Here is a 115,343-nt window from a genome sequence, read left to right on the forward strand (position 1 = left end):
GCCGACCAACTGATGACGTACCTGGAAGAGTCCGACCGCGACATGGAGATGCTCGCCCGCGGCCGCGACCAGCTGCAAGACCCGAATCAGGCCAACGAGCTGATGCGGCAGTTGGCGAACAGCAAGCTGCAAGCCTCCGTCCGTCTGCAAGCACACGCCGATGCTACCGAAAAGCAACGCACCGCGGGCTTGCGGGGCCAGCTCCAAGCCCTCTCGCACCTTTCGGCGATGGGTGACCTGAGTTCGGCCAAGGCGCTCGAAGCACTCGCGCGCGAGAATCTGTCGTCGCCGGTACCCACGATCGCCGGCGACAGCCGGATCGTGCTGATCGGATTCGCGATCGACGGGCTGAGGGCTGGACGCGAATCGGCGGCCCAGGAAATCGTCTCGTTGATTGAAGGGATGACGGCCCGCCGCACCGCTGACATTCCGGCGGTCTTGATGATGGCCGAAGCCAGGCAGGTGCTGGCCAATTACGGCTTGATCGACGAATCAGCCCGGGTCCGCGAAAAGATCCTGGCGTTGTACGGCAACTCGCCCGACAAGATGATCGCACAAGTCGCCGCCGATGCCGCCGGGACCGCCAAGTATGACTCCGCCAGACGCCTGCTCGGGGAAATTCTTGCCAACGACAACGTGGCGTTGGCGCGATGGACCGAAGCCGTGACGGAATTGGTTCGCGAAGCCCCCGAGATGAACACGGTGGAATTCTTGGGAACGTCGGCGCTGCAGCTCGAAGCGGCCCAGCGCGAAGCGTTTGTCGAAGAAACGTTTCGTATTCTGGCCGAAGGCTTTGCCGATACCGACTCCGCCACGGCCAATGAAATCGAAACGGCTCGGATGGCGATGGAAGCACGCCGGGACGTCATCGGGACCTCGTTCGACGCGTTGGCCAACCTGCCAACACTCGACGGCAACGGCATCTCATCAATCAGCGTCAAGGGCAAGGTCGTGTTGATGCCGTTCTGGGCCGTGACGATTCCGCAATCGTTGCAGATCGTCCCGATGCTCAAAGAAATCCAATCGCGACATCCCGATCAAATCGCCATCGTGGGAATGAATCTCGATTCAGAACAGGCGCCGCTGGGCGAGTTCTTGGCGCAAAACGATCTCGGTTTTCCCAGCTTTCGAAGCGTTTCTTCATCCAACGGCGACCAGGGGAATCCGATCGCCACCAAGTTTGGCTTGGTCTCGTTGCCGTTCGTTGCGATCTTCAATCAAAACGGCAAGGTCGCGGCGTTAGACTTCACCGGGATGCAGCTCGAGACGACCGTTGAGCAACTCGTTCAATCCGCGGACGATGCATCGAACGCCGAATGATTTGAAGTGGCAGAATCATACAGGGCAGAATAATGTTCTGACCGCTCAGATCACGGATCCAGAATCATTCTGCCACCTCATCATTCTGCCACCTCATCATTCTGTCACCTCATCATTCTGCCCACCTGATCATTCTGCCCACCTGACATGTCGCACAACCTTCAACAAAACCCCTCGGCCGATCCCGCCTTATTGCTGCGGTATCGGGATCGCCAATACGCGCCCGAAATGCTGGCCGTCGCCATCGGCAAGCTGAATTTGTTCTCCTGGATCAATGCGCGGGGATCAGCCACGACCGAATCCATCGAGCAGCATTTCTCGCTCGCGGCGCGGCCCTTGGATGTGCTGCTGACGCTTTGTCGTGCCGGCGGGTTGATTCGCACCGCATCCGGCCGACACGAATTGACGGCGCTCGGACGCGAGCATCTTGTCGATCATTCGCCATGGTTCTTGGGGCCGTATTACGCGCCGATCCTGGATTCACCGATCGCCCAGGGTTGCTTGCAAGTTTTGCAGCATGATCGCCCGGCCAATTGGCAGGCCAGCGAAGACGGCAACGACTGGCACGCCTCGATGATGGACGAGGACTTTGCCAAGGGGTTCACGGATCTGATGAACTGTCGCGGCACGGCGATGGGGCAAGTGCTCGCGGACAAGACGGGACCGTTTCTCGCCGGTTGCAAACAGGTGTTGGACGTCGGCGGCGGATCAGGGATTTACTCTTCAACCCTGGTCGCCAAGCACGACCACTTGCGAGCGACCGTGCTGGAACAAGCTCCCGTCGATCGGCTGACTCGCGACGAGATTCTCCGTCATGGGCTGCAAGATCGAATCGACGTGGTCCAGGGCAACATGTTCACCGATCCTTGGCCCAGCGGCGCCGATTGCGTCTTGCTGTCCAATGTGTTGCACGACTGGGACTTTCCCGAGATCCGAACGCTGATCCAGAAGGCCTCGGCTGCGTTGCCTTCGGGAGGCCGCCTGATCATCCATGAAGCGTTTCTCGACGATGACAAAGCCGGTCCGCTGCCGGTTGCGGAGTATTCTGTGTTGTTGGTCAACATCACACGCGGCAGGTGTTATTGTCCGGCCGAATACGGGGCGATCCTCGCAGATTTCGGATTCGACGTCGGCCCCTATCAAGACACCATCGCTGACCGCGGATTCATCACCGCCATCAAGCACTAGTGCTTCAGCCCGTCGTAGAGACGAATTCCGGAACGGGAGCTGGCGGATAGTGGAACCGGCCATATCGTTTGGGCCCGACGTTGACGATCTGGCCGTCCATCGTCCCCTGGATCTCGGCCAGAACCCGTCGCGCCAAGCGGACGACATCGTGTGTCTCGCTTTCGTCGAATTCGACAATGATCGTGTCACGCTGCTCTGCTTCTTGCACGACCACTTCCAAGTGTTCGGTCAGCATCTCGGTCGGGTCACTCGATGACGAGCGCTGGAACAGACACTTTGCCGAAGGCCGGTTCTGTTTGACGCCGGAATTGGCTGAAACCGTGATGACGGGAAGCCCCGTCCCGAGCACGCTGATCAATCCGCATTCGACGATGTCGGCGTCGTTGTTGTATTCCAGGTCCGTCACGACCATGTTCTGACAGCCGAGTTGAATGGCTGCCGCCGCGATCCCGATCTCACGCTGCCATTGCAGCGGATCGGCGCGATTGAAGCCGGCGTCGGCCAACGCTTCGGCTTTTTGTTTCAGCTCGCCACTGAGCGGCAACGTGCCAGAGGGAACCAGCGGGGGATCTTTGTACTCGATTTCTTGGATCACCGGTTCCATCGAACAGGCCTGGTTCCATGACATCCGCACGGGTTTCTTTTTGGGCTGCACTTCGACGCTTGCGCTGAGCGCTCGCGTGGTGATTTGCAGCGGCACCGCCAGGATTCCTCCCAGTCCGACGAACAGCGTCGCGAATCCGAAGGCGTGAAAGATGGGGTTCCCGTCGGTGGCGCCGAAGTGTCCCATCGGAACCAGCAGATAGACGCCGTAGCCCATCAGAAACGCGCCGAGGGCGATGTACGTCAGGCGAGTCGTCCAACTACCGCGGCCATACCGCATCGGGTATCCGATCAAGCTCAACAGCGACGGCAGCGGTGCGTACCAACAACACCAGATACCCGGGCCACCGCTGCCGCACAGAATCAGTCCCAACGCCAATGCAAAACCGGCCGTTAGAAACAGGTTGCGGGCCAGTCCCAGATCCGGAGTCCCGTCGATCGGCACGATGGTGTAAGTGACCTCGCCGTCTTCGAGGGGGCCCTGAATTTCATTGCCGCTGCAGAACGCGATGAAATCGGCGATCATCTGGTTCACGCCGTAGGTGCTGACCATTCCGGTCACCGCTCCGGTCTCCTCGACCTGGCGGAAGGCCTCGTCCAAGTAGTGCTCACCCTCGGCAATGAACACCCGCGGCTCGACGTCCGTCTCGTGACCGCCGAGCGGGATGACTTGCGCCGGCCCCAGATCCATCGTGTCGATGTCGTCGGCCCGGAAGGGATCCTCCATCATCGCTTCCAGGTCGTCTTCGTCCAGCAGATCATCCCGCTCGACGAAGGGGTCGATCACTGTAACGTTGACCAGACGGAGGTGTGGGTTGTCGCCGTAGCCCTCGGTCACCAACGTGTGCCAGTCCATCTCGACCGGCTCACCCTGCATCACCGATGCCTTGTGGAATTCATGAACCGCCCCGGTCATCCCGGCGACCAGGCCGGCGCTGGCGAGCAAGGCGCCGAAGATAATGCGAAGCGGACGAGGCGGGGTGGAGGAGTTGTACGGGTTGTAGCTCATCGGAAGCATTCACCGGCAGCGGAATCAAGCGGAAAGGTCGATCGAGTGGCGGGGGCACAGGGGGAGCCTAGCTCGAAAAACCTACCGGAGGGGCAGATCCGAGGCGAAACGACCGCGGCTGCGTGCGGGGATTTGCGACAGGCAAGATGCCGGGTGCGCTGACTGCGGACGAGTGCCTGCGGACGAGTGCCTGCGGACCACTGACTGCATGTCTCTGGATTCTGACCACAGAGCCACCAGGGACCGACCGATTCAGACGTCGGTCACCGCATGAGAAGCGGATGGGGTGGGATTCGAACCCACGGTAGAGTTTCCCCTACGCTAGTTTTCAAGACTAGAGCCTTCGACCACTCGGCCACCCATCCGGCTTGCGTTGATGAGCCTCGGCCACCTTGCAGGGCCGAAAGCACTCGCCACCCACCCGATGAAGGCATCGGCGGCGATCGCGAGCAGTCTACATCGTCACACGTTAGTCGTGAAGTCCAGCCAACCTTTCCTGAAAAATGGCAGCAAGTCGCCGGCGGTCCGGCGAACCACGCACCGCCGGAACCGTGAGGAACGGTTCGAAACGCCCCCAAAAGACAACGCAGGAAAGCATTTTTGGCGGCTAGCCGCGATCTCTCCGGTTAAAAAAGTGAAGCAGGCGGCATTCGTCCGCGTCAGATGACAATCCGATCTGTAGGCACGAGCAGACAGGATCCGTTCTAATCCAGTTTTCCGGTGGCGGTTGTGAGGCCGGCACTGTTCCGGTAGCGGATCGAGCCCCGAAATCCCACAGAGAAACAGCACGCGATGAAGTACCTACCGATTGCAATGACGCTACTTCTGCTTTGCGCTTGCACGCCGCAATCCGGTGGCGACTACGACGCGACCTACCAGCAGCAACTTGCCGACTACGATCGGCAAACAGAACAGACGCAGCAACAGTTGGAGCAATCCCAAAAGCAACTCGATCAAACTCAGAAACAGCAAGACGAAACGGCGCGTCAATTAACGCGTTCGAAAGAACAGGCTGATCGCTACAACGCACTGCTCGACCGCTGGGAAGAACAAGCCGACCGGCACGACAAGGTTCTCGATACGCTCGAGCGGATTCTGTCACGGGAGAATGCCGGTGAGACGAGCGCCGATGAATAGCCCCACTGACCGATGAGGCGATTCCGTTTCTAGCACCGCGTCACACCGCAGAGCGGTGCCACAACGAAGCCCGGGGTCGCGGAACGCACCCCATAGGCATCAAGTTAAGAAGGAACCCTCCCGTGTGCGGGAGGGTCGAGCGCAGCGAGACATCTGAGCTCTGAGCAAGTGGCTTGTTTTCGGATTTCAGGAATTTTCGAGGTAGGGGACGATACCGGGTAATCGGCGTTTGAGAGTTTCAATGTATCGACCACAGTCGAACGGGATGCGGGTCTGCCAGACGCGGTAGAGAATCCGGATCCAACTACGTGCGAGCTTGCGTAGCACCGCGTGGTGTTTCATTCCTTGGGCTCGTAACATTTGGTAGCGAGCTTTGGTCCACGGACACCATGTCCGGGCTGCGGCTGCAAACTCATGAAAGGTTTGGCGAAGGTATTTCGGGCAGGCATAGCGCCGTTGAACATGACGCTGCTTTCCGCTTTGACGCGTGATGGGTGCGATTCCGCTAAAGGAAGCCAGTTCATCGGCATCGGACCAGCGATCACGCTGCGAACCGAACGCACACAGAAGTCGAGGCGCAAGTGCTGGGCCGGCTCCTCGGAGCGAGGAGAACAGGTGGGCATCGCCGTGAGCCTTGAACGACTCGCTAATCTGTTGGTCGAACTGCTCAATCGTTTTGATGGATCCTTCGATTTGCTGAGCCAAATGCTTAACCGTCATGGACATGGGAGTGATCAGGGCAGAGTCATCGCAGAGCAACGGCGAGCTACGAATGGCATCGAGGGCTTCTTTTTGCCGCTCCTCATTTCGGACTCCGTGTTCTCGCAGAACCCGAACAATCAACCGACGATCAGCACGACGGAGTTGCCTGGGATCAGGCCACCGCTTGAGTACAGCCAGTAGCAAATCCAGCTGGTGGGATTTGCCGAACAGCTCCAAAACTACAGGAAAATACTGTTTAAGTACGCTGATAAGCTGCTGACGCAGTTTTGTTTGGCTGCCTACGATGAAGCGTCTTTGCTCGCAAAGCCGGTTCAGCAATCGCGTCTGCTCATCATCAGGCAGCCATGCCTTAAGGGTCTCGATTCGTTCGCGAAGAAGCCTGGCCAGATACATCGCGTCGGTAGGATCACTTTTGCCATCGCCACCCGGATAGCTTTCTCGATAGCGAGAGAGTTGTTTAGGGTTAATCGGGTAGAGAACGATGTTCTGACGGAACATCAAGGCATGGATCAGGGGGCCCTTGGACTGTTCGAGCATGATCGCGATTTTCCCGCCCTTGGCTTTCTCAGTCATCTTGGCGATCCATTGGTTGATCGCTTCGGGGGTGTGGGGCAGTTCCATCGCCGATTCTCTGCCTTGAGAATCAATGATGTGGCAGTCATGTTTCTGATCAGCCCAATCGATTCCAACAAAAAGCGCGATGGATTGGTTGAGTGTGGGTGAATTGTCGTTCATGCTGTAGTCTCACCGAGTTGAAAGGCTTGTGTGATTGGTAGTCCAGCCTCACCCACTTCGGAAACCTTATAGAGAGCCCGCTAAGCTACATCTGAGTGATCCGTTTTGGGATGAAGCGAGCGGTGTGCTCGGAAGTCTCGCTAAGCCGTCATGCGGCTGGGGAGGGGATCCGTAGCACTCCGCTGGCTACCGCTTCAAATAATAATCAGCGCGGCGTTGAGAATCCGCCATGCCAAAGCTGCGCTGCGGAAAGGGCTGCGCGATGGCAAGGACGCTCAACGCCGAACACTGAGGAGATGCTATAAGGGGAGGGATTCCGCGGCCCCGCACCCACCGATGCCAACAACGACGCCAAAGCACCCTCCCCGCGTCGTCGCAAACTCCTCTGCGTCCCTCCCAAACGGCATCGGTATCTACACAAGTCGCTTTTTGCCCAAAGGGCATGCATATCCATAGCCTGGGGCAAGCAAACCGAGCATTTGCGAGGGTTGCGCCGCCCCAGGAACCTCATCGCAATGAGGTTCAATTTGGCCAACGGCCATGCACAACATTCGCGTTTGACGAGGCAGTTGTGTATGGCCGTTGGCCAATCCCTCTCGTTCTCGTTTGCGGACCTTGGGCGATGCCCAAGGCTATGGATGTAAACGGCCGTTGGCCGAAGCCATCCACTCACAACAGATCTGTCATGCAAAAGATGTGTAGATACCAATGCCCCAAGGAAGGGTGACTTCACCTCAATGGCGAACCGACGGCTTAACTTGATGCGTATGGGGGGGCGCGGAACGCACCCCGGGTTGTGGCTGCAGCAACTCGCCGTGCGTGAGTTCTCCGGCGTGGGACGCAAGGGCATTCCGTCCTTCCGTCGGGGATCGATCGTCGACCGGTCGCTATGCCGCTTTGGGAATCTGACCTTGCTGGTCGGAATCCTGATCGTTGGATTCGTTTTCGGCCGCTGGCATCGGGATGCTGATCGGGCCCGAATCGGTCGCGGAGCATTCGTCTTGGTCTTCCAACGCAGGTTCTTCCGAAACAGCGTCTTGCAAGACAGCGTCTTCCAGGACAGGGGCGTTGGCGACGATTTGCTCGCCTTGGAACGACGCCACCAAGGCGCCGCCGGCACCGTGGATTTTCAGTTCGTCGGGTTCCATGAACCAGGTCGCTCGAAACGTTTCGCCTTGGGCGGTCGCATGGAAGGTGCGTCCGGCGTAGAAGCCGTCCCGAATCAAAATGGACTCGGACACGATTTTCGCGTCGGTCTCGTCCTCGTGATCCGGCTGCGATTGGATTTCCTGCGTCATTTGCTCCTGCGACGCTTCCGCCGATTCAGTCGCGGTTTGGCAGGGGCGCGGCATCACATTGGCGGCCAGCCAGTGTTGTAGATGGGCTCGCACGGTCGCCAAACGTTGGGAATTGGTCATTCGTCGGGTCTGTCGAAAAAACGCGTCAGTGGAGCAGGGATCCCTGGGACGGACGAGGCATTCCGGGGGGGAAGTCCCGTGGGAAATTATCGGCCGCCGGTGTATCGTTCATCGGCGTTTCGTTGTGTCCGATCCGCAATTTGCTGGACCGAATCGCACTGAAACCCTAAATCGCCCATTTTGCCAGCCATTTGAGAATTTGCCGCAGGGAGCGCGTCGACCGGACGCGAAACGGATGCGTATTCTGCTTGATGAGAACCAGTTACAGGCCGGAGTCGAACGACTGGCCATGGAAATCGATCGGTTTTACGGGGCGCAGCGGCCGCTGACGGTGATCGCGGTGATGACGGGCAGTCTGGTCCTGTTTGCCGATCTGATTCGTCGCCTGTCGATGCCGCAACGAGTTGGCGTGATCCAGGCGTCGAGTTATCGTGGGGGGACCGAGTCGGGAAAACTGGAGGTCAACGCGAACATGCTGATCGACGTCAAAGATCGCGAGGTGCTGTTGGTCGATGACATTTTCGACACCGGACGAACGTTGGATCGGTTGTCGGGGATGATCAAGGACCTCGGCGCAAAATCGACCAAGACGGCGGTGTTGTTGCACAAGCATCGCGAGCATGCCGTGTCGCTGCGTCCCGACTTTGTGGCGTTTGAAATCCCCGATGAATTTGTGGTCGGCTACGGATTGGATTACTTGGACATGTACCGCAACCTGCCCTATCTGGCGGTCTTGGAGACGCACGAGATCGAAGCGACGGAGCACAAATCGAAACAGTGAGTGGTTTGGAACGCCCCGTCCGTGTTCTGTTGATCGGTCGACACTTTTGGCCGCACGGGTCGATCGATTCGGCCGGCCATCTGATGGAACTTGCCACCGGCTTGCGGCTGGCGGGGATTCAGGTGTCGGTCGTGACGCCGAAATATGCCGGCTCCTGGGCCGAAAGGTTTTCGTTTCGCGAATGCCAGGTGTATCGCCCGATTCGCATGTTTCGAACCGGTTGGACCGCCCGGGGTGACCGCACGGCATCACGCTACATTCGCTACCTCCGTGACTGGATCGAATCCGATCCGACCGCGTGCGACATCGTCTACTGCGACGCCGGTCGTGAAGAAGCGATCGCGGCGGTCGAAGCCGCTCAGGCGATCGGTGTTCCCTCGGTGGTTCGGCTTTCCGGACACGGCGACATCAGCGATTTCGAATTCTTCAAACACAGTCGCATCGGAAAGCGTTGTCGATCGGCCGTGATGGACGCCGCTGCCGTCGTTCTAGACAGCGCCTCGGCCCATCGCCGCTGGCTGGCCGAAGGCGGCGACAAAACACGGACTCATCGCATTGCCCATGGGGTCGGTCCGACAAAAGAGCAGGGGTTGTCGAGTCTTAAAAATCTTCGCCGGGCGATGTCGCGGATCAACGGCGATCTGTTCGTCCCCGACGCCTGCTCGGTCGTGTTGTCGGTCGAACGACTGGATCGAAGTTCGGGCATCATGACACTGGTGAAATCGGCGTACCTACTTTCTAATCACATCTCAGGATTGCAGTTTTGGTTGATCGGCGATGGCCCGCTGCGTGAAACGATCTACTCGCGACTGAAAAGCGACGGGTTGCGACAATCGATGGCGATGCCGGGCTCGTTCGGATCACCCGACGATGTCTATTCCGCAGCCGACTTGATGGTCCACGTCGGCGACCAGGGCTTTGAGCATCAAGTCCCGACCGCGATCGCGGCCGGGTTGCCGCTGGTGCTGGCCAATACCGAAACGGCGCGCGAGTTTTTTGGCGTCGGCGAGTCCGATGTCCGGCGGCGGATCATCGAGCGTCGAGCCGATGCACTCCAAGCCGACTCAGAAGCCCTCGACGGGGCGCCCGAGCAAGCCGGGGCCTTGGTCTGGTGGTTCGATCCGGCTCGCCCCAAGACCCTGCGTTTCGCGATCGAGCAGATCGTCGGCAATCTGGAACAGGCTCGCCGACGCGCCCAGCAGACGCGCCGGATCATGCAACGGACCCGATCACGTAGCGACTCCATCGAGCGCTATGTCACTCTCTTTCGCCAACTCGCCGCCGGATCGCTCCCGAACCCTTCGCAATCGACGTCGATGGAAAACGCGCAATGAAACTTCGAATCGCGCTGATCATTCCGACGATGGACCGAGGCGGTGCCGAAAAACAGCTTGCCTTGTTGGCTGAAAATCTGCCGCGCGACGCATTCGACGTGCGTGTCTTCCTGTTGACACGCGACGGTCCGAGAAGCGAATCGCTGAGGCAAGCTGGGATCCCGGTCACCGTGATCGGCAAGCGTTTCAAGGCGGATCCGACGGCGTTGTTTCGGCTGCGACGGGCGTTGTCGTATTGGTCGCCCGACCTGGTGCACACCTGGTTGTTTGCCGCCAACAGCTTCGGCCGCGCCGCGGCGCTGTTGGCCAAGGTTCCGGTGATTGTCGCCAGTGAACGTTGCGTCGACCCCTGGAAAACCTGGTGGCATTTTCGGATCGATCGGTTTCTGGCACGACGCTCGGCTGCGATCACGACCAACAGTTCCGGGGTTCAGGAATTTTATACGCGTCATGGCATCGCCTCCGATCTGTTTCATGTCATCCCCAATGGCATTCCACCTCGGACGGTGACGCCGATCTCGCGTTCGCAAGCTTTTGAGCGGCTCGGCGTCTCGGTGGAGCGAAAGTTGGTGTTGGCGGTCGGCCGCCTGTGGCCGCAAAAGCGTTATCGCGATTTGATCTGGGCGGCCGAACTGCTCGCTTGCACGCGTGACGACACCACGTTGGTCGTGATCGGTGACGGTCCCCAAAAAGCTGAGCTGCTGCGTTTTCGCGACTCCGTCACCATCCCCGAACATGTTCGTTTCGCCGGCGCGCGGGATGATGTGGCCGAACTGCTGCCTCATGCGGATTTGTTTTGGATCGGCAGCGAGTATGAAGGCCAGAGCAACGCGGTGATCGAAGCCATGCAGGCCGGGATCCCGGTGATCGCTTCGGACATTCCCGGCAATCGAGATTTGATCCTCGACGATCAAACCGGACGATTGGTTCCGCTGGGAGACCGCGCCGCGCTGGCCCGCGAATCACTGGATTTGTTCGAGCACCCCGAAGTCGCCGATCGGCTGGGGACCGCCGCCAGGGAGCGGATCAAGGACGCGTTTTCGGTCGAAAAAATGGTCCAGCGTCACGCCCAGCTGTACCGAGATCTGGTCTCGCGATGATAGTGACGGGAGGCATTCTTTTCGGAAAGACACGCGTTGCCTGGCGAATTGACGGCAAATTCTGATAAGCCATTCCGTTCGTAACGATCAAGCCAAGGCCGGAGTGACGAAATTGATTTGAAACCGCGGTTTTGCTTCAGTTGCAAGTTGAGTGGCGGCAAAGGACAGATACCATCAGGGCATCGTTGGACGACTCGGTCAGCCAAACGGTGGCCCTCCGGGGTTGCCAGCGGACCGGTCGACCGATCCTTTGCACCAGCCTAGCTGCCTCCCCCCCTGCCAACCGGTTTAGATGGACATGCGAGAAACCCGCCGACAAACGATCGACGAAGTCGAATTAATGTTGGCCAACGCGCGGCTTCGGGATGAGCTGGAGCCGTACCGTGACGAGTCGATCGAATCGTCGATCAACCGAATGTCGCTGCAAGCCGAGAACGAATACTTGGCGTCGATGTTGGCCTGGGAACGTGCACCGGCCCTGCCGATCTCCGACTGGTTTTCTCCGCCGCTTCACTTGCTGCCGCCCGATGCCTTGGGGGACTCGCAACTGTCGCATCGACTGAAGAAGACGATTCAAAAGTTGTACAGCAAGAACATCGTGTTGCGGTGCACCGATCACCTTTGCGACCGAGAACTGTACACGATCATCTATCGCGATATCCTGCCCTGTTGCGAAAAGAAAGTCGACGTCCCGGGCAAGGCCCTGGAGTGGATGTGCGTCGAAGATACCGAGACTTGGTTGCGTTTCTATGCCACGCCCGTCGAACGACGCCGTTATCAGGAAGAGTTTGACTGCGAGCTGCCGCCCTCGGAAACGCCCAAGCACAGTCGGCAACTGCCCGGCAATTAGGCGGCCACTTTTCGCAAGCTGGAAGCTTACGCCACTTTGTTGCGCGCGAGACTCGGTAGGCGGGTGAGCACTCTGCCCGCCCCGGCGACCGCACGCCACAGCCACCCCGCGTTGCGGTAGCGCCACATGCATGCCAGCGCGGCGATGCCGTCCTTCCATGTGATTTTCTTGCCCTCCTCATAACTGCGGTACAGGTACCCGGTGGGCACTTCGGCGATCGCGATCCCGCGTTCGGCAATCTTGCCGGTGATTTCGGGTTCGAATCCGAAGCGGCATTCTTTGATCCGGATCGATCGCACCAATTCGCCTCGAAACGCTTTGTGACAGGTTTCCATGTCCGTCAGTCGCTGGCCGGTCATGCAATTGCTGATCGCGGTCAGAGCCCAATTGCCCAGCCGATGAAACAGCGACGGATCATCGCTCTGTTCGAGATAGCGCGAGCCGTACACGACTTCGGCCTCACCTTGTTGAATCGGCGCGATCACGTCCAACAGGTCGATCGGATCGTACTCGGTATCGGCGTCCTGAATCGCGACGATTTCGCCACGACTGTGTCGCATGCCCATCCGGACGGCGGAGCCCTTGCCGTGATTGCGGCCGCGTAACAGGATCGTTCGATCGGCCCGCGATGGCAGCGCCGCCAGCCACTGAGCCGTCCCGTCGGTGCTGGCATCATCGACCACGACCGTCTGTGTTCCCTCGGGCATCACCTCGTCGATGCGGTCCAAGATCTTTGGCAGAGTTTGTCGTTCGTTGAACACGGGAATGATCACGCTCAGACCGAACGCGCTGTTGCGTTCGTCTCCGATGGCCCGGCACGCATGTTCAACCTCCGTCAGCGTCTGTTCGACTCGGCCGATCACGTCGGAGGGACCTTGTGGCGGGGAGGGCAGCGTGTTCCGATGATCGACGCCTGTGGCGGCCGATTGCGAGAACGTGGGATTCGACGGTTGACTCATGGAGTACGTAGTGTGCTCAAAAAGGTGTTTGGTTGAAAAAAGCGTGCGGCGCAATCGTCCCATTGGCCTGTTTTGCTTGACCAACCGCGGCGATCACTTACCAGCAATCTGCCGATTGGTCCGTTTGGTCGGATCATCCGGCTGTTTCGCAGAACTCTCGCCGCCTCGCCTCCTCCGTCGCGTCGAGCGGTTGAAATTGGTACGCTTTACGGACCGATTCGCCTCCCCTCCGACTCCCGGCATCTTCACCCACGCATGTCCATCGAACCGATCTACTTGCTGATCGCCTTGCTTCCGCTGGTTGCGTATCTGTTGTTGCTGGGGATGATTCGTCTCAGCGGTCGGGTGTTGATCACGACGGGAGGACGGGATATCGCGGCGCTCGGGTTCTCGGTCGTCGGTTTGGTGGCCATCGGTCCGGGGGAACTTTTTTTTCCCAAGGCGGCGGCCGGCGTGTTTGGCGGCTGGGTGTGGCTTGCCCTGGCGACGTTTTACGGCCTGATCATCTCTCTGTTTGCGCTGACCGCACGCCCGCGATTGGTCGTGTACGGGCGGACGCCGGAGCAGATGTTGTCGCCGTTACTCGAAGCCGCGTTGGAACTCGATTCCGAGGCGACGTGTGATCGAGAGACGCTTCAGGTGTTCCTGCCCCAGCTCCGCGTCCACTTGCGAGCGGCGGGGCATCAAGCGATCGATTCGACGTCGATTGAATCGTTCGAACCGATCGCGACGAGTGTGTTTTGGGAAAAACTATTGGGGCACTTGAGAGACAAAGCGGAAGTGACGTCGCCTCCGGCCCCGCGGCGTGGCGGCACGATGATCGTCGTCGCGCTGACGCTGGGATTGTTTGTCGTTTGGCGAGCCATCGCGGAACGACAGCAAGTCGTCGAAGGTTTCCGCGAATGGCTGTGGCGCTAACGGCGGATGTTAGCGGAACGGCGCGAGCCGTCCGGTCTCGCTTCAAAAACACCTTGAACAACCGGAGGGCTCGCGCCCTACCGCTAACAAGCATCACTCCGTTAGGTGTCAAAGGAGAGCGGCAGCGAACCGAGTATCCCGGAGGGATGCCAGCGAGTAGCCGGAGGTCAGCGAAGCGCCGCCTCCGGGAAGCACGTCCCACAATCCCCTCGACCCCGGACGGGGTCGCAGCGAATCAATACGCCGGCGGTGCGGCAGTCTGCGTTCGTAAACGAGTCGATCGGTGAGCTTGAGCGTGCGGGCTGGCCGGGTCCGAGGGCGCCGACGTCATTTGCTTCGACACCCTTCGGGGTCGCGTCTGACGTGGGACCGGATGTCCGGAGGTGTCGCTTCGCTCACCTCCGGCTACTGGCTTGGACCCCGTCGGGGTCATGCCGTGCGCCCAAAACCGCTCAAGCGACAAGGTTTTGACAAACGCAGGGCCCGTAGGCTCGCGCCAAACGGCTGATCCTCGTTTGCTATCAGGCCGGCTCGCGCCAGCGCGAGCGGCGGCGCTAAATCTCGATCGAGCGGCATCGGCCGCGAACCCTCCGGTCTTCGTGTCACCGGACGGTTCAGCCGTGCTACATCCGCACGCCGACGCTCAGCAGGATGTTGGCGTAGCGTTGCTGATCGGCCGTTTGGATCGTCAGCACGTGGTCTTCGGTGCTGACCGCTTTATAAAAATCCCATTTCTCGATCGGTTCCAACTCCAGATCCAGGCCTTCGGATTTGATCGTCGCCCGGTAGTCGTCCCAGACCGGTGGATCGCCGTCCAAGGCGTAGGGGCCTTCAGTTTCCGTCTTCATCGTCTGGATGGCTTCGACCGGAATCGCCGACAAGACGGCTTCGAGAACCTGATTGCAGGTCGGGACGCCGGGCATAAGGTTCAAACTGACCAGTTCGGCGCGGGGGCCCCGTTTACTCGCTGCGGGGTAGTTCCCGTCGGCAATCAGGATCGTGCTGTGGTGTCCCGAGGCAGCCAGGATGGAGGAGATCTGGGGGTGAATCAGTTTGTGGCGTAACATAGTGTGATGCGGTTGAGGAACAAACGGAATTTTACGGACTTCTTGAACGGGCCGACCCGACGTGTGGCGACGACGACTCAAACTGGGAACTTACTTTCGAATCGGCGTCTACGTCCACTGGTCGTTCGCCCTTTTGGTCGCCTACGTCGCCTATGCAGGATACCAGGACGGTGTGATCGGCACGGTTTTCGGAGTCACGTTGTTGTTGGGCATGTTCTTGTGCGTGACATTGCATGAATACGGCCACGCGTTGATGGCCCGTCGTTTCGGGATCGAAACGTTGGACATCACGCTGTTTCCCATCGGCGGCGTCGCCCGTTTGATGAAGATCCCACGCATTCCATGGCAAGAGTTTCTCGTTGCGGTCGCCGGTCCGGCGGTCAACATCGTGATTCTGTTGATCTTGGGAACCGTTTTGTTGCTCGTGCCCGGACTAGACCTGCCCTCACTGGGCGAAGTTTTGACGGAGGTCGAAGCAGGCGATCGGGTCATCGAAGTGCTCAATTCACCAACACCGTTGGGTTACCTGATGTCGATGATGTTGGTCAATACGGCGCTGGTTTTGTTCAACATGATCCCGGCGTTTCCGATGGACGGCGGGCGTGTGCTGCGAAGTGTCTTGGCGATGGGGATTGAATATCGCCGCGCGACACGGATTGCGTCTTACATCGGCGTCCTGTGCGCGGTCGTGATGGGCGGGTTGGCGCTGCACCACGGTGCCGTGACCGCGGGGCTGATCGCGGTGTTTATCTGTTACGCGGGCTTGAGCGAAGCGCGACAAGTCGAGGTGATTGAGCCGCTTCGTGATCTGACGGTCAACGACGCGATGATCCATCAGCCACCCCGGTTGCTGATGGACATGGAACTCGATGAGTTGCTTCCGTCGCTGCGGTCGTGCCCGACGACCGCGGTTCCGGTGGTCGGCCAGGACGAATTTGTCGTCGGCATCCTGTCGCTCCAAGACGTCACCGAAGCCGTGGAGCGCGGTGCCGATCCCCGCACCACCGTCGGGCAATTGGCTCGTTTTGACGCGCCGGTGCTGTCTCCGGATGAATCGTTGGAATCCGTCGTCACACGGCCCTTGGAAGGCTGCCGCCAATTCGCCGTTGCCGACGCCAGCGGTCGCTTGATCGGTCTGCTGGATCTGGACACCCTCCGCGTCCGAGCGGGGCTGGCGGCGCAGGGCTGACGCCGCCAATGCGAATCGGGATCTGCAAGTGTTAGCGGAACGGCGCGAGCCGTCCGGTGGCGGCCTGGAAAACACTCGAAAAGACCGGAGGGCTCGCGCCCTGCCGCTAACAATCAACGCTCTGTCTGGTGTCAAAGGAGAGCGCCAGCGAAGCGGGTATCCCGGAGGGATTTCAGCGAGTAGCCGGAGGTCAGCGCAGCGTCACCTCCGGGAAGTATATCAGCCGCCTCGCGCCAGCGTGCGGGCTCCTGCGTGAACTCGATTCACCCGGCCTCGCCGGCGCCATGGCCGCCCCGGATGCGATGACGGCAGGCGGCCGACCGGCGCGAGTTCGTAAGTTTTCCGCTTTCTCGGCAACCCCGCGCCCCTCCGGCGGTCTGAAAATGCCCTACGCTAACGAGTCGGTTTAGGAATCGCATGACTCTTGCTGGGCATGACCGCTGTGGAAGAAGTACTGACAGATCTCGCCAATCGAATGTTCGTCGGTCCGGTATGGCCGGCGTCGATTCTGGTTTGCCTGATGGTGATGTACACGTTGGTGGCCTTGATCGGGCTGATCGAACTGGATTTGGATGCGCCCGACATTGACCTGGACGCCGACATGTCGATGGACATGGACGTGGACGTGGGGACGCCGGACCTGGAGGCGGTCGATTTCGACGTCGCCGGCGGGGATGCGGACATCGGACACGCGGGCGGTTTCGACTTCCTGGGCGGGTTTGCGGCCACGACGGTCCGCTGGTCCAACTTCGGACGCGTGCCCTTGGTGATTTGGTTCGGGGCATTCACCGTCCTGTTCTGGATGGTGTCTTACGGCTTGTGGCACGGTTTCGACGCCTCGCGATACCAACCGGTCTGGCTGCCGTCGATCTTGTTGGGCGTGCGAAATTTTGTCATCGCTGTCGTGGCGACCAAATTCATCACCCAACCGGTCGTCGGCAAATTCACGCCCGAACCGGGTTACGACAAGGACCGGCTGATCGGGGCGACCTGCGAAATTTCGTCAATCCAGGCTTCCCCCACGTTCGGGCAAGCTAAGTTTCGGACGAATGCCGCTCCGCTTTTGCTAAATGTCCGCACAACGGGGGCTGAGATTCCGAAAGGGACGGAAGTGCGGATTCTAGAGTTTGACCCAACCAAACGGATTTACACCGTTACTGAACTTGAACCGGAGAACGAATCGTGATGACTTGGAGTATTCTTGCGACGCCGCTGCTGGCCGAAGGCCTGCTGACGAGTGTCCTGATCGGTGTCGGGATTCTCTTTGCGGTGCTGCTCGGCATCGTCGCGACGATCAAAAAATGTTACATGGTGGTCGGCCCGGACCAAGCCATCGTCAAGACCGGGATGGGCAAGATGGACGTCGTCACCGGCAACGGCATGCTGATCGTCCCCGTGATCCATCGCTACGAGCTGATGGACCTGTCGCTGAAGAGCTTTGAAATCAGTCGGCAGGGCAGCGAGGGGCTGATCTGTAAAGACAACATTCGCGCGGACATCAAAGTCGCCTTCTTCATCCGCGTCGACAGCAGCGAAGAAGAGATGAAGGAAGTCGCCGCGTCGATCGGGGCACGTCGCTGTTCGGAACTCGAAACACTGCGTGAACTGTTTGATGCCAAGTTCTCCGAAGCGCTCAAGACGGTCGGCAAGCAGTTTGATTTTGTCGAACTGTACGACGAACGCGACAAGTTCAAAGACGAAATACTGAAAGTCATCGGCACCGACCTGAACGGTTACCGGCTCGACGACGCGGCGATCGACTATCTGGAACAAACGCCGCTGGAACTCCTTTCGCCCAACAACATTCTGGACGCCGAAGGGATCAAAAAGATCACCGAATTGACCGCCGCGGAAAAGGTCAAGGAAAACCAATTCACCCGCGACAAAGAAAAGACGCTCAAAAAGCAGGACGTCGAAGCCGAGGAAACCATCCTCGCGCTCGAGCGACAGCGTGTCGAAGCGGTCGAAAAACAGAAACGCGAAATCGCCGAAATCACCGCCCGCGAACAGGCTTCGGCCCGCAAAGTCGAAGAAGAACAGCGACTGGAATCCGAGCGTGCGCGAATCGCGACCGAAGAAGAATTGGGCGTCGCAACGGAAAACAAGGACCGCCAAATCCTCGTCGCCCAGCGGAACAAAGAGAAAACCGACGCCGTCGAACTGGAACGTGTCAATCGTGACCGTGACTTGGAAGCCACCGAGCGATTGCGAGTCGTCGGGGTTGCCGAAGTCGAAAAGGAAAAAGCGATCGAAACCGAAAAGCGGAACATTCAAGAAGTCATCCGCGAACGCGTCGCCGTCGAACGAGCCGTCGTCGAAGAACAGGAACGCATCAAGGACACCGAAGAAATCGCCAAAGCCGAACGGGCCAAAAAGGTTCAAATCACGGCTGCGGAAATGAAGGCCGAGGAAGAGCTGATTCGCCAAACGAAGCTGGCCCAAGCGGAAAAGGAATCCAGCGAGTTGTTGGCGGAGAAAATTCGCATCGAAGCGGAAGCCAAACGCGACGCGGCGGAAAAAGAAACCGCGGCAACGAAAATGCTCGCCGAAGCCGAATCCGCTCAAGCCGCCGCGACGGGACTTGCCGAAGCACGTGTGCGAGAAGCCAAAGCCGCGAGTTTGGAAAAAGAAGGCTTCGCCGAAGCGACGGTCTTGGAAAAGAAAGCCGTCGCCGAAGCCAAGGGCATCGAAGCCAAAGCCGCTGCGGTCGAAAAGCAGGGCATGGCCGAAGCCAGCGTGGAACTGGAAAAGTACCGCAGCGAGGCAGTCGGTATCACCGAGAAAGCCGAAGCGATGAAGATCTTCGACAGCGTCGGAAAGGAGCACGAGGAATTCAAACTCAAGCTCAGCAAGGAAAAGGATGTCGAAATCGCCGCGATCGATGCCCAGCGTGGCATCGCCGAAAGCCAAGCCGGCGTCGTCAGCGAAGCGCTCAAGGCCGCTCGCATCGACATCGTCGGTGGCGACGGCGAGTTCTTCGATCAGATCACCTCGGCCGTCAAGGGCGGCAAGGCGATCGACCGATTCGTCTACAACAGCCGCGTCGCGACGGACATCAAGGACACGTTCTTCGACGGCAACGCGGAATACTTTCGCGACCAGCTGACCAAGATGATCGGCCAGTTCAACTTGGACACCGACGGCGTGAAGGACCTGTCGATCGCCGCCCTGATCGCCAAAATGATGGGATTGGCCGATACCGACGACATGCGGTCACAACTGACCAGCCTGCTCGGCATGGCCGGAACCGCCAACATCGCGGACCAGAAAGCGAGCCGTCTGCTGGCCACCCCCTCCGGCAACGGTAAAAATTTGAAAGGCGGTTTAGCGTAACTCGGCCAGGACTCGGCGGCATGTCCAACGGCCTGCCGCCGAGCTTCGATTTCATCCCGCTCAACCACGGGTGGGATTGAAACCTCCGATTACCTCGCCAAGCGTCCCGGGGGTTCGTCCCCGGGCATTTTGATTCCGTCGCCTGCTTTTCAAACCCACCCTTCGGGAGCCAACCCATGCCCGACTCCCAACTCGCCGCCGGCACCTATGAAGTTCTACGCAACCGCTTGCGGGATGCCGCAGACAACCTGCGCGAGCGTCTTGCCAAGCTGAGCGAGTCGCGTGCGGAGGTGTTCGGCAACATCGAGACCAAGCTGATCTCGACCGAACGCGTCACGACCGAGCACAATTGCGTACCCCGCGATCTGGTCTCCATCGGCGACGAGTTCTTGTTCGGTTACAACGTGCAGTTCGGCTTGAAGACGGAGATCGAACTTTCGGACGTCTTTTCGGCCTATCGATTCGAGGACAACCAATTCCACGAAGCCTCCCTGGATCTGATCGGCGACTCGCGTTTCCACAACGATTTCAGCGAACTGTACCGGTTCTACAAAGACACGCGTTTTTCGCGGTTCTATCGCTCCGGCCCGATGCTGCACATGGTGTTTCAGGTCGGCAAAACGACCCGAGATATCAAGTCGTTTAAATGGCGGGTCTCGCCCGATGCCATCCAATACATCGACAACCGTAGCGATCACGAGGTCAAAGAACCCGCACAGCACGAATTCCGCTGGACTCGCACCACCCGCGACCAGCACCACTATGGCGAGCATCCACACATCTCGATCGAAGATTTAGTGTTTGTGGAAACCGTCGGCGGCGACCTGACGATCAAGGTCGAAAACAACACCAGCAGCGGCGAAGGGATCTATTGCGAACCGGTCGACAACTCGGACCAAACCCTCGATGACGCGGAAATCTATTACGCGATCCTGGGCAATCTGGTGCTGCTGAAAATGAAGCCCTACCAGGAAGACCAATTCCGGTACCTGGTTTACAACAGCAAGATCCAGCAAGTCATCCGACTGGACGAAATCGCCGCGGCGTGCGTCATGTTGCCGGGTGATCAAGGTTTGATTTTTCCCGGCGGCTATTATCTGCAGACCGGAGAATTCAAACGCTTCGAAACCGGGCTCAGCGACATGCGTTACCAACGCACCGTCGCCGCATCCAACGGCGAAGACTACTTGTACCTGTTCTACGCGCCGATCTCGGGCACCTATGTCCAACTGCGTTACAACCTGATCAAGCAGACGGTTGATACGCCGCTGATCTGTCACGGACAAACGTTCTTCGAACGCGGCGAGATGGTTTGTTTTCGCGGCCAAGAAGAAGCTCAAAAGCACCATGCCGTCCAAATCTGGCAGACACCGTTCACCGGCCCCAACTTTGTCCCCGAAAACCAAACCGACTCGTTGCTGTTCAAAATCGGCAACAAAGAGATTGTTCGGGGGATGGCCGAGTGCAGCGAATTGCTGCAGTTGATCGACAAGGACGATAGCTACGAAGGCCTGTATCTGGACCTGAACAAGAAGTCGTCCGACATCCTGGACAGCTACTTCTGGATCGACAAGGCGGAAACGGAAAACCTCGCCGAGCCGTTGCAGAAAATCCGCGAGGCGTCCAACGCAGCCGTCGAAGAATTCGACAAAGTCGTCCGCGCCCGCCGCGAAACCAACGCGCGAACCAAGGAGGTGTCGACGGCGATCGAGGACTTGATCAAGAAGATCGAACGCAGTCGTTTCGAGTCGATCGATGATTTCGTCAAATCGTTGGCCGAACTGCGAACCCAGCGTGGACACGCCCTGGGACTGAAAGAACTGCGATACGTCGACTTGGAGGTCGTCGAGGCACTCGAGTCCACCACGGCCGAACGCAGCGAACGACTCAGCCGCCGATGTGTTGATTTCTTGCTCACCCCGGGGGCACTCGATCCCTACATCAAACGCATCGCCGGAGCGAACGAACGCGTCTCCGAAGTCGCCACCGTCGCAGAGTCCAAATCGCTGGGCGAAGAAATCGACGCCGCCGCATCGCAATTGGAATTGTTGACCGAGACAGTCAGCAACCTGCGGATCGAGGATGCGACCAAACGCACCGAGATCATCGACGCGATCGGCGATGTGTTTGCTTCGGTCAATCGCGTACGCAGTGCGCTCAAGGCACGCACCACCGAGTTGGTCGGCGTCGAAGGTCGCGCCGAGTTTGCATCGCAGTTGAAATTGCTCGAGCAAACCACGTCCGGCTACTTGGACGTTTGCGACAGCCCCGAACGCTGTGACGAATACCTGACCAAGGTCATGGTGCAACTGGAAGAACTGGAAGGCAAGTTCGCCGAGTTCGACGATTTTATCGAGCAGCTGGCCGTCCGCCGCGAAGAGGTTTATGCGGCGTTCGAGTCGCGAAAGGTCCAGTTGGTCGAAAAACGCAACCGCCGCGCCGAATCGCTTTCGTCGGCAGCCGATCGGATTCTCAAAGGCATCGACAATCGCGTGCGATCGATGGAATCGGCCGACGACATTGCGGCCTACTTCGCCGGCGACCTGATGGTCGAAAAGGTTCGCGACATCATCGACCAGTTGCAGGCCCTGGACGATGCCGTGCGGGTCGGCGATCTGCAAAGCCGGATGAAGACGATCCGCGAAGATTCGGTTCGCCAATTGAAGGATCGACAGGATCTGTACGAAGACGGCGGCGACATCATTCGCCTGGGGAAACAAAAGTTCGCCGTCAACACGCAGCCGCTGGATCTGACCACGGTCCTTCGCAAGGATGCGATGTGTTTGCATTTGACCGGGACCCAGTATTTCTCGCCGCTGGAAGACCCGGCTCTGTCCGACGCCAAGGATCTGTGGAATCAGGAGCTAATCAGCGAAAATCGCCACGTTTACCGAGGCGAGTTTCTGGCCGTGGACTTGTTCCAAAACCGTCATGCGCTCCATGGCACGTTGACTGCAGAGAAAGTCGATGCCGCCTGGGTTCAATCACGAATCGGCGGACGCTTCGATCAGGGATACGCCAAAGGCGTTCACGATCACGATGCCGCAAGTATTCTGAAAGCCCTGCTGGAGATCGATGCGAACATCGAACTGCTCTCGCATCCGCCCAGCGTTCGGGCCGCCAGCCTGCTCTGGTTTGGCAAACTGTTGGTGGGGAAGACGCGGAAGGAAATGACCGACTGGATCGGAGGGTTCGCCAAGCTGGCCAAAGCCTATCCGAATGCCGAACCGGCGGTTGAATTCCGCCAACGATTGGCCGAGTTGGCAGAGGAAGACGCCCAGTACTGGGACCCGCTGTTCGATCACAACGTCACTGCCGAGGCGATCGCAAATTACCTCTTCGATCAACTCGTGGACAGCTCACGGAAGAACGTCTGCAGTGCTCGCGCCGCGGGGCTCTTTCAAGCGTTCACCGATTCGGTGCCCGAAGTCGATCGGCAAAAATTGCTCGAAACCGCGATGAAGAGCAACGAAAGTGATCCGGTGCGTGCGTTCGTCCTGGCACGCAACTGGGCCAAAGCGTTCTTGGCCAATCACTCCGGCGGCGATGAGGTGGATCCGGCGCACTACTACTTGGACGAATTAGCGTGGATCATCCTCTCCGGTGGCGTGTCGAGTCTAAGGGTCGCCGAGGTGGCGGTTGCAAAATCGTTGACCGGATTGGTCGGGAACCATGATCGGATCCAAGGCGGTTCGATGGTGGTCCACTATCATGAATTGCTGCGACGCGTCGGACGCTACATGTTGGATGTGGTGCCGCGTTACCGAAAACTGAACGAGACCAAATCCAAACTCGTCGACGTGGCCCGCGAGGACATGCGGCTCGATGAGTTCAAACCACGTGTGCTGACCAGCTTCGTGCGAAACCGATTGTTGGACGAGGTTTATTTGCCGCTGATCGGCGACAACCTGGCCAAACAGATGGGGGCCGCCGGCGAGAACAAGCGGACCGATCGCATGGGGCTGTTGTTGCTGATCTCTCCGCCGGGCTACGGAAAGACGACGTTGATGGAATACATCGCCAATCGACTCGGCCTGGTCTTTATGAAGATCAACGGACCGGCGATCGGGCATCAAGTCACCTCGCTCGACCCCGCCGAGGCGCCCAACGCCGCCGCGAAAGAAGAAGTCGAACGGTTGAATCTGGCGCTGGAAATGGGCGACAACGTGATGTTGTACCTGGACGACATCCAGCATACGCATCCCGAGTTCTTGCAGAAATTTATCTCGCTATGCGATGCAACGCGAAAGATCGAAGGGGTCAGCAACGGCAAAACGAGAACCTACGATCTGCGTGGCCGACGCGTTTCGGTCGTGATGGCCGGCAACCCCTACACCGAAAGCGGCGACCGATTCCAGATTCCCGACATGCTGTCCAACCGCGCCGACGTCTACAACCTCGGCGAGATCATCGGGGAGTCGGCGGATGCGTTTGAAATGAGCTACCTGGAAAACTGCTTGACCAGCAACCCGACGCTCGCGCCGTTGTCATCGGCTTCGCCCGACGATGCCCGCGCCATCATCCGGGGCGCCGAACGCGACACGATGGAAGGCATCGAACTGCAGGGCAATTTTTCACCGGACCAAGTCCGCGACATGTACGAAGTGATGCGGAAGCTGTTACAGGTCCGCGACGTCGTGCTGCGTGTCAACCGGGCGTACATCCGCAGCGCCGCCCAGGCCGACGCCTACCGCACCGAGCCGCCGTTCAAGCTGCAGGGCAGTTATCGAAACATGAATCGCATGGCGGAAAAAGTCGCCAGCGTGATGAACGCCAAAGAATTGCAATCGCTGATCGTCAGCAGCTACGAACAGGACGCCCAGACGCTGACGACCGACAACGAAGCCAACGTGCTGAAGTTCAAAGAGCTGATGGGGATCCTGACCCCCGAAGAAAAGGAGCGTTGGGACAGCATCAAGTATGCCTTCGTCGAAAGCGTCCGCATGCAGGGGCTCGACAGCGAAGACCAGGCGGGGCAACTGATGCGGCAGTTGGCATCGATGCGCGACGGTTTAGAATCGATTCGGCAGGTGATTTCAAGAGCGATTGCGGTCGGCGGCGACGGCACCGAAGAGCGGATGGACGCCCGCATCGATGCGTTGCGACACAGCATGACCGCCTCGGCCGATCAGGTCGCGGCATGCTTGAAATCGACCGGCGAGCAACTGCAACGCATCAGCGAGCATCAAGCCACCGCCCAGCCACCGGACCAGAAGGTCTACGTGCAGCACAAGGTCCCGCGCGTGCTGGCGGATCTGATCAAAGGTCAATTCCACTTGATGCAAGAATGGCTGCGACCGATCTTGAACGAATCGATCGACAACGGGCGAGACCTGGAGCGATTGAAAACCCAGCTCGATGCGATGCAGGCCAACTACCGAGAGATCGAATCGACATTTGATGCCGCATCGGGTGACGAGACGACCTGAGGCTCCCGCCCGCACAACCCTCCCAACCGACAAACTGTCCCACAGACGCTCTGCTTACCCCTGGCGAAGTGGGCAAACAGTCAGGCAAACAGTCAGGCAAAATGGTAAAGCTGGCGCGGCGTTCTTGAGCCAAAACACTGGTTTTTCCGCTCTTTTTTTGGCATTTGGCTAACGAACTGCGTAACCTTAACCGGTGGCTCTGCCGACAGGCCGCCCAGCGTTCGTTTGATCGCGTTCCATGTTTTAGTTGCTTCAGAAGGTCCCCTCGCGATGTATCGCCAGTTCCCCTGCAGTCTGTTCGCTCGCAATCTGGTTCTCGCCGGTTCCGCCATTTGTCTATGGAGCGGTGGGGCGGGTGCTCAAGACTTTTGCTATCCCCAGGCCTACCGACTCCAGCCGACGACCACCTACGAGCAGCAGACGGTCCAGCGGATGCGGCCGGTGTACCGCACCGAGATGGTCGAAGAACAAGTCAAATCGTTCCGGCCGGTCGTCCGCACCCGCACCGAAGTGCGTGAAGTGACCGTCCCCGTCAATACCGTCGAAACGTCCTACAAAGAAGAGCGTTTCACCGTGTGGAAGCCGGTCACCGAGACCAGCTACCGAGACGAAACCTACACCGAGACCGAATACGTCACCGAGACCTCCGAGCGCGAAGAGCAATACACGACGTATCGCCCCGTGACCGAAACCAAGATGTACCAACAGCAGTACACGGTCCAGCGTCCCGTGACCGAAACCAGCTTTTACGAGCAGCAATACACCGTTCAACGGCCGGTCGTTGAAACGCAAATGCAGACGCAGCAGTACACGACGTTGCGTCCCCAAACGACGATGGTCAACCAAACCGTCGACGCCGGCGGTTATGTCCCCCAAACCACGGTCACCCCTGGTTCGGTGGGTTACGGATTGCAGTACCAACGGGGATTGTACGCCACCCCAGGCCCGCTCGGATTGTTCGCTCGCGTCCACGGCGGCTATGTCGCCAAGCCGGTCGTCACCCCGCCGACGGCGCAAACACAATACGTCTACCGGCCCAACTACATCCAACAGCAGGTCGCGCAAACGTCCTACATGCCCGTTACCGAGCAGGTTCAAGTGCCGGTCCAGGTCCAGCGGATGCAAAGCGAAATCGTCACCCAGAAAGTCCCCGTCCAGACCACGCGGATGCAGACCGAAGTGGTCACCCAAAACGTTCCCGTCCAGTCGACGCGGATGGTGCCGACGACGATGGTTCGCAAGGTTCCCTACGTCGTCCAGCGGCCGGTCACCAAGACCATGACCCGCAAGGTGCCCGTGACGCAGCAACGCTGGATCACCGAAGAACAGGTGCGAAAGGTTCCGGTGCAAACGAGCAAGATTCGCTACGAGACGAAAAAGGTGCCGCAGACCGTTCAGTACACCGAGTATGAAGAGGTCATTCAAACGGTCCGTCGTCCGGTGACCCGTCAAGTTTACGAACCCTACACCGAGACCGTCGTCGTGCCACGCCAAACCGTGATGCGGGTGCCGATGTCCTACTACGATCCCTTCGGCAGCGCCATCACCCACGGCTACTCGTCGTTCTCCGAAACGAGCAGTTCCTCCTCGACGATCAGTCAGCCGTCCACCGACAGCCAGATGAGTTTGAAGCCGGCCGAAACCTTCGACGCCGCACCGAAGACGGGGCTGAAGAGCATCGAGACGGGCGAGCTTGAACCCGCCGCGGACGAACGGGACACGATCGAGCTGAATCGTCCCGAAATCGAGGGGGAGAGCGACTTGCCTGCTCCTACAAATGGCGGTGCCTCCATGATGGATGCGGGCTGGAAGATCCAGTGGAACCCACCGCTATCGCGAAGCATCTAATCCACTTCCTTGCCTACGCTTGTGACGGGTGGACGTAGGGCTTGCGGTAGGGGCGTTTCAGCTTGGACGTCGCTTCGTCGTCACCGACGATCGTGTGCGTCGTGGGGTCGAATTCCAGCGACCGCCCCAGTTCCATCGACACATTCGCCATGATGCAGGACGCACTGGAAATGTGACCTTGTTCGATATCAGCGATCGGCTTGGACCGTTGATCGATCGCGTCCAAAAAGTCTCGCATGTGTCCGCGGATTGCCGAAGCGACATGCAATTCCAGACGCCAATCTTTCTGGTCGGCGATGTCCGTGGGATACTTGTCGGTTTCGATCAGCTTTTCACCGGTCAACTTTTGGCCGCCGCCGCGGGGCGTGAACTCGTATTTGTGAACGTCCAATTTTAATGTTCCCCGATCACCGTAGATGATTCCGGCCCATGGCCATTCCGGATCGGGTGCGTTGCCCCAACTGCGATGCATCCAATTGATGTCCAGCTCGTCGAATTCATAGCGAGCCGATTGGGTGTCCGAAATGTTTGCCTTGGAATCGTGGTCGACGTAAATACCGCCGCTGCTGCTGATCCGTTTGGGCCAGCCCAGACCGAGCTGCCAACGCACCATGTCCAGCATGTGAACGCACATGTCACCGACGATGCCGTTGCCATACTCCATGAACGCACGCCAAGATCGCGGATGCACCAATTCGTTGTAGGGACGCATCGGTGCCGGTCCTGTCCAGGTTTCGTAATCCAGGTACTCCGGCGGCGCGGTGTCCGGCGGATTCTTTCTCGCTCGCATGTGGTAGTAACAACAGACTTCCGCGTGCGCGACATCGCCGAGCAGTCCCGCGTCGACGACACGCTGTTTCGCCTCGATCAAATGCGGCGTGCTTCTGCGTTGCGTGCCGACTTGGACCACTCGGTCGTTGGCCCGCGCCGCGTCCAACATCGCTTTGCTCTCCAGCACGTCGACGCCCGTCGGTTTTTGGACGTAGACGTCGGCGCCCGACTGGACCGCCGCGATCATGGGTAAGGCATGCCAGTGATCGGGCGTGGCCACCAGGACAATGTCCAAGTCTTTTTCGGCCAGCATCTCGGTGTACTGGCCGTAGGTGCGAGGCCGTTGTTTGGAAACCTGCCGTGTCGCGAACAAGTCCGCGGCTTCGTTGAGCATGTTCGAATCGACGTCGCATAACGAAACGACTTCCACCGGTTCAATGTTCAGCAATTGCAGCAAGTCGCACTTTCCGTACCAGCCACATCCGATCAAGCCGACGCGACGTTTCGTGTCACCCGCCGCGGCATAGGCGTGGCGTGTGGCGGCTGCGGATGCAGCCAGTGCGGATCCGGCGAGAAATTTCCGGCGATCCATGTTGCGATGTCCATGAATGAGAAGAGGAGGGACAGATCGTTCCAGTATCGCCTGTGCGTCGACGACAAGCAACCAAGGAGAGCGTGGGAGAGGCTTCCAGCCTGTCAATTCGGCTTCGACAGGCTGGAAGCCATCCCACCACTGACTCACCGACCGCGTGATAAATCATTGTCGCGAACTTCGGCCAGTTTCTGTGCCAGCGTCGATCGCATCCTCGCCGCAACGTCTTGGTAATCCGGTTCATCGATCAGATTTCGATACCCCTGGGGGTCGACGTGGGTATCAAATAACTCCATGCCACCGGATGCGTCTTCCTTGTATTGAATGAACGCAAATCGATCCTCGCGAACCAAGAAACCTTTCCGCATCGGTGCGACGCTGAAGGCGAATTCGCGAACCTGGTGTTCGGGATCCTCCAACATCATCGAGATGTCTTTGCCTTGCACATGCTCCGGGATCGGCAACCCGCACAGGGACGCCACGGTCGGGTACAGGTCCAACAGTTCGACAAAGCTGTGGCAGACCGCGGGCTTCTTTCCGGGCACGCGGATGATCAGTGGCACGCCCGCCGATTCGTCTCGCAGTGAAACCTTGGCCCAAAAATCGTGTTCGCCCAAGTGGTAGCCGTGGTCGCTGGTGAAGATCACGATCGTGTTGTCTTCTTGGCCGGACGACTTGAGCGCGTCGAGCACCTTGCCGACCTGAGCGTCCATGTAGGCGACCGACGCATAGTAGCCCCCGACGGCTTTCTTTTGCCGCCGCACATCCATCTTCATGTTTTGGCTGGTTTTGTAATTGATGCCGGCCTTGGGGATGTCGTCCCAGTCGCCGTCGATCTTGGGCGGCAGTTCCAATTTGCTGTACGGCTTGTAAGGCGGGAAGTAAGACGCCGGCGCGACGAAGGGCACGTGGGGGCGCACAAATCCGACGCCTAACCAAAACGGTTCTTCACGCGCCTGTGCGATCAACTCACAGGCCTTTGCCGCCGTCTTGCCGTCGCTGTGAATGTCATCACCGCCGTCGGCTTCGACCACGACGAACGTGTTTCCGCCGACCACGGGTTTCTTGCCATCGGGATTGCCTTCCAACGTCTCGCCATCGCCGGCGGCACGCCACTCCGGCCCAGGACTGTTGAACCGCTCGGTCCATGACAAAACGTCGTCGGCTCCGTTGTAGTCACGCCCCGGTCCGTGATCTTCGACCCCACCGGGAACCCCCATGTGAAAGATCTTGCTGACCCGCGCGGCATAATAGCCGTTGTTCTTGAAATGCTGAGACCAGGTCGCGCGGTCGCCGATCTGGGGTCGCGGATTCTTGTATCCCAACACCCCCGTTGCGTGCGGATAGAACCCCGACATGAATGAGGCACGCGACGGACCGCAATAGGTCCCTTGGCAATAAGCCCGCGTGAATCGGGTTCCGCTGGCGGCCAATGCGTCGATGTTGGGAGTCTGGCAGACCGTGTTTCCGTAGCACGATAACGCGGTGTACGTCAGGTCATCCGAAATGATGAACAACACGTTCATCCGATCGCCGCGGGATTCGGCGCTGGCGTTCGGGTGGATTGACAGTGCCAGCAGCAAACACGCGGTGGCGGAGAAGAACAGTTGTTTCATCGCGGATGCATCTCAACGGGCGGGATGGTTCAAGGTAGCGCAGGTCCTACAAGATACACGATGGGTTGGGGACACCGTGTCGGTGTGGCTCGCGATGTCGCTGGTAAGATTGACTCATTCGAGAATTAAGTATGCGACGGAGTTCGCCGGCGAGGGACGCCGATTTAATTTCTGACGGATATGGCACCCTTCTCCCCCACAAATCGTTAACAAGCTTGCTTGTCGATTTGTGGGGGAGAAGCACTGTCATGGCCGAACTTGATTTAGCTCGCATTGGCGAGGTGCGCGCGAACGCCTAGCGGCATTACCTTACGGTAACTTTTTTTAGTCTTAAAGTCCAATGGCTTGTCGGCTTGCTGAGCACGTCTCAGTCAGCATGAATGGTTCAGTCTCGCCACCCTGGTAGATATCCGAAGCTTAGGAGCCTCACACTGTCTTATCCGGCGTTTGAACCGCTGACAGAGCATCACACTTCTTCCACGGGCTTGTTGACTGCAGCTTCGAGAAGCCGCGTCTGCCCTCGGGCTGTAGACGATGTTATCAGTGTGCAAGTGAAAGCACGACAAGTCAACGCGGGCCCTAAGCTTCGGACGAGTTTGATTCTACCTTAGATGCCTGACGAACTCCAAGTCGAACCAGAAGAGGAATGAGCAGATCGCCGATCGATACGGCTCCGCGGCGTTTTTTATTTGCCAGCTTGGCGAAGGGTTTTGCTTCTTCGCTATAGACCGACTTGGGAAGCCACTTGAGAGCTTCATTCATATCAGCAACCGTTTGATCAAGCGGCGTGCCGTGTTCGATATAAAACTTCCATAGCTTTTTCAGCAGGCACTCCCGGTCGACGTGCTTACCTCGCCACACTTGGCGTCCGCTGACGATCTGGAAAACCATTCGGTTAGCTCGGTTAGCCATTCGACACTGGCGATCGAGCGTGCAGATATCTTTGCTCTTCCACAAAGCAGCCAAGCCACGGTAGTACGGATGGCATTTGATCAAGTTCTTTGCAACGAGAATGCAAGCGGAACGCAGTCGACGATTGCAGTTTTTGGCGACGGAACCGCTTCGGTCAATTTCATCACTTTGGTATCGAGCAGGGTAAAGCCCGGCGCGTCCGTTGATCGCAATGGCAGTTGCATAGTGCTCGATCGGTCCAGCTTCGCCCGCATACTCACCTGCGGAAACAACGTTGATCCCAGTGACAGAGAGAAGCAATATATATGGCGTTTTCACGAGAAAATGCGCCGTTTCTTGTTCAATCTGGCTGATCTGTTCGTTGAGCAATTCGCGTATCTCATTTAGCTGTTTCCATTGCTTGGTCAACAACGGGTACAACGGATCGGGTTGAACTGCCTGAGCACTCCACGCAAAGATCTTGTCGAGTGTTGTTTTTTGAACTCGAGTCTTGTTCTTGCGAAGGTACTTTGCCATGCCGGTTTGCTTCGCTTTTTTGATCGCCTCGTCAGACGGGAATTGTTTCGCGATGATCATCGCAATCGATCCGTTGAAGAGTTTGTCATCATCCCAAAGATCCGCGTAGCCAGGCATGGATTGATGCAATAACGCTCGCAACTGTACTTGCACCCGTGCGCGTTGCTTGACCAAATTGCGACGCTGCCGACAAAGACGTTGCAGTGACAGGTGGGTTTCATCAACGGGCAAGATCGCCAATCCGTATCCGTTGATGGCGGCGTGAAAAATCGCTTCGAGATCGTTAGGGTCAGTCTTATTGTTGGGGTGAAGCGTCTCTCGATAGTGCGAAGACGCGAAGGGGTGAACCGTCCTTGTGTCGTACCCCGCTTTGCGAAACGCTTGCTGCACGGGTTTGTGGTAGACACCGGTCATCTCGACGGCGACAATGGAGTCGAGGATCCCTTCGGCTTGACAAGCTGCATCAACGAGTTGGACCATTGCTGCGAGAGCGCCAGCACTGTGCTCGACCGAAGTTGGTTCGACAATGACACGACCAAAGAAGTCACAGAGCATCCAGATCGACCGTCGCTTGGCACAGTCCACCGAAACGATACCGAATTTCTGAGGGCCTGCCTGTTGGACTCGTTCCTGGATGACACCGGATGGCTTTCCGATGTAGCGTCGCTTGGTAGCCTTGCAGGCGGATTTTCGACTAGATTTTTTCGTAACGGCCATTTGAGTTCTCTACAAATTGGAAGTGTTGAAAAGTTCTTCCAATTGAGCACTCGAATGGTCTTTGTCTAGATTTTTCACGATCTAGGGGCATACCAGGGCTGGGGATGAGGGGGCTGGGGATCGATTTTGTAGCCATCTCACCGGGCGCAGAACATACGGTTGGGCGGTTGTACTTGATACCATTGCGGCCCCTATGTGTTGCCCCTCACCCCCAGCCCCTCTCCCCAAAAAACGCTCGACGCTTCGCGTGTTTGGCATTTTTTGGGGAGAGGGGAGGCAGTGAATTTTAGAGAGATCCGGCAGTAATAAAATCCACATCCAAAAACGGCGTGAATGGCAAGCAGGATGCTTACTCCACTTGCAAGGCGGGGCCTTGGAGCGACGTGCATCCGCGTGACGGCCGTTGTAGAATACGTCCCCCCGCCGTTTCCCTTCCCCACCCTCGCCGGCATGCTTCCGATGCAGAATCACAGCCTCACGCTTTCCTCTCGCAGTCTTCTGTGGGTCGCGATTTCGATTGTTACCGCTCTTGGCCACCTTGATCTGTCTGCCGCAGACGACCATGTGCTGCACCAGTTCGAACGAAAGCAATTGACCGGAATTTACTTCTCCGAAGGCGTCTCCGCGGGAGACATCAACGGTGACGGCGTCAAGGATGTTGTTTATGGACCCTATTGGTTCGAGGGACCGGATTACGAATCGAAGCACGAGATCTATCCGCCGGTTCCGCAAGACATGAACCGCTATGCGGACAACTTTTTCTCGTGGATCGATGACTTCAACGACGACGGGTGGAATGACATCTTCGTCGTGGGATTCCCAGGCACGCCGGCGTACGTTTACGAAAATCCCCAGCAGGCGGGACTCGATGCCCACTGGAAAAAGCACCAAGTGTTTGACTGGGTGTCCAACGAGTCGCCCGAATTGATCAACTTGCTCGGCGATGAACGGCCTGAACTGGTCTGTACGCGGGACGGCTTTTTCGGTTTCGCCACCATCGATCCCGACGACCCGTTGGGAACATGGCAGTTTCATGCCATTTCGCCGCGGATGGCCGCGCCACGGTTTGGGCACGGACTGGGAATCGGCGACGTCAACAGTGACGACCGGTTGGACATCATCCATGCCAACGGATGGTTCGAACAACCAGAAACCGACCCGTTGACCTCGCGTTGGATGCATCACGAAGCGAAGCTTTGCGGCGGCAGCGGCGGCGCGGAGATGTACGCCTATGATGTCGACGGCGACGGGGACAACGACATCATCACCAGCGACTCGGCGCACAACTTTGGATTGTCTTGGTTTGAACAGATCGTCGACGGCGAACAGCGCACGTTCAAACAGCATCTGATCATGGGGGCGCACCCGTCGGAAAACAAATACGGGGTTCTGTTCAGCGAGCCCCATTCGGTTGAACTGGCCGATCTCGACGGCGATGGATTGAAAGACATCGTGACGGGAAAGACGTATTGGTCGCACCACAAACAAAGCCCGATGTGGGATGCCGGTGCGGTGGTCTACTGGTTTCGCCTCGTTCGCGGCAAAGACGGAGTCGACTGGGTTCCCTACCAAGCCGATGGTGAAGCCGGGATTGGACGCCAAATCGTGGTCAACGATCTAGACGACGACGGCAATCCGGACATCATCGTCGGCGGCATGAAGGGCGCCCATGTGTTGAGCCATTCGCGCCAATCGGTCAGCGAAGCGGACTGGATGGCTGCCCAACCCCAACCGTACACCGGCCCCGAGCCGCCCAGCGCCGACAACGCCAACGCACGACGCGGCCCGAAGTCCAAAATCGATCCCAAGACCGCGCGAGCTGTCGGTGCGATCGAAGGCGAATCGCTGAAGTTCCGTACGACCGGTGGAGTGGCGCGTGCCCAGGACATGTCGAATTTCCAAGCCGACACGTGGAGCGGCAAGTCTCAACTGTGGTGGACCGATGCCAGACCGGGAGACACGTTGACGATCCAGTTGCCACCGGCAACGGGAGTGATTGACTTGGATGTGGTGCTGACCTGTGCCGTGGACTACGGCATCGTCCAGCTGTCTCTGGACGATCAACCCCTGGGTGACCCCATCGACCTTTTCGATCGCCAAGTGGTCACCACCGGCGTGCTGTCGTTTCCGAAACTGTCGTTAAAAGGAAGCAAGCACACGTTGGGCGTCAAAATCGTCGGCGCCAATCCGAACGCCAAAAAATCGTACATGTTCGCACTCGACTACCTGCGAATCAAGAAATCCGATGGCAGCTACGTGGCCGGGCCGGCACCGCGCAACGCCGTGGCCGCAAACGAAGCGGCAAACGTCAGGATTCGTCCCCAAGACATCAACGGACGTGTGCTCAATCTGGGGTTTGAAACCGGAACGCTGGACGATTGGACCGCCACCGGTGATGCGTTCGAAGGCCAACCGGTCAAGGGAGACACCGTCAATGCACGTCGCAAAGACATGCAGAGCAATCATGACGGCCAATACTGGATCGGCGGCTACGAAAAATTTGGGGACGAGCCACAGGGAAGATTGACCTCCGCACCGTTTGTCGTCTCTCAACCCTACGCATCATTTTTGTCCAACGGAGGCGACCACGAATCGACGAGAGTAGAATTGCTCCGCAAAGACAGCGGCAACGTTTTCTTTCAGAGCAACGGAACCAACAGCGAAACGATGCAACGCGTCATCGTGGACCTGCGAGCCCATGTCGGCAAAGAGGTCGTCGTGCGGCTGGTCGACCAATCTCAAGACGGATGGGGGCACGTCAATTTTGACGATTTCCGCTTGCACGAGAAACCGCCCGCGCGCCCCACACCCGCCATGGTGGTGCTGACTGCGGACGAGTATCCGCACGCCGGGTTGGAAGCCCAACAGGCCGCCGATGCCATGCAAGTCCCCGACGGGTTTCGCGTCGCTGTCGGTGCCGCCGAACCTGACGTCCAACAACCGATCGCAATGGCGTTGGATGACCGCGGCCGTGTCTGGATCGCCGAAGCCTATGAATATCCGATCCGAGCCGAAGGCGACGTCGGACGGGACCGCATCTTGATCTTCGAAGACACCGACGGCGACGGATCGTTGGACAGCCGAAAGGTTTTTGCCGAAGGACTCAATTTGGTTAGCGGACTGGAAGTCGGCTTCGGCGGTGTGTGGGTCGGCGCAGCACCGTACCTGATGTTCATTCCCGACAAAGACGGTGACGACGTCCCCGATGCCGAGCCTCAGATTCTGTTGGACGGATGGGGCTATCAAGACACCCACGAAACCCTCAACGCATTTATCTGGGGGCCCGATGGTTGGTTGTACGGTTGCCACGGCGTGTTCACCCATTCAAGAGTCGGCAAACCGGGAACACCGGACGAGCAACGCACGCCGATCAATTGTGGCGTTTGGCGGTATCACCCCACACGCCACGAATTCGAAGTCTTTGCCCATGGGACCAGCAACCCGTGGGGCGTGGATTTCAATGATCACGGGCAAGCGTTCATCACGGCCTGTGTGATCCCGCACCTGTACCACATCATCGATGGCGCTCGCTATCAGCGACAAGGCGGACAGCACTTCAACTCGCACACCTATCGCGACATCGTCACCATCGCCGATCACCTGCACTACCTCGGCGCGACGCCGCACGGCGGAAACAGCAAATCCGATTCCGCCGGTGGAGGCCACGCGCATGCGGGGGCAATGATTTATCTGGGCGATCGTTGGCCGGCCGAGTATCGCGGTCAACTAATGATGAACAACATTCACGGGCAACGACTGAACGTCGATCTTCTGGAGCCCGCCGGATCCGGTTATGTCGGACGACACGGTCCCGATTTTCTGTTGACCGGCGACCAGGCCTCACAAATCCTGAACTTGCGTTACGGACCCGATGGCAACGCCTGGATGATCGACTGGTACGACATGCAAGCCTGTCACCGCCGCGAATCCACCCTGCATGACCGCAGCAACGGACGGATCTACAAGATCAGCTACGGCGACGTCGGGGCCGCGGCGCCGTCGATCGATTTTGCGACGGCAACGGATTTGCAGTTGGCCGAATGCGTGCTGCATCAGAATGATTGGTACGTCCGCCACAGTCGACGCGTCTTGCAGGAGCGTGCCGCGGAGCGCCCGATCGCATCCGACGCCCTGATGCGGCTGCGGCAGATCGCTGAAACCCACGACGACGACACGCGTCGGTTGCGGGCCGCATGGGCACTGCATGTCACGGGAAGTTTGAACTCAGACCTGATGCGACAGCTGATGGCGGATCAAAGCCCCTATGTACGCGGCTGGGCGATCCAGTTGGCGATGGAATCGACGGACGCCGCAATCTCGGCTGCGTTGTTGCAACGGTTCGTCACAATGGCCGACCGCGATCCGTCGCCGATCGTGCGTTTGTACCTCGCTTCGGCAGCACAGAAACTGCCCTTGGATTCACGTTGGGACTTGCTCGACTCATTGACGTCGCATGCCGAAGATGCCCGCGATCACAATCTGCCGCTGATGTATTGGTATGCCGCCGAACCGTTGGCCGATCTTGATCCGGCGCGAGCGATCGCGTTGGCGATGTCAGCCGGCGAGCGAATCCCGCTGCTGCGAGAGTTCATGTTGCGTCGAATCGGCGAAGGCGGCAACGACTCGCTCGCCGTCCTCGTCGATGGCCTCGGCCAAGCCACCGACGCCGCGATGCAACTGACGTACATCAACGCGATCCGATCGTCGTTGGAAGGGCGACGACAGGTCGACGCGCCGCCGCAATGGGGTTCGGTTGCCGAACGATTGTTGGCCAGCGAAAACGATGACGTCCGGTTACAGGCCGTCGCCTTGGGCGTCACGTTTGGTGACCAGAAAGCACTCGCCGCGATGCGGGCCCAAGTCGTCGACCCGTCCGCACCGCTTCCATCGCGACAAGTCGCCCTGCGGTCCTTGCTCGATCTCGACGATCCCGACTTGGTACCGACCTTGGTCGGGTTGTTGAAAGTCGACTCGCCGCTGCGTGAAACGGCGATCCGTGGGATGGCGCAGTATGACGACGCCGCGATCGCACCGGCCCTGCTGGCCGTGTACGAACAACTCAGCCCGGGCGAAAAGCGTTCGGCCCTGGCAACGCTTTGTTCCCGGGTGAAGCCGGGGATCGCCTTGCTGGAGGCGATCGAAGCCGAACAAATTCCCGGCACGGACTTGACCGCCGATCTGGTGCGTCAGTTACAGTTCTTGAGCAACAAGAAGATCGACGCGATGCTGGACAGTGTTTGGGGAGTTGCCCGCGAATCGGCGGCCGACAAACTGGCGATGATCGAAGAGTACAAACAATTGGTCGCGTCGACCGACCACCCGCCGGCGGACCTGGAACTCGGCCGAGCGGTGTTCGCCAAGACCTGCATGAAGTGTCACGTGCTGTACGGCGTCGGGTTCAAGGTCGGCCCCGACTTGACGGGATCGAACCGATCCAACTTGGAATATTTGTTGTCCAACATCGTCGATCCCAGTGCCGTGATGGCCAAGGAATACGTCCCCACGGTTGTCCTGGTCGACGACGGGCGCGTGGTCAACGGACTGATCAAAGCCGAAGACAAGTTTTCGCTGACAATCCAGACGTCCGATGCCGTCGTCGTGATCCCCAAAGAGGAAATCGAACAGCGGGCAACGGCAGACAAGTCGATGATGCCCGACGATCAGTTGAAACAATTTTCGCCGCACGAAGTCCGTTCGCTGATCGCTTACCTGCGTGGAAAACAACAAGTGCCGATGCGAGCGACCGAAGAAAACGCCGCCGCGTTCTTCAACGGGACCGATCTCTCGCTCTGGCGCGGCGATCCGGCGCTGTGGTCGGTTGAAAACGGCGAACTCGTCGGACGCACCGATGGTTTGCAACGCAACGAATGGATCGTCAGCGACCTGGCGGCGTCAGATTTTCGCTTGACCGTCGAAGTCAAACTGGTCGACAACGCCGGAAACAGCGGCATTCAATTTCGCAGTCACGCCGAAGACGGCGAGGTTTCCGGTTACCAGGCTGACATCGGTCAGGGATGGTGGGGCAAGCTGTACGAAGAACACGGCCGCAAACTGTTGTGGGATCAGTCGGGCGAGCAACACGTCCGGCCCGGCGACTGGAACAAATACGAAGTCCTTGCCCAGGGGCATCACATCCAAACGCGTATCAACGATCAACTCTGTGTCGACTTGCATGATCCCGACGGCGCTGAAAGCGGCATCATCGCTTTTCAACTGCACAGCGGCGGCAAAACCGAAGTGCGCTTTCGAAACATGAAGCTAGAGATTTTGGAGCCGGAACAGGACGAGTAAGGCTTCGTTCAGCATCACGTTTTCGTCGAAGCGGTGGCGGAAGCCGCCCGGGGTTGGTCGACGGAATCAGCCCGCTTACTTGCCGTCTTGATTCGCAGGGGATGCGCAAGCTGGAAGCGTACGCCACTTGGGCAGGCTCTGGTCGTGAAACGATTGCTGTGAAACTGGGTGGCTGGGCGGTGGTTTTCGTTATTTTGACTTCGCGAAACCCAGCTTGGCCATCTTTTCCCGACCACGCCCATCGTGCAATTCGCGTAACCGGCAATCTTTCACAGGATTCGCCAGAAACCAGCTTCCGATTGTGCCGCGTCACATTTTGCAAATGAACTCACGCGGGTGATTTGCCGATCACCATAGACGGGCACGTAGCGAAACGCGTGTGCGACACAGAACGCCATCGAAACACAAACCGCAATGGAATGCGACGGTGAAAACGAATAATCTCATTTGGATTTCGGTGGCAGCGTTAGCCATTTCCACCGCATCCACGACTCAGGCACAAGTCCCTGAAGCCCCCGTACCGACCATTTGGCGGTTCATCGGAATTCCTCAGGGCATCCAAAAGATCCGCGACGTCACCGTGAACCGGCGTGGGAACTTTCCCGGCCTGGAGCGAAAGCCGCCGCTGAAGCGAATCGGTGACCCGGCAAACCTTGAATCCCCCAACCCGGCGATCAAAGCCGCTGCGGAGATCAAGCAGGCCGAGGACTTGAAAGCTCAAAAGATCAAGGCGATCAAGTTCCTGGCCAAGATGGGTTGTGGGTGCTACGACAAGGAAGGGAAGATCACCGACGCCCTGCTCGCGGCGATGGACGACTGCACGCCAGACGTGCGATTGGCGGCAATGGACGCCATCGAAACGGCTGCCAACGGCGAAGGTTGCAGCAAATGCGGATCGACGTCCTGCTGTAGCGAGAAAGTCACGAAACGTCTGAGCGAAATCGCCTACGAACGCGACGACAGTGGGTGCTACTTGGAACCCAATGCGGACGTGCGAGCGGCTGCGGCCAAGGCACTCTTTGTGTGCTGCCCGAATCGTGCAACCGGCCCGATCGAAGAAGACATTCCCGAAGAGTTGATGCCTCCGCCCGTCGTGCCCGATCCGATCTCCGGCGAAGGAGCCGCGGACCCCGAAGGCATCCAGGGCGAGGGTGCTCCAGAGGTGGACGTCGATGTTGATGTCGATGTTGATGTGAATGGGGCGGGCGAAGTCGACGACAGCGAGGCGGGTTCGGCAAGCGACGCCACGAGCGTGGACGCCACCACCGCCGACAGCCTGAAGCTGTTTCAAGCGGCGAAGGTGGAACAAAGCGACGTCGAAGTCGGGCAAGTCAAGATGATTGGAGGCATGGCGATTCAGCCGGTCACGATCTCGCCCGTCACCGCAACGTTGAACGTCCAAGACGACCAGCCCCAATCGAGCCAGTCGATTTCGCAGCCGGTCTCGCTGTCCCTGAGCGACGACTCGGCCAAATCGGACGCCTCAACCAAGCAGACGCTGCCCAAGCCGATCGCACTTCCGATTCAAAACGCCCCGCCGGTTGACACTGCCGAAGCGGTCGAAACGCCCCAAGCCCGCTCGGCTCATCGTGTCACAGCCCAACGGGTCACGCCTCAGCCGGTCCAACGGAAAAACGCGGTCGCGACGGTCGTTCGTGTCGATCAACGGACCGGACGCGTGATCTTGCGGAGCGGCCAGGAAATGCGTCCCGGAGCTTCCGTCACCGTCTATCACCAGTACTTGACCGGCGAGCGACTGGTGGCACACCTGCTGATCAACAGCGTCAACGGCAACCAGTCGATCGCCACGGTCACGGACCCGACGAGTCTGGACAAGATTCACTCCGGCGACCGAGCCGTCTGCTTCTAAGCAGCAACCAACGATCGCGAACCCTTCGAAGCGTCAGCGAACTCGCTGACGCTTTTTTGGGAAAAGGGGTCAGGCCTCTTTTTTGCGTTTATAGAAAAGAGTCCTGACCCCTTTTGCTGGAAACACTCACGATTGAGCGGCATTGGGCCTGACCCCTTTCGCTAACTCACCCGAAATCAAACGTCGTTTGTTTCATCGGGGCGAAGGTGGCGAGTGTTGGGGCGTCGGCCAAATTGATCGGGGTTGTTGCGGCTGCAACCCAAGCGCGGAAGTCATTGGCCGGGGCGGGCGGCACGATCACCTCGACTTCGGACAGCGATTTTGGCAAGCCTTGGCAAAGCGACTTCGCCAACCGCTTGGCTCCGTTTTTCCCCGCCTCGTCGTTGTCGGCGATGATCGTCAACCGGCTCGGTAGATGGCGATGGATGTAACGGTCGACAAAAAACGTCGACGCGCTGCAACTGGCTCGTCCAATCACCCACAGCCCCAACCCGATCGCGGCGGCCGTGTCCGACGCACCTTCGGTGATGAACAGCGTCGTCGAGTCCGCGTTGGACGTTGCGTTTGTCTTCCTGCGGCGGGCGACAAAGATCCCACTTTGGCTGCCTCGCCGCGACCACTTCGCGCGGCACTGGTCGGTCCAGGGCAACCCGCTGATCCGGACGCCGATCACCGCGTGGGCTTCATTGCGCATCGGCCAGGTGGAACCTTGTCCGTCGGCGGTCAACCCGACCCGCAGCGCCCGCAAAGCGTTTTCGTTGACGGACAGTTGTTCGGCCAGTCGGCGACGTGTTTGTCGATCGATCCGGCGGTAGGCGTCACGTGCGAATTGGGTGTGCGCGTCAATGACGTGTTGGGGCAGATCGGTACGAAAGGACGACGTGAAGGTCGACGCGTGCTGCCCAGCAAGATGACTCGCCCGACTGCCGCCGCCCGGCTGCGACGGCGAATGGTCGCCACGCTCGGGCGCGACGCCGACCGCATCGGCTAAGAACGACAGCGATTCGGCGAACGAACAACCCAGCCACCAACGGAGCGTCGCAATCCCGTCGCTTGGCGGAATTGCGCAGCCGCGGGTAAAGCAGTGACGGCAATGGACGGCCCCGCGTTGCTGCAAATCCGGAAACGCCGCGAACCGGTCGCGTCCGCCGCACTTGGGGCAGGGGCGGTTGCGACCGTCAAGCACCTGGGCAGGAATGCCGGCGGAGATCAGGATCTCTGCCCAACGTCCCGCGGCGGCTCGACGGAGTTCATCCAGATTGTAAAACGGCATTTCAGCGATGATCGGACGGAGTTCAGCTGACGAGGGATCAACGTCGGATAGGCTTCCAGTCTGTCGATCCCCAGCGGAACAGGCTGGCTGCCCTTTCCATTGTCCATCGACAAGTGACGAGCCGAGGCAGCGGAGTTCCGGCCACGTCGGATCGACCCACGCCCCGCTGCATCGACTGGCTCCGGATGTGACGGTCGTTCCACCGTGCCTCCTATCTTCAATCGCGGCGCGGCTTGTTACACTTCGTCCATGAGCGAAATTGATTTTTATGATTATGAATTGCCCCGCGAACTGATCGCCCAGGAACCCCTGACGACCCGCAGTGACGCCAGGCTGATGTTGGTCAATCGGGCCAGCGGCGAGATCGAGCACCACCATGTGCGTGATTTACCAGACCTGTTGCGCAGCGAAGACACCTTGGTGCTCAATGACAGTCGCGTGATCCCGGCCCGAATGGTCGGATTCCGCACGCGAACGCAGGGTCGTTGGCAGGGCTTGTTTTTGCGAGAAGACTCGGGGTCGGGCATTTGGGAGGTGCTGACGAAAACGCGCGGCAAACTGGTTCCCGGCGAGACGATCACGATTGAAGATCGCAACGGCTTGCCCGGCATGCGGCTGGAGGTGGTCGCGCGGACCGAGCACGGGCACCTGCTCGTGTTGCCTCGCCCGCCGGCCGATCGTCTGGCCGCTGCCAACGACGAAGAAAATCAATTGTCGGAATCCTCCAGTGCCGATCAGTGGCTGAATCGTTACGGCCGCGTGCCGCTGCCGCCCTACATTCGCGACGGGCACATGGTCGATGCGGACGTCTCGAACTATCAGACGGTGTTTGCCAAAACCCCCGGCAGCGTGGCGGCACCGACCGCGGGATTGCATTTCACGCCCAGCCTGCTCGGTCAGATCACCGACGGGGGAACGGAAACGGCATCGGTGACGCTGCACGTCGGACTGGGGACGTTTCGTCCGATCAGCAGCGAGACGTTGGAGGAGCACGAGATGCACACCGAATGGGGGCAGATCACGGAGGAAAACGCCGAATTGATCGTCGAGCGTCGGGCCGCGGGAGGTCGCTGCGTGGCCGTCGGCACGACCAGCGTCCGGGTGCTCGAAAGCGCCGCAGCCGACTTGCCGGGCGATCTGCGGGCCTGGACGTCAACGACCGATCTGTTCATCCGGCCGCCCTATCCATTTCAAATCGTCGACACGCTGATGACCAATTTCCATCTGCCCAAGAGCACCTTGCTGGTGTTGGTCAGCGCCTTTGCCTCGCGGGAATTGATTCTCGAAGCCTACGCCAAAGCGATCGAAAACGAATATCGCTTCTTCAGCTATGGGGATGCGATGCTGATCGTGTAGCCCGTGCGCCGATCAGCAGCAGCACGATCGCGGGAATCATCGCAAACCCCGCCCAGGCGTGAATCGACATCAGGGAGTGCATTTGGTGCGTCGATGGAATCGGCAACATGCACAGAAAGACCGTGACGATGGTGATCAGCCCGGTCGCCACCGTCGCTAAATAGCCCAGATTCTGAAATCTCGATGTCGGCCGTTTGGCGACAAAGTACCGCAGGAAAAACAGGGCAAAAATGGGTAATCCCATCACCAGGACCCCGCTGGCCATCATGTGGGCCAGCAGCATTTGGCCGCCCAGTGTTTTGCCCCCGAGCGACGGCAACGAGGTCACCGTGAGCACCGCGACGACAAGGACGAGAGCCAAAAGCAGCAGCCGGTCGATCCAGACAAACATGATCGGGTAGATTCTTCGCGGTAAAAAGGGATCCGGTAACGGCCCCGATTCTACGCTCTCGGCAGCCCCCCGGGGACCGGGCCAGTGGCCTAAGCTCCCAGCTTGCGACCTAGTGGCCTAAGCTTCCAGCTTGCGAACCAGTGGCGTAAGCTTCCAGCTTGCGATCCCCTGACGCAGCCTCGCTGCGTGCGATCCCCCACAGCCTCGCTGAGCGATCCCACACAGCCTCCCAACTCACGATCCGATCCCGCCGCCACCCCAGCCGCCTCACGTGACACGGTTGATCCCCCACGACTCCGACGCCACCCCTTTTTTCCGGGACAGAAACGTCGCACGAGCGTGACGATCCGAAGCGGCACCGACACGTCGTCGCCCGCTCGGACCCCCGAACATTCTGGTCGCCGGATCGCTCATTGACAATTCAGAGCTTTCAGCCGACAGTGAAGGCTTCGATTTCAGCATTCCTACGCTTCCCCCACCCCACTTATGACCGATGCCGACACGTCCGCCCCGCGGACCTTGCTAGACAAAATCTGGGACCAACACGTCGTCCACCAACCGGAATCCGGACCGGCGATTTTGTACATCGATCTGCACCTGGTTCACGAAGTCACCAGCCCCCAGGCCTTTGAAGGGCTGCGGATCAACGGGCGTCAAGTGCGTCGGCCGGAGCGAACGCTCGCCACGCCGGACCACAATGTCCCGACCAGCGACCGATCACTGCCCATCGCCGACCCGATCAGCCGCAAACAGATCGAAACGCTGCGGAACAACTGTGCCGAATTCGGCGTCCAGCTGTTCGACATCGGCGACGTCCGCCAAGGCATCGTCCACGTCATCGGCCCCGAAAACGGCTACACTCAACCCGGCATGACGATCGTCTGTGGCGACAGCCACACCGCCACCCACGGTGCGTTCGGCGCCCTCGCCTTTGGGATCGGGACCAGCGAAGTCGAGCACGTCTTGGCGACGCAAACCTTGCTGCAATTCAAACCGAAAACGTTTGAACTGCGCGTCGACGGCGAATTGCCCAAGGGCGTGACGGCCAAGGACATGATCTTGTACTTGATCGGCAAGATCGGAACCGCCGGCGGCACCGGTTATGTGCTCGAATACACCGGCGACTGTGTGCGAAATCTGACGATGGAAGAGCGCATGACGGTCTGCAACATGTCGATCGAGGCGGGGGCACGGGCCGGGATGATCGCACCCGACCAAACCACCTTCGATTACTTGAAAGGGTTGCCCGAAGCACCGGCCGATTTCGATGCCGCCGTCGCCCGCTGGAAACAACTCTCCACCGACGCCGGAGCGAGCTATGACAAGTCGCTTCACTTCAACGGTGCCGACATCCAGCCCCAAGTCACCTGGGGCACCAACCCCGGCCAAGTGATCAGTGTCAAAGACAAGACACCCGATCCGGCTGACTTCTCCGATCCGACCGATCAGAAAACCACCCGCGACGCGCTCAGCTACATGGGGCTTCAAGCGAGCACTGCGATGGAGGAGGTCGCGATCGATCGCGTCTTCATCGGTTCCTGCACCAACGCACGCATCGAAGACCTGCGGGCGGCCGCCGAAGTCATCAAGGGGTACCACGTCAGCGACAAAGTCAACGCGATGGTGGTCCCGGGCAGCGGTAAAGTGAAAGTGCATGCCGAACGCGAAGGCCTGGACAAGATCTTCCGCGAAGCCGGGTTCGATTGGCGGGAAGCCGGTTGCAGCATGTGTTTGGCCATGAACCCCGACAAATTGGCGCCGGGCGAACGCTGTGCCAGCACCAGCAATCGAAACTTCGAAGGCCGGCAAGGCAAGGGCGGACGAACGCACCTGGTCAGCCCCGCGATGGCCGCCGCCGCAGCCATCCAAGGACACTTCGTCGATATCCGCGAGTGGGACTACAAGTCCTGAAAAACTTGCCGAACGAGACGTGGAATCGGCTTCCAGCCTGTCATCCCCTGACACGACCCACCTGCAAGCCGATCTCACCGCCGAGCTCCGAAGCGACTTCAACCAAACAACTTTCTTCAATCAACCATGCAAAGCTTTACCAAACACACCGGCATCGTCGCGACGATGGATCGTGCCAACGTGGACACCGATCAAATCATCCCCAAGCAGTTTCTCAAACGGATCGAACGAACCGGATTCGGGCAATTCCTGTTCTACGACTGGCGTTTTCTCGAAGACGGCGAAACGCCCAACCCGGAATTTGAACTGAACCAGCCCGCCGTCAAAGGCGCCTCGATCCTGGTCGCCCGTCGTAATTTCGGCAGCGGATCGAGCCGCGAACACGCCGTCTGGGCGCTCGACGATTATGGGTTCCGCAGCGTGATTGCCCCTTCGTTCGCCGACATTTTCTTCAACAACTGTTTCAAAAACGGCGTGCTGCCGATCACGTTGGCCGAGTCCGATATCGATCATCTGTTCGAAACCGCGAAAGCCAAGGGGACGTACGAATTGACCGTCGATCTGGAGAATCAAGTCGTCAAAGACGGCGAAGGTTGGGAGCGGTCGTTCGAAGTCGACGCCAGCCGCCGCGACAAGATGCTGCAAGGCTTGGACGATATCGGACAAACCCTCAAGTTCGAAGACAAAATCTCCCAGTACGAAGCCGCCCGAACCTGGTAGGGCATGCTGACCATGCCATCACGGATCGTAGGGCATGCTGACCATGCCACCCTGAATCGTGGGGCATGCTGTGCATGCCGTTGCGGATCGTGATCGTCAACCCGCGCCACGTGTTCTGCACCACGACGGTAGCGCAGCGTTGTCAGGCGATCTTCAGCGTTACGGTCGAGTTCTCGTGCGGTTGGGAACTCCGACGCTCACCGCCGCGTCGCCAGAAACACCGCGACGCCGCTCCAAACGAACGCGAACCCGACGAGCGTGTAGGTCGACATCGGTTCGCCGAAGTAAAACGCGCCGACCATGAACTGCAACGTCGGCCCGATGAACTGCAGGACGCCGATCAACGTCAGTGGAATGCGTTGTGCCGCGGCGGAGAAAAACGCCAGCGGAACCAAGGTTAGGAATCCACCGATGATCAACATCCAGTCCAGCATCGGGTCGCCGCGGCCAAAGTCACCGGCGCCGCCTTGGTACAAGAACGCCAAATAGACCAGTGTCGGCGACAACAGCACGAGCGTTTCCAAGAACAAGCCGTTCATCGGATCCAATCGAGCTTTCTTTTTGACCAACGCATATCCGGCAAACGAACCGGCCATCAGCAACGAAACCCACGGGAACTGGCCCGCGGCGACGGTCATCACCAAGACGCCGACTCCGGCCAGGCCCACCGCGCCCCAACGCGGGGCCGACAACCGCTCACCAAGCACGACGACGCCAAGCAACACGTTAAAAAGCGGGCTGATGTAATAGCCCAGCGATGAAAGCAGCACTTGCTCATTGGTCACCGCGTACAGAAACGCCCCCCAATTGATCGCGATCAGAAACGCGGCGGCAGAGTAGATCGCCCACGTTTGTCGCCGCCGAAGTGACTCCAACAACGCCGCCCGAACGATCCGGCTGCTGAGCCGAAATCGAATCACAGCGATCACCATCGAAAACACAAACGCCCAGACGATCCGGTGGCTGACCAACTCCAGCGCCGACGTCCCGCGCAGCAGGTTCCAGAAGATCGGAAACAGGCCCCAAATCACATTGGCGGCGACCGCACAGAAAAATCCCAGACGGGTGGAAGCGGACATGCGGTGATTTGGAAACCCTTGGCAAGCTGCCGTAAAATGGTGAAGGAGAGGATCTCGACAAATCCCTCAACTGGAACAGGGTATAATTCGGGTCCGGAACCGTTGTCATTCTTAGAATGTCTGGGGGCAGACCCGCCACTGGCACTCGCCAGATCAACGCCCGCTAAACCGCAGCCCACTGAAGCCCAGCCCACTGAAGCCCAGCCTACTAAAGCCCAGCCCACCGAACCCGAGCCCCCCATGCGGATATTGGATTTCGTCAAACCCAAGGAACTGTCGCGCGTCGCGCGATTGCAAATCCTGGCGCGGGAGATTGTCGAAGGCTACTGCAGTGGACGACACCGTTCACCCCACAAAGGGTTCAGTGTCGAATTTAAGGAGCACCGACAATATGTCCAAGGCGACGAGCTGAAGAATATCGATTGGAAGGTCTTCGGCAAGAGCGATCGTTTGTACATCCGCCAGTACGAAGAAGAAACCAACCTAAGGTGCCACTTATTGGTCGACCAGAGCGGTTCGATGGCCTACAAGGGGACTCGCAGCGTCGACGGTTTGACCAAGCACGAATACGCCACCCGCCTCGCCGCCGCATTCGCCTACTTCATGTTGGGCCAGCAAGACCCCGTCGCGCTGGTGACGTTTGACAACGATCTGCGGCAACAGGTCCCGCTGCGAAGCCGCCCCTCTCACCTGCAACCGATCCTGTCGGCATTGGTGGCGGACCAATCACGACGCGACACGGACCTGGGCGGCGTGTTTCGCAAGATCGTTCCCAAAGTCGGACGGCGCGGATTGATCGTGATCATTTCCGATTCGATGGGCGACGCCGAATCGATTTCACGATCCCTGGCTCAGTTTCGAGCCAACAAACACGAGATCATCTTCTTTCAAATCTTAGACCCTGACGAAGTGGAGTTTCCGTTTTCGGGACGCATTCAGTTCCGTGATTTGGAACATGCCCTCGACGAACAGACTGTTGATGCCGCGTCGATCCGAGATGCCTATCAGGACCGGCTGGCCCAACACAACGAAGCCTTACGCGAAGCCAGTCGACGGAGCCGCGTCGATCTGATTCCGATCACTACGGACCAACCCTTTGTCGACGTCTTGCATGAGTATGTCGCGGCGAGGAGACGCGCGGTCCGATGAGTCTTCTCAACGCAGCGTTGGCGTTTGGCGCGTTCGCCTTCACGATCCCGCTGATCATCCATCTGTTCTTTCGCAGCCGGTTCAAAACCGTGGACTGGGGCGCGATGTACTTGCTCGAAAGCGTCGTGCGTGTCAATCGCCGTCGCATGCAGGTGACCAATCTGCTGTTGTTGTTGCTGCGTTGTGCGATCCCGGTGCTGTTGGCGTTCTGTCTGGCTCGGCCCGTTTGGACGGGGCTTCGCGCACTCGCCGGCGATGCTCCGAAAACACTGGTCATCGCGATCGATGATTCGCGCAGCATGTCCTTGACGCCGCCGGGCGAACCGTCGCGGATCGAAGTCGCCAAACAAGAACTTCGAACCGTGCTGGCGGATCTGACGCGACGCGATGAAGTGATGTTGGTCCGCGGATCGCGGTTGGGCGCTGTACCGTCCAAGATGGGTGTTTCCGATGCGTTGGCCGGCTTGCGAAAAATCGATGCCCAAGGTAACGCCGTGTCGATCGGTCAACTGGTCGATGCGGCCATCGCCGCCGCCGACGAAGGCTCGCATCCCAGACGCCAGATCCTGGTCGTGTCCGATTTTCAAGCCGGCGCGGTCGATACCGCAACTCTGGAAGCCGCCCGGCGCATCGCCGAAACGAACAAGATCGAAGCGGAATCCGATCGCGGCAATCGACTTGTCATCGACATGTTGGACGTGGGCACTCACTGGGACGACCTGGCCAACGTTTCGGTCGATGCGGTGACCATCGATTCGCCCGTGATCGTCAGCGAACGTTCGGGAGTCTACACGGCGACACTACGCAATGCGTCTGATCTGCCCGCCAACGATTTGCGATTGATCTGGTCGATCGACGGAAAACCGTTGGAACCGCGAGTGGTTTCGATCGACGCGAAATCAACATCGACCAATCGGCTGACCCATACCATCGATCAGGCTGGGATCCATGAAGTCGCTGCGACGATCGATCGTGGTGACGTACTGGTCGACGACAATACGCGCAGTGTGGCCGTTGAGGTGATCAATGAGGTCAACGTGTTGTTGGTCGACGGACGGCCCGGCAATGAACCGCTCAGCGGACAAGCCGACTTTTTGGCCATCGCGCTGAGTCCCTTTGCCTTCGGCGGTGATGACCGTCCCGATCCGGTCCGCGCCGCCGTCGTAACGCCGAGACGGTTGGAATCCGCACTCGATGAAAATCCGACTCGCGTCATCGTGCTTTGCGGCGTCGGACAACTTTCCGATTCGGCCAAGCAACGGGTGGCGACCTTTGTCGATCAAGGCGGGGCGCTGGTCGTGTTCGACGGACCGAGTTTGCGTCCAGAGCTTTACAACCAGGTTTGGCGAAACCAGGACGCCGTGCTGTCATTCCCCGCGTCGCTCGGCGACGTCGTCGGAAACCCCGAGGTTGACAGCGGTGCCGCCGAAGAAACGTTTGCCATCGATCAGCCGACGTCCCTGTACCAACCCTGGAAGATCCTGGCCCGCGGAAGCGACAACCCGATGTCGGCCGTCAACTTGTCGGCCTACCGTGCATTCACGATCGACGACGCGGACGAAAACGCTTCGACCGATCGGATTGTGTTGCTGCGAACCACCGGTGGAGCGCCGCTGGCGGTGATGGATGCCGTCGGCGATGGGACGGTCGTGCAGTTTGCGATCTCGGGAAATGCCGCCTGGACCAACCTGCCGCTGCGGCCCGTTTTCCTACCGCTGATTCAACAACTGGTATTGGATCTGGCCGGCAAACGGAGCGACGCCATGATTCAAGTGGGGCAACCGATCGTGATCAGCCCGAATGATTGGCCTGTTCCCAAGACGGAATGGGGCGCCGAAACCCGTGCCCGTTTCGCCGCACGCACGCCGCGAGGACAATTTGAACTCGAGACGCCTGACGCGGGCGAACCCGTGCGTCTGACGGCGACTTATTCCCCCGGCGTTTACACGATTCAAAAACGGTTGACCGACCTTGCCGATCCGGAAAAATCTGAAACCATGGAAACCCTGCGGATCGCGACGGTCGACGCGTCCGAGTCGATGTTGGTCGATGTCAGCCAAGAACGTCAACAAACGTTGGCGAACATTCTGAACGCACAGGTGTTCGAAAACGCCGTGTTGCTTCAAGACGCCGACCGTTCGCGTTCCTTCGGACGTGAAATCTGGCGGGTGCTTTTGGTGGCGCTGTTGATCGCGTTGGTCGCCGAGTTGTGGCTGCAGCAAAACCTGGTCGCCCGACGGAAAATCACGGGAGGCACTTCGTGATGGTTTCTCCCTTCGCATCGATCCGCTTCGCCGGCGATTTGCCGGCTTGGTTCGTCGGAATCCTTGCGCTGTTGGCGGTCACCGGTGTCGTCGTGCTCTATGCGCGAGAATCACGCTCGATTCGAACACCGTATCAGTACTTGCTGCCGGCGCTACGCGGCACCGCCGTCGCACTGGTCGTGTTCATCTTGGCCGGACCGGTTTGGCACCGTCGACAGGTGATCGGAACCCTCGGGCGGGTCGTGTTCGCGGTCGATACCTCGCGCAGCATGTCGCTGACCGACAGCCAATCGGAGACCACGGCGGACAATCGTTTGCAACGCGCGACGGCATCGCTGCTTGGCAACGCGACTGAGCCGGGTTGGCTGGAGCAGATCCAGAAGACTCATGCGATCGATGTCATCGCCTTCAGCAGCTCCGATCCCGTCTCGATCTGGTCCTCCGATGACCAGACGGAACTGCCGACGGCCTTGGACTGGGCAGCCGACGGCCCGGCGACCAACCTGTCACGTCCGCTTCAATCGATCCTTTCGACGATCAACTTAGACGCCGCAGCCGGTAAATCTTCAGCCGATGATTCCTCAGCCGGTGACACCGCCGCTCTGTCGTCCGACGGCTCGATTGATTCGGTCCGCCGTGCCGCGATCGTGTTGATGACCGACGGCCGCGACACCGAGACGGTAAAACGATTGGAACGGTCACCACCCTCGGTCGCCAAACAGCTTGCCAGCGGCGGAACGACGGTCAACACGCTGGGGTTCGGTTCGGTGGACGAACCGCCCGATGTCGGAATTGTCGAAGTCATCCGGCCGGAAACCGTCGCCGCCGAAGGCAAGTTGGCCGGTCAAGTGATTGTCAAGCAGTTCGGCCGACAAGGCGAACCGGTTTTGGTGCGGATTGAATCAGACGGAGAAACCGTTTGGCAAAAGTCGATCAGCATTTCGAACACCGGGCAACAGGCCGTGCCGTTTGAAATCGACGTTGGCCAGATCGTTCAATCGCTCCGTTCACGATCGCCGCGCGGCATCAATCGAACCAACGAAGTTTTGCGTCTGGTCGCGACCGTCGAATCCGGCGGTCCCGATTACTCGGCGGACAATAACTTGTCGCACTTCCGTGTGGCGGCGTCGACGCGTAATCGTCGGCTGTTGATCGTCGACGGATCCAGCCGCTGGGAAACGCGGTACTTGAAAAACCTGTTCGTCCGCGACCCCGCGTGGCAGGCCGACGTGGTCTTGTTCGGCCCCGGGACGTCCAGTCCCAAACTTCAACGTGGTAGCGCTCCGGGGCAATTTCCCGCGACCGCAGAGGAGATGGCGCAGTACGATGCCGTTTTGTTGGGTGAAATCGATTCTTCGCAATTCACGACCGGCGACCGAGGTCTGCTGTCCCGCTTCGTCGCCAGCGGCGGTGGTCTGGTGATTATCGACGGTCGGTTCGGAAAACTCCGCGCGTTGGCCGCGACCGAATTCGGGGAATTGATGCCGGTTCGATATCGAGGAAGCTCCACCTTGCCGCCGCCCAGCCGATTGCAGGCGACACCGGCCGGGCTGGAGCAACCCGCGCTCGGCTTGATCGATCAAACCGACCAATTGGATTCGTTTTGGCGTTCCCTGCCGGCTCCCAAGTGGAGTGCGGATGTCGAATTGAGCGAAGGGGCGGAGGCTTGGGGCGAAGCGGTATCGGACAACGGCACCCGCACACCGTGGCTGGCCACGCGAATGTACGGGGCCGGACGCGTGTTCTATTTCGCCTCCGATCAAACCTGGCGCTGGCGCTACAAAGTTGCCGATCGATTTCACGCCCGGTTTTGGAACCAGTTGGTCGTCGCGGCGATGGAACCGCCGTTTTCCGCCAGTGACCAGTACGTTTCCATCGGCACCGACAAGGTCGAATACCGGGGCGGGGAATCGGTCGCAGTCCGCGCACGCTTACGTGACGTGCGTGGCAATCCCGTCGCGGATGCTACCGTCGATGCGCTCGTCATGCGCGACGGCAACAAGATCGCCACGGTGCCATTGAGTGTCGACAACCCCAACCGCGGCACCTATGTCGGCCAGGTGCCGCCGTTACCCGGCGGTGAGTATTCGATCCGAATTCGCGCCAGCGGGTTTGATGAATCCGCGCTGCTGGCATCGACGCCGATTTGGGTCACCGAAGACGATCACGCCGAAATGCAGCGGATGAGTCTGGATGAAGACGCGTTGCGTCAGATCGCGTCGGCCGGCGACGGAACGTACATCCATGAATCCGACGCCGAACGGATGCTGGAATTACTCAAACCGCTCTCCAGCGGCACCGTCATCGAAACCGACACGGTGCTTTGGCAATCGTATCTGTGGTTTTGGTTGATCATCGCGTTGCTGACCATCGAATGGTGGTGTCGCAAACGAGCCGGATTGGTCTAACGGACAGGAAACAGAAATGGCAACAGTACGCGAACACTCGAGAGCCCGAACGGGTCTGGATCCGATCACCACGCGGACGCTGGCCGCGTTCCGTCGACGGCGCGGAATGTTGCTGGCCGCCCGCGCGATCGGCGTCGGACTGCTGGTGTTCATCTCGCTGGCGTTATTGCTGGCGACTTTGGATTACCTGTTCTTTTTCAGCGACGCCGTGCGCTGGACACTCAGCATCGGGATCTACGTGGCAACCGCAGCGGCGATGTGGCTGACGGGGTTGTCGTCGTTCGCCGCCCGCGACGAGCTGGAAATTGCCCGTCACGTCGAAAGTGTCGCGCCGAACTTGCGCGAAAACCTGGTCGCCGCCGTCGAATTGGCCGATCCCGATTCCGCCAACGGATCAGCTTATTTTCGACGCCTGTTGCAAAGTCGCGTGGCCCGCCGGATCGCGAAAGTTGATGTGGGCCAGGTGCTGCCGTTGCGTTTGGTTCGCCGCTGGGTGCTCAGTGGATCCACGGTCGCGCTGTTTTGCATCGCGTTGATGTTTATCCCCTCGGCACAATTCGGCCGTCGCTTCGCCCGCGCCGCACTTCCCGGGTTCGCCATCGAACGAGCGTCTCGGACGAAAGTCACCATCCTGGAACCGTCTCCGATGTCGGGCTACGTCGCCGAACGGGACGCGGTGGGCGTGATCGTGCGCGTCGACGGGGCCGAAGCGGACGATGTGATGCTGCACTGGCGCAGTGCCGACGGGACCTCCGGCGAGTCACTGATGACGCCGCGGATGGACGCGTCCGCGTTTCGGCCCGGTGACTCATCCGACGCGACGACCGCCTCTAGCGGTCCAGATGCATCCGATAGTGTTGCGAGCGACGACGCACCCGGCGGACGATTTGCGGCCAATTTGTCCGTCGGTTCGGTGCCGATCCAATATCGCATCACGGCCGGTGACGCGATCACACTTTGGCACGAACTGACGCCTTTGCCCCGACCACGCGTCGTTCGCTATGAAAAACGCTATCGCTTGCCGACCTACGCCCGACTCGATGATCGCACCGCCGATGAAGAACACGGGGACTTGAAAGCGCTACAGGGTACGACGGCTGAGGTGACGGTGACGTTTGACCAACCCGTCGAAAACCCCGTCGTCCGATTCGGTGTCCGCGGCGCTCGCAGCGAGATGGAACCCGTCGACGAATCCTCGACCAAGTTTCTGACTCGGATTTCCATCAAAACTTCCGGTCAATATCAAGTCGATGCGACCAGCGTCCGCAGCGGACTGGATAACCCGTTCAGCCCGACCAACATGATCACCCCGGTCTTGGACACGCCCCCAATTGTCCGTTGGTCCAATGAAACCAAACCCAGCCAAATGGTGTCGTCCTTAGACGTCGTCGAGATGGCTGCTTATGCCGCCGACGATCTGCCGCTGGAACGTGTCATCCAAGAAGTCCGTGTCAACGAACGGCGATTCGAATCGTATGCGTTACCGATCGAAGCGGAAAATCGAAAATTGGATCTCAATTGGTCCTGGGACATGATGCACCGCTTGGGCGAAAACTCGCGAACACCACAGCTTTCCGCGGGTGATCTTGTTCGAACACGACTCGTCGCCATCGACCGCCGCGGGGCACGAACCGAATCGACGCTGATCGAGTTTCTGATCGCCGGGGATGGCTTTGACGCCGATCGCCACCAGTTTCTGCAACCGTTCGCCCAGCAAGTCGACCGCATCATGAAGTGGTCCCAGCAATCCAAGCAGCTCGCGGAGGATCTGCAGGATATCGGCAACTCAGGAGACTTCGAAGGCTTGGAAGAGATCGACACCAAGTGGAAACCGTTGCAGCAGGAATCGGTCGCGTTGGTCAAGAGTCTGTCTGAAACGCTGACTGCGACTCAAAATACCGCTAGCGCGTCGATGACCGAATTGGTCGGCAGAGCCATCATCGACGTCGAGACACGGCTGGATGGCCAGATCAAACAGATGCAATGGCTTTCCGAAAACCAGGCAGACGTGTGGAGCAAGGAGCACGAAAAGAATCGCCAAGCCGTCGGCCGCGAGGCAAACCAGACGGCCTACCAATGCGACCGGTTGGGTGAGTTTGCCCAGGCACGGTTCGCGCTCGCCCTGTCTGCGTCTCTGTATTCCGACGTCAGCATGCTGCGTGAGAGCGTCAACCGCTTGGTCGACGAAATGCCCCGGCAGCGTCTACCCCGCTACCTGACCCTGGTGGCTGGTCAATTGGCTGAAATCGATCGGCTGATCGCACAATACGAGTCGCTGTTATCCCCACAACATTCGCAACATCTTTCCGGTGAATCCTGGATGCGTTGGTCCCAGCGTTGGAACCTGCAAATTGAAACCCTGCTGGAAGACCAGGCGCGTCGCGATCAAGTCTACGCCGTGTTGAAATCATTACGCGATGAAGTCAAGGACAAACCCCAACACGTGGTCTATTCCGCGACCCACGATACCGTGTTGCGTTGGGGGCGTGACCTTCGCAAAGAAATGGGTTATCTGTCGGACCTGACGCGACGTTTGTTCGACGCCGGACGAGAATGGCAAGCGGCTCAGAAAGCGACCCAAGGCGATCGCAATGCCGACGATGCGGTCAAAAACGGATTGGCGGTCCAGTGGGGACAACTCAAATGGCAGACCGAACGAAATCGGTTGATGGTGGGTGCGGCAGGCCAAGAGAAACTCAATCGCGCCAAATCCAAAGTCGATTTGAAGTATGCCGCCGATCAAAACCTGTTCGTCCGCGCGATCAAGAACGTCACCGAAAACGGTTACCAAGACTACGAAGACGAACCGGCCGATCGGGTCCTGAACTCCATCGCCGCTGCGATCAGTACGCTCCAGGCGGCCAGTGACATCGCCGCGGCGCGTGAAGACTGGCTGGCGATCCGCGAAGGCGAGAACCAAAGCGATACCGCGCCGCTGCGAAAGATCTATCATCCGATTTGGTTCAAGTTGCAAGACATCCGAATCGAATTGGGCGTCCGCTACCTGCGACAGTCGCAAGTCGACTGGGAGACGGTATTGCGGCCGATCGACGAGACACGCCACAACGATGATCACACCCAGGCCAACAATCGAATCGATCCCCGACGTTGGAACCTGGACCGCTTTGCCTCGGCCGGCAAACCGCTCGAATCGCTCGCGCGTGACCTGCAAACCGGACTGGTGGGCCTGTCAGAAAAAACGGAACAGGCGCGAGACGTGCTGCGCCGCTACGTGTTGACGCTTTCCGAACAGGCGCGCGAAGCCGCCGAAAAAGCTGAACAGGCCAAACAAGAAACCGACCAACGGCCCGATGCGAGTGAAGAATCGGCCGAGGAGGTCCAGCCGCGACAAGAAGAAGCGATCGAGAAAGCGACCGAGACCATCGGGGCACTGATCGACCAAGCCAACACGACCGACATCATCGATGACCAGCAGCGGGAAATCGCTCGTGACGCCGACGCCGCCGCGGAATTGATCGCCGAAGCGGTCCAGAAGACCAAGGACGCGCTCAAAGAAGCCGAGACGGCCCAGTCCGATCAACAACGTGACGAGGCGCTCGAATCGGCGGAACAAAAGCTCGGTGAACTCTCCGAGCGACTCGAACAAACCGCCGACCACTTCGAAAAAATCGAAAACGGTGACGACATCGCGGAGTCGCGAGAACAATTGCGTCAAGCGGAAGCACAATTGAAAGCCGCCGAAGAACTGGAGCAGCGATACGACAGCGCCAGCGAGATGGCCGATGCCGCCAAACAAGACCCACGCGAACTGTTGCGACAACTCGAAGAGGAACTGCAACGCAATGAACCGATGCAAAACGCGCTCAGCGAGATCGCCGAGAAAATCGTCGGTGAGGTCGCCGAGAACCTCAAACAGGCCGCCAAAGATGAAGACGAATTGCAACGTCGACTGGAATCCGACGACGACGCCTTCGCCGAACAAAAGCGTCAAAAACAACTGATGCTCGACGAGTTTATCGGGCGGGCAAAAACCTTGCGCGACCGGACGCTTGCCACCGCATCCAAAACGGCCGGCTGGGGCGATGATCCGAAAACACGTGAATCGATCGAACAAACTCGCCAAAAACTAAACGATTCGATCAACCAAGCCGAACAGGTCTCACGCAGCAAACCCACCCTCAGCGAACTGCAATCGGCAACGCGCCAGATGCAACAGGATGTCAAACAGGCCGCCGAAGAAACCCGGCAAGCCGCCGGGCAATTGGCCCAACAGGCGGAAAAGGATCTGCACGGTGACAAACAAAAACGCAACACCGCCGCGGAGTCGATGCAGCGCAACGAGAACCAATTGCGCAATGACGAGCTTCGCGCACTCGACCAACAGCGAAAGAAATGGGCTTCGACTGAAAAAGACGCCGGCCGACGGGTCCGCGAAAATGAACAGAAAAAGCGCAGTGCCGAAAACGCGCTCAACCGAGAGCAAGACAAGCTGAAGAAAAATCCCGACAACGACTGGCACAAGCGAGAGGTGGAGAAACAACAGGACTTGATCGCTGAGGCGTCGCGGGCGATCGAGCAGTCGCGCCAAACCAAAGACCTTGCAACCGAACGCGGCAAGGAGGCTGTCAAACGCGCCAACGAAATCAATCAAACCAAAGTCGCGCCGCTGGACAAAGCCAACCCGGCTGCACAACTGGGTGAAAAAGTGGCTAACAACGCGGCAGAACGGCTTCAGCAACTCGCTCAAGAACTCGGTCAGCTTGCCGACGATTCCGACATCGCTCCGGATCTCCGCGCCACCTCCGAGTCGGCCGAAAGCCTGGCCAAACAGCAGGGGTTGGTCCAAGACAATGTGCAAACCGCCACCGATGACCTGGCCCGCGCGTCCCGCCATGAAGCCCGTTTGGAAAACGATCGCGCGGCCGAACAACTCGCCCAGGCATCACGGCAAACCGAGCAGCTCGCTGGGCAGGCCGCCAAGCAAGCCGGCGAACAGCTGGAACAAACCGCCGACGAAAGTAACAACGCCGCCGCTGCCGCCGAGGCGCTGCACGATGCGAAGGAAAAAATCGCCGCTCAAGCCGAAGCGGTCCAGTCGATGCTCGGTCAATCCCAGACGCCCGACGGTCAGTCCAGCCAACCGCCAGGTGAATCGGGGGATTCGGACCGTCCGGCGCCGAGCCAATCGGCCAGCGCCGACGCGACCCAATCGCCCAGCCAGCAACCCAGCCAGCAACCCAGCCAGCCGTCCAGCCCAACCCCCTCGGGGACTGCATCCGAGTCCGGCCAACAACCTTCCTCGGGGCAGCAAGCCGCACAGTCCGGCCAACCTTCCAGCAGCCAACCCTCCAGCAGCCAACCCTCCGGCAACCAGCCCTCTGCCCGGCAAATGGCTCAGACACTTGATGAACTGGATCGTTCCCTCGCCGCTCAAGCATCTCAGTCTGTTCAACAGCCGTCCGACTCCCAACCGGCATCGGGCCAACCGTCCGAAGGCGACCAGGGACAGCCGGCCAGCGGACAAAGTGGTAACGAACCCGGCGGTCAACCGTCCAACGATCCCAACGTAGACGGTCGCCCCGGTTCCGGCCAGCCGCCGCAGAACGCCGTCGAAGCCTCGCCGACGCTCGCCCAGATGCTCGAAGCCCAAATGCAGCAGGCTGCCCGCGAACGATTAAAAAGTCTGCAACAGGCACAAGCCGGCGAGCAACCCGGCGAACCGTCCAACTCCGATGCCTCGTCGCCGAACCCGGTTTCCGAATCCGGCGAAGGCGACATGCCGGACGGCCCCGACGAGATCGATTTGATCCAGGGTGCGATCGCCGACGGTGATTGGGGCGACCTGCGTCGACGCGGAGTCGATGACGCCGCACAAGGCCGATCGATTCAAATTCCGCCGGGCTACTCTCGTGAGATCAAAGCCTATTTCAAAGCGCTCTCCAAACGAGCCGCGGAGTCGAAATGATGCCACGGAACCGCAAAACCGAATTCAATGTTGCGTCGGCGATTGACGTGTCGACCTCCCCTTGCTGCGATCGCCCCTTCTTTCGGACAAAGTCGGGGGAAATGGGAGCCATGATGAGACGTCTAAGAACCAGTGCCAGCGAGAAGGGTGAAGTCGTAGATTGCCCAGACGCCGGCGCGAACCGGCTGATCCCCGCCGACCATCAGCCGGCTAGCGCAAGCCGACGGGACCACGATCCATCAACGCCGTTGCCCCGTCTCCGTCGCCGCGACCTGTTCGCGCTCGCCGGCGCACTGACCGGGCTGTTGGCAACCCCGGCATGGTCCGATGAGCCACCGTCGATCGACAACCTGTACGTCGACGATGAATTGGACCAAGCCTGTGACCGCGCGATCGAGTTTCTGCTGCGCAACCAACGTTCCACCGGGGCGATCACCGACCGCGGTCACGAACTTGCGCTCACTTCGCTGGCGATCATGGCGCTGGCGGCGATCGGCACCGAACCGGCCGAGCCCACGCGACGCGGGCGCGCCATGCGTGCCGCACTCGACTTCGTGCTCAGACCGGACCACCAAAACGATTCCGGATACTTCGGTGCCTATGACGGTTCGCGGATGTATGGCCACGGGATCGTCACGTTGATGTTGACCGAAATGCTGGGCATGGGCGCGACGCCGAAACAGAACGAGCTGATTCACGAACGGCTCGAACGTGCCCTGCGATTGATCCTTTCTTCCCAAGCGGTCCGGAAAGAACGAAAACTCGAAGGCGGATGGAGGTACTCACCCCAATCGCGCGACAGTGACCTGTCCGTGTCGATCTGGCAACTGATGGCCTTGCGCTCGGCCAAGAACGACCAGATGAACGTGCCCGCCGAAGCGATCGACAAAGCCCTCGACTACCTGCGCAATTCCTTCACCGGACGACGCACCGCGACCGGGGTCGGCGAAGGCGGTTTCAGTTACACGCCGGGGCAATCACGCCCCTCGTTTACGATGACGGCAGCCGGATTGCTGGCGATGCAAGTCTGTGGACAATACGACGCTCCCGAAGTGGCCGCGGCGGCGGATTGGTTGTTCAGCCATCGCCCCAAGACCAACGAACGTTACCTGTTTTACGGACTGTATTACTACGCCCAAGGCATGCACCAGGTCGGCGGCAAGTACGCCGACGAATCCGGCCGCGTCGTCTCCTCGTTGTTGTTGCCGCGACAACGTAGCGACGGATCGTGGATGTCGCCCGGCGGCGAAGAACGCAACGTCGGTTTGGTCTACTCCACTTCGCTGGCGTTGCTTTCCCTTTCCGTGCGCTACCATTACTTGCCGATCTATCAACGATGACCGAAATCCATACTGACGGCCCCGAGTCGATCGGTGACGTCCAGCCACTCGATTTCCTGGTTGTCGCCCCACACCCCGATGATGCCGAGATCGGTATGGGCGGAACGATCGCCAAAATGATCCGCCAAGGCATGCGGGTCGGGATCTTGGATCTGACCACCGGGGAACCGACGCCGCACGGAAGCGAAACCATTCGCCGCGCCGAGACGATCCGTGCAACCGAAATCCTGAGCGTCACGTGGCGCGGCAATGCGGGGCTGGTCAACCGCGAATTGCAACACACGCTCGAAGCGAGAAAGCGGATCGCCAGCTACTTTCGGATGCTGCGTCCGCGTTGGGTGTTCGCGCCGTATTTTCATGACGCCCATCCCGATCATGTCGTTGCCACCGAGTTGATCGAAGCGGCCCGGTTTTGGGCCAAGCTCAGCAAGACCGACATGCCGGGAGAACGGTTTCATCCCGAGCGAACGTTTTATTACTTCTGCATTCACCTGCGTCTGGCCGTCCAACCCAGTTGGATCGTGGACATCAGCGACACGATGGAACAAAAACTCGAGTCAATCCGCGCCTACGAAAGCCAGTTCGTCGTCGGCCGCCCGACCGACCCGCCGACGATGCTCGACCGAATCGAAACCGACGGAGCCTACTTCGGCAACCTGATCGCCCGCCGCTACGGAGAACCCTTCGCCACCAAAGAGCCTTTGGCGCTGACATCACTGAGAGATGTGTTTTAGCTTTTAGCTTTTAGCTTTTAGCTTTTAGCTTTTAGCTTTTAGATTTTAGATTTTAGATTTTAGATTTTAGATTTTAGATTTTAGATTTTAGATTTTAGATTTTAGATTTTAGATTTTAGATTTTAGATTTTAGATTTTAGATTTTAGATTTTAGATTTTAGATTTTAGATTTTAGATTTTAGATTTTATATTTGCTGACTCTAACGTTTTCCATGTTTGTTCGCGATGAAGCCCGGAGGGCTGGCACAATGCTTGCCGGTGGCGTCAGCCACCGGAATGGAAAGACCTCGATCACGGAGGCCTGAAAGGCCGGCACAATCGGTCTCATGAACCGCGGTTCTGCTAAAAGCTGGGGAATTGTGCCGGCCCGCTGGGCCTCAAAGACTCCTTGAAATCATCTCCGGTGGCTCACGCCCAATGCCACCTACTTTGTGGTCATTCGGGTGGTATATCATCGGGCTGCTGTTTTTTTCTTCGAAGTGACTTCTGGAATTTCGTTGTCTTTTGGCGCCGCGGGTGGGCTATGCGTGGGTAGCTGCGAGGCAATTTTCGATTGGGAAGTTTGCGGCCCGCTGCGCTCACCAAAGCGCCGTGATAAGCCAGCCTCCATTCCTCCAGGGTCGTAAGCTTTTCACGTAGCAGATGATGCTTGAACGTCGTCCAAACTCCCGTGAAGCTGAGCTCGCGAGGGTCAACTCGAATCAATTTCGCTGCTTGTTTGCGTAGCTGAGCGACAAGATTATAAGCGATGATCGATCCCATTAGCTCCTTCATCACCGTGTCGACACTCTTGGCGCGAATGTTTTCTGTGTCCATCGTCACTTTGACATCGCGGATATCGAACTCCACATCGTAGCGACGAACGTACAGGGCAGCGGCCGAGTGAGCGTCCGTCTCAAGGCTCGTCACGATCTCCAGCGTGTCTCCATTTTCAAGTTCAATTTGGTGGAGAAAGACTTCGATAGACGTGTCTTTACTAAGATCGAGATTGGTTCGGCGGTCCTTCGGTGTCGGCCGCCAAATCAAGTGAAACGTCTTGTACCCGTCCCCTTGGTCGACCAACGTAGCCGACTTGCGGTACGACCTGAATCGCTGTTTGGTCAGCCGCAGCACGAAGTCTTGATGATGTAATTGGCAGTGGTGGGCGACATTAAAAATCCCAAAACCGCTATCAGCCAGAACGATCGAGCGTTTCGGGAGTCGTTCAATAATCGGCTTGGCTTGCTCAAGTTCACTTTTGTTGTCCGCTCCGTACATCGGATCGACTTGCGGCAACAACGCGCACCCGGTCTGCATTTCATTTGCGACCAGCAATCTCGCAATAGGCCAAACCGTCTCTCCGTGTTGGTTGGACGCCGGCGGGAACGCTTTCTGAAGTGCTTCGGTCGGAGGAAGCGTGATCGTCGTCCCATCGATAATGAATACACGTCGATCGAGAAAGGCTTTGGGAGCGCGGGAAGCAAGGTGATCGCAGATTCGATGGGAAAACTCTTCCACGACAGCGAGCGGAATCCTTTTTCTGGCGGCGTTGTAGGCCGAATTGTTTTCGGAAAGGCGATTCTCTTGAACCCTTCGATTGTCAGGCAAAATATCCGTATGATTTTTGAGCAAATCTGCGACGGCATCGGTTAGTGAGATGCCTCCTTCGAGCCGTTGTAAAACGAGTAGCCAGAGGGTCGGGGCCTGCGTATAGACCATCCGCGCGTTGGCACAATCGTGATCTTCAAAGACCCGTTGTAGTTTGGGTAATTCAAGAAGCTCAGCCAGCAACGCTTTGGCTTTGCCAAAGCGAGACTCTTCATCGGCACCGAGTGTCGTCGGGTCGACCATGGCGATTCCCAGTCAGAAAGGCAGTAAGTGTAAACTTACCTGCCAGGCGCAAAAATCGTGCCAAAACCGGGTTTTTGGGACCGCGCCACCCGATAGGGTCCAGAATAGGTGGCATTGGGCGTCAGCCACCGGAATGGAAAGACCTCGATCACGGAGGCCTGAAAGGCCGGCACAATCGGTCTCATGAGCTGCGGGTATTGCTAAAAGCTGGGGAACTGTGTCGGCCCGCTGGGCCTCAGAGACTCCTTGAAATCATCTCCGGTGGCTCACGCCCAATGCCACCTACTTTGTGGTCATTCGGGTGGTATATCATCGGGCTGCTGTTTTTTTCTTCGAAGTGACTTCTGGAATTTCGTTGTCTTTTGGCGCCGCGGGTGGGCTATGCGTGGGTAGCTGCGAGGCAATTTTCGATTGGGAAGTTTGCGGCCCGCTGCGCTCACCAAAGCGCCGTGATAAGCCAGCCTCCATTCCTCCAGGGTCGTAAGCTTTTCACGTAGCAGATGATGCTTGAACGTCGTCCAAACTCCCGTGAAGCTGAGCTCGCGAGGGTCAACTCGAATCAATTTCGCTGCTTGTTTGCGTAGCTGAGCGACAAGATTATAAGCGATGATCGATCCCATTAGCTCCTTCATCACCGTGTCGACACTCTTGGCGCGAATGTTTTCTGTGTCCATCGTCACTTTGACATCGCGGATATCGAACTCCACATCGTAGCGACGAACGTACAGGGCAGCGGCCGAGTGAGCGTCCGTCTCAAGGCTCGTCACGATCTCCAGCGTGTCTCCATTTTCAAGTTCAATTTGGTGGAGAAAGACTTCGATAGACGTGTCTTTACTAAGATCGAGATTGGTTCGGCGGTCCTTCGGTGTCGGCCGCCAAATCAAGTGAAACGTCTTGTACCCGTCCCCTTGGTCGACCAACGTAGCCGACTTGCGGTACGACCTGAATCGCTGTTTGGTCAGCCGCAGCACGAAGTCTTGATGATGTAATTGGCAGTGGTGGGCGACATTAAAAATCCCAAAACCGCTATCAGCCAGAACGATCGAGCGTTTCGGGAGTCGTTCAATAATCGGCTTGGCTTGCTCAAGTTCACTTTTGTTGTCCGCTCCGTACATCGGATCGACTTGCGGCAACAACGCGCACCCGGTCTGCATTTCATTTGCGACCAGCAATCTCGCAATAGGCCAAACCGTCTCTCCGTGTTGGTTGGACGCCGGCGGGAACGCTTTCTGAAGTGCTTCGGTCGGAGGAAGCGTGATCGTCGTCCCATCGATAATGAATACACGTCGATCGAGAAAGGCTTTGGGAGCGCGGGAAGCAAGGTGATCGCAGATTCGATGGGAAAACTCTTCCACGACAGCGAGCGGAATCCTTTTTCTGGCGGCGTTGTAGGCCGAATTGTTTTCGGAAAGGCGATTCTCTTGAACCCTTCGATTGTCAGGCAAAATATCCGTATGATTTTTGAGCAAATCTGCGACGGCATCGGTTAGTGAGATGCCTCCTTCGAGCCGTTGTAAAACGAGTAGCCAGAGGGTCGGGGCCTGCGTATAGACCATCCGCGCGTTGGCACAATCGTGATCTTCAAAGACCCGTTGTAGTTTGGGTAATTCAAGAAGCTCAGCCAGCAACGCTTTGGCTTTGCCAAAGCGAGACTCTTCATCGGCACCGAGTGTCGTCGGGTCGACCATGGCGATTCCCAGTCAGAAAGGCAGTAAGTGTAAACTTACCTGCCAGGCGCAAAAATCGTGCCAAAACCGGGTTTTTGGGACCGCGCCACCCGATAGGGTCCAGAATAGGTGGCATTGGGCTCACGCCACCGGCATCCACTCTGCCGGCCCTCCGGGCCTGAAGGACTTCGCCTATACGTCAAAATCCGGTACATAGCAAAACGTCAGAGTCAGGAAACCTGAAAGGGCAATTGGGATTCTATCCGATCCGACCGAGGAAGCCGTCGCGTTATCTCGCCGGTCAGTTTCCCGGTGGGTTCCTTTGCATGACGTCCATTTCGATCGCTCGATAAATGTCCGATGGAATCAGCGTGTGTAGCGGCACTTCGTGGATCGTCCCGGATGCGTGTTTCAGTCGAATCGTATTCTGGTCTACGATTTCGATGAATTCTGCCGTCAGTTGGGCGCCACTCGTGTTATCGGTCCAGACCGACGTTTGCATCGATGCACGGTTGGACGATCGAGACCTCGGAGTCACCTGCGGAAATTGCACATCGATTCTCTCCGCGGATGCCGTCGTCCCCAGCGCGCCCCACAAACCGTACGGGCTGGGCATTCCAGGCGGCGTGTAGCCAGGCTCGAGGCCCACCCCGGCCTTGGCCGAGTCTCCCGCGTCAATGTTGTCGGTGATAAAGATCACCGATCCGTCGCCGATCAAAACGTGAACGCCGTCAGCATGCAAACTGGACGCCGAAACAATCGGTTCGTCTATCCCATGTTCCGAGGTGCAGGAGGGCGAATTCGGCGGGAGGACGGTTTGGAACCCGGTGTAAACTGGCCGGCCGTCGGCCCAGCAGCTGCCCCGTCCAAACTCCCAAAATTGCTTTGTGTCAGCTTCTGCCGCGCGCAAGCATTCTGCCGGGGCTTTGCTTAAACCGCGGACGTCGCGAATGATCTCGCTCACCCCGGGATCGCGTTTTTGACTCGACACGACTTCGGAATAAAGAATCGTATTCGACAATCCGTCAAGAAAGTCGCGGAACTTCAGTGGCTGGCTGGTCATGAACGCACCGCGGTTGGCGGCGCGCCGACTCCGCGATTCATTCGCATCGGGCCGACCTTGAACCACCTTGCCTTGCAGGACCGTTCCGTCACCGTAACTGGCAACATAGTTGGCGGTCACACCCATCGCGGTGATTGGAAGCTGCAGTGAACGGATCACTTTGGTTGACTCGGCTTGATCGCCGGGATGCGCCTCGGGACATCGATAAATGTCGGGACCCTGTCCCCAAGGTTCATAGGTCGCGGGATCGAACAAGGGGATCGGTCCCATCGGCGGGAATGCCACTCCGGTCCGCTTGTTTTCATAAGGATTGGCTACTTGCTCCCAAAGTCTCTGCTGCTCACAAAACGGAAGGACACCGACCAGCGGTCCCAACAAGCCTTGGTTGCTCTTGGCCGGATCGTCGTTTCCAGTGGTTCCACCGGTACCGGCGGGAAGTTGTTTGTAGGCGGAATAGTAGTTGTGAAACGCGAGCCCGATCGTCCTGAGGTTGCTGGAACAGGCCGAAGAACGCGCTTGCACACGCTGCTTGAGAATCGTTCGCGGAACGAGCCACGCAGCCAAGGCCACACAGACGATGACGCCGAGCAGATCGGCAAGGCTGGCGGAACGGTTTTTCATGGGGTTTCCAAAGAAAGCGGGCGACAACGCAAATAAGGGTAGAAAATGACCGACATCTTTCGAAAGGACGTCGTTTGAATCAGTGGCGGAGTTGATCGTATCGGAAGTCGCCAACAGACGATTGTCATTGACCTGGATGTTGACTTGCCCACTTTCGGCAAATCCGATCGCGTCATCAAATCCCTGAATCAGGATGCCTCGTTTCTGGAAGACGAATGCGCTGGCAATTCCCATTTCTTGAACGCTCATTTGTGACGCATCGACAAACTGTGTGAGAAAAGCGCCGAACTCTTTTCTTTCTAACAGCCCGACCGCGTCGCGCAGTTGATCCAACAGTTGATCCAACAGTTGATCGCGGGCCTGCACCTTCTCCGCCACCAAGGACTGCACAATCCAATAGGCATCCTCGCCGATCAGGTCAGAAAGCGTCAGGTATTTCAGGTCTCCCTTCTCATTGACCAGAACGACGTCGCCTTTCTTCGCACAGGACACGAGCCAACCGTTCATCTTGCCCCTGTTTCCGGAGGCGGTCCAGGTTCGGATCGGTTTCTTGCGAATCGCGTCGAGTTGTTCTGCGGGGATCGGACGACGAGGTTCGGTGATCCCGTCGGCACGTTTCCTGACGTCGATCGTCACCGATTCTTTGTTCGCTCTGGTTCCCAATGCGCCCCACAGGCCGTAGGGGCTTTTGGATCCCGGCGGAGTCAATGCCCGGCTTGGCCGGTTGTCGCCGAGTCCGACGCTCGGATGGCTCGGGTCACCCGCGTCGATGGTGTTGGCCACGAAACGCACCGCGCCATCGCAAAAGAGAGTGTGTGTGCCAGGGCCGTGGTAGCTGGACGCCGACATCACCGCGGTCTGATCACCCCGCTCGGAAGTCGCCGACGGCGAACCGGGCGGCAAAATGGTTTGAAACCCGGTTGAGCGCAATAGTCCGTCACACCAGCGTGCTTCCCGCCCGGCCGGCCAAAACTGTTTGCCGCCTTGAGCCTTGATGACCAAGGAAGGATCGAACGGCAATCCGGCAACATTCTTTGCCACACGCAATCCTGCGACTTTTGACTCCGCGAGCATCAAGGTGTTGGAAAGACCGTCCAGCACGTCTCGAAACTTGTACTCCTGTTGTTTTCCGAAAACGCCGCGGTGGGTCGCTCTGGCGAGCATCGCCGAACGAGAGTCATTTGGGTTCGGCCAATCGTCGCGACCGTAGAATACTTTTTCGACTCCGTCGCCGTAATTCATCACGTAGCTGGATGCGAGTGTGTCAGTCTGTGCCTGACGATCGTCCGGACAAACCAATCTCTTCGGACGCAATGACCATGGCGTGTAGACCTGTTCGTCGAACCAAGGAACGGGGCCCATCGCAGCAAAAGTGTCGGAACCACTTCGAAGAGGATTCGAAATCATTTCCCAAAGTTTCTGCTCCTCCATGAAGGGAGCGATCGCGACGAAAGCACTCAGCCGACCGGCATTGCCGTGCTTCGGTCGATCGACACCTCCGGAATCGGTTCCACCGGAGCCGACCGGCAATTGCTTGTAGGCGGAGTGATAATTGTGAACCGCTAAACCGATTTGCTTGAGATTGTTTTCACAGCTACTGTGCCGCGACGCTCCACGTTGGCGGGCGATTCCCATCGACAACAGCGACAGCATCAAAACGCAAACCACGAACACGGCGATGACGTCGACGGAATTCCAATTGCGTTTCACTGCTTGTCCCTCAGCTAGGTGGATGATTTCATTCGGCACCAGCTTACACGCTTCAATGACGCTCGTGGGCGGCTGAAGCCTGCACACCAGCGCCGTTGGTATTTAGTCTTGAGGCAATTTCCCGTCGCTGCGATGCAGCGATCGTGGGCGGCTGGATTTTTTGACCACCCCATTTTTTGACCCTGGTCTCGTCGTGCTCACTTCTCCACAGTCCTGCTCTTGTTGCTCACCATCATATCGAGATGGTCGCTTTGACGAGGACCGTTCCGAGCTACACGTCTCGATCGAACCCCATGTCAGAAGCCGTCCGATTCGTTTATGCGATGAGACGCGTTGATTGCCCGGAGTGATGAAGTAAAAAGCCTTTCCCTTTTTTGGCTTCAATTGTTCGACTCAAAATCAAAACGCCTGCAATCACCGGATATGCTTTTTGTTATTCGAATTCGACGGCGGGTCGTTTTTCCATCGATGACGCTCTCGATCTCGGCATCACCGGCTTGCAGCGGACTTGCCGTTCGCAACAAGGCGAAGTCGGGACCAAGTTGCCCTAGCTCATAGCTCCGATCACCCACATGCAAACGCAATTCGACCTGGGCACTAAAGACAACACTCGGAGTCATCGTGTTAGTTCCTGATGATGTGGAAAAACGGTTGGCTCACTACGTCGAGACCCGAAATGGCGAAGTCGTTTGCCCGCTGGGCGTTGGGACTCAGGGTACCGTGTTCGCGATCCGGGTTCTATCCCATCCGACCGAGATGGCCGTTAAGTTGCATCGCCGTGACGTAGCCTATCGACGCGAATTGGCGGTGTTTCTTCGGCTCCAAGAGCTTGAAGTCAGCGAGGTGCGTGGGCATGAAGTGCCACAACTGATCGGCTTCGACGACGAGCTGCTGGCCATCGAGATGACGATCGTTAGCCCGCCATTTTGCCTGGACTTTGGCGGGGCCTACTTGGACCAGCCACCGGATTACACCCCCGAAGTCTGGCGGGATTGGCGGGAACAGAAAAGTGAAGACTTCGAAGACGACTGGCCGGCCGTCCTAGAAATTCTCGGAGAATTCGAGTCCTTCGGGATCTACATCGCCGACGTCAACCCGGGAAATATCCGCTTCCAAAACAATACCTAAATCCGCGGAGGCGTGACGCATGTGAGCGACGATGATCTGGTGAAGCTGCAATGAGGCCGTGTGAGGTGGATCGTGGGGAGGGCGCCTGAAGGCTGGACACCAACGTTTGCTGGATTCGTTTGTGTGATTGGTTGATGGCGCGGGGCTTGGTTGTTGTCATCGTTCTGCCCCGAATTATTTTGCCTTTTGTTCTCACCTGTTCAGCGAGGTGGTGATTGCCGATTCATTTGGCAGGATTGGTTGCGCTTTGGAGATTGGTCAAAAAATTGAGTGGTCAAAAAATGTTGTGGTGGTGGGGGGCGGTGGTTTTGGTGGGCGATCCTTTGGATCGTGGGGAGGGCGCCTGAAGGCTGGACACCAACGGTTGCTGGATCCGTTGATGGCGGCCGTCTTGGTTCTTGTCATCGTTCTGCCCCGAATTGTTCTGCCATTCGTTCTCACCTGTTCAGCGAGGTGGTGATTGACGATTCGCTTGGCAGGATTGGTTGCGCTTTGGAGATTGGTCAAAAGATTGAGTGGTCAAAAAATGTGGTTGTGGCGGTGGGTGGTGGTTTTGGGGGCGATCCTTTGGATCGTGGGGAGGGCGCCTGAAGGCTGGACACCAACGGTGGCTGGATTCGTTGATGGCGGCCATCTTGGTTCTTGTCATCGTTCTGCCCCGAATTATTTTGCCTTTTGTTCTCACCTGTTCAGCGAGGTGGTGATTGCCGATTCATTTGGCAGGATTGGTTGTGCTTTGGAGATTGGTCAAAAGATTGAGTGGTCAAAAAATGTGGTTGTGGGGGTGGGCGGTGGTTTTGGGGGGCGATCCTTTGGATCGTGTGGAGGGCGCCTGAAGGCTGGACACCAACGTTTGCTGGATGCGTTGATGGCGGCCGTCTTGGTTCTTGTCATCGTTCTGCCCCGTATTGTTCTGCCATTCGTTCTCACCTGTTCAGCGAGGTGGTGATTGCCGATTCATTTGGCAGGATTGGTTGTGCTTTGGAGATTGGTCAAAAGATTGAGTGGTCAAAAAATGTGGTTGTGGCGGTGGGTGGTGGTTTTGGGGGGCGATCCTTTGGATCGTGGGGAGGGCGCCTGAAGGCTGGACACCAACGTTTGCTGGATTCGTTGATGGCGTGCGGCTTGATTCTTGTCATCATTCTGCCCCGTATTGTTTTGCCATCTCTTCTCCGCGCCACTGGCTGACGCTGCGTGCTGGGGCCACTGGCTGACGCCGCGTGCTGGGGGCGCTGGCTGACGCGGCGTGGTGGGCGGTTGCAGACACCGTTGGGGATGTGACGACTACAATGATCCGAATGCTTTTGGGGCCGGCGGAGTTGTTGAAGCTGGCCGGCGGGTTTGTGACACTTGTGGGATGACATGCGATGCGACAATTAGGGTTGGTTTGTGGATTGGTGATTGGACTGTTGATGGGGACTTCGGTGCGAGCCGAGGTCACGATCACACCGGACGTCGTTTATGGCCACAAGTCGGGATTGGCGATGACGATGGACGTGTTCACTTCGACCGAAAACGCCAATGGGGCGGGTGTCATGTTCATGGTCAGCGGCGGTTGGTATTCCCGCTGGCAGCCGCCCGAGCAGATGCAGGGCCGGTTCAAGCCGTTGACCGACAAGGGCTTCACCGTCTTTGCCGTCCGCCATGGCAGCAGCCCCAAATTTTCGATCCCCGAAGCGGTTTCGGACGTTCGTCGTAGCGTCCGGTTCGTTCGCCTGAACGCGGATCGGTTCAAGATCGACCCGCAACGGCTCGGCGTCTTCGGCTACAGCGCCGGCGGGCATCTGTCCCTGATGTTGGGGACGGCGTCGGATGATGGCGATCCGGCGGCCAGCGACCCGGTCGAGCGGGTTTCCAATCGCGTCGCCGCGGTCGTCGCCTTTGTCGCGCCGACCGATCTGCGGATCATGGTCAAAGACGCGCCCGATCGGCTGGACGCTTACGCGAGATTTCCCGCCTTGGATCTCGATCTGAAGCTTGCCGAAGAGGATTCGCCGCTGGTTCATGTGACCCCGGACGATCCACCGACGCTGTTGATCGCCGGGGACAAGGATGATCTGGTACCGATCGAGCACAGTCGAACCATCCATGCCGCCTTTGAGAAGGCGAACGTCATGAGTCGGCTGATCGAAGTCGCCGGCGCCGGCCACGGGTTCCGCGATGAAGACGCTCGTCGGTCGACCGAATCGATGGTGGAATGGTTTCAATTGCAACTCGCTCCGTAAAACGCCAACCCGTTCAACCAACGTCACAACCAAGGGGCGGCCTTGGCGTCCAGCACTGCACGCGGTCCGCGGCCAGCGGCTACAATCAGGTGTGAAAGCATGAAGTCAACGGCCCACAGCTCCTCCCCTGGTTGCCTCCATCATGAGCGGTCCTCGTTCAAGTCCGGTTGACGCAGAACAGCGAACGGCCGAACTGGTCGGGACCCTTTGGACCATTCTGATTGTCAGTCTGGCCGTTCATCTGTTGACGTTGATTGCGGCGCGATGGCAGTTCGCGGATCTGAGCTGGCCACACGAGCCCTTTCATTCGACCGTTGAGATGGCCGGCGCGATCGTGGCCTTGGGGGTCGCATGGATGTTGCTGTCGTTGGAACGGCTGCAATCGGGCACCAGCTACAACACGTGGATCGCGTCGGCGTTGGTCGGGATGGGCGTTCTGGATGGGCTGCACGCGATGGTCTATGTGGGCACGACGTTTGTTTGGCTGCACAGTCTGGCGACGGTCACCGGCGGGCTGCTGTTTGTGATGGTCTGGTTGCCGCGTGAATGGAAACGGTGGGCGCAGTGGTGGCCTTGGGCGGTGTTGGTCGTGTCGCTCGCGGTCGGCATCGGTTCGATACTGCTGGGGGAGCGGCTGCCGAAGATGACCGAGGGCAGTCAATTCACGCCGCTGGCACAGCAAATGAACATCGGCGGCGGGCTGTTGATGTTCGCCGCGACGGTTCGGATGGTATTGACGTACCGCAGCACCGGCAACCAGGACGACCTGCTGTTCTGCCTGCACTGCGCGCTCTTTGGCGCCGCGGCGATCATGTTCCAACAATCCAAGCTTTGGGATTTGCCGTGGTGGGGATGGCACTTTTTGCGGTTGGTCGCCTACGGCGTCGCCCTCTGGTTCGTGATCAAAACGGATGATCGCACGGCGCGTGCCTTGCAACGCCGGGCGGCCGATCAAGCCCGCGTGGAGGCGTTGAAGGAGAATGCGGAGCAGCTTGAACAAACCAATGCGATGTTGCGCCGCGAGCAGTTCTTGATCAATTCATTGCTCAGCACGATTCCCGATGCCGTTTTCTTCAAGGATCGCCAAGGCCGAATTCTGCGTGCCAACCAGGCGATGGCACGTGATGCGGGATTTGAGCACCCCGATGAATTGATCGGCAAGACGGATCAACAGATCTGGTCGGGCGAGTTGCACACCGAAACCGCCATTGACGAACAGAAGATCATGGAGACGGGGGAACCCATCGTCAACAAGGAAGAAATGCCGGTGCGTGATGGAGGCCCACCGCGTTGGGTGCTGGTCACCAAGATGCCGCTGTACGATGAAGACGGACAGATCACGGGGCTCTTCGGGGTCGCCCGCGACATCACAAAGATTAAGTTGCAGGAACTGCAGCGGGAGCGGCAGGCGGAGGCATTGGCGCGGGCGAAGGAGGCACTGGAGCGGAGCAATGCCGACCTGCAACAGTTCGCCTACGTCGCGTCACATGACTTGCAAGAGCCGCTCCGCGCCGTGGCCGGGCATTGCCAACTGCTGGAAATGGCGTTGGCCGATCAAGCCGATGAGCGCGTCCAGAAGTTTCTCGGCCACGCGGTCGACGGTGCAAAACGGATGCAGCAGTTGATCAACAATTTGTTGGACTATTCCCGGGTGCAATCCCGCGGCCGAGAAATGGTCGCGGTGGACATGCACGGCGTGGTGGACGACGCCCTGAAAAACCTCGCCGTCGCGATTGAAGAGCACGACGCGGTGATCGACGTCGATGAGTTGCCCAGTATCAAGGGGGATCGGGACCAGCTGATTCAATTGTTCCAAAATCTGATCGGCAACGCGATTAAATTCTGCGGCGAGAACGCGCCGCAAATCAAGATCGCGGCCGAGCGTGAGTCGGACCTGTGGCGTTTTTCGGTCCGCGACAACGGAATCGGCCTGGAGAGCGAATATCAAGACAGGATCTTTGTCATTTTTCAACGGCTGCACGGACGAACCCGTTATCCTGGTACGGGGTTGGGACTCGCCATCGCCAAGCGAATCGTCGAGCGTCACAGTGGACGAATCTGGGTGGAGTCCGAACCGGGCTCGGGCAGCACCTTCTTTTTCACTCTATTGCCGGCATAAACCATGACTCCGCCAGACGACTCACTCGATGCGAAACGAAAGATTGAAGTGTTGTTGGTCGAAGACAGTCCCAGTGACGCGATGCTGACGATCGAGGCGTTGCGTGAAGGTTGTGTGACGGAACGGTTACATCATGTGGAAGATGGCGTCGAGGCATTGGCTTATCTACGCCGTGAAGGCAAGTATTCCGACGTGCGCCGCCCCGACGTCGTCTTGTTGGACCTGAACATGCCGCGTAAAAATGGCCACGAAGTCCTCAAGGAGATTCGCGCCGATGACGCCTTGCAGTTTCTGCCCGTCATCGTGTTGACCACCTCCGACGACGAGCGTGATGTGTTGGAAGCCTATGGCGAAAACGCCAATTGCTACATCACCAAACCGGTCGATCTGAACGCTTTCGTTCGTGCGATGCGATCACTGGGGGATTTCTGGTTGAAATGGGTCACCCTGCCGCCACGTACGGTTTAGACCCTCTCGTTTTGAATCATTGCCACCAGAGAGTTGCCCCGATGCCACTGCGGCTTACCATCTTGTTCAGCGCCGTGATCGCGCTGTTGCCCCCCGCTCGCGCACAAGGTCCTGCCAATACACAGGCCCCTGCACACACACAGGCCCCTGCACACACACAGGCCCCTGCACACACACAGGGTCCTGCGCACATCGAGAGCTTCGACGGCAGGGGGAGTCTGCCGACGGGCTGGTCGGTGGTTTCGGGCGACTGGGAACAGGCCGATGGAGTGCTGCTGGCGAGGTCGATGGAATCGGACAGTTACATCACGTTCGGTGACCCGTCCTGGAAGAATTATGAAGTCGAAGCCACGGTGACGTTTTTGAAAGTCCGTGACCCGGCGCGTTGGGTTTCGCTGCTGGTGCGGGCTTCTGAGGACGGACAGACGCCGTGGTCCCAGGTGCCGGTTCGGTTTGATGCGACGCAAAAGAACGGTGTGGAGTTTGCCGTCCGGACGACTCCGCGTCAGTGGAGCGTTCGCCAGACGGCTGCGGCGTCGAAGTCCAGCGAGTTGAACCGGCCTCGAAAGCTGAAAGCGATCGTCCGCCAATCGTACGTGGAAGTCCACTTGGATGGGAAACAGGTCTTGAGCAGCCATTATTGTGTCGACCGAGATCGCGGCTGTGTGGGGCTGGGCGTGAGCGGTTGCATCGCTTCGTTTGACGACGTTTCGGTGCGTCGATTGTCCGAGGACGGCAGCGATGTCTCTAGGGCTGTGAGGGCTTGTGAGACGGTTGCCCATCGAGGTTATTCAGCCGTCGCACCGGAGAACACGTTGGTCGCGATCAGCGAGGCGATCCAGGTTGGCGCCAGCGGCTGCGAATTTGATGTCTACCGCTGCGGCGATGGGACGGTCGTCTTGATGCACGACAAGACCGTCGATCGCACCACCGACGGTACGGGACGTGTCACCGAACTCAGTCTCGATCATCTCCGCCAACTCGATGCAGGGTCATGGAAAGATACCCGTTTTGCCGGGGAGCGGGTGCCGACGCTCAAGGAGGCACTGCGGCGGCTCCGCGGTACAAGCTGTCAACCCGTGATCGAAATCAAGATGGAAGGGATTTCTCAACAGGTGATCGACGACGTCCGCGCGTTGGACATGGTCGATCAAGTCGCGGTGATCGCATTCAGCCAACAGGTGGTGCGGGAGATCCGTGAATTGGAACCGAGACTCACCTGTGCCTGGCTGTTTGGCGATGCCATCGAAGGCACACCGGCCGAACAAGCCGATTGGTTAAAAAGGCGTGCCGATCAATGCAACGCAACGATCTTGGATTTGAACTACAAAATCCTTTCACCGGCTCTGGTCGCCGAGCTGAAACAACGCGGCTTGGCGGTGTGGACCTGGACCGTGAACGAGGCCGCGGTGATGCGTGCGTTGCGTCGCTGGGGCGTGGACAGCATCACGACCGATCGGCCGGATCTGTTGACGGCGGCTGTTGAACCGTGACGCCCAGGTGATGAAACAGAAACGCGCAGGTATCGACCACCTGTTCGATCTTCTGTGACAGACCGGAATCGCCGCCGTGTCCGGCGTTGGCACTGGTCCGCAACAGCACCGGCAGACCCGATGTGGACGCCGCTTGCAGACGTGCCGTCATCTTGCGGGATTGCATCGGATCGACACGCGGGTCGTTGGCGCCGGTAAAGAAGATGACCGCCGGGTAGTTCGTTCCATCGGTGACGTTGTGAAACGGTGAATAGGCCCGCATGGCTTTGAAATGGTCGGGGTTTTGGACCGTGCCGAATTCGGGAATGTTAAACGATCCGTTGGGCGACAATTCGACACGCAGCATGTCGTAGATGCCGACCGAGGACACCACGGCTTTGGCCAGATCGGGATGCTGCGTCAGGGTGGCGCCCATCAGCAAACCGCCGTTGGAACCGCCCATGATCGCCAGCTGGTCCGATGTCGTGTAGCCATTGTCGATCAAGAAGCGAGCTGCCGCGTAGAAGTCGTCAAAAACGTTTTGTTTGTTGGTCAGGTTTCCGTCCAAATGCCAGGCTTCGCCATATTCACCGCCGCCGCGAAGGTTGGCGACGACATAGGTGACGCCATTCTCCAAGAGCACTTTGTTGCTGGCGTTGAAACGCGGCGTCAAATTGATGCCGTAGCCTCCGTAGCCGTACAGCACCAGTGGGCCGGGGCCTTCGGCCGACGCGGGACGCATGATGTTGACCGGTACCTTCGTGCCGTCTTTGGAGACGGCAAACTGGCGGGTCACGCGGACGTCGCTCATGTCCACCGGAGACTCGCTGGATAGCGGTGTTTTGATGGTCGTTTCGTCGGATGCGTCGTAATGAAACCAGAGCGTCGGATCGACGTAGGAGCTGTTGTAAAACAAGATGTCATCACCGCTGAGCGGCTCGAGCCCGCCGACGCTGGAGATCGGCAATTGCTTGGGTTTGGCCAGGGCGTTCCTGTCGCGATCAAAGACACGAATTTCCGAAGGGCCGCCGAGTTGGTAGGTGACGTAGATCCGGTCCTCGGTCGCGACCAGACTGGGCGGTGCGCGATAGAAACTGGTCACGATCGTGTCCTCGCTCTCGGGGATCAGCGGTTCGATCAACGCACCTTTGGTTGTCAGCGTTGAAATCCGAACGATCTTGCCGCGCGGTGCGTCTTCGCGGGTGATGGCAAGGATGTCCCCGCTGGGCTCGAACGTCGCCTGGACCAATTTGTCCCCGAAGCGACTGAATTGCATCCAGCGCCCGTCGGCCCGTCGCACGTAATGCGCAAACTCACCGCCATCACCGTTTTGGACATTGCACAGAACGCGACCGGTCTGGTGGTGAACTTCGACTTCGATCTCTGCGATTCTTGGAAAGTCGGTTCCCAATTCGAAGCGATCGTCAGCGCTGTCGGTGCCGAGCTGATGGAAATAGAGTTGCTGATAGAAATTCAGATCGACCTCGGCGCGCTCACCCGGGCGCGGGTGCCGGGTGTAATAAAAACCTTTGCCGTCGGGCGCCCAAGCGAGGTCGCCACCTGCTGTTCCTGAATTGACGCGTGGGACGGTTTCGAAGACTTTTTCGCCGCTGTTGCAGTCAAAGACCGACACGTCGCCGACTTCGCTTCCGCCGCTGGACAACGAGATCGCGACGAGTGATCCGTCGGGTGACGGTTCGAACCAATCCACCGAGGTTGTCCCTTCGGTATCGACCACGTTGGGATCAAACAGCACGCGAGCGTTGTCCAGGTCGCCAAGTGAATCGAAGCTGATCAAGAACGGCTGCTCTTTGGGAGGCTGACTCTTCATCGCAAAGTATCGACCGGCGGCGAAGCGAACGCCGCTGTAGGAATCATGTTGCGCGGTCATGATCTCGGTCACGCGTTTGCGAATCGCATCGACGCCGGGCAGTCCGTCCAGATACTCCCGCGCGTGCGCGTTCTGGTCTTCGCTCCAGCGTTTGACTTCTGCGTCGTTCCAGTCTTCTAGCCAGCGATAGTTGTCGACGACGTCGACGCCATGGTAGGTGTCAACGGTCGGTGAGGTGCGGGTTGCCGGCGGCTGTGCCGGTAGGGGATGGGACGACAAAACGGTGATCACTCCGGCAAACAGAACTTTCAGTCGAGGGTGACGGTGGGGCATGTGGCGCTCGCGTGCTTGGTTCGGGATCGATTGTTGGTGGACGGTAACGTGGAGGTCGCGGAGGCGTTCGGCGGTTGAAATTGAGGGGGGCCCGGACGCTGGCGCGAACCGGCTGATATCAATTGATGATCAGCCGTTTGGCGCCAGCCTACGGGCCCTGCGCTGGTCAAAACCTTGTCGATTGAGCGGTATTGGGCTCGCGCCAAACGGTTGATTCGACGGACCAGCGCGTGAGCGAGGTCCACGACAGCCGTTTGTTAATGTATCGATTTGTGTCAAAAGGTGCTGCCTGGTCGAGGACGGGGCCCCAGACCGCTCCGTGGCGGCACGCAATTTCGCACTCGACCGTCCAAGGAGACCCGTCAAACGCGGAGATTGTGACAGATCGGCCTCGGTTTGTTGGTTTGCGGTCGGCGGTGCTGTGTGCGGACTTCGTCAGCCGTGGGCGGAAAATCGTCGTTAGTGTTCGGGCGTATCTAGTAGCGAATACCGCAGAAGGACTGCTATACTTACGTACTTAGGAACGAGTGGACGGGAAAGGACCATGGTCGCTTAAGGCCAGGCACGCTTGCCCACTCGATCTTAAGCTCGTCTGCGATTCTGGGGCATCGCACTGCTCAATAACATGCACGGATCGCCAGCGATGATTGGTCCGAATCAAGACCGTTCGACCTTCGTCCCCATCCACCGAAATCTGTCGGATCGGTTGGCAAAGACAGCGTGCAGCATCTCGGACAAACTGCAATTGTCCCTACAGCGACTCGAAGCGACCGGCGCGTTTGATTCCGGTCAAATGCGATTGATCGAGGAAGAGTTTGCCGGGGTGTGGGGTTCGGAGGATTCGTTTCACCACATTTCGTTGCTGCAGCCCGGTGATCAGATCGAACACTTTGTGATCGATCAACTGTTGGGGTGTGGTGGCGAAGCGCATGTGTTTCGGGCTCACGAAGCGGGCACGGGCAAAGTCTTCGCGATCAAAGTGCTGCATAACGCGCGGACGAGCGAGCGGTTTCATCGCGAAATGAAGATGGTGCAGCAGGTGGCGCACCCCAATATCGTCACCGCGTATGAGGTCGGCGAAATTCACGGCATGCCTTACATCGCGATGGAATTGATGCAAGGTCCTGATCTCAATGCCATGGTTGCCGACAGCGGACCGATGGATTGGCGGCGATCCTCGGCGTACATCTTGCAAGTCGTCCGCGCGCTGGCACATGCGCATTGCCGCGAACTGGTCCACCGAGACATCAAGCCGGGCAACATCATTCTCAATGGCAACGATCAAGTCAAACTGGTCGACTTGGGGTTGGCGTCGATGCGAATCGGATCGTTAGAAGAAGAGACGCAGTCGTTCAATTTGACGCGAGAAACGCAAATCGCCGGAACGTTGCCGTACATGGCACCCGAGCAGGCCAAGTCGCTTTCCAGGGCCGATGTCCGCTCGGACATCTATAGCCTGGGCGCCACCTGGTTCTACCTGCTGACCGGGAAGATTCGTGTCCGCGGCAAGACGTTTTCGCGGCAATACCGGAATCTCGTTTCCAAGCGGCGGTTTCGCGAGATCCCCTCTGACTGTCTGCCGCCGAATCTGTTCCAGATCTATTCCAAGATGGTCGCATACGATCGACGTCAACGCTACCAAAGTTGTTTGGCGTTGGAACAAGACTTGGGGAAGGCATTGGAGGATTTAGGGCAGAACGTCACTTCACAACAGCTCAGTGTGTTGATCGTCGAAGACAGCCAATCGGACATGTTGTTGGCGGTCGAATTGCTCAAGATGGCCAATGACAGTTTGATGATTCATCAGGCAACTTGTTTGTCCGACGGCATCGAAATCCAAGCCGAGCATTCGGTCGATCTGGTCTTCCTGGATCTGACGTTGCCCGACAGCGCGGGGGTCGCGACGGTGGAGCGTTTCCGCAGCGAGCACAGCGAGGTGCCGATCGTGGTGCTGACGGGACTTTCCGACGAACAGGTCGCCGAGGCCTGTGTGAATGCGGGGGCGACTGACTTCATTTCCAAAGATGAGTTGACCGCCCACCAGCTCGAACGCGTGATCTTCGTCACCTTCTCCCGACACGCCGCGATGGAGAATTGAATCCGCGCCGCGAGGTCTCAGCGAATCGATTCGCCGCGGGGGTCGACTCACGGTGTTAGCGGAACGGCGCGAGGCGTCCGGTATTGGCGTTGAAAGACCGGAGGGCTCGCGCCCTGCCGCTAACAAGAAACACTCACGGTGTTAGCGGAACGGCGCGAGCGGCCTGTCGGTTTAGTGTATCCACAAAACGAGGGGAGGTGGCTTAGTAGGCATCGTCACGATGTTTGCTATTCTTGGCGGATCGTCGTCGCGATTCACTTCTCACGCAGGGAGGCTTGCCCAGTGAGCCAGAGACAACCCAAGACCAGCTATTGGCAGGAAGCTCCTACACCACGCGGGCAACTGGTCCTCATTCCCACCGCCCTGGAGGAACTCATCCCTCAGGATCATCCCGTTCGCTTGGTCGACGAGATTCTCGATCAGATGGACTGGACTGATTGGGAGGCGGCCTACAACGGCGGATTCGGTCAGCCGCCGATCCATCCCAGCGTAATGGCAAAGATCCTGCTGTTTGCCATGATTCGGCGAATCCGATCCAGCCGGAACATTGAATACGAACTCAAGCATTCGATCGATTTTATCTGGCTTAGCAGCGGTCGCCGCATCGATCACAGCACGATCAGCGACTTCCGCCGAAACAATAGTGATGCAGTCAAAGGCATCTTCAAACAAATGGTCAAGCTGGCGATCAACCTGGGGATCGCCAATCTCTCGGAACTGTGCATCGACGGCACACGCATCCTGGCTGACGCCAACAAATACAAGACTTGGACGGCCAAACGATTAGCCAAAGCACTCGAAGAACTTGACGCGCAAATTGATGAGGCCCTGGAAACCTTCGAAGTCAACGACGCATGCGACGAAGATCTCATCGGCCAGGACGTTTCGGCGGACCGCCTCCCCGCCGCCGTCGCCAACTTGAAGTCACGCCGCTCACAACTGGCCGCTCATCTGGAGACGGTCAATGCGATGGACGAAGTCCGCAGGAAAAATGGGACGAAGGGCCCCGCCCAGTTACCCAAGACTGACACGGACAGTCGCATTCTTCCCAATAAGGAGGGTGGTTACGCAGCCAACTTTACTCCGATGGCGACGACCGAAACGCAGAGCGGCCTGATCGTTGCGGCGGACGTCTTGATCGGCAACGTCGAACACCACGAATTTGCCACCATCGTCGACTGTGTGGCCAACGACTTTGGAATTGACATTAAGCGAGTCATGGCTGACTCGGCTTACACGACGGGCAAAAACCTCACTGCGGCTGAGGAAAAACAGATCGAACTGATTGGCCCGCTTGCCGAAACCAATCGCGAGAACAACCCTGCCGAGCGTTCGGATTTGACTGAGCCCGTTGCCGCCGATCAGATTGATCAGTTGCCGGTTACTCCACAAACCAAACGATTTGACAAAGCAGCGTTTGTGTACGACGAAGCGAACGACTGCTATTACTGCCCGGCAGGCAAAGTGCTTTCACATCGGACGACCGAGAACACGACGCATGGCGACGGCTCTCCGGTGCAGCGAAAGGTTTACACCTGTTTTGAATGCGAGGGCTGCACGCTGGCTGGGCGTTGTCGCAAGAACGTGAAGCCAAAAGACGAGGCAAGCAGCAGCGAGGCATCGTCCCAGGAGTCCAGCGAAGCGACCTCGTCGGACAAGCGAGCGGGCAAGCGACGTGGTCGCAAGCCTGGCCCGCCACGTGGTCGCGAGACGATGCATGATGAGCATGAAGGAGCGCGACGTCGGCAGCGTGCGCGAATGGAAACGCCTGCAGCCAAAGAGGCTTACTCTCGTCGTCAGCATTTCGGTGAAACGCCTTTCGCCGTGATCAAGAGCACGCTTGATATGCGGCGATTCCTGCTTCGAGGTATCGCAGGTGTGAATCAAGAATGGCGCTGGGCGGCGACCGGATTCAATCTGAAGAAAATCATGAGTTACTTGGCGAAGCTGCGCGCCGCCGCGGCGACACAATCGCTCGGAACAGCAAACTAGGGGAGATAGGGGGCATTTCGAACGAAATCCGCCACAAGCGAACGCCACGATCCCGTCAACACGCTTACCAACGACTCTGGATGCCCCGCATAGCACCATAAAAGCCTCGTCCGGAACCAAAATCGAATCAACCGTCCCCAGGAACTAAATCGACAGGCCGCGAGGCGTCCGGTACTAGCGTTGATAGACCGGAGGGCTTGCGCCCTGCCGCTAACCAGAAACACTCACGGTGTTTGGAATTGCCCACGAAAAGTTGACAGTGGATTGGCAGATGTCAGACTTCTCTGACAGGAGAACCGATTCATGGACAAGCGTCGAAAATTCAGCCGAGAATTCAAACTGGCCGCCGTCAAGAAAGTGATGGAACAAGGACTGTCGTATACCGTTGTCGCCCGAGACCTTGGCGTTGGCGATAACCTGATCCGCAATTGGAAGAAGTCTTTCGAGGAAGATGGGACTCTCGCAGACGGGGTCGCTGGTAATCAGTCGGTTGAAGCTGAACTCAAACGACTGCGTGAAGAGAACCGGCAGCTCAAAATGGAGCGAGACATTTTAAAAAAAGCGACGGCGTTCTTTGCGAAAGAAAGCAACTGAGGCTGCAGTTTATCGGCGAACATCGCGATCGATGGCCGATCGCGGTCCTCTGTCGAGTCCTGGAAGTGACGCGTGCGGCATACTACCGGTTTGTCGCCCGTGATCCTAGCGAAACCAAAGTCAAAGAAATGCAGGTCACTCAGGCCATCCACGAAATCCGGTTGGGGAATCACTTCGATTCCTACGGAAGTCCGCGGATGCATCGTGAGGTCATTAAGCAAGGCATCCAGTGCTGCCGAAACACCGTAGCCAAATACATGCAGAAGGCCGGAATCCAGGCGAATCGGCGGACTAAGTTCCGAATATCGACAACCGATTCCAATCACGATCAGCCGATCGCCCCCAATCGACTCAACCAAGATTTCTCGACAGAAGACATCAATCAAGTCTGGCTTACCGACATCACCTACATCCCTACAAAAGAAGGATTCACCTACCTGTGCGCGTTTGTCGACCTGCATTCACGAAAGATCATCGGATGGAAAACCAGTCGTAAGATCGATTCCGAGCTGGTGATTGAATCGCTCGATCAAGCGATTGCGTTTCGTTCCCCAAGTGCGGGGTTGATCGTCCACAGCGATCGCGGTTCTCAGTATGCGAGCGCAGCGTTTCGACGCCGGTTGGCCGAACGTGAACTTGTTCAGAGCATGAGTCGCCGCGGGAACTGCTACGACAACGCACCGATGGAATCTTTCTTCAAGAGCTACAAGACCGAGGAAGTCCAAGAAGTCTACGGCACCCATGAACACGCCACACGCGGCGTGTCAGATTACATCGAACAATTTTACAACCCTCGCCGCTTGCACTCGTCACTGGACTACCGAAGTCCAATCGACTTTGAGCAAGCGATTACCAGAACGTCACTCGTTGGTGAAACCTGATCCATCAGGGCTCGCTATTTACCTTCCCGTTAAGATCGGTCCACTGTCAACTTTTCGTGGGCAATTCCAGTTAGCGGAACGGCGCGAGGCGTCCGGTATTGGCGTTGAAAGACCGGAGGGCTCGCGCCCTGCCGCTAACAAGAAACACTCACGGTGTTAGCGGAACGGCGCGAGGCGTCCGGTATTAGCGTTGATAGACCGGAGGGCTTGCGCCCTGCCGCTAACAGGAAACACTCACGGTGTTAGCGGAACGGCGCGAGGCGTCCGGTATTAGCGTTGAAAGACCGGAGGGCTTGCGCCCTGCCGCTAACAGGAAACACTCACGGTGTTAGCGGAACGGCGCGAGGCGTCCGGTATTAGCGTTGAAAGACCGGAGGGCTCGCGCCCTGCCGCTAACAGGAAACACTCACGGTGTTAGCGGAACGGCGCGAGGCGTCCGGTATCAGCGTTGAAAGACCGGAGGGCTCGCGCCCTGCCGCTAACCAGAAACACTCACGGTGTTAGCGGAACGGCGCGAGCCGTCCGGTATTAGCGATGATAGACCGGAGGGCTTGCGCCCTGCCGCTAAAAAATGCTTCACAGCGTTGCCTGGTCGGGTTCGCAGCGAATCGATTCTGGTCAGCGCATCGATGGCGGTAGCGAGTCGGCCAGGGGGCTCAAGTAGAGCGGGCTCGCTTGGTGCCGTGCGGGGTCGGGACGCAGCAGATCGGCGGCGGCTTCCAGCAAGTCGCGTCGACTGATCTGGCCGACCAGTTTGCCTCCGCTGACGATCGGAACCCGTCGGTAGGGCGAGTTCAAGAACAGCTGAGCGATTTGCAGGATGTCCGCGTTGGGGCCCAGCGTGAGCGCCGCGGTGTCGGCAAACTCGCCGACCTCGTGGTCCTTGGCCGACTCGGCGATGGAGCCTGATGCACCGTTGCGGCGGACGCGATCAGCGACCTCCAGGGCGATGCGATGTTGGGCGCGCAGCACGTCACGTCGGCTGACCTGACCGGCGAGCTTTTCACCGTGGAGAATCGGCAGTCGGCGATACGGCGTTTCTTCGAACTTTCGCGCGACGTCATGCAGGCAATCGTTTTCGTCGATGATTCGATTGCGATCCAGGTTCATGTAGGAACCCACATTGGTGCCCGGCACCTGGTCGTAGAGCGCCGCGACCAACACTCGCATCGCCGTCTTCTCGGAGAAGATCCCTAAGAAATTTCCCTTGGCGTCGACGACCGGTGCACCGGATATGCGTTTGCTGAGAATGTGATCGATCGAACGAAAGACGTCGTCATCTTGTGAAAGCGTGATCAAATCACGTTTCATGAACTCGCGGACCTTGGGCGCGCTGATCCCCAGTTCGATCGCGGCGGCCACCGAACCGCTGAGCGCCTTCATGCAGGCCTTTTCGCTGAACACGCCGACGTACTGGTTTTGATCGTCCACGACCGGCGCACCGGAGATGTTGTCGCGCAACAGTCGGGCCACACCGTCAAGCACTTTGGTGTGCGGGGAGAGCGTCACCAATTTGCGACGCATGAAATCCTGAGCCACTTTCACTTCGTTCATTTCAAGCCTCTCGCAGATTAGATAAGTTTGTAAAAAGTCCTCGATCGTCGGGTTGGTAACCGCCCTTTCCGATCCCAAACCCCTTCCTCGCGCCGTGGCTCCTGTTCAATCGAATGACGGGGCGAAATGACGCGCCATCAGCCGCCGAGCAGTTCATCCGCTGCACGCCCCCTGCATTAACTATAACGAACTCACCGGCAAGTTGCGACATTCTGTCCACTGGACAGGTAATTTTTGTTACAGCGAGCGAAAGCAGCGAAACGTGGTCGTCGCAGGGCGGCTTGTTGACTCCGGCGGGTGACCGTCAATGGTCGGCGGGTGTTCGTCAATCGACTGGGCGCCTACGGGCCGAGCATGGCCCGGCGACCGGCTCGTGTCTCTTGGGGGCATGGGCACCGTTTCTGCCGCTGCGCCACTTGCGATCGAATCGCCTGCAGCCGAATCGCCCGCAACCGAATCGGTGTGGGTTTTGGTATACAGTTCCGACTGGGCGAGTGGCGCGTGCGACTCGTCAACCGATTTCGATTCCAATTTTGAAGAATGACTGATGCGACATCACTGTACGAGTTTGGTTTTGGCTCTCCTGCTGGGCGCCCTGTCGGCAGCCGGCGGAGTGTCGGTTTCGGCGGCCGACGTTTACGAATACGACGGAGTGCACTCCTCGGTCAGTTTCAAGGCTCGGCACTTGGACATCAGTTGGATCCATGGCCGATTCAATGATGTCTCCGGCACGTTTTCGTTGGACCGCGACGATCCGTCGAAGTCGACGTTTTCATTGACGATCAAAGCCGATAGCATCGACACGGCCAACAAGGCCCGCGACGAACACCTGCGTCAGCCCGACTACTTTGACACCAAGCAGTTTCCGACGATCGAGTTCCGCAGTACGAGCGTCAAGCCGATCGACGGTGGTTACGAAGTGACCGGCGACTTCACGATGCACGGAACAACCAACAAGATCACGCTCGTGCTGATGGGCGGCAAGGAACACGATTTCAAGAAGGTCAAACGCGTCGCGTTCTCCACCGAGCTTGCGCTCAAACGAAGCGATTACGGGTTCGACAAGCGGGCCATCGGTCCGATCGGCGACACGGCGTTGATCATGATCGATTGCGAAGGCGTTCGCGAGTAACGGATGCCGGATCCGCTGCTGTATGTCCAGGCGACCGCGTCCGCTGCGGTCGCCGCCGCCGCGATCGTCGTGGTGCTGCTTTGGCTGCGCCGGTCACCGACGGTCGCTTGGCTGAACGCGGCATGTGGCATCGCGGTCGCTGCCGGATTGTTGGTGGGGCTGCGGGTCGAAGACCTGCACGTCGCGGTGCCGCCGTCCAGCGGCCTGGATCGGTTGTTGCTGGTCGTCCTTCCCGCGGCGCTGTTGATCGAAGGGATCGCCGCGTTGCCGGCGGTCGCAAATCGGTTCGCGTGGGGGTTGCGGATCGGTTTGATCTTGCTGACCCCACGCATCCTGCTGCACGGTTCGGTGTACGTGAGCGATCCCGAGTCATGGACCGCCTGGCAAGCCGCGATCTCGTTCGGCGTCTGCTGGGCGATGTTGGCAAGCTGCTGGGGGCTGATGTTCGCATTGGGGAGTCGACGCCCTGGGATTTCGATCCCACTGAGTCTGGGGTTGGCCATTGGATCGGCCGCTGCGACGGTGATGATGGCGGGTTACTTAAAAGGCGGTGAGGCGGCGATGCCGATGGTCGCCGCGTTGCTGGGGACCGCGACGGTGGTCTGGGTGATGGCCGGCGGCCGACGTGGGGCGTCCGGCGAAGCGCCGTCTGGGGTGCCGCCGGTATTGATTGCCGTCGGCGTGACCGGCTTGTTCGGCGTGTTGTTCATCGGCCACTTTTTCGGACGCGTCTCTGGCGGCCGCGCCGTGGCGATCTGTCTGGCGCCCCTGCTGTGCTGGGTGACGGAGATCACGCCACTGAAACACCAACGGCCTTGGATCGTCGGGGCGATTCGTTTGTGCCTGGTTGCGGTCCCGCTGGTCATCACGCTGACGTTGGCCAAACGTGATTTCGACCGCGATCTGGCCCCGCTGGTCGTGATGGAACTGGGAAAAAAAATCGGTCCAATGGCGTGGGGGCCGTTTCTGTTGGAGGGGGATTGGTTCTTCGCAAACCCCGCCGAGCGGGCTGTCGATCGAAGCCCGAACGCCTGAGCAAGGGGCCGGGCGGTGCCACTCGCATGCCCGTCGGGCTGACAGAGCGGCGTTGGATTGCTGGCGATCCACTCAATGGTTAGCCGCCTCGCGGCGTCCTGAGAGCCGGAAAAGGACGCTGATTTCCCGCTCTGATCTTTTTTCGCTACACCTCTTGCAAAAAAGATCTCGGCTTCGCAGAATACTTGTCGAGAACAATTCTCATTAGCGTTAGTGCCGCGATCGGCACGGCAGTCCTACCTTTCACCCGCACAACCGGACCGTCCACCCAGGGACGGAACAGATCCGAGGAGATACTCCATCATGCCTGCCCAGCCCCGTTTGATGTCGCTGCGTTGTATGTCGTTGCGTTGCAGGTCGCTGTCGACCACCAGCCGGCCAAGACGAAACGCCTTCACCTTGGTGGAGTTGCTGGTCGTGATCGCGATCATCGGTATTCTGGTCGGATTGTTGTTGCCGGCCGTTCAGGCGGCTCGCGAAGCGGCGCGACGCATGAGTTGCACCAACAACATGAAGCAGATGATTTTGGCGGTTCACAACTATGAATCGGCCACCAAACGCTTGCCCCCGGCGTGGACGCGACCGGCGATGACCGGCGACGGCTGGTCGACGCAAGCGAGAATTTTGCCCTACGTCGAAAACGTCGCCTTGGCATCGGCGATCAATTTCGGTGCCGGTTATGGGGCGGCCCGGATCACGGTGGACGGCGAGTCGATCAAGGTTTCCAGTTTTCGCGTTCCGGTTTACTTGTGCCCCAGCGACATCAACGACTTTGAACGCAACGATGACGACGGCAACCCGTATCACTATCCACTCAGCTACGGCTACAACGCCGGGCCGTGGTTTGTGTTCAACCCCAACACGAACGAAACCGGTCCCGGATCGTTTGTCGCCGGGCGTGCGTCGCGATTCCGCGATGTGTTGGATGGGCTGAGCAACACGCTCGGGTTCGGTGAGGTCAAAGCCAGGACGCCGTACTACCGTGACGTGGAAATCGAAGGGACGATCCCGACGCCGCTGGAACCCACCGAAATCTGCGCCCTGGGCGGCAGCTTTAAGACCGACACCGGCCACACCGAATGGGTCGACGGTCGCGTTCACCAATCGGGATTCACCACCACGTTTTCACCCAACCGCAAAGTGATTTGCGAGGTCAGTGGTCGTGAGTTTGACGTCGACTTCACGAACATCCGCGAGGGCAAGGACACGACCGCGCTGACTCAGGCGGCCGTGACCAGCCGCAGCTACCACCAGGGCGGTGTGAACGTCACGATGATGGACGGCTCAGTGCGATTCATCACCGATTCGATCAATTTGGACCTCTGGCGGAATCTTTCCACGCGAGCCGGCGGCGAAACCGTGACCGTGCCGGAGTAGCAGGCTGAAAACCGCCGCTCGGTCAACGTTTCGATTCAGGTTGCGTTTGTCGAGCGGAAAAAGGTCAGGCGATCGCTTGCGGAACGAGGGAGCGATTAGTGGGCCCACGGATGGCAGCGCGAACCCACGGATTTTTTGCACCTCGTCATCCGTGGGTTCCTCTACCCCGAAATTAAATGTGGCCCGAGCACTTTTCGGCGAAGTGCCTTGCAATTGATTCGCCGGTCGGTTGTTGGATCACGCCGCGCTCGGTGATGATCGCAGTGACCAGATCGGCGGGCGTGACGTCGAAGGCGGGGTTGAGCACCTTGGCCGCGTCGGGAACGATGCCGACCCCGTGCGGTGCGGCGACTTCATCGCGACCACGCTGCTCGATCGGGATGTCATCGCCGCAATCGAGTTCTAGATCGAACGTGTTGGTCGGGGCGGCGACGTAGAACGGCAGCCCATGATGTCGGGCCAGCACGGCGACGGGGTAGGTTCCGATCTTGTTGGCCACGTCGCCCCGCGCGGTGATCCGATCGGCGCCGACGATGACGGCTTGGATCACGCCTTGTCGCATCAAGGAACCCGACATCGAATCGGTGATCACGGTGACGTCGACGCCGGCTTGCGACAGTTCCCACGCGGTCAACCGTCCGCCTTGCAGCAACGGGCGCGTTTCGTCGGCGAGGACTTTGGGCGCCTGTCCGGTCTGGTGCAAGTGATAGATCGGCGCCAGCGCCGTCCCCCAGGTCGATGTGGCCAGTCCGCCGGCGTTGCAGTGGGTCAGCACCGTGTCGATTCCGGATAGCAGTGGCGCCCCGTTGCGTCCGATCGCGTGGCACATCTGGCGGTCTTCGTCGTTGATCCGTTTTGCTTCGGCGACCAAGGCGTCTTTGAGGTTTTCCACTGACGTCGATTCAACGACGCCGCGCATCCGGTCCAGGGCCCAGAACAAATTCACCGCGGTCGGGCGGCTGGTGGCCAGGTATTCGATCGCGTGGATGTAGCGCGATCGCGGGTCCGATTCGGATTCGTCATTCGACTCACGGTCGTCCGGATCGTCGGCAGCCAGGCAGACCCCATAGGCGGCGGCGATGCCGATCGCGGGGGCACCGCGGACGACCAGTCGACGGATCGCGTCGTGGGTTTGTTCGACCGTGGTGCAGACCAGTTCGGCTAATTCGCCGGGCAGTTTGGTTTGGTCGATCAGGATCAGTTTGTGGTTTTCGAACCGGAGCGTTTCAGGGGCGGTCATAGAAGGGACGAGAGGATGGAGTCGGTTGCCGGGGGCGCAGCGGTTGCCAGTTCGCAGCTGTTACTGGGGTTCACCCGGGGACGGATACATTCAACAATGTAGACCATCCGTCCTCGGCGGCGAACACGTCGTGCCCCGGATCTACGGACCTCCTGATGAGACTGATTCTTTGATCGCATTTTGGATAACGCTACCGATCGAATTGCGATTGGTGTTGCTTGCCCTGCTGGGGCTCGCGATCGGTGTGCTTGCCAATTGGGCGATTTATCGGTTGGCCTGGGACGCTCGTTTGATCGGGCCTTGGGTGCCGGCTGACGAAACGGCTCCGCCCCGCAAGATGTCGGATCGCATTCCGATCCTCGGTTGGCTGGGGTTGCGTCGCGAAGCATCGATTCACGGCAGCGGGTTTTGGATCCGTCCGATGTTGATCGAGCTGGCGATGGCGATCGGGATTCCGCTGTATTACTGGTTCGTCACGCAAACGGGACTGTTGCTGCCGCCGGCGGATCGTGTGCCGGTAGTGATCGCGGGGGTTCAGCCTTGGATGACGATCGTGTTTGTGTCGCACCTGATCATGATCTCGTTGATGGTCGCGGCGACGTTTATCGATTTCGACGAGCAGACGATCCCCGACGAGATCACGATTCCGGGCACGTTGATTGCTCTGGTTGTGGCCTGTGTGACGATGACCGATTCCTTTCTGCCGGCGCTGGATTTGAACGGCGTGTTGGTTCCGATCGCGTTTTATTTGCCGGCGCCGGCGGAGGCTCCGAAGTGGACCGGTCCGACGGGCTGGTGGACGGGTGTGGGGATTTGGACGATGTGGTGTTTTGCGTTGTCCAATCGTCGATTGATTCTGCGTCGCGGGCCGCTCAAAGCGTTCGAATATTTCTTTGCCTCGCTGGTCCGCAACAAGCCCTACAACCCGTGGAAAGCCCTGTTGGCGATGTGGTTGATCGGTGCGGTGGGCGTTCGAATCGTCTTCGGCATCGGCGGAGACGCTTGGATCGGGTTGTTGACGGCGTTGATCGGACTGGGCGTCGGCGGCGGCGTGGTGTGGGCCATCCGGATCGTCGGCAGTCTGGCGATGCGTCGCGAGGCGATGGGGTTTGGCGACGTCACGCTAATGGCGATGATCGGCGCGTTCATCGGCTGGCAAGGCGCCGTGATGTCGTTCTTCCTGGCCCCGATTGCCGCGATCGCCATCGTTCTGGTCTATTTCATCATCACCCGCAACTCGGAAATCCCGTTCGGCCCGTATCTGTGCGCCGGAACGCTGTTGTCGATTTTCGGGTGGGATCGGCTCGTCAACGGGTGGTTCCTTGGCAATCTGGCGATCTTGGGGCCATTTATGCTTTGGTTGTTTGTTGCCCTGACGGGTATCATGGGAGTGATGCTTTACTTTTGGCGAGTCTTGAAGGAGACGATGTTCGGTGAATAACAATTTGAAGAATCGCGGTCGTTACAACGGATCAACGCGCATGGCTTCGGCCGGCGGTGGCGGGCTGATCGGCGGTCTGCTGTTGGCGTTTGCGTGCGGCTGCGTCGACGCGCCGTTAGCCTCCCAGTCCGTCGCCAGCGATCCGTCAGAGCCGGTGGTCTTGGTCGGCGATTCGTCTCCGGCAGAGAGCACGACCGAGTCGGCTGACCCAACCGCGAAGGAATCAGGCGACGAAACATCGTCCAACGAGAATGCCCCCGAATCGGAAAAAACAACCGTGACAGAGTCCAGCGAAAAACCGGCACCGAAGCAGAAATTGCAGTTCGTCGACGAGTACAACGCGCTTGATCGAAATGCGGCCTTTGTGATTTTGGACAAGGGCACCGAGCGGCCGGGGCTGGGCGGTTACACGATGACGAAGGACCCCGGCACGTACATCTGTCGCCAGTGCAATGCCCAGCTGTATCGCAGCGACGACAAATTTGAAAGCCATTGCGGCTGGCCGAGTTTTGATGACGAGATCAAGGGCGCCGTGCGGCGCGAAACCGATGCCGATGGCTATCGGACCGAGATCTTGTGCGCCAACTGCGGCGGGCACCTCGGCCACGTTTTCGAGGGCGAACAGCTCACCGCAAAGAACACCCGGCACTGCGTCAACTCCATCTCAATGAAGTTCATCCCAGACGGCAAAGAGCTGCCGGCCAAGCTGGTGATCAAGGACGAGAAAGCGAAAGAGAAGCAGGGCGAGGAGCCGGCAGAAAAATAGGGGATGCGGAAGCAGGTAGACAAGAAAATGGGTGACAGGAACATTTTCTTGTCATCGATTTTCTTGTCTGATTTCCCCGCTGTGCCTTGATTAACCGTTTTCCCGTGTTGCGGTGCGACGGTTTCGACAGCGCAGATTGGTGTTCCGTTTTTCGTCTTCCGTCATCAGAGACCAGCGGGCGATTTCGTCGAGCGTGCGGAAGCACCCCAGGCAGTTCTGTGAGGCGTCGATTGCGCAGCGGTCGATGCAGGGCGAGTCAGAGGTGACCGGGGACGAAGGATCGGGCGACTGGTTTTCAGCGTTCATGCGCAGAGTGTACCCCGTCGATCGTCAACATGCGGCGGGGTTGACGTTCGATCTTCACGTCGGTCGGCGGTGCGACGGGCGCCCCAATCGCGGTCATCTGGGGCCCAAACCAGAGGAAACGACGTTTAACTGAACGTTACCTGACCCCTTTTCCGATCTGACCCCGTCTCCATCTCGTCTGCTAGAATCCTCTCATCGGGGGGGCAGACCTCAGGTTGCGGATTGACCACCGATTGATCGTACGCATCGTCCACGCCATCAGGAGATCGAGATGAAAAAGCGTTTCGACACCAAAGTGTGGTTGCGATGGTTCGCCGGACGCAACGAAGTGTTGATGTTTTCGCTGGCGCTGATCTACCTGGTCTGTCTGGCGGTCCTGGTGGTGATTTGGGTCGATCTTCCCGGGCTTCAGGAACGTGCCGCGCAAGTGATCGACGCGAAGAGTTTAGAGGCGGCCGAGATGGCGGTGGTGGCGCCGTACGGGTTGGAAGGAGCGGTGTTGTTGGTGATGCTGGGGATTTGGTGTGTCGTGGCCGGGGAAGCGATCGTGCACTGGGTGACACGCCCCTGGGACCGCGAGCACTTGCGGCACCATCTGCACAGCGGGCTGTTTTGCATCTGTCCGGCGCTTCGGATGTGTGCCCGAAGCCCCGAAATGCACGGACGGATTTGGTTGCCCGGACTGGGGTGGCGTCGCGGCGGCCGCCGATTGCAACGCCAACTGGAACGCCATTTCAGCGTTCCGATGATGGTCGTCGCGTTGCTGATCATGCCGATCTTGATCATCGAATTCTTTCTCAAAGATCAAGTCGCCGCGTACCGTTGGTTGCGCATCCTGCTGCACGGCGGGACCGGAGTGATTTGGTTCGCGTTCGCGGCCGAATTCATCCTGATGGTGTCGATCGCCGAGAAGAAGCTGGAGTATTGCAAAGAGCACTGGATTGATTTGGCGATCATCCTGCTGCCGCTGGTTTCGTTTCTGCGGACCTTGAGTTTGGCCAAGGCGACTCGTCTGGCCGATGTGATGCGGATCCAGCAACTGTCAAACCTGGCACGCGCGTATCGATTGCGGGGCACGGCGATCAAGGCGTTGCGTGTGTTGATCCTGTTCGACTTGACCGAACGCATCTTGCGGGTCAGTGATGAGCGGCGATTGGAGAAGCTGGAGACGCAGCTTGCCGAGATGGAGAAGCATTCCCGTTTGCTGCGTCAACGCATCGCCAAGTTGAAACTAAAATGCATCGAGCAAGAGGAGATGTCGCCGGGGATGCCGATGGCTGAGATCCCGATTTGTGCGGTCTGTAACGTCGCGTCCTTGCAGCCCTGTCGTTGCGTGGCGGGTCAAGATTCGATGGCTTCGGCGGGCACCGGCGGGGACCAGAATCGGCGTACGATTTGACGGGCGGCGAGGTACAGGCCGACGGCGGTCAAAATGCCCAGCACGTCGGCCAGGGCATCAAAAACGTCGGGGTGCCGGCCCGGCGAGAACGCTTGCGTCAGCTCGTCGATGCTGGCGTACGCCGCCAAAACGATGATCACCCCCAAAAAACGCCGCGCCGACCGGCGTCGATCGTTGCCGGGGGACTGGGTGACGTAGCAGCACAGGATCGCCAGGCCGAAGTAGCCGCCAAAGTGCTTCACCTTGTCATTGAGCTGGGGGCCGACATCGATCCCGGCCGGCCAGTGGGTTCCCAGAAAAAGTGCGATCCAATAGAGCGCCAGAGCGATGACGCCAAGGCGAAAGCCGAGTATGGTGATGCCGGTGATTGGACGCATTGGATTGGTTGGATTGTCGGCCCGCTGGTAGGGGCCGGATGTCGTCTGGTCGAACAGAAACTGAATCGTGAAGCGAATAGATCTCTAGGCAAGAGGACACCAACGTGCAGCGTCTCCATCGAATCCTCACCCGCGGCCAAGCGATGTTTGCCGCCCTGGTCGCTGCGGCGGTTGTAGCAACCGTGACGCCCTCCCAGCAAGCCACAGCTCAGCATGCTTCAACAGAGCATGCTTCAACAGAGCATGCTTCAACAGAGCATGCTTCAACAGAGCATGCTTCAACAGAGCAACCTGTAACAGAGCAGGCCGAATCGGCGAGTCAGGCTGCGGCTACTGCGGGCGAGAGTTCCGAAAACTCTGCCGCACAAAACGGGACCGCGGCCAAAAACTCCGCCGACAAATCCGAAAAGACTCCTTGGATTTCGCTCGCGGGCCACTGGAAGGCCTGTCAGTTTGGTGGGGAAGGCGACGTGATCATCAAGGACGACGTGATCAAGATGGAGCACGGCGACCCGCTGACCGGTGTGGTTTGGACGGGCCCGTTTGACGGTGACTCGCCCAAAACGGGGGCGGACGATTCGAAATCGAAAGACGCAAAGCCGCTGCCGCGAGACAACTATGAACTCCGTTGGGAATGTCGACGCGATTCGGGCTATGACTTTCTCTGCGCCTTCACGTTCCCCGTCGCCGACCAGTACGTCAGTCTGGTGATGGGCGGATGGGGCGGCGGGATCACCGGAATCAGCAGCATCGACGGGCGCGACGCCAGCGACAACGAAACCACGATGTTCATGAGCTATGAAGACAAAAAGTGGTACAGCGCCCGGGTGCGAGTGGAGACCACGAAGATCACGGCCTGGGTCGACGGCACGGAACTGTTCAGTCACCCGCGAAAGGACCACGAGTTTGACATCCGGTTTGAAATGGATCCCTGCACGCCGATGGGGATTGCGAACTTTGAGTGTGATTCGCAAATCCGCAACATCCAATTGCGGCGGCTGCACGCGTCTGAAATCACGGCGGCAAAGTAGGTCCGCCGGAGATGCAACAGCAGCAGATCGACGAGCACTTCATGGGCCGCGCCCTCGAGCTGGCCTATCAAGCGGTGGAGATGGACGAGGTGCCGGTCGGGGCGATCGTCATCCGTGATCACCAGATCATCGCAGCGGCGTCCAACCAGCGGCAGATGCTGAAGGACCCCACGGCGCATGCGGAGATGATTGCCATCACGCAAGCGGCCGCGGCGATCGGCGATTGGCGGCTGGAGAACACGACGCTGTACGTGACGTTGGAGCCCTGTCCGATGTGTGCCGGCGCGATTCTACAGGCCCGGATTCCGCGTGTGGTGTTCGGTGCCAGCGACGGCAAGGCCGGCGCGGTGACCAGCCTGTTCCGCTTGCTCAGCGACGATCGGCTGAATCATCAGGCGGAGGTCGTCGCGGGGGTCAAGGCGGAGCCGTGCGGACAAATCTTGACCGATTTTTTCGCTAGCAAACGAGCGATGGGGAAAAAGTGACGCTGGGAAACTGTGCCGGTATTCAAGATTCTCGGACTTTTGCGACTTCTCGCGATAATCAGACTAAGCCCTGGCGTTCCACCTGTCCGATAAGACCGTCACGACCGAATCTTTGTGTCAAGAGACAAAAGAAAATCGGTCAATGCACCCCAACGCGGGCCGCGGATGGAATCTGCAGGCAGATTCCGGCGGCCACTACGGACGACTTCTAATAGACGGTGGAACAGCGATGTCGGTACGGAAGCTGACGGCTAGAATTTTTGGATCCCTTGTACTGCTCTGTGGTATGGCTTCGGCCCAGGCTCAGGAGCACGTCCCCGTGGCGGATCCGCTTCAGTTCGATCCCGACTTCCGTTGGTTCGAGCCGATCTACGACATGGACTTGGCGGATATGAAGCCAAAGAAGCGAGCCAATACGGGCTGGTTCGCCACCTACGACCGCTTGAATCTTTATGGTTCGCGGCCTGAACTGGAAAACAATTCTCAAGGACTCGAGTCCGGAATGGACAGTGGCTGGGGCCACCGTTACGAGATCGGGTTCATGTTGCCCGACGCGGACAAAGGCTGGTTGTTCAGCTGGGTCGACAATGACGTCGGTGAGTTCTTCAGCGTCCGCAAGGAACGCGGTAATCGCTTCAATACGGACGAACTCGGCGGTACGGCGACCAATCCCGCCCCTCCGTTCGGATTCGAAGCCATTCCCGGCATCAGCAACAATCGCGGATTCAATTATCGATTCGTCGATGAAAAGCGAAGCGAGAACGTGATCGACTTCGATAGCTATGAACTGAGCAAGACGTGGCGGTTGGAGCCCTACCACTACGGCGGGATTCTGGAGCCGATGGTCGGATTCCGTTGGTTCCGAATCGAAGACACCAACGTCCGTCAAAACTTCATCAGCTCGAACGATCCCGATCAGATCGCAGACGGCGTCGCCGGGCGTCCCAACCTGGTCACGACTTACGGTGCCGCGTCGGAGCTGATGACGACGGATCAAGCATTCACCGAGAACGAAGCGATTACCGGACAGATCGGATTCCGATACTTCAAGTTCTTTGATCGGTTTACCTTTGCGACCGACTTCAAGGTCTTCTCGGGGGCGAACTTCCAGAGCAGCTTCAACAACCGACACACCGAAGCGGTGGTCTATAGTGGAACCGATACCATTGCCGAAGGTGACACGGTCACTCGAATCTTGTACGAGGAAACCGACCGCGACTACACTCGCAACGAAGAGTTCTTCCTCGGGTTTGATGTTCGCGGCGAACTCGGCTACCAGTTGTCCCGTGCGGTCACGGTGCGAGCCGGTTTCCAACTGATCGACGTCGCTCGTGGTTTGTGGCGGGGCGGGGATCTGGACAACTCCGTCCTGCGAGGCGGCGACAACGATCAAGACTACTTGATGGTCGGTGGTACCTTCGGGATCACACTGAACCGCTAGTCGAACGTCGTCCGACGAGTCTGGCTCAACCACCGAAAGCCAAAACCAGAAAAGCCGCGGCGGAATCATTCCGTCGCGGCTTTCTTTGGTTGGTGCGACAACGGTGGTCGCGATTTTTGGGAGAGGTGATCAAGCTTTCTCGGCCAACTCTCGCAATTCCTCTAACTCCTGGCTCAATCGGTGCCGCAGCGGGCTTTCCGGCCGGAGTTCTTCGTCCAGGAGATCTTCTGCTTCATCAAAAACGTTTTCCCCACGCTTGGGGTCGCTAATCAACTTGCGGAACATCTCTTCAACGGTGGCTTCAGTAAGCAAAACGATAACCTCGAGGGGTCATCCGAGCGGCAGAACGTGATTGCGTGTTTGTCCCGATCAAACACTCACTGCATCAATCGCGCGCCCTCAGACGGACAATCGATTCTAAATTCAGTGCAGCCTTCCGCAAGGTCTCGGATCCCATTCGAACCAGAATTCGAGCTGGAAACGTCAAAAACGCCATGAATCATCGATACCATTTTTCCAGGCGACTTTCGGACACTCCCAATGAATGAGCGAGTTGAAGGCCCCAGTTTCGAGCGGTCTGTCTGAAAACGCCGCGTTTTTTCCATCGCCGCGCGTCGATGTGAACCATGCCATCAACCAGCATTGGCCAAGATTGTCGTCGTAATGCCTTGGACAACGCGACGTCTTCCATCAACGGAACCGCCGGAAATCCTCCCACGCGGTCGTACAGCGTTCGCGTCACAAACAGCGCTTGATCTCCGAACGGCATGCCTCGCCAACGGATGCGGTTGGCATTGCCCCACTCCAGCAACCTGTACACCAGTCCGGGTTCCTCAATTTGCTGCTTGAGTCCCCCCCAGCACGCGTGCGGTTGGGCCGCAGCATCGATGCGTTCACACAACGTTTGGAAACAACCGTCACCCAATCGATTGTCCGCGTGTAGAAACAACAGGACGCTTCCTGTCGCGGCGTGGGCTCCCGCGCGGAGTTGGTTTCCGCGGCCGCGTGGGGCGGTGAGGACGATGGCTCGTCGGGCTCGTGCGAGTTCGGGGGTCGGGTCGCTACTGCCGCCGTCGCACACGATGACTTCGCCGGCGTCGTTGTTCCAGGCCGATTCGATTGCCGCTTCGATTCGTTCGGCTTCGTTGAGCGCCGGGATGATCACCGAAACCTGTTGCGGCGTCATACCGTTTCAACTTCGCGCAGTCTGACGTAGGCGATCGGTCCGAGCACCAGAAAGGGCATCCATGCGGCGACCGCGGGCGAGAGCAGGTAACCCCCGCCGCCCATCGCGCTGCCGGCGGTCTTGAGTGCGAAAAACAGCATCACCGTTCCGATGGCCGTGCCGATCATCATGAACAGATTGCGGCCGCGACGATTGACCACCAGCGGCAGCCCGAGCAAGAACAACGAAAAGTCCAACGGCACCCTCATGATCCGCTCGTGCAACAGCACGCGCGTCGCCATCGAATTATGGACCGCGGGATTGCGCAACCGTTCCAGCAGTTGCTTGCTGCTGCACAGCCGGGTGGAGGACTGGTCGGTTTGCAGGATTTCCGCATTGACCGGGGTGGCAACGAAGCATTCACCCGAAGCGATCCAGGGTTGATCGTGGGCCGTCATCAGTATCAGACGTCCGTCACGTCCCGCCGAGGGGATGTGGTCGATCGCCGGCGGGGTGAAGACGTTTTGCATCAAGTAGCCCTCGTCGTGGTTCTCGTCGGCCGGCAACCAGCGCGCCGAGACCGAGACGATGGCTTCGCCGAAACCCGGGTAATCAACATCGAGTCGGAAATTGGGCTGATAGATTTCTTTGCTGCGAGGCCGGATCGATTGGCCTTCGAGCAAAATCCCGCTGATCTTGTCGTAGCTGGGCAAGATCGGTTGGGGGGCGTCGCCGGAAAGATCTTTGCTCTTCATCGACAACGCATCGCGCATCGTCGGCAACAGCATTTCGCGGCTGCCCAGCTGGACCAACACAATGGCCAATGCGGCGAAAACCATCGAACGGAAAATGCGTCCGTGTGACACGCCGGCGGCCAGCGTCGCGGTCAGTTCGCCGGTTCGACGAAGCCATCCGACGACGAACAACAGCGACATCAAGGCGATGATCGCGCCGGTCCAGTCGAACAGCAGCAACATGTAGGGGCCGTAGTAGTACCACATCACGCGGGAAATCCCGACGCCGCGTGACTCGGCCAATTCCACCAGGTCGTTCATGTTCTGGAAGGCATGGAAAACGACAAAGATTCCAGACAGCGAGGCGAAACAGACCAGAAACGTCCGGAAGAACAGCCCCAGAATGTAACGATCGATTTGCGTCACGGCGGATCGGACTCAGTTGGATGGAAACGTGTTGCCTGCCACACTGAGGAACCATCTGGCTCCGGTAGATCTGGCCCCGATGCGTCAGGGGACAGGGGGCCGTTCCGACCACTCGGGATGATGCCCTGGAGGATCCTCAGCGATCGCGCAAGCATCCCACCGGGTCGGCGGCCGACGCAAGATCGAATCGAAACGCTATCGCTGCTCGCGATAAGTCGACCAGCTCAAGTAGATCAGAACGCCGCCCAAGATCGCAAAGGTGAGGTCCATCATCAGACTCGCACCACCCAAAATCGCCAAGCTGGTTTGGCCAGACAGTAAGGCAACCGCGTCTAAAACGAACAGGCTGACGACCAAGATCGACGCGACAAGGCTAAAAAGACAGAGTGCCTTGGGCATCAATTGAACCTCGGGACGAATGTGAAATGAGTGAAGGGCCAGACGTAACGCTCGTATCGCGGCCGGGAAAGGGCCGCAGTATAGTTGCCCGAGCACATGTTTCCCAAGCCTACGCTATATCGCTAGTTTACCGAGAGCCACTCTGGCCCCGGATTGGGACAATTTTTCGGTAAATTCCGTTTAGAAGGGCGATTCGACGATCCAAAATCATGCCAAGCACGCCATCTCCGCCAGATTTTGACCCCCAGATTCGCTCCGACCCGTGGGGCTGGTGGCGAAAAAAAATGCCGATCACGGAAAAATGGGCCTATTTGGACCACGCCGCCGTCGGCCCGCTTTCGATGCCCGCTGCCGCGGCGCTGCGGAACTATGCCGACGAAGCCGAACGCGAGGGCGATACCGTGTGGCCCACTTGGGCGGGTCGAGTGGAAACGCTGCGTCACGCCTTCGCCGAGCTGTTGCACGCCGAGACGGACGAAGTCTGCTTTGTCCCCAACACGTCGGCGGGGATTAATTTGGTCGCCGAAGGATTCCCATGGCAGAGCGGCGATTCGGTCGTGATTCCCGACGGCGAGTTTCCCAGCAATCTGTACCCCTGGCAAAACCAGGCCTCGCGGGGCGTCGAGGTGCGGATCGTGCCGCGTCGCGACGGACGTGTCGAGCCGGAGGACTTGTTTGAACACGTCGATGAATCAACCCGCATGATTTCCCTGTCGTGGGTCGGCTATGCCAGCGGTTTTCGCGCCGATTTGGAAGCGATCATCCAGCGGGCCCACGCCCAGGGCGTCCTGGTTTTTCTCGATGCGATCCAGGGGCTGGGGGTGTTTGATTTGGATCTGCAGAAGATCGACGTCGATTTTTTGGCCGCCGATGGTCACAAGTGGCTGCTGGGTCCGGAAGGTTATGGCGTGGCGGTGATTCGGAAACGTCATTTGGAGCGTCTGCGTTGCTGTAGCGTCGGTTGGAACAGTGTGCGGAACACGTTCAATTACGCCGAACCGAAATTGGATCTTCGCCGCACCGCGGCGCGGTTCGAGCCGGGGTCGGCCAACATGTCGGCCGCGGCCGCGCTGGGAGCGAGCGTGGCGATGTTCAATATGATTCGCCAGACGCATGGGCCCAACGCGATCGGCGACCGTGTGCTGGCGTTGGCAACTGAATTGGATGACCGGTTGCGCGCCGTCGGTCTGCCGACCCAAATTCCCAGCAAGCGTCAGCACCGTTCAGGGATCGTGACGTTTGGGGTGCCTGGGCAAGATCCCGCGGCGGTTCGCAACCGGGCAATCGAGCAAGGCTGTGTCGTCAGCTGTCGTGGGGGCGGCATCCGGGCCGGCGTTCATGCTTACAATGACAGTTCGGACCTGGAGCGGCTCGTTGATGCGGTTGCGTCGACGTAGCGCTTTGGCACCACTGGATTGGATCCGACGAGCGATCGAACCCTTTTCCCCCGAATCACGCATGAATGAAAACAACGAGCGGCGGATCGCTGTTTACACCGGATCCTTTGACCCGATCACGTTGGGGCATCTTCACATCATCCATCGAGCGAGTCGCTTGTTTGAAAGCTTGGTCATCGGGATCGGCATCAACGCCGAAAAGGGATCCCTGTTCTCGCCGGAACAACGCAGCGAGTTGGTGCAGACGGTGACCCATGACATCGAAAACGTCCGGGTTGAAATCTTTGACGGGCTGGCGGTCGACTTCGTCCGCTCGCTCGGCTCGCGACTGATGGTGCGTGGGATTCGCCCAATGACCGATATCGCCGGCGAATTCACGATGATGATGGCCAATCGGCAATTGGACGAAGACGTCGAGACCGTGTTTCTGATGGCCGACGAGCGGTTCTCGCACGTCAGCAGTTCACTGTTGAAACAGATCGCCAGCGTCAGCGAGGACGACGAGCAATTGGCAAAGTTCGTCCCCCGAGCCATCATCGCGCCGTTGCGAGCGCAAATGCGGGGCTAACCCAATGCGGGGCTAACCCAGGATGTCGTCGCGGAGTCGGGTGAGCAGGTCGATCGCGCCGCCGATTTCCTGCTTTTGTCGGACGGGATCTTCGGGGATTTCTCGCTCGATCGTCAGCGGACCTTCGTAGCCGATCTCGTGCAGCGTTTCGAGGTACTTCCGCATGTCGACGTCGCCTTTTCCCAGCGGCACTTCGCAGCCCCAGGTTTCACCCGGTTGGTCGCTCCAGGTGGCGTCTTTGCAGTGGATGCTGCGGACGTGTTTGGCGAGCATTCGGAGCGCTTCGATCGGTTCGCCGGTGCCGTAGAGGATCATGTTGGCGGGATCAAAGTTGATTTTCAGATTATCGCAGCCGACCGCGGCGATGAACTCCAGCAAGCCTTCGGCGGTCTCTTGCCCGGTTTCCAGATGCAGGAATTGATCGTTGCCGGCGCAGTGTTCGCAAAGCTCCGCGGTGACCTTGACGATCTCGGCGTATTGCGGATCGGAGCTGTCGTGGGGGATGAATCCCAGGTGCAGCGCGACGGCGTCGCAGCCGAGCCATTTGGCGAAATCGGCGATGTCACGCATTTCGGCCAAGCGACTTTGGCGAGTTTCAGCGGGCACCAGGCCGATCGTTTTGACGACCGTGGGGATGTCGGCATAGCTTTCGCCCTCGAATCCGCCAAACACCGCCGTACAACGCACGTTCATTTCATCGAGCTGTTGCTTGAGTTCTTCCGCCGTCGCCCGGTCACGCTTGGTGGGCTGCGGTGCGTGCAGTTGGATGGTGGGAAGTCCCAGTTCTTTGATGACGTCCCATTTGACGCCGAGTCCGGCGTCGACCGAAGCGAACACACCGATGGGCCAAGATTCCATTTGTTTGAGATCCGTAAGAGTTGTGAAGCGTGATTGAATGGTTGAGATCACCCACGGTGATCGAAGCGAGGTCGGCGAAACGTCAAACGACGTAATTGCGGAGAAAGTTATACGACTGTTTCAGCGCCCGCAAACAGTCCTCGTCGGATCGTTCGTAGGCGCGGTCTTCGACTTCCACGCAAACGGGGCCGTCGTAGCCCGTGTCCGTCAACGCGGCAAAGAACTGTCCCCAGTCGACGTCGCCCATCCCCGGCAATTTCGGCGAATGCCACTCGTTGGGGTTTGCCAGAACGCCGACCCGGTCCAGCCTGGACCGATCGACGCGGACGTCCTTGGCATGGACGTGAAAGAGTTTATCGGCGAATTCTGCTAGCGGTGCAAGGTAATCGACATGCTGAAAGACCAGGTGCGAGGGATCGTAGTTGAGCCCGAAGTGGTCGCTGGGAATGTCGTCAAACATCCGCTGCCAGATGGCGGGCGAATGGGCCAGGTTTTTGCCCGCCGGCCATTCGTCGTCGGTGAAATACATCGGGCAATTCTCGATCCCCACCCGCACGTCATGCTGTTCGGCCAATTCGATGATCGGTCTCCAGGTCTCCAGAAAACGCGGCCAATTGTCGTCGACATTCTTGGTCCAATCGCGACCGATGAACGTATTCATCGTGCCGATGCCCAGCCGGCGGGCCGCCACGATCACCGCCCGAATGTGCTCGACGGCCAATTCGGCTTCGTTGTGATCGGGGGACAACGCGTTGGGGTAATAGCCCAGCCCGCTGATCGTGACCCCGCTGTCTTGTTGCAGGGTCGCGATGGATTCGACCGTTGCGTCGTCGAGCGAGTGGACATCGATGTGGGTGATGCCTGCATAGCGCCGCGTCGCCTTGCCCAGCGGCCAGCACATCACTTCCACACAGTCGTAACCGATCTCGGCGGCGGTCTGAAACACCTGCTGCAAATTCGCTTCGGGAAGAATCGCGGTGACGTAACCGAGTTGCATGGCTGATCTACTCGTCGAGTTTGGTGTCGGGGACGGTTTCGCCTTCCCCGTTCCAATTGGGGGCACGATACCGGGTGGTGGGCGGACGGACGGTTGTCTTGTTCGTCAGCAACCGCAATTGGTCGCCCGCGAACAGTTTGGGAACCAGTTGTTCGCCACGTCGCAGCCGATACAAGATACAGCCTTTGCGTTGAACGTAGTACATGCCCCAGACCGTCGCGACGAATCGTTCACGCTCCAGCCCCACGCCTTTCGTCTCGACTTGATCGCCGATTTCAAACTCTTCGATGCGGATCGACAACCACATCGCCGGTCGCAATCGAAACCGGAGCCGTCCATAGACGTAGTGGTAATAAACGCCGTCGAACGAAACCCGTTTGAGCACCCGCGGGCTGGGGATCAATTGAGTCGCGATCGGCGTGTCGTCAGGATGGATGAACCCTTGGCCATTCTCCGGCCATCTCAAGAAACATCCATAATCGGGTAGCTGCGGCCATTGCATGGGAGGGCAAAACTTCACAAAGCGGAAATGGGCGTCCACGCGAGGGGCATAAGTGTACAGGATGCAACAGTCTAACCGAATCAACCGGACCTGCTGTCCGCAGCGACAGTATTTACACGCTCGTCGCGCAGTGAGAACGCAGTTGACATCACGTTGCCGCGACCGGGTGGGTACAATCGGGCGGGTACAATCGGATACGTTCGGCGTTCATACGACAATCTTTTCTCTCTACTTCGCTCCGTTGGACCGACCCGTTTTTCTTTATGACAGACAGCAAGACGCAACCACCGGTCGGAATCGACCTGGGCACTACCTTTTCGGCGGTCGCATTCCTGGACGGTGACGGCCGGCCCGAAACGATCCGCAATTCCGAGGGCGACCTGACCACACCCAGCGCCGTGTTCTTTGACCAGAAACGCCCGATCGTGGGGATCGAAGCGGTCGAGGCCGGGCTGTTGGAGCCTGATCGTTTGGCCCAGTTCGCCAAGCGGAATGTCGGCGAGCAATTTTATGAAAAAGCGATCCGCGGCAAGCATTTGCCGGCCGAAGTCATCCAAGCCTTGGTGCTGCGGAAATTAAAAACCGATGCAGAATTGAAACTCGGTCGAATCAGCGAAGCGGTCATCACCGTCCCGGCGTTCTTCAATGAACCCTGCCGCAAGGCGACCCAGGATGCCGGGCGGCTGGCCGGATTGAAGGTGCTGGACATCATCAATGAACCGACCGCTGCGGCGATCACCTACGGTGTTCAGCAGGGTTTTTTGGGCGCCGGAGTTGCCAACGAGCGGCGCGAGACGGTTTTGGTGTACGACCTCGGTGGGGGCACCTTCGACGTCACGGTGATGGAGATCGAAAAAGGAAATTTCAATACCATCGCAACTGCCGGTGACGTTTACCTTGGCGGCATCGATTGGGACAGCCGACTTGTCGACCTGATCGCCGAAGCGTTCCTTGCCAAACACGGAATCGATCCTCGAGACGATCCCCAGGCTGAACAGGAATTGCTGCGCAAGGCCAACCAGACCAAGCACGCGCTGACCCAACGCGAAGCGGTCACCGTTGCGTTTGCCAATGACGGGCGGCGCTTGCGCACCGAGATCACGCAAGAACAGTTTTCCGAGCGCTGCGTCGACTTGGTCGAGCGGACGATCATGACCGTTCATTTGGTGCTCGACGACGCCGGCATCGATTGGCCGGATCTGACGCGTTTGATTTTGGTCGGCGGCTCGACGCGAATGCCGATGATCCGCGACGAACTGCAGCAACTCAGCGGCATGGAACTCGATCGCTCGCTTTCACCCGACGAAGCGGTCAGCCACGGCGCGGCGTTGTACGCGGGCATGTTGTCCGCCGGGGCTAATGATAAGACCGGCATCTCCGTCAGCAACGTCAACTCGCACGATCTGGGCGTCTTGGCGCTCGACCCCAAATCGAACAAACCGCGACGCAAGATCATGATCCCGCGCAATAGCAAGTTGCCGGCGCGGAAGATGGTGCGGTTTCGAACTCACGTCAACAACCAACCGAATGTCAAAATTCAAATCGTCGAGGGCGGCGATAAACGCGGCATCAATGCGACGCCGATCGGCAAGTGCGTCGTCGCCGACTTGCCCAAGGGAACACCCAAGGGGACCAATGTCGAAGTGCGATTCGATTACCGCGCCGACGGCCGGCTGACCGTTCATGCGTCGCTGCCCGAGATCGATCGCAAAATCACGATGACCCTCAATCGGGCTGCCGGATTGTCGGACGACGAAATCGCCGCCTGGAGGCGTCGTTTGGACGACGGCCTCAGCGACGCCATGTTGGCCAGCCTGGCCGAACACGGTGACGACGCATCCGCCTTGTTCTCGGCCGACAACTTGACCAGCGAAGACGCCGATGCGTTGCCCGATGAGAGTTCCATTGACCCGTCCGAGGCTGCCGCGGCGGATCAAGTCAGGACAGCTCAGGTTCAAGGGTTTGCCGCCTTGCAGCACGTTGAACCGGAACCCGCCCCATCGAAAACGCCAGTGGTCGCTTCCAAGGCCGCCGCCATTTTGGGCGTGTCTCAACCGCCACTTTCCCCGGCGCCGGTCGAACCGGCCGGCCAGGACGCCGTGCGTGAATCCAACCCCGCCTACGCCGCAAGTCCGGTCGCGTCTGAAAAAGCCGTCCCAACCGAACGCGCTGCGGCCAAAGCGGTGTCAAGCAACGACGCGGCGATCAAGATCGAGACCAACGACCCCGCCGGCGGACCGAAACTGTCCGTCGCCGATGCCCAGAAATTAGCCGTCGCGGCCGGGGCGGCCGCGCCCACCGTCTCCGAAAAACCGAAGTTGGCACTGGACCCTAAGGACGCGGCGCCGCAGGTCAAAGCCGACGCCAACGATTTGGCCATGCTGGCGGCTTTGGGCGGCGAGTCAAAATCACCCCGCAAGGCTGATGTGCCGTTGATCGTCACCGACGCCGCGGCCGGCAAAGGTCGGGCGAAACCGCCGGCAAAACAGGCCGCGGAACCGCAGGACGCGGCCAAGCCGAAAAAGGTCGGGGGCTTGTTCGGTCGCAAGCGAAAGTGATCTGACAATTCTTTTACATTGTTTTGAGACGATCCAGACCATTGAATCGCGGAATGATCGTTTACTAGGATAGCTGCGGCGCGCCATTGGTTCTGAGCCAATGGCGCGGATCGGTGTGTCGGCGATTTCTGTGATCGCCCCCGGAGACGCAGCTGGCGAATGACCACCTGAAAAAGGGAATCGAAACGATGTCTGCGACTCATTGGAAAAACGCGCCCGTCCTGTTGGCGATCGGGCTGGCTCTGGCGGCAATGCTCGGCAGCGGATCGAACACGTTGCGGGCCGAACAGTTGTCCTTGGACGTCGGGGTGTCCAATCCGACGATGCTGGCTGGGGAAAAGCAGATCAATCACATCCGCATTTCCCTGACCGGATTTGACGTTCCGCAAAACAAAAAACGCCCGCCGGTCAACACGGCGATTGTGATCGACCAAAGTGGATCGATGGGCGGACAAAAGATCGTTCAAGCCCGCGAGGCGGCGATCGCGGCGGTCCGTCGATTGCGAGATGACGACATCGTCTCAATCGTGCTGTACTCCGATTCCGCGACCGTACTGGTGCCGGCCACCAAAGCCACCGATCGCGAATCGATCATCCAAAAAATCCGCTCGGTCAACGCCGGCGGAAGCACCGCCCTGTTTGCCGGCGTCAGCAAAGGGGCCGCGGAAGTCCGAAAGTTCCTCGACAGCGATTCGGTCAATCGTGTGATCTTACTCTCCGACGGCCAAGCCAACGTGGGGCCGAAAAGCCCGCGTGAGTTGGAGCGTTTGGGGGCCTCGCTGGTCAAAGAAGGGATCAGCGTCAGCACGCTCGGACTCGGACTCGGTTACAACGAAGACCTGATGAGTCGATTGGCGTCGGCCGGCAGCGGCAACCACATGTTTGTCGAACAAGCCGATGATCTGGTCGCGGTCTTTCAAAAAGAGTTCAACGACTTGATGAGCGTGGTGGCCAGCGATTTCAAAATCCACGCGAAAATCGGCGAAGGCATTCGTCCCGTCCGCGTGCTCAACAACAAAGCGGACATCAGCGGACAAGACATCTACATTCCGCTGGCCCAACTGTACGCCCGCCAACAACGCTACTTTGTGATCGAAGTCGAAGTCGACGCCGGGCAAGCGGGCAGCAAACGGCCGCTCGCCTCGGTCACCGTCCAATACCAGAACATGCTCAGCCAGACGACCGACACGTTGACCAGCAGCATCGAAGTGCGGTTCACCGACGACAAAGAAGCGGTGGCCAGAGAATGCGATCACGAAACCGCTGCGTACTGCGCGATCCAACTGGCCAACGAAAAGAACGTCCAAGCCACGGCTCTGCGTGACGCCGGGCGTATCAAGGAGGCCAAGGAGCTGCTGCTGGGCAATAGCGTGCAGTTGCAAAAACTGGATCAACTCTACGGCGCCCAACTCGGCGTCGAACTATCCAGAGAGCTGAAACGCAATGCCAAGCTGAATGAGGATCAATCGGTGATCATCGAAAGTCCGGCAGAATGGAATTACTCGCGAAAGGCGATGCGATACGAGCAAAGCAAGAACGCGGCGCAGCAGCAGATGCGTGTGAAAACACCACCTCCGGCGGACAAAAACTGAGTCCCAAGGGACGTCGATTGTATTACTGACGAATGACTCGCCGTACCGCGTTGTGGGAACGACTCGCGAGCGGCAACCGCTCCTGCGGCCCGCACGCCAGCGGCGTGCCACATCAAAGCTTGGGGTCGCGCCCGCGCACCCCAAGTTCCGGTCGCCAACAGGCCGCCAACCCCAACGGGGTTGAACAGAGCAACACGGTTCGCCCGATTCACGCCGCGGTTTGCGCACCCCGGATTGTGCCGCGCCGTTCGTTGAACCCCGCTGGGGTTCCCCTGTCCTCTGCGCCCCCACCCGGAGTGCGCTTCGCGACTCCGGGCTTTGTTGTGGCACCGCTCTGCGGTGTGCACCGCAGAGCGGTGCTTGCCCAAAAGTCGCTCAGTAATACAATCGACGTCCCAGCGGGACCGGATGGGGCCAGATTCGGCGTGCCGTCAGGCTGTGCCTGACGACGCTGGCATGCACAGCATGCTCGACGCCATCTGGCATGCACCGCATGCTCGACGCCATCTGGCATGCACAGCATGCCCTACGCCATTTGGCATGCACAGCATGCCCTACGCCGCTTTGCGCAGGTTTTATTCCTGAAATGCCTGGCATCCGTTTCCCCTGTGCAGGACGCCGAGCAAGAGATTGAAAATTGCAAATTGAACACTTCCAATTGCAAATTTGCATTTTTCATTTTGCAGTTTTCATTTTTCAATTTTCAATTTGCAATCTTCCTTCTGTCCAGTTTCCTCACGACCCATCCTGTCTCGGCTGAAGCGAGGCCGAGCGGTGACGAAATCAAAAGGAAGCGAAGTCACGTAAACCGAACAGAGTGTCAACACCAACGTTTTAGCGGCCAAACGCAAGCCCTCCGGTTCCTCATCGTGACCGAAACACCGGAGGGCTCGCGCCCTTCCGCTAACAATTGCTTCATTGCGTTGCACGACGGGGGACCGTCTTGGCCGCGACGCGGGCCGGTTTGCGGTTGAGAGCCGGTCGATACAATGAACGGAATTCAAAAACAGGTGCCGCCCCATGCCGCGTCGATTGTTTCTCGCACTGATCCTACTGGTCGCCGCACCGATGGTGCTGTTGGGGTGGATGAGTGCCAATGCAATCAAGGCCAGCCAAGTGGCGGCGAAAGAGAATTTGGCCACGCTGCTTTCGTCCCAGCTGTATGATGCCGACCGCCGGATCGTTCAACTGTTTGACGGCTATGCGTTGCGGTTGAACGAACAGCTCGACGAATCGCCATCGGTCTTTGAAGCGTTGCGGCGGATGCGCCGCGAGGTCCCGATCGTCCGCCAGGGCATTGTCGTCGATCCATCCGGGACGATGGTCTTTCCCAGACCCAGCGATTCAGTCGGCATCGATGCCACCGAGGTCGCCGCGGCGCTGCCCGGGATGGTCGACGCGCGTCCGTTGCCGAACGCAAATTCGGATTCCCAATCGTCCGGCGCCAAGATCGCGTCCAAGGGGACCTTCACCGAATCGGCCTGGCAACAATGGTACATGGCTGACGGCGCGCAAGTGGTTTATTGGCGAACCCGCGATGACGGATCGACCGTCGGCGTGTTGCTGGAACGGAGCCGTTGGATTGCGGATTTGATCGCCGCCTTGCCCGATCATCGCGGCCGCTTGATGGCGCCCTCGTCGTTGCGACCGACCGAGGGAGGATCCAAGGTTGAACTCGCCGAACTCGCGGCGACCCCGATCGGCAGCCTGACCTTGGTCGATGAGGCAAAGCGGTTGGTCTATCGATGGGGCGAAGTGGATGAGTTTTCTCTGCCACCGCTGGTCACGTCGCCGCTCTCGCCGCCGTTGGCCAGTTGGCAGTTCAGGCTGCACGTCGATCAGTCGCTGATCCCGTCGTCCAGCGCGTTTCCCACGTATCTGTCGTCGGCAGGCATCGCGCTGCTGCTGCTGTCGGTCGGTTTTTATGTCCTGACATCGGTGCAACGACAGGTCAGCGAGGCCAAGAGCCGCGTCAATTTTGCCGGCCAGGTGTCGCACGAATTGCGGACGCCGTTGACCAACATCCGGCTCTACACGGAACTGGCCGAGTCAGACTTGAAACGCATCACCAACAGTGATGCGAGCGAATCGCTTGCTAGACGACTGGAAGTGATTGACCATGAAAGCCGGCGTTTGCAACGCCTGGTCAGCGGCGTGTTGGAAATGATTCGCCCCAGCGGAAAGCCGATCGGGGTGCGACGCGAACCGACGGACATCGGTGAGTTGATTGGCGGGATTGCGGAACAGTTCACGCCCAGTTTCAAAGCGGCGGGGCTGACGTTGCAGACCGTGTGCCGGTGTCGGGATCAGGTTTCGGTCGACGGCGACGTGGTTGAAATGGTCTTGGTGAATCTGCTCAGCAATGTCGAAAAATACGTCCCCCGCGGCGGGCAATGCGTCATCGAGTGTGATCTGTTGGACGATGCTTCGGCTTCGACGCGAACGTTGCGGGTGGTGGTCAGCGACGACGGGCCGGGCATCGCCACGGCCCATCAAGAAAAAATCTTTCGTCCCTTCCAGCGCGTCGACGATTCGATTCATGCCCCCAGCGGAACCGGCATCGGTCTGACGATCGCGCGGCGGGCCGCAGTCCGCCACGGCGGTGCCCTGGTGCTGTCCTCGGAACCTCGCCTTGGCGGCGCGACCTTTACGTTAACCTTACCGATCGGTGATTGAATGACACATCACATCTTGATTGCCGAAGATGACGCGAACACCCGTGCCGCGTTGGCTGAAGTGCTGCGGAACGAAGGTTACCATGTCACCGAAGCCGCGGACGGACGGCATGCCAAGGACCTGTTCGATGCGTCGCCGCCCGACATCGCTTGCCTCGATGTGATGATGCCGGGACTCAGCGGCTTTGACGTTTGCAAGTACTTTCGCCAACAGTCTCCGACGATGCCGATCCTGTTCATCACGGCCAAGGCGGAAGAGATCGACAAAGTCATCGGACTGGAACTCGGCGGCGATGACTACATTGTCAAACCGTTCGGGACCAAAGAAGTGATCGCGCGAATTCGAGCGGTCGCCCGTCGCAGCCTGTCCGAATCCCCCGAGACACGGGTGACGTTTTCCGACGAGCCTTTTTCGATGGGTGGACTGGAGGTGTTTCCGAAAGAGCTTCGGGCCCGCCGCGGCGACGACGCCGTCTCGCTGACCCGGCGCGAAGTCCTGATCCTGCAGACCCTGGCCGCCCGACCGGGTGAAGTCGTCAAGCGGGCCGACTTGTTCCGATCTGCGTGGGAGGATGATCATGTCCCCAACAGCCGGACCATCGACCAGACGATCAGCCAGCTGCGAAAGCGAATCGAGATCGATCCCAAGCATCCTGAAATCGTTCAAACCGTCTACGGCGTCGGCTACCGCTACGAGTGCACCGTGGGGTAAGCATCCTGCTTGCCTCCCCTGAGAAGCAACGCTTCTGCGTCAAGCACCGGAAGACGCAAGCTGGAAGCGTACGCCACGTGGGGGCAGATTGGTGTAGAATTGGCGGCGTCGTTTTGAGTGCTTCCTCCCTTGTTCTGTCCACGTGATCATGACCAACCGCCGTCAATTTCTCCAATTTGCGTCTGCCTCCGCCGCCTCGCTCTCCATGGCTCCGCTGTTCGCCGCCGAGGCGGGCGAAGCTCCGTTTAAAATTTCACTGGCCGAGTGGTCGTTGCACCGCACCCTGCGCGATTCGAGCAAGGGTCTGACGAACCTGGATTTCCCCCGCGTCACCAAGGAAGAATTCGGGATCGATGCGGTCGAATACGTCAACCAATTCTTCAAAGACAAAGCCGAAGACCAAAAATACCTGACCGAGCTGAAGACCCGTTGCGATGATCTGGGCGTCAAGAGTCTGTTGATCATGTGCGACGGCGAAGGAAACTTGGGCGACCCCGACGACGCCAAACGCACCAAGGCCGTCGAGAATCATTACCGTTGGGTCGACGCCGCCAAGTTCTTGGGATGCCACTCCATCCGCGTTAACGCCAGCAGCTCCGGCAGTTACGAAGAACAGATGAAATTGGCCGCCGACGGACTGCGTCGTTTGAGCGAGTATGCCAAGCCCCAGGGACTGAACGTGATCGTCGAAAACCACGGCGGTCTCAGCAGCAACGGCGCCTGGCTGGCCGGGACGATCGCCAAAACGGAAATGGACAACTGTGGCACGCTCCCCGATTTCGGCAATTTCTACCTGTCGCGAGGGAAAGAGCCGAAGATGTACGATCGCTACAAGGGCGTCGAAGAATTGATGCCGTATGCCAAAGCGGTCAGCGCCAAATCGCACGACTTCGACGAAGACGGCAATGAAGTCCACACCGACTACTTCAAGATGATGGAAATCGTGCTGCGACACGGTTACCACGGCTACGTCGGCATCGAATACGAAGGCGGCAAGGTCTCCGAGTACGAAGGCATCAAACTGACCAAGGCGCTGTTGCAACGCGTCGCCGAGAAACTGGCCAAGGGTTAGTCGACGTTGGGGGTAAGAATGAAGGCACACAAGGAGAGGGGGAGACAAGGAGAGTGGGAGAGGGGGGCGATGGATTGGAGCATGACCATCGTATGCCCAGGTGTCACCCCATCATTCTGTCTTCCCATCATTGTGTCTTCCCTGTCTGGTTTCGTCACAATGCATCCGGTCTATCGTTGGGGGACAAATCCCAATGAAGTTAAAAACCGGATCGACTTGGCCAGGGTGTCTTCATAGGCGTCGCCCTTGTTGAAAAAACCATGCGTGGCACCTTCGTAGAGGTGCAATTCGTTTCGCACGCCCAGCTTGTCGAGTTTGGCTTTGAACGCCTCGCCGGTTGCCACGGGAATCAGCTTGTCCTTGGTTCCCAAGTAGACGATCGTCGGCGGAGTGTCTTTGCTGAGGTTGTGCAGCGGCGAGATCTCTTTCCAGTACGCTTCAACGCGGTCGTAACCGTATCCGTCCGGTCCGTTGTCGTAGACGGGATTGAACAGGACCAACGCGTCGGGACGGCAGCTGACCGTCGTGTCATCGGCCGGATCGTCAAAGGCGGTCACCGTTGCCGTCGCAGCGGCCACATGCCCGCCGGCGGATCCGCCACCGGCGGCGATTCGATTCGGATCGATTCCGTAGCGAGACGCGTTCTGTCGGGCCCAGCGCATCGCGGACTTGCCATCGGCGACACACGTCTTCGGTGGCGTCCCGTGCGACTTCTTGACGCGATATTCGGCGCACATCGCAACCATTCCACGGTCCGCCAGTGCACGGCTTTGCCCGTAAAATTGGCTCGGGGTACCGCCGTTCCATCCGCCACCGAAAAAGAACACGATCGCCGCACGCGGTTCAGCCGAATCCGACGGGGCGGGTTTGAACACGTGCATCGACAATTCGACATCGCCAACGGTCTTGTAGACGACCTTTTCATCGGGTTCGGGTTTAGCGTCGGCGGCAAACGCGAGCGGCGAAGCCAGCAAGGCCAACGTACAGACGGTGATCCAGGGGCGAAGATTCATGTTCGGACAGCGAATGGTGGAGGAAAGGATTGGACAAACCGAGACGGCTTTTCATCATACACCGAATCACCAGGCGCTCTCGCCAAAGTCGATCCGGCATGTCAATCTATACCAGCCAACACGCGGCCCCAGCCAGTGCCGCTGCTTGGGTACTGACGGTGGTAGCGGAACGGCGCGAGCCGTCCGGTATCAGCGTGAAAGACCGGAGGGCTCGCGCCCTTCCGCTTACAAGCCCTGACGGTGGTAGCGGAACGGCGCGAGCCGTCCGGTATCGGCTTGAAAGACCGGAGGGCTCGCGCCCTTCCGCTTACAAGCCCTGACGGTGGTAGCGGAACGGCGCGAGCGGCCTGTCGATTTAGTTCCTGGGGACGGTTGATTCGATTTTGGTTCCGGACGAGGCTTTTATGGTGCTATGCGGGGCATCCAGAGTCGTTGGTAAGCGTGTTGACGGGATCGTGGCGTTCGCTTGTGGCGGATTTCGTTCGAAATGCCCCCTATCTCCCCTAGTTTGCTGTTCCGAGCGATTGTGTCGCCGCGGCGGCGCGCAGCTTCGCCAAGTAACTCATGATTTTCTTCAGATTGAATCCGGTCGCCGCCCAGCGCCATTCTTGATTCACACCTGCGATACCTCGAAGCAGGAATCGCCGCATATCAAGCGTGCTCTTGATCACGGCGAAAGGCGTTTCACCGAAATGCTGACGACGAGAGTAAGCCTCTTTGGCTGCAGGCGTTTCCATTCGCGCACGCTGCCGACGTCGCGCTCCTTCATGCTCATCATGCATCGTCTCGCGACCACGTGGCGGGCCAGGCTTGCGACCACGTCGCTTGCCCGCTCGCTTGTCCGACGAGGTCGCTTCGCTGGACTCCTGGGACGATGCCTCGCTGCTGCTTGCCTCGTCTTTTGGCTTCACGTTCTTGCGACAACGCCCAGCCAGCGTGCAGCCCTCGCATTCAAAACAGGTGTAAACCTTTCGCTGCACCGGAGAGCCGTCGCCATGCGTCGTGTTCTCGGTCGTCCGATGTGAAAGCACTTTGCCTGCCGGGCAGTAATAGCAGTCGTTCGCTTCGTCGTACACAAACGCTGCTTTGTCAAATCGTTTGGTTTGTGGATTAACCGGCAACTGATCAATCTGATCGGCGGCAACGGGCTCAGTCAAATCCGAACGCTCGGCAGGGTTGTTCTCGCGATTGGTTTCGGCAAGCGGGCCAATCAGTTCGATCTGTTTTTCCTCAGCCGCAGTGAGGTTTTTGCCCGTCGTGTAAGCCGAGTCAGCCATGACTCGCTTAATGTCAATTCCAAAGTCGTTGGCCACACAGTCGACGATGGTGGCAAATTCGTGGTGTTCGACGTTGCCGATCAAGACGTCCGCCGCAACGATCAGGCCGCTCTGCGTTTCGGTCGTCGCCATCGGAGTAAAGTTGGCTGCGTAACCACCCTCCTTATTGGGAAGAATGCGACTGTCCGTGTCAGTCTTGGGTAACTGGGCGGGGCCCTTCGTCCCATTTTTCCTGCGGACTTCGTCCATCGCATTGACCGTCTCCAGATGAGCGGCCAGTTGTGAGCGGCGTGACTTCAAGTTGGCGACGGCGGCGGGGAGGCGGTCCGCCGAAACGTCCTGGCCGATGAGATCTTCGTCGCATGCGTCGTTGACTTCGAAGGTTTCCAGGGCCTCATCAATTTGCGCGTCAAGTTCTTCGAGTGCTTTGGCTAATCGTTTGGCCGTCCAAGTCTTGTATTTGTTGGCGTCAGCCAGGATGCGTGTGCCGTCGATGCACAGTTCCGAGAGATTGGCGATCCCCAGGTTGATCGCCAGCTTGACCATTTGTTTGAAGATGCCTTTGACTGCATCACTATTGTTTCGGCGGAAGTCGCTGATCGTGCTGTGATCGATGCGGCGACCGCTGCTAAGCCAGATAAAATCGATCGAATGCTTGAGTTCGTATTCAATGTTCCGGCTGGATCGGATTCGCCGAATCATGGCAAACAGCAGGATCTTTGCCATTACGCTGGGATGGATCGGCGGCTGACCGAATCCGCCGTTGTAGGCCGCCTCCCAATCAGTCCAGTCCATCTGATCGAGAATCTCGTCGACCAAGCGAACGGGATGATCCTGAGGGATGAGTTCCTCCAGGGCGGTGGGAATGAGGACCAGTTGCCCGCGTGGTGTAGGAGCTTCCTGCCAATAGCTGGTCTTGGGTTGTCTCTGGCTCACTGGGCAAGCCTCCCTGCGTGAGAAGTGAATCGCGACGACGATCCGCCAAGAATAGCAAACATCGTGACG

Annotated in this window: 79 protein-coding genes, 1 tRNA gene and 2 pseudogenes (1 of these 82 cut by a window edge); 51 read left to right on the forward strand and 31 right to left on the reverse strand. The window is 58.7% G+C overall.

Annotated elements, in window-relative coordinates; genetic code table 11:
• Nucleotides 1–1,320 carry the 3' portion of a TlpA family protein disulfide reductase gene (locus TBK1r_RS03330; protein ID WP_419580923.1) on the forward strand. Its footprint begins 447 nt before the window's first position, so only the last 1,320 of its 1,767 coding nucleotides appear in the window; its start codon lies beyond the left edge, outside the window; its stop codon occupies nucleotides 1,318–1,320.
• 147 nt (nucleotides 1,321–1,467) lie between these two features.
• Nucleotides 1,468–2,508: a methyltransferase gene (locus TBK1r_RS03335; protein ID WP_145207526.1), complete on the forward strand. Its 1,041-nt coding sequence runs from the start codon at nucleotides 1,468–1,470 to the stop codon at nucleotides 2,506–2,508.
• A gap of 4 nt (nucleotides 2,509–2,512) precedes the next feature.
• Here the strand turns inward: TBK1r_RS03335 and TBK1r_RS03340 are convergent, their stop codons facing one another.
• The gene (locus TBK1r_RS03340; RefSeq protein WP_145207527.1) at nucleotides 2,513–4,120 is read right to left on the reverse strand and encodes a hypothetical protein; all 1,608 of its coding nucleotides are present in this window, start codon (nucleotides 4,118–4,120) and stop codon (nucleotides 2,513–2,515) included.
• Between the two features lie 278 nt (nucleotides 4,121–4,398).
• Nucleotides 4,399–4,485, reverse strand: a tRNA-Ser gene (locus tag TBK1r_RS03345).
• A gap of 427 nt (nucleotides 4,486–4,912) precedes the next feature.
• On the opposite strand from TBK1r_RS03345, the gene TBK1r_RS03350 reads away from it, so the two are divergent.
• A complete protein-coding gene (locus TBK1r_RS03350) occupies nucleotides 4,913–5,257 on the forward strand; it encodes a hypothetical protein (RefSeq protein ID WP_145207528.1) in 345 nt (114 codons plus the stop codon).
• A 186-nt stretch (nucleotides 5,258–5,443) separates the two neighbouring features.
• Here the strand turns inward: TBK1r_RS03350 and TBK1r_RS03355 are convergent, their stop codons facing one another.
• Together TBK1r_RS03355 and TBK1r_RS03360 are read right to left on the reverse strand one after the other, a co-directional pair.
• Complete coding sequence (locus TBK1r_RS03355; RefSeq protein WP_145206998.1) at nucleotides 5,444–6,715, reverse strand: IS110 family RNA-guided transposase; 1,272 nt, start codon at nucleotides 6,713–6,715, stop codon at nucleotides 5,444–5,446.
• Nucleotides 6,716–7,602: 887 nt separating this feature from the next.
• Nucleotides 7,603–8,133, reverse strand: a complete 531-nt coding sequence (locus TBK1r_RS03360; RefSeq protein WP_145207529.1) for a hypothetical protein — start codon at nucleotides 8,131–8,133, stop codon at nucleotides 7,603–7,605.
• Nucleotides 8,134–8,368: 235 nt separating this feature from the next.
• Here TBK1r_RS03360 and hpt point away from each other — a divergent pair, with 235 nt between their 5' ends.
• The 4 genes from hpt (at nucleotide 8,369) to TBK1r_RS03380 (ending at nucleotide 12,198) form a co-directional block, all read left to right on the forward strand.
• The gene (gene hpt, locus TBK1r_RS03365) at nucleotides 8,369–8,914 is read left to right on the forward strand and encodes a hypoxanthine phosphoribosyltransferase (RefSeq protein WP_145207530.1); all 546 of its coding nucleotides are present in this window, start codon (nucleotides 8,369–8,371) and stop codon (nucleotides 8,912–8,914) included.
• Entirely contained in the window at nucleotides 8,911–10,248 is a 1,338-nt protein-coding gene (locus tag TBK1r_RS03370; RefSeq protein ID WP_145207531.1) for a glycosyltransferase, read from the forward strand. Before hpt ends, TBK1r_RS03370 begins: the two co-directional genes overlap by 4 nt.
• Nucleotides 10,245–11,348 (forward strand): glycosyltransferase family 4 protein, encoded by a 1,104-nt coding sequence (locus TBK1r_RS03375; RefSeq protein WP_145207532.1) that lies wholly within the window; start codon nucleotides 10,245–10,247, stop codon nucleotides 11,346–11,348. Before TBK1r_RS03370 ends, TBK1r_RS03375 begins: the two co-directional genes overlap by 4 nt.
• Before the next feature lie 298 nt (nucleotides 11,349–11,646).
• Nucleotides 11,647–12,198: a hypothetical protein gene (locus TBK1r_RS03380; protein WP_145207533.1), complete on the forward strand. Its 552-nt coding sequence runs from the start codon at nucleotides 11,647–11,649 to the stop codon at nucleotides 12,196–12,198.
• Between the two features lie 26 nt (nucleotides 12,199–12,224).
• Here TBK1r_RS03380 and TBK1r_RS03385 read toward each other — a convergent pair whose 3' ends face one another.
• The gene (locus tag TBK1r_RS03385) at nucleotides 12,225–13,157 is read right to left on the reverse strand and encodes a glycosyltransferase family 2 protein (RefSeq protein WP_145207534.1); all 933 of its coding nucleotides are present in this window, start codon (nucleotides 13,155–13,157) and stop codon (nucleotides 12,225–12,227) included.
• A 255-nt stretch (nucleotides 13,158–13,412) separates the two neighbouring features.
• Between TBK1r_RS03385 and TBK1r_RS03390 the strand changes: the two genes are divergently transcribed.
• Entirely contained in the window at nucleotides 13,413–14,075 is a 663-nt protein-coding gene (locus TBK1r_RS03390; RefSeq protein ID WP_145207535.1) for a hypothetical protein, read from the forward strand.
• Between the two features lie 623 nt (nucleotides 14,076–14,698).
• Here TBK1r_RS03390 and TBK1r_RS03395 read toward each other — a convergent pair.
• Nucleotides 14,699–15,142 (reverse strand): RbsD/FucU family protein, encoded by a 444-nt coding sequence (locus TBK1r_RS03395; protein ID WP_145207536.1) that lies wholly within the window; start codon nucleotides 15,140–15,142, stop codon nucleotides 14,699–14,701.
• 61 nt (nucleotides 15,143–15,203) lie between these two features.
• On the opposite strand from TBK1r_RS03395, the gene TBK1r_RS03400 reads away from it, so the two are divergent.
• The 5 genes from TBK1r_RS03400 to TBK1r_RS03425 all read left to right on the forward strand — a co-directional run bounded on the left by TBK1r_RS03400 (nucleotide 15,204) and on the right by TBK1r_RS03425 (nucleotide 26,941).
• On the forward strand, nucleotides 15,204–16,331 hold the full coding sequence (locus tag TBK1r_RS03400; RefSeq protein WP_145207537.1) for a site-2 protease family protein: 1,128 nt from the start codon (nucleotides 15,204–15,206) through the stop codon (nucleotides 16,329–16,331).
• A gap of 433 nt (nucleotides 16,332–16,764) precedes the next feature.
• Nucleotides 16,765–17,517: a DUF1449 domain-containing protein gene (locus TBK1r_RS38200; protein WP_419580924.1), complete on the forward strand. Its 753-nt coding sequence runs from the start codon at nucleotides 16,765–16,767 to the stop codon at nucleotides 17,515–17,517.
• The gene (locus TBK1r_RS03415) at nucleotides 17,517–19,664 is read left to right on the forward strand and encodes a flotillin family protein (protein ID WP_145207540.1); all 2,148 of its coding nucleotides are present in this window, start codon (nucleotides 17,517–17,519) and stop codon (nucleotides 19,662–19,664) included. The genes TBK1r_RS38200 and TBK1r_RS03415 overlap by 1 nt, the downstream gene beginning before the upstream one ends.
• Nucleotides 19,665–19,840: 176 nt before the next feature.
• Nucleotides 19,841–25,093 (forward strand): DNA repair ATPase, encoded by a 5,253-nt coding sequence (locus TBK1r_RS03420; RefSeq protein WP_145207541.1) that lies wholly within the window; start codon nucleotides 19,841–19,843, stop codon nucleotides 25,091–25,093.
• 270 nt (nucleotides 25,094–25,363) lie between these two features.
• Complete coding sequence (locus TBK1r_RS03425) at nucleotides 25,364–26,941, forward strand: hypothetical protein (RefSeq protein WP_145207542.1); 1,578 nt, start codon at nucleotides 25,364–25,366, stop codon at nucleotides 26,939–26,941.
• Nucleotides 26,942–26,954: 13 nt separating this feature from the next.
• Here TBK1r_RS03425 and TBK1r_RS03430 read toward each other — a convergent pair whose 3' ends face one another.
• The 4 genes and pseudogenes from TBK1r_RS03430 to TBK1r_RS38210 form a co-directional block, all read right to left on the reverse strand.
• A complete protein-coding gene (locus TBK1r_RS03430; RefSeq protein ID WP_145207543.1) occupies nucleotides 26,955–28,304 on the reverse strand; it encodes a Gfo/Idh/MocA family protein in 1,350 nt (449 codons plus the stop codon).
• A gap of 146 nt (nucleotides 28,305–28,450) precedes the next feature.
• Entirely contained in the window at nucleotides 28,451–29,920 is a 1,470-nt protein-coding gene (locus tag TBK1r_RS03435; protein ID WP_145207544.1) for a sulfatase, read from the reverse strand.
• Nucleotides 29,921–30,499: 579 nt separating this feature from the next.
• Nucleotides 30,500–31,465 (reverse strand): transposase, encoded by a 966-nt coding sequence (locus TBK1r_RS38205; RefSeq protein WP_419581516.1) that lies wholly within the window; start codon nucleotides 31,463–31,465, stop codon nucleotides 30,500–30,502.
• Between the two features lie 54 nt (nucleotides 31,466–31,519).
• Nucleotides 31,520–32,065 (reverse strand): annotated as a pseudogene (locus TBK1r_RS38210) (IS110 family transposase); the annotation flags it as partial.
• A 459-nt stretch (nucleotides 32,066–32,524) separates the two neighbouring features.
• Here TBK1r_RS38210 and TBK1r_RS03445 point away from each other — a divergent pair.
• Together TBK1r_RS03445 and TBK1r_RS38215 are read left to right on the forward strand one after the other, a co-directional pair.
• Nucleotides 32,525–38,356, forward strand: a complete 5,832-nt coding sequence (locus TBK1r_RS03445) for a PVC-type heme-binding CxxCH protein (RefSeq protein ID WP_419580925.1) — start codon at nucleotides 32,525–32,527, stop codon at nucleotides 38,354–38,356.
• A gap of 427 nt (nucleotides 38,357–38,783) precedes the next feature.
• Nucleotides 38,784–40,226 (forward strand): hypothetical protein, encoded by a 1,443-nt coding sequence (locus TBK1r_RS38215; protein ID WP_419580926.1) that lies wholly within the window; start codon nucleotides 38,784–38,786, stop codon nucleotides 40,224–40,226.
• 166 nt (nucleotides 40,227–40,392) lie between these two features.
• Here TBK1r_RS38215 and TBK1r_RS03460 read toward each other — a convergent pair whose 3' ends face one another.
• The gene (locus TBK1r_RS03460) at nucleotides 40,393–41,499 is read right to left on the reverse strand and encodes a primase-helicase zinc-binding domain-containing protein (protein WP_145207547.1); all 1,107 of its coding nucleotides are present in this window, start codon (nucleotides 41,497–41,499) and stop codon (nucleotides 40,393–40,395) included.
• 249 nt (nucleotides 41,500–41,748) lie between these two features.
• Between TBK1r_RS03460 and queA the strand changes: the two genes are divergently transcribed.
• Nucleotides 41,749–42,855: a tRNA preQ1(34) S-adenosylmethionine ribosyltransferase-isomerase QueA gene (gene queA, locus TBK1r_RS03465; protein ID WP_145207548.1), complete on the forward strand. Its 1,107-nt coding sequence runs from the start codon at nucleotides 41,749–41,751 to the stop codon at nucleotides 42,853–42,855.
• Here the strand turns inward: queA and TBK1r_RS03470 are convergent.
• Complete coding sequence (locus TBK1r_RS03470) at nucleotides 42,824–43,246, reverse strand: hypothetical protein (protein ID WP_145207549.1); 423 nt, start codon at nucleotides 43,244–43,246, stop codon at nucleotides 42,824–42,826. The two genes, queA and TBK1r_RS03470, sit on opposite strands and share 32 nt — an antisense overlap.
• A gap of 486 nt (nucleotides 43,247–43,732) precedes the next feature.
• On the opposite strand from TBK1r_RS03470, the gene leuC reads away from it, so the two are divergent.
• Nucleotides 43,733–45,157: a 3-isopropylmalate dehydratase large subunit gene (gene leuC, locus TBK1r_RS03475; protein WP_145207550.1), complete on the forward strand. Its 1,425-nt coding sequence runs from the start codon at nucleotides 43,733–43,735 to the stop codon at nucleotides 45,155–45,157.
• A 126-nt stretch (nucleotides 45,158–45,283) separates the two neighbouring features.
• Nucleotides 45,284–45,877, forward strand: coding sequence for a 3-isopropylmalate dehydratase small subunit (gene leuD, locus TBK1r_RS03480; protein ID WP_145207551.1), 594 nt, complete (start codon nucleotides 45,284–45,286; stop codon nucleotides 45,875–45,877).
• Nucleotides 45,878–46,074: 197 nt separating this feature from the next.
• Here the strand turns inward: leuD and rarD are convergent, their stop codons facing one another.
• Entirely contained in the window at nucleotides 46,075–46,956 is an 882-nt protein-coding gene (gene rarD, locus TBK1r_RS03485; protein ID WP_145207552.1) for an EamA family transporter RarD, read from the reverse strand.
• Nucleotides 46,957–47,196: 240 nt separating this feature from the next.
• Between rarD and TBK1r_RS03495 the strand changes: the two genes are divergently transcribed.
• The 6 genes from TBK1r_RS03495 (at nucleotide 47,197) to bshB1 (ending at nucleotide 60,777) form a co-directional block, all read left to right on the forward strand.
• Complete coding sequence (locus tag TBK1r_RS03495) at nucleotides 47,197–48,105, forward strand: DUF58 domain-containing protein (RefSeq protein ID WP_145207554.1); 909 nt, start codon at nucleotides 47,197–47,199, stop codon at nucleotides 48,103–48,105.
• Nucleotides 48,102–50,369 (forward strand): BatA domain-containing protein, encoded by a 2,268-nt coding sequence (locus tag TBK1r_RS03500; protein ID WP_145207555.1) that lies wholly within the window; start codon nucleotides 48,102–48,104, stop codon nucleotides 50,367–50,369. The genes TBK1r_RS03495 and TBK1r_RS03500 overlap by 4 nt, the downstream gene beginning before the upstream one ends.
• Nucleotides 50,366–52,777, forward strand: coding sequence for a hypothetical protein (locus TBK1r_RS03505; protein WP_419580927.1), 2,412 nt, complete (start codon nucleotides 50,366–50,368; stop codon nucleotides 52,775–52,777). The genes TBK1r_RS03500 and TBK1r_RS03505 overlap by 4 nt, the downstream gene beginning before the upstream one ends.
• Before the next feature lie 16 nt (nucleotides 52,778–52,793).
• Entirely contained in the window at nucleotides 52,794–58,703 is a 5,910-nt protein-coding gene (locus tag TBK1r_RS03510; RefSeq protein WP_145207557.1) for a hypothetical protein, read from the forward strand.
• A 248-nt stretch (nucleotides 58,704–58,951) separates the two neighbouring features.
• Nucleotides 58,952–60,043, forward strand: coding sequence for a prenyltransferase/squalene oxidase repeat-containing protein (locus TBK1r_RS03515; RefSeq protein ID WP_145207558.1), 1,092 nt, complete (start codon nucleotides 58,952–58,954; stop codon nucleotides 60,041–60,043).
• Complete coding sequence (gene bshB1, locus TBK1r_RS03520) at nucleotides 60,040–60,777, forward strand: bacillithiol biosynthesis deacetylase BshB1 (RefSeq protein WP_145207559.1); 738 nt, start codon at nucleotides 60,040–60,042, stop codon at nucleotides 60,775–60,777. The genes TBK1r_RS03515 and bshB1 overlap by 4 nt, the downstream gene beginning before the upstream one ends.
• Before the next feature lie 435 nt (nucleotides 60,778–61,212).
• Here bshB1 and TBK1r_RS03525 read toward each other — a convergent pair whose 3' ends face one another.
• The 3 genes from TBK1r_RS03525 to TBK1r_RS03535 form a co-directional block, all read right to left on the reverse strand.
• The gene (locus tag TBK1r_RS03525; protein ID WP_145207138.1) at nucleotides 61,213–62,607 is read right to left on the reverse strand and encodes an IS4 family transposase; all 1,395 of its coding nucleotides are present in this window, start codon (nucleotides 62,605–62,607) and stop codon (nucleotides 61,213–61,215) included.
• Nucleotides 62,608–62,900: 293 nt separating this feature from the next.
• The gene (locus tag TBK1r_RS03530) at nucleotides 62,901–64,295 is read right to left on the reverse strand and encodes an IS4 family transposase (RefSeq protein WP_145207138.1); all 1,395 of its coding nucleotides are present in this window, start codon (nucleotides 64,293–64,295) and stop codon (nucleotides 62,901–62,903) included.
• A gap of 280 nt (nucleotides 64,296–64,575) precedes the next feature.
• Nucleotides 64,576–67,668, reverse strand: coding sequence for a DUF1559 domain-containing protein (locus TBK1r_RS03535; RefSeq protein WP_145207560.1), 3,093 nt, complete (start codon nucleotides 67,666–67,668; stop codon nucleotides 64,576–64,578).
• 621 nt (nucleotides 67,669–68,289) lie between these two features.
• On the opposite strand from TBK1r_RS03535, the gene TBK1r_RS03545 reads away from it, so the two are divergent.
• The 8 genes from TBK1r_RS03545 to TBK1r_RS03575 all read left to right on the forward strand — a co-directional run bounded on the left by TBK1r_RS03545 (nucleotide 68,290) and on the right by TBK1r_RS03575 (nucleotide 75,101).
• Nucleotides 68,290–68,796 (forward strand): hypothetical protein, encoded by a 507-nt coding sequence (locus tag TBK1r_RS03545; RefSeq protein WP_145207562.1) that lies wholly within the window; start codon nucleotides 68,290–68,292, stop codon nucleotides 68,794–68,796.
• A gap of 127 nt (nucleotides 68,797–68,923) precedes the next feature.
• Nucleotides 68,924–69,256 carry a hypothetical protein gene (locus TBK1r_RS38220; protein WP_419580928.1) on the forward strand — a complete coding sequence of 111 codons (333 nt, stop codon included), beginning with the start codon at nucleotides 68,924–68,926 and terminating at the stop codon, nucleotides 69,254–69,256.
• Nucleotides 69,257–69,745, forward strand: a complete 489-nt coding sequence (locus TBK1r_RS03550; protein ID WP_145207563.1) for a hypothetical protein — start codon at nucleotides 69,257–69,259, stop codon at nucleotides 69,743–69,745. It abuts the gene before it with no gap.
• Entirely contained in the window at nucleotides 69,739–69,984 is a 246-nt protein-coding gene (locus TBK1r_RS03555; protein ID WP_145207564.1) for a hypothetical protein, read from the forward strand. The genes TBK1r_RS03550 and TBK1r_RS03555 overlap by 7 nt, the downstream gene beginning before the upstream one ends.
• A 179-nt stretch (nucleotides 69,985–70,163) precedes the next feature.
• Nucleotides 70,164–71,021, forward strand: coding sequence for an alpha/beta hydrolase (locus TBK1r_RS03560; RefSeq protein ID WP_145207565.1), 858 nt, complete (start codon nucleotides 70,164–70,166; stop codon nucleotides 71,019–71,021).
• A gap of 142 nt (nucleotides 71,022–71,163) precedes the next feature.
• Nucleotides 71,164–73,140 (forward strand): ATP-binding protein, encoded by a 1,977-nt coding sequence (locus tag TBK1r_RS03565; protein ID WP_145207566.1) that lies wholly within the window; start codon nucleotides 71,164–71,166, stop codon nucleotides 73,138–73,140.
• Between the two features lie 3 nt (nucleotides 73,141–73,143).
• Nucleotides 73,144–73,608: a response regulator gene (locus TBK1r_RS03570; protein ID WP_145207567.1), complete on the forward strand. Its 465-nt coding sequence runs from the start codon at nucleotides 73,144–73,146 to the stop codon at nucleotides 73,606–73,608.
• A 41-nt stretch (nucleotides 73,609–73,649) separates the two neighbouring features.
• Nucleotides 73,650–75,101: a glycerophosphodiester phosphodiesterase gene (locus TBK1r_RS03575; protein ID WP_419580929.1), complete on the forward strand. Its 1,452-nt coding sequence runs from the start codon at nucleotides 73,650–73,652 to the stop codon at nucleotides 75,099–75,101.
• Here the strand turns inward: TBK1r_RS03575 and TBK1r_RS03580 are convergent.
• Nucleotides 75,055–77,244: a prolyl oligopeptidase family serine peptidase gene (locus tag TBK1r_RS03580; RefSeq protein WP_145207569.1), complete on the reverse strand. Its 2,190-nt coding sequence runs from the start codon at nucleotides 77,242–77,244 to the stop codon at nucleotides 75,055–75,057. The genes TBK1r_RS03575 and TBK1r_RS03580 overlap by 47 nt on opposite strands.
• 643 nt (nucleotides 77,245–77,887) lie before the next feature.
• Here TBK1r_RS03580 and TBK1r_RS03585 point away from each other — a divergent pair.
• The 3 genes from TBK1r_RS03585 to TBK1r_RS03600 all read left to right on the forward strand — a co-directional run bounded on the left by TBK1r_RS03585 (nucleotide 77,888) and on the right by TBK1r_RS03600 (nucleotide 82,809).
• Nucleotides 77,888–79,342, forward strand: a complete 1,455-nt coding sequence (locus TBK1r_RS03585; RefSeq protein WP_419580930.1) for a protein kinase domain-containing protein — start codon at nucleotides 77,888–77,890, stop codon at nucleotides 79,340–79,342.
• 282 nt (nucleotides 79,343–79,624) lie between these two features.
• The gene (locus TBK1r_RS03590; protein ID WP_419580931.1) at nucleotides 79,625–81,334 is read left to right on the forward strand and encodes an IS1182 family transposase; all 1,710 of its coding nucleotides are present in this window, start codon (nucleotides 79,625–79,627) and stop codon (nucleotides 81,332–81,334) included.
• Nucleotides 81,335–81,637: 303 nt separating this feature from the next.
• A protein-coding gene (locus tag TBK1r_RS03600; RefSeq protein ID WP_145207523.1) for an IS3 family transposase occupies nucleotides 81,638–82,809 on the forward strand; the annotation gives its coding sequence in 2 pieces (ribosomal slippage) (nucleotides 81,638–81,887 and nucleotides 81,887–82,809; 1,173 coding nt in all).
• 618 nt (nucleotides 82,810–83,427) lie between these two features.
• Here the strand turns inward: TBK1r_RS03600 and TBK1r_RS03605 are convergent.
• Nucleotides 83,428–84,363: a CBS domain-containing protein gene (locus tag TBK1r_RS03605; protein ID WP_145207572.1), complete on the reverse strand. Its 936-nt coding sequence runs from the start codon at nucleotides 84,361–84,363 to the stop codon at nucleotides 83,428–83,430.
• Between the two features lie 547 nt (nucleotides 84,364–84,910).
• Between TBK1r_RS03605 and TBK1r_RS03610 the strand changes: the two genes are divergently transcribed.
• From TBK1r_RS03610 to TBK1r_RS03620, 3 genes are all read left to right on the forward strand, one after another.
• A complete protein-coding gene (locus TBK1r_RS03610) occupies nucleotides 84,911–85,495 on the forward strand; it encodes a YceI family protein (RefSeq protein ID WP_145207573.1) in 585 nt (194 codons plus the stop codon).
• A gap of 3 nt (nucleotides 85,496–85,498) precedes the next feature.
• On the forward strand, nucleotides 85,499–86,530 hold the full coding sequence (locus TBK1r_RS03615) for a hypothetical protein (protein WP_145207574.1): 1,032 nt from the start codon (nucleotides 85,499–85,501) through the stop codon (nucleotides 86,528–86,530).
• A gap of 324 nt (nucleotides 86,531–86,854) precedes the next feature.
• Entirely contained in the window at nucleotides 86,855–87,907 is a 1,053-nt protein-coding gene (locus TBK1r_RS03620; RefSeq protein WP_145221975.1) for a DUF1559 family PulG-like putative transporter, read from the forward strand.
• 172 nt (nucleotides 87,908–88,079) lie between these two features.
• Here TBK1r_RS03620 and mtnA read toward each other — a convergent pair whose 3' ends face one another.
• Entirely contained in the window at nucleotides 88,080–89,147 is a 1,068-nt protein-coding gene (gene mtnA / locus TBK1r_RS03625) for an S-methyl-5-thioribose-1-phosphate isomerase (RefSeq protein ID WP_145207575.1), read from the reverse strand.
• Nucleotides 89,148–89,316: 169 nt separating this feature from the next.
• On the opposite strand from mtnA, the gene TBK1r_RS03630 reads away from it, so the two are divergent.
• Nucleotides 89,317–90,588: a prepilin peptidase gene (locus TBK1r_RS03630; RefSeq protein ID WP_419580933.1), complete on the forward strand. Its 1,272-nt coding sequence runs from the start codon at nucleotides 89,317–89,319 to the stop codon at nucleotides 90,586–90,588.
• Complete coding sequence (locus TBK1r_RS03635; RefSeq protein ID WP_419580934.1) at nucleotides 90,581–91,354, forward strand: methionine-R-sulfoxide reductase; 774 nt, start codon at nucleotides 90,581–90,583, stop codon at nucleotides 91,352–91,354. Before TBK1r_RS03630 ends, TBK1r_RS03635 begins: the two co-directional genes overlap by 8 nt.
• A gap of 90 nt (nucleotides 91,355–91,444) precedes the next feature.
• Here TBK1r_RS03635 and TBK1r_RS03640 read toward each other — a convergent pair whose 3' ends face one another.
• Nucleotides 91,445–91,660 (reverse strand): DUF1289 domain-containing protein, encoded by a 216-nt coding sequence (locus TBK1r_RS03640; protein ID WP_145207576.1) that lies wholly within the window; start codon nucleotides 91,658–91,660, stop codon nucleotides 91,445–91,447.
• Nucleotides 91,661–91,931: 271 nt separating this feature from the next.
• Here TBK1r_RS03640 and TBK1r_RS03645 point away from each other — a divergent pair, with 271 nt between their 5' ends.
• A complete protein-coding gene (locus TBK1r_RS03645) occupies nucleotides 91,932–93,059 on the forward strand; it encodes a potassium channel protein (RefSeq protein ID WP_145207577.1) in 1,128 nt (375 codons plus the stop codon).
• Here the strand turns inward: TBK1r_RS03645 and TBK1r_RS03650 are convergent.
• Both TBK1r_RS03650 and TBK1r_RS38225 read right to left on the reverse strand, forming a co-directional pair.
• Nucleotides 93,002–93,436, reverse strand: coding sequence for a VanZ family protein (locus tag TBK1r_RS03650; protein WP_145207578.1), 435 nt, complete (start codon nucleotides 93,434–93,436; stop codon nucleotides 93,002–93,004). The two genes, TBK1r_RS03645 and TBK1r_RS03650, sit on opposite strands and share 58 nt — an antisense overlap.
• A 208-nt stretch (nucleotides 93,437–93,644) precedes the next feature.
• Nucleotides 93,645–93,734, reverse strand: a pseudogene (locus TBK1r_RS38225) (hypothetical protein); the annotation flags it as partial.
• A gap of 172 nt (nucleotides 93,735–93,906) precedes the next feature.
• Between TBK1r_RS38225 and TBK1r_RS03655 the strand changes: the two are divergent.
• From TBK1r_RS03655 to TBK1r_RS03665, 3 genes are all read left to right on the forward strand, one after another.
• Nucleotides 93,907–94,467 (forward strand): LamG domain-containing protein, encoded by a 561-nt coding sequence (locus TBK1r_RS03655; RefSeq protein WP_145207579.1) that lies wholly within the window; start codon nucleotides 93,907–93,909, stop codon nucleotides 94,465–94,467.
• An 11-nt stretch (nucleotides 94,468–94,478) separates the two neighbouring features.
• Entirely contained in the window at nucleotides 94,479–94,952 is a 474-nt protein-coding gene (gene tadA / locus TBK1r_RS03660; protein WP_145207580.1) for a tRNA adenosine(34) deaminase TadA, read from the forward strand.
• Nucleotides 94,953–95,271: 319 nt separating this feature from the next.
• Nucleotides 95,272–96,393: a hypothetical protein gene (locus TBK1r_RS03665; protein ID WP_145207581.1), complete on the forward strand. Its 1,122-nt coding sequence runs from the start codon at nucleotides 95,272–95,274 to the stop codon at nucleotides 96,391–96,393.
• Between the two features lie 129 nt (nucleotides 96,394–96,522).
• On the opposite strand, the gene TBK1r_RS03670 is transcribed toward TBK1r_RS03665, so the two are convergent.
• From TBK1r_RS03670 to TBK1r_RS03685, 4 genes are all read right to left on the reverse strand, one after another.
• A complete protein-coding gene (locus tag TBK1r_RS03670) occupies nucleotides 96,523–96,705 on the reverse strand; it encodes a hypothetical protein (RefSeq protein ID WP_095740813.1) in 183 nt (60 codons plus the stop codon).
• A gap of 187 nt (nucleotides 96,706–96,892) precedes the next feature.
• Complete coding sequence (locus TBK1r_RS03675; protein WP_145207582.1) at nucleotides 96,893–97,579, reverse strand: TIGR04283 family arsenosugar biosynthesis glycosyltransferase; 687 nt, start codon at nucleotides 97,577–97,579, stop codon at nucleotides 96,893–96,895.
• On the reverse strand, nucleotides 97,576–98,718 hold the full coding sequence (locus TBK1r_RS03680) for an LptF/LptG family permease (protein ID WP_145207583.1): 1,143 nt from the start codon (nucleotides 98,716–98,718) through the stop codon (nucleotides 97,576–97,578). Before TBK1r_RS03680 ends, TBK1r_RS03675 begins: the two co-directional genes overlap by 4 nt.
• Nucleotides 98,719–98,913: 195 nt before the next feature.
• Entirely contained in the window at nucleotides 98,914–99,117 is a 204-nt protein-coding gene (locus TBK1r_RS03685) for a hypothetical protein (RefSeq protein ID WP_145207584.1), read from the reverse strand.
• A gap of 284 nt (nucleotides 99,118–99,401) precedes the next feature.
• On the opposite strand from TBK1r_RS03685, the gene TBK1r_RS03690 reads away from it, so the two are divergent.
• Together TBK1r_RS03690 and coaD are read left to right on the forward strand one after the other, a co-directional pair.
• A complete protein-coding gene (locus TBK1r_RS03690) occupies nucleotides 99,402–100,514 on the forward strand; it encodes an aminotransferase class V-fold PLP-dependent enzyme (RefSeq protein WP_145221983.1) in 1,113 nt (370 codons plus the stop codon).
• A gap of 61 nt (nucleotides 100,515–100,575) precedes the next feature.
• Nucleotides 100,576–101,082, forward strand: coding sequence for a pantetheine-phosphate adenylyltransferase (gene coaD / locus TBK1r_RS03695; protein WP_145207585.1), 507 nt, complete (start codon nucleotides 100,576–100,578; stop codon nucleotides 101,080–101,082).
• 12 nt (nucleotides 101,083–101,094) lie between these two features.
• Here the strand turns inward: coaD and TBK1r_RS03700 are convergent, their stop codons facing one another.
• The 3 genes from TBK1r_RS03700 to TBK1r_RS03710 form a co-directional block, all read right to left on the reverse strand.
• Nucleotides 101,095–101,940: a sugar phosphate isomerase/epimerase family protein gene (locus TBK1r_RS03700; protein WP_145207586.1), complete on the reverse strand. Its 846-nt coding sequence runs from the start codon at nucleotides 101,938–101,940 to the stop codon at nucleotides 101,095–101,097.
• An 82-nt stretch (nucleotides 101,941–102,022) separates the two neighbouring features.
• Nucleotides 102,023–102,937 carry a sugar phosphate isomerase/epimerase family protein gene (locus tag TBK1r_RS03705; RefSeq protein ID WP_145207587.1) on the reverse strand — a complete coding sequence of 305 codons (915 nt, stop codon included), beginning with the start codon at nucleotides 102,935–102,937 and terminating at the stop codon, nucleotides 102,023–102,025.
• Nucleotides 102,938–102,944: 7 nt separating this feature from the next.
• Nucleotides 102,945–103,439, reverse strand: a complete 495-nt coding sequence (locus tag TBK1r_RS03710; protein ID WP_145207588.1) for a hypothetical protein — start codon at nucleotides 103,437–103,439, stop codon at nucleotides 102,945–102,947.
• 263 nt (nucleotides 103,440–103,702) lie between these two features.
• Between TBK1r_RS03710 and TBK1r_RS03715 the strand changes: the two genes are divergently transcribed.
• From TBK1r_RS03715 to TBK1r_RS03735, 5 genes are all read left to right on the forward strand, one after another.
• A complete protein-coding gene (locus TBK1r_RS03715; RefSeq protein WP_145207589.1) occupies nucleotides 103,703–105,997 on the forward strand; it encodes an Hsp70 family protein in 2,295 nt (764 codons plus the stop codon).
• Nucleotides 105,998–106,185: 188 nt separating this feature from the next.
• A complete protein-coding gene (locus TBK1r_RS03720; RefSeq protein ID WP_419580935.1) occupies nucleotides 106,186–107,589 on the forward strand; it encodes a vWA domain-containing protein in 1,404 nt (467 codons plus the stop codon).
• A 1,020-nt stretch (nucleotides 107,590–108,609) separates the two neighbouring features.
• Entirely contained in the window at nucleotides 108,610–110,265 is a 1,656-nt protein-coding gene (locus TBK1r_RS03725) for a sensor histidine kinase (protein ID WP_145207590.1), read from the forward strand.
• The gene (locus TBK1r_RS03730; protein WP_145207591.1) at nucleotides 110,266–110,976 is read left to right on the forward strand and encodes a response regulator transcription factor; all 711 of its coding nucleotides are present in this window, start codon (nucleotides 110,266–110,268) and stop codon (nucleotides 110,974–110,976) included.
• Between the two features lie 148 nt (nucleotides 110,977–111,124).
• Nucleotides 111,125–112,048, forward strand: a complete 924-nt coding sequence (locus tag TBK1r_RS03735) for a sugar phosphate isomerase/epimerase family protein (protein ID WP_145207592.1) — start codon at nucleotides 111,125–111,127, stop codon at nucleotides 112,046–112,048.
• A gap of 170 nt (nucleotides 112,049–112,218) precedes the next feature.
• Here TBK1r_RS03735 and TBK1r_RS03740 read toward each other — a convergent pair whose 3' ends face one another.
• Together TBK1r_RS03740 and TBK1r_RS03745 are read right to left on the reverse strand one after the other, a co-directional pair.
• Nucleotides 112,219–113,061 carry an alpha/beta hydrolase gene (locus TBK1r_RS03740; RefSeq protein ID WP_145207593.1) on the reverse strand — a complete coding sequence of 281 codons (843 nt, stop codon included), beginning with the start codon at nucleotides 113,059–113,061 and terminating at the stop codon, nucleotides 112,219–112,221.
• Between the two features lie 503 nt (nucleotides 113,062–113,564).
• The gene (locus TBK1r_RS03745; protein WP_419580133.1) at nucleotides 113,565–115,274 is read right to left on the reverse strand and encodes an IS1182 family transposase; all 1,710 of its coding nucleotides are present in this window, start codon (nucleotides 115,272–115,274) and stop codon (nucleotides 113,565–113,567) included.
• Nucleotides 115,275–115,343 lie beyond the last annotated feature (69 nt).

Source organism: Stieleria magnilauensis (genome assembly GCA_007753675.1).
In the GTDB taxonomy this organism is placed as follows: Bacteria; Planctomycetota; Planctomycetia; order Pirellulales; family Pirellulaceae; genus Stieleria; species Stieleria magnilauensis.

What these genes read in the sequence shown, in the direction of transcription:
- TBK1r_RS03495 (WP_145207554.1), top strand. Translation starts at nt 47,197, where the DNA reads ATGCGGATATTGGATTTCGTCAAACCCAAGGAACTGTCGCGCGTCGCG.
- TBK1r_RS03350 (WP_145207528.1), top strand. Translation starts at nt 4,913, where the DNA reads ATGAAGTACCTACCGATTGCAATGACGCTACTTCTGCTTTGCGCTTGC.
- queA (WP_145207548.1), top strand. Translation starts at nt 41,749, where the DNA reads ATGAGCGAAATTGATTTTTATGATTATGAATTGCCCCGCGAACTGATC.
- TBK1r_RS03530 (WP_145207138.1), bottom strand. Translation starts at nt 64,295, where the DNA reads ATGGTCGACCCGACGACACTCGGTGCCGATGAAGAGTCTCGCTTTGGC.
- TBK1r_RS03715 (WP_145207589.1), top strand. Translation starts at nt 103,703, where the DNA reads ATGACAGACAGCAAGACGCAACCACCGGTCGGAATCGACCTGGGCACT.
- TBK1r_RS03645 (WP_145207577.1), top strand. Translation starts at nt 91,932, where the DNA reads ATGAAAAAGCGTTTCGACACCAAAGTGTGGTTGCGATGGTTCGCCGGA.
- TBK1r_RS03395 (WP_145207536.1), bottom strand. Translation starts at nt 15,142, where the DNA reads ATGTTACGCCACAAACTGATTCACCCCCAGATCTCCTCCATCCTGGCT.
- TBK1r_RS03360 (WP_145207529.1), bottom strand. Translation starts at nt 8,133, where the DNA reads ATGACCAATTCCCAACGTTTGGCGACCGTGCGAGCCCATCTACAACAC.
- TBK1r_RS03650 (WP_145207578.1), bottom strand. Translation starts at nt 93,436, where the DNA reads ATGCGTCCAATCACCGGCATCACCATACTCGGCTTTCGCCTTGGCGTC.
- TBK1r_RS03390 (WP_145207535.1), top strand. Translation starts at nt 13,413, where the DNA reads ATGTCCATCGAACCGATCTACTTGCTGATCGCCTTGCTTCCGCTGGTT.
- TBK1r_RS38205 (WP_419581516.1), bottom strand. Translation starts at nt 31,465, where the DNA reads ATGCCTGGCTACGCGGATCTTTGGGATGATGACAAACTCTTCAACGGA.
- TBK1r_RS03340 (WP_145207527.1), bottom strand. Translation starts at nt 4,120, where the DNA reads ATGAGCTACAACCCGTACAACTCCTCCACCCCGCCTCGTCCGCTTCGC.
- TBK1r_RS03470 (WP_145207549.1), bottom strand. Translation starts at nt 43,246, where the DNA reads ATGTTTGTCTGGATCGACCGGCTGCTGCTTTTGGCTCTCGTCCTTGTC.
- TBK1r_RS03445 (WP_419580925.1), top strand. Translation starts at nt 32,525, where the DNA reads ATGCAGAATCACAGCCTCACGCTTTCCTCTCGCAGTCTTCTGTGGGTC.
- TBK1r_RS03740 (WP_145207593.1), bottom strand. Translation starts at nt 113,061, where the DNA reads ATGAATCTTCGCCCCTGGATCACCGTCTGTACGTTGGCCTTGCTGGCT.
- TBK1r_RS38200 (WP_419580924.1), top strand. Translation starts at nt 16,765, where the DNA reads ATGACCGCTGTGGAAGAAGTACTGACAGATCTCGCCAATCGAATGTTC.
- TBK1r_RS03375 (WP_145207532.1), top strand. Translation starts at nt 10,245, where the DNA reads ATGAAACTTCGAATCGCGCTGATCATTCCGACGATGGACCGAGGCGGT.
- TBK1r_RS03610 (WP_145207573.1), top strand. Translation starts at nt 84,911, where the DNA reads ATGCGACATCACTGTACGAGTTTGGTTTTGGCTCTCCTGCTGGGCGCC.
- TBK1r_RS03415 (WP_145207540.1), top strand. Translation starts at nt 17,517, where the DNA reads ATGACTTGGAGTATTCTTGCGACGCCGCTGCTGGCCGAAGGCCTGCTG.
- TBK1r_RS03685 (WP_145207584.1), bottom strand. Translation starts at nt 99,117, where the DNA reads ATGCCCAAGGCACTCTGTCTTTTTAGCCTTGTCGCGTCGATCTTGGTC.
- hpt (WP_145207530.1), top strand. Translation starts at nt 8,369, where the DNA reads ATGCGTATTCTGCTTGATGAGAACCAGTTACAGGCCGGAGTCGAACGA.
- TBK1r_RS03510 (WP_145207557.1), top strand. Translation starts at nt 52,794, where the DNA reads ATGGCAACAGTACGCGAACACTCGAGAGCCCGAACGGGTCTGGATCCG.
- TBK1r_RS03640 (WP_145207576.1), bottom strand. Translation starts at nt 91,660, where the DNA reads ATGAACGCTGAAAACCAGTCGCCCGATCCTTCGTCCCCGGTCACCTCT.
- TBK1r_RS03385 (WP_145207534.1), bottom strand. Translation starts at nt 13,157, where the DNA reads ATGAGTCAACCGTCGAATCCCACGTTCTCGCAATCGGCCGCCACAGGC.
- rarD (WP_145207552.1), bottom strand. Translation starts at nt 46,956, where the DNA reads ATGTCCGCTTCCACCCGTCTGGGATTTTTCTGTGCGGTCGCCGCCAAT.
- TBK1r_RS03565 (WP_145207566.1), top strand. Translation starts at nt 71,164, where the DNA reads ATGAGCGGTCCTCGTTCAAGTCCGGTTGACGCAGAACAGCGAACGGCC.
- TBK1r_RS03525 (WP_145207138.1), bottom strand. Translation starts at nt 62,607, where the DNA reads ATGGTCGACCCGACGACACTCGGTGCCGATGAAGAGTCTCGCTTTGGC.
- TBK1r_RS03725 (WP_145207590.1), top strand. Translation starts at nt 108,610, where the DNA reads ATGCCGCGTCGATTGTTTCTCGCACTGATCCTACTGGTCGCCGCACCG.
- TBK1r_RS03570 (WP_145207567.1), top strand. Translation starts at nt 73,144, where the DNA reads ATGACTCCGCCAGACGACTCACTCGATGCGAAACGAAAGATTGAAGTG.
- TBK1r_RS03380 (WP_145207533.1), top strand. Translation starts at nt 11,647, where the DNA reads ATGCGAGAAACCCGCCGACAAACGATCGACGAAGTCGAATTAATGTTG.
- TBK1r_RS03420 (WP_145207541.1), top strand. Translation starts at nt 19,841, where the DNA reads ATGCCCGACTCCCAACTCGCCGCCGGCACCTATGAAGTTCTACGCAAC.
- leuD (WP_145207551.1), top strand. Translation starts at nt 45,284, where the DNA reads ATGCAAAGCTTTACCAAACACACCGGCATCGTCGCGACGATGGATCGT.
- TBK1r_RS03430 (WP_145207543.1), bottom strand. Translation starts at nt 28,304, where the DNA reads ATGGATCGCCGGAAATTTCTCGCCGGATCCGCACTGGCTGCATCCGCA.
- TBK1r_RS03710 (WP_145207588.1), bottom strand. Translation starts at nt 103,439, where the DNA reads ATGCAATGGCCGCAGCTACCCGATTATGGATGTTTCTTGAGATGGCCG.
- bshB1 (WP_145207559.1), top strand. Translation starts at nt 60,040, where the DNA reads ATGACCGAAATCCATACTGACGGCCCCGAGTCGATCGGTGACGTCCAG.
- TBK1r_RS03425 (WP_145207542.1), top strand. Translation starts at nt 25,364, where the DNA reads ATGTATCGCCAGTTCCCCTGCAGTCTGTTCGCTCGCAATCTGGTTCTC.
- TBK1r_RS03500 (WP_145207555.1), top strand. Translation starts at nt 48,102, where the DNA reads ATGAGTCTTCTCAACGCAGCGTTGGCGTTTGGCGCGTTCGCCTTCACG.
- TBK1r_RS03575 (WP_419580929.1), top strand. Translation starts at nt 73,650, where the DNA reads ATGCCACTGCGGCTTACCATCTTGTTCAGCGCCGTGATCGCGCTGTTG.
- TBK1r_RS03720 (WP_419580935.1), top strand. Translation starts at nt 106,186, where the DNA reads ATGTCTGCGACTCATTGGAAAAACGCGCCCGTCCTGTTGGCGATCGGG.
- TBK1r_RS03735 (WP_145207592.1), top strand. Translation starts at nt 111,125, where the DNA reads ATGACCAACCGCCGTCAATTTCTCCAATTTGCGTCTGCCTCCGCCGCC.
- mtnA (WP_145207575.1), bottom strand. Translation starts at nt 89,147, where the DNA reads ATGACCGCCCCTGAAACGCTCCGGTTCGAAAACCACAAACTGATCCTG.
- TBK1r_RS03605 (WP_145207572.1), bottom strand. Translation starts at nt 84,363, where the DNA reads ATGAACGAAGTGAAAGTGGCTCAGGATTTCATGCGTCGCAAATTGGTG.
- TBK1r_RS03675 (WP_145207582.1), bottom strand. Translation starts at nt 97,579, where the DNA reads ATGACGCCGCAACAGGTTTCGGTGATCATCCCGGCGCTCAACGAAGCC.
- TBK1r_RS03690 (WP_145221983.1), top strand. Translation starts at nt 99,402, where the DNA reads ATGCCGATCACGGAAAAATGGGCCTATTTGGACCACGCCGCCGTCGGC.
- TBK1r_RS03620 (WP_145221975.1), top strand. Translation starts at nt 86,855, where the DNA reads ATGTCGCTGCGTTGTATGTCGTTGCGTTGCAGGTCGCTGTCGACCACC.
- TBK1r_RS03460 (WP_145207547.1), bottom strand. Translation starts at nt 41,499, where the DNA reads ATGCCGTTTTACAATCTGGATGAACTCCGTCGAGCCGCCGCGGGACGT.
- TBK1r_RS03355 (WP_145206998.1), bottom strand. Translation starts at nt 6,715, where the DNA reads ATGAACGACAATTCACCCACACTCAACCAATCCATCGCGCTTTTTGTT.
- tadA (WP_145207580.1), top strand. Translation starts at nt 94,479, where the DNA reads ATGCAACAGCAGCAGATCGACGAGCACTTCATGGGCCGCGCCCTCGAG.
- TBK1r_RS03435 (WP_145207544.1), bottom strand. Translation starts at nt 29,920, where the DNA reads ATGAAACAACTGTTCTTCTCCGCCACCGCGTGTTTGCTGCTGGCACTG.
- TBK1r_RS03335 (WP_145207526.1), top strand. Translation starts at nt 1,468, where the DNA reads ATGTCGCACAACCTTCAACAAAACCCCTCGGCCGATCCCGCCTTATTG.
- TBK1r_RS03700 (WP_145207586.1), bottom strand. Translation starts at nt 101,940, where the DNA reads ATGGAATCTTGGCCCATCGGTGTGTTCGCTTCGGTCGACGCCGGACTC.
- coaD (WP_145207585.1), top strand. Translation starts at nt 100,576, where the DNA reads ATGAATGAAAACAACGAGCGGCGGATCGCTGTTTACACCGGATCCTTT.
- TBK1r_RS03705 (WP_145207587.1), bottom strand. Translation starts at nt 102,937, where the DNA reads ATGCAACTCGGTTACGTCACCGCGATTCTTCCCGAAGCGAATTTGCAG.
- TBK1r_RS03585 (WP_419580930.1), top strand. Translation starts at nt 77,888, where the DNA reads ATGATTGGTCCGAATCAAGACCGTTCGACCTTCGTCCCCATCCACCGA.
- leuC (WP_145207550.1), top strand. Translation starts at nt 43,733, where the DNA reads ATGACCGATGCCGACACGTCCGCCCCGCGGACCTTGCTAGACAAAATC.
- TBK1r_RS03560 (WP_145207565.1), top strand. Translation starts at nt 70,164, where the DNA reads ATGCGACAATTAGGGTTGGTTTGTGGATTGGTGATTGGACTGTTGATG.
- TBK1r_RS03615 (WP_145207574.1), top strand. Translation starts at nt 85,499, where the DNA reads ATGCCGGATCCGCTGCTGTATGTCCAGGCGACCGCGTCCGCTGCGGTC.
- TBK1r_RS03580 (WP_145207569.1), bottom strand. Translation starts at nt 77,244, where the DNA reads ATGCCCCACCGTCACCCTCGACTGAAAGTTCTGTTTGCCGGAGTGATC.
- TBK1r_RS03730 (WP_145207591.1), top strand. Translation starts at nt 110,266, where the DNA reads ATGACACATCACATCTTGATTGCCGAAGATGACGCGAACACCCGTGCC.